The sequence below is a fragment of the Muricauda sp. SCSIO 65647 genome (assembly GCF_021534965.1).
In the GTDB taxonomy this organism is placed as follows: Bacteria; Bacteroidota; Bacteroidia; order Flavobacteriales; family Flavobacteriaceae; genus Flagellimonas_A.
In genome coordinates, this window is record NZ_CP091037.1 from 3,579,513 (window position 1) to 3,694,855 (window position 115,343).

General features: G+C 43.6%; 96 protein-coding genes and 1 tRNA gene (2 of these 97 cut by a window edge). 56 read left to right on the plus strand and 41 right to left on the minus strand.

Features of this window, described 5'->3' with window-relative positions:
* Window positions 1-2,615: the 5' portion of an FAD-binding and (Fe-S)-binding domain-containing protein gene (locus tag L0P89_RS15930; RefSeq protein WP_235266107.1), read on the minus strand. Its footprint begins 298 nt before the window's first position; the window shows 2,615 of its 2,913 coding nt (coding positions 1-2,615); it begins with the start codon at window positions 2,613-2,615; its stop codon lies beyond the left edge, outside the window.
* An 86-nt stretch (window positions 2,616-2,701) separates the two neighbouring features.
* Between L0P89_RS15930 and L0P89_RS15935 the strand changes: the two genes are divergently transcribed.
* Window positions 2,702-3,196 carry a hypothetical protein gene (locus tag L0P89_RS15935; RefSeq protein ID WP_235266108.1) on the plus strand — a complete coding sequence of 165 codons (495 nt, stop codon included), beginning with the start codon at window positions 2,702-2,704 and terminating at the stop codon, window positions 3,194-3,196.
* A 101-nt stretch (window positions 3,197-3,297) separates the two neighbouring features.
* A complete protein-coding gene (locus L0P89_RS15940) occupies window positions 3,298-4,413 on the plus strand; it encodes a TlpA disulfide reductase family protein (RefSeq protein WP_235266109.1) in 1,116 nt (371 codons plus the stop codon).
* A 62-nt stretch (window positions 4,414-4,475) separates the two neighbouring features.
* Here L0P89_RS15940 and L0P89_RS15945 read toward each other — a convergent pair whose 3' ends face one another.
* Both L0P89_RS15945 and L0P89_RS15950 read right to left on the minus strand, forming a co-directional pair.
* Entirely contained in the window at window positions 4,476-6,113 is a 1,638-nt protein-coding gene (locus L0P89_RS15945) for a hypothetical protein (RefSeq protein WP_235266110.1), read from the minus strand.
* A 135-nt stretch (window positions 6,114-6,248) separates the two neighbouring features.
* On the minus strand, window positions 6,249-6,899 hold the full coding sequence (locus tag L0P89_RS15950; protein WP_235266111.1) for a rhomboid family intramembrane serine protease: 651 nt from the start codon (window positions 6,897-6,899) through the stop codon (window positions 6,249-6,251).
* A 53-nt stretch (window positions 6,900-6,952) separates the two neighbouring features.
* Between L0P89_RS15950 and L0P89_RS15955 the strand changes: the two genes are divergently transcribed.
* Both L0P89_RS15955 and L0P89_RS15960 read left to right on the plus strand, forming a co-directional pair.
* Window positions 6,953-7,840 carry a lysophospholipid acyltransferase family protein gene (locus tag L0P89_RS15955; protein WP_235266112.1) on the plus strand — a complete coding sequence of 296 codons (888 nt, stop codon included), beginning with the start codon at window positions 6,953-6,955 and terminating at the stop codon, window positions 7,838-7,840.
* A 260-nt stretch (window positions 7,841-8,100) separates the two neighbouring features.
* Window positions 8,101-10,452: a carboxypeptidase-like regulatory domain-containing protein gene (locus L0P89_RS15960; RefSeq protein ID WP_235266113.1), complete on the plus strand. Its 2,352-nt coding sequence runs from the start codon at window positions 8,101-8,103 to the stop codon at window positions 10,450-10,452.
* A 40-nt stretch (window positions 10,453-10,492) separates the two neighbouring features.
* Here L0P89_RS15960 and glmM read toward each other — a convergent pair whose 3' ends face one another.
* A complete protein-coding gene (gene glmM / locus L0P89_RS15965) occupies window positions 10,493-11,881 on the minus strand; it encodes a phosphoglucosamine mutase (protein ID WP_235266114.1) in 1,389 nt (462 codons plus the stop codon).
* Between the two features lie 83 nt (window positions 11,882-11,964).
* Between glmM and L0P89_RS15970 the strand changes: the two genes are divergently transcribed.
* The 5 genes from L0P89_RS15970 to L0P89_RS15990 are packed head-to-tail and all read left to right on the plus strand — an operon-like array spanning window position 11,965 to window position 16,058.
* On the plus strand, window positions 11,965-12,483 hold the full coding sequence (locus L0P89_RS15970; RefSeq protein WP_235266115.1) for a hypothetical protein: 519 nt from the start codon (window positions 11,965-11,967) through the stop codon (window positions 12,481-12,483).
* The gene (locus tag L0P89_RS15975; protein WP_235266116.1) at window positions 12,484-13,077 is read left to right on the plus strand and encodes an ACP phosphodiesterase; all 594 of its coding nucleotides are present in this window, start codon (window positions 12,484-12,486) and stop codon (window positions 13,075-13,077) included.
* Window positions 13,065-14,750 carry a gamma-glutamyltransferase gene (gene ggt, locus L0P89_RS15980; RefSeq protein WP_235266117.1) on the plus strand — a complete coding sequence of 562 codons (1,686 nt, stop codon included), beginning with the start codon at window positions 13,065-13,067 and terminating at the stop codon, window positions 14,748-14,750. Before L0P89_RS15975 ends, ggt begins: the two co-directional genes overlap by 13 nt.
* Window positions 14,750-15,451 carry a hypothetical protein gene (locus tag L0P89_RS15985; protein ID WP_235266118.1) on the plus strand — a complete coding sequence of 234 codons (702 nt, stop codon included), beginning with the start codon at window positions 14,750-14,752 and terminating at the stop codon, window positions 15,449-15,451. Before ggt ends, L0P89_RS15985 begins: the two co-directional genes overlap by 1 nt.
* A 4-nt stretch (window positions 15,452-15,455) precedes the next feature.
* Complete coding sequence (locus L0P89_RS15990) at window positions 15,456-16,058, plus strand: short chain dehydrogenase (RefSeq protein WP_235266119.1); 603 nt, start codon at window positions 15,456-15,458, stop codon at window positions 16,056-16,058.
* A 12-nt stretch (window positions 16,059-16,070) separates the two neighbouring features.
* Here the strand turns inward: L0P89_RS15990 and L0P89_RS15995 are convergent, their stop codons facing one another.
* Both L0P89_RS15995 and L0P89_RS16000 read right to left on the minus strand, forming a co-directional pair.
* Complete coding sequence (locus tag L0P89_RS15995) at window positions 16,071-18,638, minus strand: alpha/beta fold hydrolase (protein WP_235266120.1); 2,568 nt, start codon at window positions 18,636-18,638, stop codon at window positions 16,071-16,073.
* 103 nt (window positions 18,639-18,741) lie between these two features.
* A complete protein-coding gene (locus L0P89_RS16000) occupies window positions 18,742-19,812 on the minus strand; it encodes a transporter substrate-binding domain-containing protein (RefSeq protein WP_235266121.1) in 1,071 nt (356 codons plus the stop codon).
* A 136-nt stretch (window positions 19,813-19,948) separates the two neighbouring features.
* Here L0P89_RS16000 and L0P89_RS16005 point away from each other — a divergent pair, with 136 nt between their 5' ends.
* Window positions 19,949-20,398 carry a hypothetical protein gene (locus L0P89_RS16005; protein ID WP_235266122.1) on the plus strand — a complete coding sequence of 150 codons (450 nt, stop codon included), beginning with the start codon at window positions 19,949-19,951 and terminating at the stop codon, window positions 20,396-20,398.
* Between the two features lie 48 nt (window positions 20,399-20,446).
* Here L0P89_RS16005 and L0P89_RS16010 read toward each other — a convergent pair whose 3' ends face one another.
* Window positions 20,447-21,208, minus strand: coding sequence for a LexA family transcriptional regulator (locus L0P89_RS16010; protein ID WP_235266123.1), 762 nt, complete (start codon window positions 21,206-21,208; stop codon window positions 20,447-20,449).
* Between the two features lie 195 nt (window positions 21,209-21,403).
* Between L0P89_RS16010 and L0P89_RS16015 the strand changes: the two genes are divergently transcribed.
* The 3 genes from L0P89_RS16015 to L0P89_RS16025 all read left to right on the plus strand — a co-directional run bounded on the left by L0P89_RS16015 (window position 21,404) and on the right by L0P89_RS16025 (window position 24,315).
* A complete protein-coding gene (locus L0P89_RS16015; protein ID WP_235268062.1) occupies window positions 21,404-22,666 on the plus strand; it encodes a putative DNA modification/repair radical SAM protein in 1,263 nt (420 codons plus the stop codon).
* Window positions 22,667-22,764: 98 nt separating this feature from the next.
* Window positions 22,765-23,541 carry a TIGR03915 family putative DNA repair protein gene (locus L0P89_RS16020; RefSeq protein ID WP_235266124.1) on the plus strand — a complete coding sequence of 259 codons (777 nt, stop codon included), beginning with the start codon at window positions 22,765-22,767 and terminating at the stop codon, window positions 23,539-23,541.
* A 3-nt stretch (window positions 23,542-23,544) separates the two neighbouring features.
* Entirely contained in the window at window positions 23,545-24,315 is a 771-nt protein-coding gene (locus L0P89_RS16025) for a DNA alkylation repair protein (protein WP_235266125.1), read from the plus strand.
* 121 nt (window positions 24,316-24,436) lie between these two features.
* Here the strand turns inward: L0P89_RS16025 and L0P89_RS16030 are convergent, their stop codons facing one another.
* The 4 genes from L0P89_RS16030 to L0P89_RS16045 form a co-directional block, all read right to left on the minus strand.
* Entirely contained in the window at window positions 24,437-25,633 is a 1,197-nt protein-coding gene (locus L0P89_RS16030; protein ID WP_235266126.1) for a serine hydrolase domain-containing protein, read from the minus strand.
* A 143-nt stretch (window positions 25,634-25,776) separates the two neighbouring features.
* The gene (deoD, locus tag L0P89_RS16035; RefSeq protein WP_235266127.1) at window positions 25,777-26,475 is read right to left on the minus strand and encodes a purine-nucleoside phosphorylase; all 699 of its coding nucleotides are present in this window, start codon (window positions 26,473-26,475) and stop codon (window positions 25,777-25,779) included.
* A 10-nt stretch (window positions 26,476-26,485) separates the two neighbouring features.
* On the minus strand, window positions 26,486-27,130 hold the full coding sequence (gene deoC / locus L0P89_RS16040) for a deoxyribose-phosphate aldolase (RefSeq protein WP_235266128.1): 645 nt from the start codon (window positions 27,128-27,130) through the stop codon (window positions 26,486-26,488).
* Between the two features lie 49 nt (window positions 27,131-27,179).
* On the minus strand, window positions 27,180-27,704 hold the full coding sequence (locus L0P89_RS16045; protein ID WP_235266129.1) for a hypothetical protein: 525 nt from the start codon (window positions 27,702-27,704) through the stop codon (window positions 27,180-27,182).
* Window positions 27,705-27,877: 173 nt separating this feature from the next.
* Here L0P89_RS16045 and uvrA point away from each other — a divergent pair, with 173 nt between their 5' ends.
* From uvrA to L0P89_RS16070, 5 genes are all read left to right on the plus strand, one after another.
* Window positions 27,878-30,739 (plus strand): excinuclease ABC subunit UvrA, encoded by a 2,862-nt coding sequence (gene uvrA, locus L0P89_RS16050; protein ID WP_235266130.1) that lies wholly within the window; start codon window positions 27,878-27,880, stop codon window positions 30,737-30,739.
* A 15-nt stretch (window positions 30,740-30,754) separates the two neighbouring features.
* Window positions 30,755-31,441, plus strand: a complete 687-nt coding sequence (locus L0P89_RS16055) for a TIGR00730 family Rossman fold protein (RefSeq protein ID WP_235266131.1) — start codon at window positions 30,755-30,757, stop codon at window positions 31,439-31,441.
* A gap of 13 nt (window positions 31,442-31,454) precedes the next feature.
* Window positions 31,455-34,286 (plus strand): metalloprotease, encoded by a 2,832-nt coding sequence (locus L0P89_RS16060; RefSeq protein WP_235266132.1) that lies wholly within the window; start codon window positions 31,455-31,457, stop codon window positions 34,284-34,286.
* Between the two features lie 166 nt (window positions 34,287-34,452).
* Window positions 34,453-36,864, plus strand: a complete 2,412-nt coding sequence (locus L0P89_RS16065; protein WP_235266133.1) for a thiamine pyrophosphate-dependent enzyme — start codon at window positions 34,453-34,455, stop codon at window positions 36,862-36,864.
* 68 nt (window positions 36,865-36,932) lie between these two features.
* The gene (locus L0P89_RS16070) at window positions 36,933-37,310 is read left to right on the plus strand and encodes a DoxX family protein (protein ID WP_235266134.1); all 378 of its coding nucleotides are present in this window, start codon (window positions 36,933-36,935) and stop codon (window positions 37,308-37,310) included.
* Here the strand turns inward: L0P89_RS16070 and holA are convergent, their stop codons facing one another.
* Window positions 37,311-38,312 (minus strand): DNA polymerase III subunit delta, encoded by a 1,002-nt coding sequence (gene holA / locus L0P89_RS16075; protein ID WP_235266135.1) that lies wholly within the window; start codon window positions 38,310-38,312, stop codon window positions 37,311-37,313. It lies immediately after the preceding gene.
* Window positions 38,313-38,499: 187 nt separating this feature from the next.
* Between holA and L0P89_RS16080 the strand changes: the two genes are divergently transcribed.
* The 4 genes from L0P89_RS16080 to L0P89_RS16095 all read left to right on the plus strand — a co-directional run bounded on the left by L0P89_RS16080 (window position 38,500) and on the right by L0P89_RS16095 (window position 43,210).
* Window positions 38,500-40,731, plus strand: a complete 2,232-nt coding sequence (locus L0P89_RS16080) for a DUF4838 domain-containing protein (protein WP_235266136.1) — start codon at window positions 38,500-38,502, stop codon at window positions 40,729-40,731.
* A 52-nt stretch (window positions 40,732-40,783) separates the two neighbouring features.
* Window positions 40,784-41,230, plus strand: a complete 447-nt coding sequence (locus L0P89_RS16085) for a type I restriction enzyme HsdR N-terminal domain-containing protein (protein ID WP_235266137.1) — start codon at window positions 40,784-40,786, stop codon at window positions 41,228-41,230.
* A 12-nt stretch (window positions 41,231-41,242) separates the two neighbouring features.
* Entirely contained in the window at window positions 41,243-42,244 is a 1,002-nt protein-coding gene (locus L0P89_RS16090; protein ID WP_235266138.1) for a glycosyltransferase family 2 protein, read from the plus strand.
* Between the two features lie 93 nt (window positions 42,245-42,337).
* The gene (locus L0P89_RS16095; protein WP_235266139.1) at window positions 42,338-43,210 is read left to right on the plus strand and encodes a flagellar motor protein MotB; all 873 of its coding nucleotides are present in this window, start codon (window positions 42,338-42,340) and stop codon (window positions 43,208-43,210) included.
* Window positions 43,211-43,263: 53 nt separating this feature from the next.
* On the opposite strand, the gene L0P89_RS16100 is transcribed toward L0P89_RS16095, so the two are convergent.
* Complete coding sequence (locus L0P89_RS16100; protein WP_235266140.1) at window positions 43,264-43,884, minus strand: L-threonylcarbamoyladenylate synthase; 621 nt, start codon at window positions 43,882-43,884, stop codon at window positions 43,264-43,266.
* Window positions 43,885-43,905: 21 nt separating this feature from the next.
* Window positions 43,906-46,230, minus strand: coding sequence for an ATP-dependent helicase (locus tag L0P89_RS16105; protein WP_235266141.1), 2,325 nt, complete (start codon window positions 46,228-46,230; stop codon window positions 43,906-43,908).
* A gap of 122 nt (window positions 46,231-46,352) precedes the next feature.
* Between L0P89_RS16105 and L0P89_RS16110 the strand changes: the two genes are divergently transcribed.
* The 4 genes from L0P89_RS16110 to L0P89_RS16125 all read left to right on the plus strand — a co-directional run bounded on the left by L0P89_RS16110 (window position 46,353) and on the right by L0P89_RS16125 (window position 49,655).
* Window positions 46,353-46,892, plus strand: a complete 540-nt coding sequence (locus L0P89_RS16110) for a DsrE family protein (RefSeq protein ID WP_235266142.1) — start codon at window positions 46,353-46,355, stop codon at window positions 46,890-46,892.
* Between the two features lie 10 nt (window positions 46,893-46,902).
* The gene (locus L0P89_RS16115) at window positions 46,903-48,183 is read left to right on the plus strand and encodes an amidohydrolase (protein ID WP_235266143.1); all 1,281 of its coding nucleotides are present in this window, start codon (window positions 46,903-46,905) and stop codon (window positions 48,181-48,183) included.
* Between the two features lie 127 nt (window positions 48,184-48,310).
* Window positions 48,311-49,078, plus strand: coding sequence for a hypothetical protein (locus L0P89_RS16120; RefSeq protein WP_235266144.1), 768 nt, complete (start codon window positions 48,311-48,313; stop codon window positions 49,076-49,078).
* A gap of 58 nt (window positions 49,079-49,136) precedes the next feature.
* Window positions 49,137-49,655 carry a hypothetical protein gene (locus L0P89_RS16125; RefSeq protein ID WP_235266145.1) on the plus strand — a complete coding sequence of 173 codons (519 nt, stop codon included), beginning with the start codon at window positions 49,137-49,139 and terminating at the stop codon, window positions 49,653-49,655.
* 169 nt (window positions 49,656-49,824) lie between these two features.
* On the opposite strand, the gene L0P89_RS16130 is transcribed toward L0P89_RS16125, so the two are convergent.
* A complete protein-coding gene (locus L0P89_RS16130) occupies window positions 49,825-50,739 on the minus strand; it encodes a patatin family protein (RefSeq protein WP_235266146.1) in 915 nt (304 codons plus the stop codon).
* Complete coding sequence (locus tag L0P89_RS16135; RefSeq protein WP_235266147.1) at window positions 50,736-52,802, minus strand: M1 family metallopeptidase; 2,067 nt, start codon at window positions 52,800-52,802, stop codon at window positions 50,736-50,738. The genes L0P89_RS16130 and L0P89_RS16135 overlap by 4 nt, the downstream gene beginning before the upstream one ends.
* A 46-nt stretch (window positions 52,803-52,848) precedes the next feature.
* On the opposite strand from L0P89_RS16135, the gene recG reads away from it, so the two are divergent.
* Entirely contained in the window at window positions 52,849-54,984 is a 2,136-nt protein-coding gene (gene recG, locus L0P89_RS16140) for an ATP-dependent DNA helicase RecG (RefSeq protein ID WP_235266148.1), read from the plus strand.
* Window positions 54,985-55,030: 46 nt separating this feature from the next.
* Here recG and L0P89_RS16145 read toward each other — a convergent pair whose 3' ends face one another.
* The gene (locus L0P89_RS16145; protein ID WP_235266149.1) at window positions 55,031-56,140 is read right to left on the minus strand and encodes a DUF2911 domain-containing protein; all 1,110 of its coding nucleotides are present in this window, start codon (window positions 56,138-56,140) and stop codon (window positions 55,031-55,033) included.
* Between the two features lie 318 nt (window positions 56,141-56,458).
* Here L0P89_RS16145 and leuC point away from each other — a divergent pair, with 318 nt between their 5' ends.
* The 14 genes from leuC (at window position 56,459) to L0P89_RS16215 (ending at window position 69,688) form a co-directional block, all read left to right on the plus strand.
* Window positions 56,459-57,865 (plus strand): 3-isopropylmalate dehydratase large subunit, encoded by a 1,407-nt coding sequence (gene leuC / locus L0P89_RS16150; protein WP_409557556.1) that lies wholly within the window; start codon window positions 56,459-56,461, stop codon window positions 57,863-57,865.
* 10 nt (window positions 57,866-57,875) lie between these two features.
* The gene (leuD, locus tag L0P89_RS16155; protein WP_235266151.1) at window positions 57,876-58,472 is read left to right on the plus strand and encodes a 3-isopropylmalate dehydratase small subunit; all 597 of its coding nucleotides are present in this window, start codon (window positions 57,876-57,878) and stop codon (window positions 58,470-58,472) included.
* A 22-nt stretch (window positions 58,473-58,494) separates the two neighbouring features.
* A complete protein-coding gene (locus tag L0P89_RS16160) occupies window positions 58,495-60,009 on the plus strand; it encodes an alpha-isopropylmalate synthase regulatory domain-containing protein (RefSeq protein WP_235266152.1) in 1,515 nt (504 codons plus the stop codon).
* Between the two features lie 154 nt (window positions 60,010-60,163).
* Window positions 60,164-61,219, plus strand: coding sequence for a 3-isopropylmalate dehydrogenase (leuB, locus tag L0P89_RS16165; RefSeq protein WP_235266153.1), 1,056 nt, complete (start codon window positions 60,164-60,166; stop codon window positions 61,217-61,219).
* A 162-nt stretch (window positions 61,220-61,381) separates the two neighbouring features.
* Complete coding sequence (locus L0P89_RS16170) at window positions 61,382-61,852, plus strand: hypothetical protein (RefSeq protein ID WP_235266154.1); 471 nt, start codon at window positions 61,382-61,384, stop codon at window positions 61,850-61,852.
* Between the two features lie 99 nt (window positions 61,853-61,951).
* Entirely contained in the window at window positions 61,952-62,854 is a 903-nt protein-coding gene (locus L0P89_RS16175; protein WP_235266155.1) for an alpha/beta hydrolase family protein, read from the plus strand.
* A 216-nt stretch (window positions 62,855-63,070) separates the two neighbouring features.
* Entirely contained in the window at window positions 63,071-63,571 is a 501-nt protein-coding gene (locus L0P89_RS16180) for a hypothetical protein (protein WP_235266156.1), read from the plus strand.
* A gap of 167 nt (window positions 63,572-63,738) precedes the next feature.
* Entirely contained in the window at window positions 63,739-64,005 is a 267-nt protein-coding gene (locus L0P89_RS16185) for a DUF2492 family protein (RefSeq protein WP_235266157.1), read from the plus strand.
* A gap of 654 nt (window positions 64,006-64,659) precedes the next feature.
* Window positions 64,660-65,229, plus strand: a complete 570-nt coding sequence (locus L0P89_RS16190) for a hypothetical protein (protein WP_235266158.1) — start codon at window positions 64,660-64,662, stop codon at window positions 65,227-65,229.
* A gap of 119 nt (window positions 65,230-65,348) precedes the next feature.
* Complete coding sequence (locus L0P89_RS16195) at window positions 65,349-66,764, plus strand: M1 family aminopeptidase (protein ID WP_235266159.1); 1,416 nt, start codon at window positions 65,349-65,351, stop codon at window positions 66,762-66,764.
* A 185-nt stretch (window positions 66,765-66,949) separates the two neighbouring features.
* The gene (locus L0P89_RS16200) at window positions 66,950-67,792 is read left to right on the plus strand and encodes a class I SAM-dependent methyltransferase (protein ID WP_235266160.1); all 843 of its coding nucleotides are present in this window, start codon (window positions 66,950-66,952) and stop codon (window positions 67,790-67,792) included.
* Window positions 67,793-67,912: 120 nt separating this feature from the next.
* The gene (locus L0P89_RS16205; protein WP_235266161.1) at window positions 67,913-68,761 is read left to right on the plus strand and encodes a GNAT family N-acetyltransferase; all 849 of its coding nucleotides are present in this window, start codon (window positions 67,913-67,915) and stop codon (window positions 68,759-68,761) included.
* Window positions 68,762-68,793: 32 nt separating this feature from the next.
* Window positions 68,794-69,246: a nuclear transport factor 2 family protein gene (locus L0P89_RS16210; protein WP_235266162.1), complete on the plus strand. Its 453-nt coding sequence runs from the start codon at window positions 68,794-68,796 to the stop codon at window positions 69,244-69,246.
* 31 nt (window positions 69,247-69,277) lie between these two features.
* Window positions 69,278-69,688 carry an EthD family reductase gene (locus L0P89_RS16215; RefSeq protein WP_235266163.1) on the plus strand — a complete coding sequence of 137 codons (411 nt, stop codon included), beginning with the start codon at window positions 69,278-69,280 and terminating at the stop codon, window positions 69,686-69,688.
* Here L0P89_RS16215 and glgP read toward each other — a convergent pair.
* From glgP to ilvD, 7 genes are all read right to left on the minus strand, one after another.
* A complete protein-coding gene (glgP, locus tag L0P89_RS16220; protein WP_235266164.1) occupies window positions 69,682-71,322 on the minus strand; it encodes an alpha-glucan family phosphorylase in 1,641 nt (546 codons plus the stop codon). The two genes, L0P89_RS16215 and glgP, sit on opposite strands and share 7 nt — an antisense overlap.
* A 397-nt stretch (window positions 71,323-71,719) precedes the next feature.
* Window positions 71,720-72,430: a DUF4197 domain-containing protein gene (locus tag L0P89_RS16225; protein WP_235266165.1), complete on the minus strand. Its 711-nt coding sequence runs from the start codon at window positions 72,428-72,430 to the stop codon at window positions 71,720-71,722.
* A 43-nt stretch (window positions 72,431-72,473) separates the two neighbouring features.
* Window positions 72,474-74,066, minus strand: a complete 1,593-nt coding sequence (locus L0P89_RS16230) for an NADP-dependent glyceraldehyde-3-phosphate dehydrogenase (RefSeq protein ID WP_235266166.1) — start codon at window positions 74,064-74,066, stop codon at window positions 72,474-72,476.
* A gap of 59 nt (window positions 74,067-74,125) precedes the next feature.
* Window positions 74,126-75,598, minus strand: coding sequence for a ketol-acid reductoisomerase (ilvC, locus tag L0P89_RS16235; protein WP_235266167.1), 1,473 nt, complete (start codon window positions 75,596-75,598; stop codon window positions 74,126-74,128).
* A 21-nt stretch (window positions 75,599-75,619) separates the two neighbouring features.
* Window positions 75,620-76,150 carry an acetolactate synthase small subunit gene (gene ilvN / locus L0P89_RS16240; RefSeq protein WP_235266168.1) on the minus strand — a complete coding sequence of 177 codons (531 nt, stop codon included), beginning with the start codon at window positions 76,148-76,150 and terminating at the stop codon, window positions 75,620-75,622.
* Window positions 76,151-76,162: 12 nt separating this feature from the next.
* A complete protein-coding gene (ilvB, locus tag L0P89_RS16245) occupies window positions 76,163-77,896 on the minus strand; it encodes a biosynthetic-type acetolactate synthase large subunit (protein WP_235266169.1) in 1,734 nt (577 codons plus the stop codon).
* 10 nt (window positions 77,897-77,906) lie between these two features.
* Complete coding sequence (gene ilvD / locus L0P89_RS16250) at window positions 77,907-79,583, minus strand: dihydroxy-acid dehydratase (protein WP_235266170.1); 1,677 nt, start codon at window positions 79,581-79,583, stop codon at window positions 77,907-77,909.
* A gap of 314 nt (window positions 79,584-79,897) precedes the next feature.
* Between ilvD and L0P89_RS16255 the strand changes: the two genes are divergently transcribed.
* Entirely contained in the window at window positions 79,898-80,626 is a 729-nt protein-coding gene (locus L0P89_RS16255; protein ID WP_235266171.1) for a nitroreductase family protein, read from the plus strand.
* Here the strand turns inward: L0P89_RS16255 and L0P89_RS16260 are convergent, their stop codons facing one another.
* From L0P89_RS16260 to L0P89_RS16275, 4 genes are read right to left on the minus strand one after another with little or no spacing between them, the layout of a single operon-like run.
* Window positions 80,627-81,466, minus strand: a complete 840-nt coding sequence (locus L0P89_RS16260; RefSeq protein ID WP_235266172.1) for a biotin-dependent carboxyltransferase family protein — start codon at window positions 81,464-81,466, stop codon at window positions 80,627-80,629. It lies immediately after the preceding gene.
* The gene (pxpB, locus tag L0P89_RS16265) at window positions 81,459-82,190 is read right to left on the minus strand and encodes a 5-oxoprolinase subunit PxpB (protein ID WP_235266173.1); all 732 of its coding nucleotides are present in this window, start codon (window positions 82,188-82,190) and stop codon (window positions 81,459-81,461) included. Before pxpB ends, L0P89_RS16260 begins: the two co-directional genes overlap by 8 nt.
* Complete coding sequence (pxpA, locus tag L0P89_RS16270; protein ID WP_235266174.1) at window positions 82,187-82,930, minus strand: 5-oxoprolinase subunit PxpA; 744 nt, start codon at window positions 82,928-82,930, stop codon at window positions 82,187-82,189. Before pxpA ends, pxpB begins: the two co-directional genes overlap by 4 nt.
* Complete coding sequence (locus L0P89_RS16275; RefSeq protein WP_235266175.1) at window positions 82,931-84,124, minus strand: Nramp family divalent metal transporter; 1,194 nt, start codon at window positions 84,122-84,124, stop codon at window positions 82,931-82,933.
* Between the two features lie 184 nt (window positions 84,125-84,308).
* On the opposite strand from L0P89_RS16275, the gene L0P89_RS16280 reads away from it, so the two are divergent.
* Window positions 84,309-84,755, plus strand: coding sequence for a hypothetical protein (locus tag L0P89_RS16280; protein WP_235266176.1), 447 nt, complete (start codon window positions 84,309-84,311; stop codon window positions 84,753-84,755).
* 3 nt (window positions 84,756-84,758) lie between these two features.
* On the opposite strand, the gene L0P89_RS16285 is transcribed toward L0P89_RS16280, so the two are convergent.
* The 6 genes from L0P89_RS16285 to L0P89_RS16310 all read right to left on the minus strand — a co-directional run bounded on the left by L0P89_RS16285 (window position 84,759) and on the right by L0P89_RS16310 (window position 94,353).
* Window positions 84,759-86,294: a YifB family Mg chelatase-like AAA ATPase gene (locus L0P89_RS16285; RefSeq protein WP_235266177.1), complete on the minus strand. Its 1,536-nt coding sequence runs from the start codon at window positions 86,292-86,294 to the stop codon at window positions 84,759-84,761.
* Window positions 86,295-86,531: 237 nt separating this feature from the next.
* A complete protein-coding gene (locus L0P89_RS16290) occupies window positions 86,532-88,931 on the minus strand; it encodes a penicillin acylase family protein (protein WP_235266178.1) in 2,400 nt (799 codons plus the stop codon).
* A gap of 69 nt (window positions 88,932-89,000) precedes the next feature.
* Entirely contained in the window at window positions 89,001-90,989 is a 1,989-nt protein-coding gene (locus L0P89_RS16295) for a protein-disulfide reductase DsbD family protein (RefSeq protein WP_235266179.1), read from the minus strand.
* Window positions 90,986-92,290, minus strand: coding sequence for a tRNA lysidine(34) synthetase TilS (gene tilS / locus L0P89_RS16300; protein WP_235266180.1), 1,305 nt, complete (start codon window positions 92,288-92,290; stop codon window positions 90,986-90,988). Before tilS ends, L0P89_RS16295 begins: the two co-directional genes overlap by 4 nt.
* Before the next feature lie 18 nt (window positions 92,291-92,308).
* Window positions 92,309-93,598 carry an anthranilate synthase component I family protein gene (locus L0P89_RS16305; protein WP_235266181.1) on the minus strand — a complete coding sequence of 430 codons (1,290 nt, stop codon included), beginning with the start codon at window positions 93,596-93,598 and terminating at the stop codon, window positions 92,309-92,311.
* A 221-nt stretch (window positions 93,599-93,819) separates the two neighbouring features.
* A complete protein-coding gene (locus L0P89_RS16310) occupies window positions 93,820-94,353 on the minus strand; it encodes an NADPH-dependent FMN reductase (RefSeq protein WP_235266182.1) in 534 nt (177 codons plus the stop codon).
* A gap of 130 nt (window positions 94,354-94,483) precedes the next feature.
* On the opposite strand from L0P89_RS16310, the gene L0P89_RS16315 reads away from it, so the two are divergent.
* Window positions 94,484-95,677, plus strand: a complete 1,194-nt coding sequence (locus L0P89_RS16315) for an acyltransferase family protein (protein WP_235266183.1) — start codon at window positions 94,484-94,486, stop codon at window positions 95,675-95,677.
* Between the two features lie 46 nt (window positions 95,678-95,723).
* Here L0P89_RS16315 and L0P89_RS16320 read toward each other — a convergent pair whose 3' ends face one another.
* The 4 genes from L0P89_RS16320 to L0P89_RS16335 all read right to left on the minus strand — a co-directional run bounded on the left by L0P89_RS16320 (window position 95,724) and on the right by L0P89_RS16335 (window position 98,636).
* Entirely contained in the window at window positions 95,724-96,053 is a 330-nt protein-coding gene (locus tag L0P89_RS16320; RefSeq protein ID WP_235266184.1) for a YegP family protein, read from the minus strand.
* Between the two features lie 87 nt (window positions 96,054-96,140).
* Complete coding sequence (gene lpdA, locus L0P89_RS16325; protein ID WP_235266185.1) at window positions 96,141-97,547, minus strand: dihydrolipoyl dehydrogenase; 1,407 nt, start codon at window positions 97,545-97,547, stop codon at window positions 96,141-96,143.
* An 81-nt stretch (window positions 97,548-97,628) separates the two neighbouring features.
* A complete protein-coding gene (locus L0P89_RS16330) occupies window positions 97,629-98,021 on the minus strand; it encodes a hypothetical protein (protein ID WP_235266186.1) in 393 nt (130 codons plus the stop codon).
* A gap of 156 nt (window positions 98,022-98,177) precedes the next feature.
* On the minus strand, window positions 98,178-98,636 hold the full coding sequence (locus L0P89_RS16335; protein ID WP_235266187.1) for an Lrp/AsnC family transcriptional regulator: 459 nt from the start codon (window positions 98,634-98,636) through the stop codon (window positions 98,178-98,180).
* Window positions 98,637-98,794: 158 nt separating this feature from the next.
* Here L0P89_RS16335 and L0P89_RS16340 point away from each other — a divergent pair, with 158 nt between their 5' ends.
* The 8 genes from L0P89_RS16340 (at window position 98,795) to ribB (ending at window position 108,238) form a co-directional block, all read left to right on the plus strand.
* Window positions 98,795-100,015: an aminotransferase class I/II-fold pyridoxal phosphate-dependent enzyme gene (locus L0P89_RS16340; protein WP_235266188.1), complete on the plus strand. Its 1,221-nt coding sequence runs from the start codon at window positions 98,795-98,797 to the stop codon at window positions 100,013-100,015.
* A 71-nt stretch (window positions 100,016-100,086) separates the two neighbouring features.
* Window positions 100,087-101,577 (plus strand): Na+/H+ antiporter NhaC, encoded by a 1,491-nt coding sequence (nhaC, locus tag L0P89_RS16345; RefSeq protein ID WP_235266189.1) that lies wholly within the window; start codon window positions 100,087-100,089, stop codon window positions 101,575-101,577.
* Between the two features lie 65 nt (window positions 101,578-101,642).
* Window positions 101,643-102,149 carry a thiol peroxidase gene (gene tpx, locus L0P89_RS16350; RefSeq protein ID WP_235266190.1) on the plus strand — a complete coding sequence of 169 codons (507 nt, stop codon included), beginning with the start codon at window positions 101,643-101,645 and terminating at the stop codon, window positions 102,147-102,149.
* A complete protein-coding gene (locus L0P89_RS16355; protein ID WP_235266191.1) occupies window positions 102,142-102,507 on the plus strand; it encodes a diacylglycerol kinase in 366 nt (121 codons plus the stop codon). The genes tpx and L0P89_RS16355 overlap by 8 nt, the downstream gene beginning before the upstream one ends.
* Window positions 102,508-102,571: 64 nt before the next feature.
* Complete coding sequence (locus tag L0P89_RS16360; RefSeq protein ID WP_235266192.1) at window positions 102,572-104,941, plus strand: DNA translocase FtsK; 2,370 nt, start codon at window positions 102,572-102,574, stop codon at window positions 104,939-104,941.
* A gap of 4 nt (window positions 104,942-104,945) precedes the next feature.
* Window positions 104,946-105,593, plus strand: a complete 648-nt coding sequence (locus L0P89_RS16365) for an outer membrane lipoprotein carrier protein LolA (RefSeq protein WP_235266193.1) — start codon at window positions 104,946-104,948, stop codon at window positions 105,591-105,593.
* Between the two features lie 78 nt (window positions 105,594-105,671).
* Window positions 105,672-107,099 carry an LptF/LptG family permease gene (locus tag L0P89_RS16370; protein WP_409557578.1) on the plus strand — a complete coding sequence of 476 codons (1,428 nt, stop codon included), beginning with the start codon at window positions 105,672-105,674 and terminating at the stop codon, window positions 107,097-107,099.
* The gene (ribB, locus tag L0P89_RS16375; RefSeq protein WP_235266195.1) at window positions 107,096-108,238 is read left to right on the plus strand and encodes a 3,4-dihydroxy-2-butanone-4-phosphate synthase; all 1,143 of its coding nucleotides are present in this window, start codon (window positions 107,096-107,098) and stop codon (window positions 108,236-108,238) included. Before L0P89_RS16370 ends, ribB begins: the two co-directional genes overlap by 4 nt.
* A gap of 60 nt (window positions 108,239-108,298) precedes the next feature.
* Here the strand turns inward: ribB and L0P89_RS16380 are convergent, their stop codons facing one another.
* Complete coding sequence (locus L0P89_RS16380; protein ID WP_235266196.1) at window positions 108,299-109,489, minus strand: DegT/DnrJ/EryC1/StrS family aminotransferase; 1,191 nt, start codon at window positions 109,487-109,489, stop codon at window positions 108,299-108,301.
* Between the two features lie 90 nt (window positions 109,490-109,579).
* Entirely contained in the window at window positions 109,580-110,332 is a 753-nt protein-coding gene (locus tag L0P89_RS16385) for a sulfite exporter TauE/SafE family protein (RefSeq protein ID WP_235268063.1), read from the minus strand.
* Window positions 110,333-110,563: 231 nt separating this feature from the next.
* Here L0P89_RS16385 and L0P89_RS16390 point away from each other — a divergent pair.
* Window positions 110,564-110,648, plus strand: a tRNA-Ser gene (locus L0P89_RS16390).
* A 22-nt stretch (window positions 110,649-110,670) separates the two neighbouring features.
* Window positions 110,671-110,880: a hypothetical protein gene (locus L0P89_RS16395; protein ID WP_235266197.1), complete on the plus strand. Its 210-nt coding sequence runs from the start codon at window positions 110,671-110,673 to the stop codon at window positions 110,878-110,880.
* Between the two features lie 325 nt (window positions 110,881-111,205).
* On the opposite strand, the gene L0P89_RS16400 is transcribed toward L0P89_RS16395, so the two are convergent.
* Window positions 111,206-113,563, minus strand: coding sequence for an ABC transporter permease (locus L0P89_RS16400; protein ID WP_235266198.1), 2,358 nt, complete (start codon window positions 113,561-113,563; stop codon window positions 111,206-111,208).
* A 798-nt stretch (window positions 113,564-114,361) separates the two neighbouring features.
* Between L0P89_RS16400 and L0P89_RS16405 the strand changes: the two genes are divergently transcribed.
* Window positions 114,362-115,315, plus strand: a complete 954-nt coding sequence (locus L0P89_RS16405) for a hypothetical protein (protein ID WP_235266199.1) — start codon at window positions 114,362-114,364, stop codon at window positions 115,313-115,315.
* Between the two features lie 2 nt (window positions 115,316-115,317).
* A protein-coding gene (locus L0P89_RS16410) for a hypothetical protein (protein WP_235266200.1) crosses the window boundary here: on the plus strand, window positions 115,318-115,343 show its 5' portion. 907 nt of this gene lie beyond the right edge of the window; only the first 26 of its 933 coding nucleotides appear in the window; the start codon lies at window positions 115,318-115,320; its stop codon lies beyond the right edge, outside the window.

Consider the following 115,343-nt stretch of genomic DNA (forward strand, 5'->3'; position numbering starts at 1 on the left):
TGATGGCAGTGATTGTGGATTTTCACCTTTTTTTGGGCATCGGTGAACCGCTCGGCACCGATGACACCATTGGTCACCTCATTGGCAAGAAATTCTTCGATCAAAAATGACTGCGCACCCAAACGTTCAACCTGCTCTTGGTCATCGACCAGTCTTTTATACTCATCGCGGAAGGTCAAAATGGCCGAAGGTTCCAAGCCGACAATGGGGGTGCCCGATTCAAGTATAGGTTTGATTTGTGAAAGGTTTTCCTTTGCCAATTGTTGGGCTTGTCTCAAGAACCCCTTTGAAAGGTAGGTCCTTCCGCTCTCTGCATATAGCAGCTCGACATCGTACCCCAAACGGGTCAAAAGTTCGATGGCATCCTTACCTACTTCAATATCGAGGTAGCGGGTAAACTCATCAATGTACAAAACAACTTTTGAAGAATGTCTATTATATTGATTTTTAAAATGTTGTAAGTACTTATCGAAATTTTCACTATAGACTTTTGGAAAAGTTCTTTCTACCGCTACCCCGACCGATTTCTTCAGGGTATTCGACAACAACCGAGAGCTGTATACCCAATTGGTAAGTCCACTGATCTTACTGGCCAAACGATTTATTTTGGTGTTGTGAGCGAATAGCTTGCTACGCAATGAATACCCATTGGCCTCTTGGTATTGATACTGGAATTCGGCCTTGAGGGCCGCCACATCCACATTACTGGGGCATTCACTTGAACAAGCCTTGCAGCTGAGGCACAGGTCAAAGACTTCTTTCAACTCTTTGTGGTCAAAACGATTGCTTTTTTCTGTATTGGTCAAAAATTCCCGTAACGCATTTGCCCTGCCACGTGTGGTATCCTTCTCATTCTTGGTGGCATGGTAGCTGGGGCACATAGCACCCGACACATGGTGCGTCTTGCGGCAGTCCCCACTGCCGTTGCACTTTTCAGCGGCGCGCAAAATTCCTTGGCTATCTGAAAAGTCCATAAGGGTTTTTATTTCGGGCTCTTCCCTGTTGATTTTGTAGCGCAATGAAGCATCCATGGGGTAGGCTTCCACTATTTTTCCCGGATTCAAAATGCCTTCGGGGTCGAAGTAGCTTTTGATTCGTCTTAATAGTTCATAGTTCTTTTGCCCGATCATCATGGGAATGAACTCTGCGCGTACAATGCCATCGCCATGTTCGCCACTAAAGCTTCCCCTATATTTTTTGGTCAATTGCGCCACATTTGTAGTAATCTGGCGAAAGAGTGCGACATCATTACTTTTTTTAAGGTTTAGAATAGGCCGTAAATGTAGTTCCCCTGCCCCGGCATGGGCATAGTACACCGCTTCTTGGCCATAACCCTTCATGATTTCAGTAAACTCGAGAATGAAATCTTTCAAATCTTCCAAGGCCACCGCTGTATCTTCTATACAGGCCACTGCTTTGCGGTCGCCCACCATGTTGCCCAGCAGCCCAAGGCCGGCTTTTCTAAGTTCAATTGCCTTATTAATATCATTGCCCCGAAGTGTGGGGGCCGCATAGCTCAAACCTGATCTTTTGATGGTCTGCTGCAGTGCGCTGAGCTGTTCTTGCAACTCCTTCTCGGTATGTGCCCTGAGCTCGAGCATCAGAATCGCGGCCGGATCCCGCTCTACAAAAAAGCGGTTTGCCAATTGTTGACGATTGTTCTTCGTGCAGTCGAGAATCACCTTATCCATCATCTCACAGGTGAACAGGTTGTGGGCCATTACCGGCGCTACATCACCAAGACAATCTTCGAGTGTCTCATAATGGGTGGCCACCATTGCAGAAAGTGGTGGTGGCAAGTCATCTAATTGTAAGGTGATTTCAGTGGTAAAGGCCAAGGTACCCTCGCTACCGCAAAGCAATTTGCAGAAGTTGAATGTTCGATCATTAGTGCCGAAAAGATTGTTCTTGAGCAGTTCATCAACTGCATAGCCCGTATTTCTGCGGTGTATCTCCGGTTTGGGGAATTCTTTGATGATTTCTTTTTGGATGACCGGATCTGACAGTTCGTTCGCAACGGCCGCATACAGATTTCCCTCGAAACTATTCTCCTTGGCTTTTTTATGATATTCTTCTTTCTCGACCGACCCAAAAACGGCAATGCTGCCATCAGAGAGAACAGTATTGAGCGACACTACTTTATCTCGGGTAACGCCATATTGGATCGATGTGGTGCCTGAGGAGTTGTTCCCTACCATCCCCCCTATCATACAGCGGTTCGAGGTTGAGGTATTCGGACCAAAAAACAGTCCGTAAGACTTTAGATATTGATTGAGCTCATCACGAATTACCCCTGGCTCAACCCTGACCTGTTTCTTTTCTTGGTCGAGGTGGAGAATTTTTGTAAAATGCTTCGAAGTATCGACGATTATGCCATCGCCCACACATTGCCCGGCCAACGAAGTACCTGCTGTACGGGGTACCAATCCGATTTTGTTTTTTCTAGCAAAGTGCACCAAAACCTGAATGTCCCTTTCGGATTTGGGGTAGGCCACGGCCGCAGGAAGCTTGCGATATACAGAGGCATCCGTGGCATATAGTGCCTTGGTCAGTTCATCGGTGTGCAAAGTGCCTTCAAGTTGTGTAGAAAGTGGATCCAGCAAAGATTTATTCAATTCGGAACAATTTTTGAGCAACAAAACGAGTTATAGCAAACAGTTGAACAAAGCTATCCTTAATTTTTTAACTAAAAGAGAAACTTATGAAGATTACCACAATTTTTATGGTGCTATTTGCATTTGCAACGGTATCGCTGCAGGCGCAGAGCATTTCTGACCACGCCTTGGGGCTTCGCCTTGGCGATAGTGACGGGTTTGGTGCCGAAATCTCGTACCAAAAGTCAATCGGGCGTTTCAATCGCGCAGAATTCAACTTGGGCTGGCGTGACAGTCGCAACTTTGATGCGTTCAAGTTGGCCGGGGTCTATCAATGGGTACATAACCTAGATGGTGGTTTCAATTGGTACTATGGTGTTGGTGGTGGACTTGGAAGTGTAGATTTTGCCCCTGTGCCCGATGGTGACGATGATGACGGACTCTTTGTCTTTGCCGCAGGAAATATCGGTGTCGAATACGATTTTGACATACCATTGTTGCTGTCGCTTGATTTTCGCCCCGAAATAGGAATTTTGGGCTACGATGGCTTTAGCGACAATTTTGATTTCGATATAGCCCTGGGCATACGCTACCAATTCTGACCACAAAAAGATTATCGATCATGCTTTAGCCCTTAACCTGATGTTAAGGGCTTTTTTTATACCCATGGTATTCAATACCTTTGCGGTTCAAAATTTTATTTATGAAGAAAACAGTATTTGCCCTATCAATAACCTTATTGTTTATTGCCTGCAATATTGAAAAGACCGGTTATGCCCTTAAAGCCACTGTCGATGGTGAGGTTGAAGACAGCACAAAAGTATATTTGAGAACGACCGACAGCCTGAACCAATTGGTCGAAATCGATACAGCTCAGATCACTGAAGGAAGTTTTGAGTTCGAAGGAAACCAAGAAATACCACAACTACATTATATTTTCATAGAGGGACTTATGGGAAATGTGCCCGTGATTTTGGAAAACGGTTCCATAAGCGTGAAATTTCAAAGAGACAGTCTTTCTTTTGCCAAAGTTGGTGGTACCCCACAGAACGAGTTTTTTGCGGATTTCATGGAAGGCTCACGTTCGTTCATTGAGATGGGCCGTTCTTTTAACGATGATATGCGCAAGGCCGCTGCTGCAAGAGATACAGCAATGATAGAGTCTTTAAGGGAAGAGTCCCTTGAGCTTCAAGAAAAGATGAAGAACTTCAACATTGATTTCATTAAAGAAAATCCAAATGCATTGGTCTCTGCCCTCATACTTGAGAATCTGATGAGAACACGGATATTGCAAACAAAAGAAGTCGATTCATTGTTCCAGAATTTTACTCCAGAAATCAAGGCGACAAAACCTGGCAAAAATCTTGAAAAACAGTTAGAAAGAACCAAAGCTACCGATATAGGTGAAGTGGCGCCTGATTTTTCGGGTCCTACACCTGATGGTACTGTTTTGGCCTTGAATGAAGTAACGGTAAAGGGAAAGGTGACCTTGATAGACTTTTGGGCCGCTTGGTGCCGCCCCTGCCGTGTTGAAAACCCAAATATTGTCAACGTTTACAATAAATACAAAGATAAGGGACTGAACATTGTGGGTGTTTCATTGGATGCTCGGGAAGAGCAATGGAAGCAGGCCATTGCGCAAGACGGACTTGAGTGGCACCATGTGTCACACCTTAAGCGCTTTCAAGACCCTGTGGCACAGCTCTACAATGTGAATGCCATACCCGCTGCCTTTCTGTTGGATGAAAATGGGGTCATCGTGGCCAAAAATCTTCGCGGTCCGGCGTTGGAGAAAAAAGTGGCAGAATTACTGAACTAGATACTTTAAAAAGAAAAAGCCCCGATTGTTCATCGGGGCTTTTTTTGTTGATCGTTTGCTTGTTAGAATTTGTTCTGTATGTCTTCAAAGTCACCGGTAACGGTGGCATTCTCATCGATCTCAACATCTCCCAAAATATTAACTCTTGAACCACTGCCCAAGAACTCAAGTGTAGCGCCTTCTTCAAGGATCAAGTCGCCATAGACCGTTAAGTCACCCTCTACCCTAAAAGTGGCGCCTTCGTCTACGGTAAGATTCCTTCTTCTGTTGTTTCGGGCCACAATAAATGTGCCCCTCATTTCAAAAAGACCGTTTTCCTCAATGTCCACTGCCTCTCTTACCGTCCAAGTGCCACAAAGCAAGAGTGACCCTGAAATATTTATTTCCCTAAAACGTCTCGATCCGCTAAAGGCCAATTCTTGATCGGCCCCAACATTTAGCCTTGAGCTGCCATTGTAACTTGGTGAATCGGCGCATCTGGCCTCTAGACTCGCTGAGGGTTTATTCATTTTGATGATCTGCAGCCCTGATTTTCCCGAGGCGGCAAAAATGTAATCCCCTTTCGACTCCACATAGTTTATAGATCCGTTCAATTCGATGATGCCCACGACATTGGCTCCTTTTGAAACGTCTTCGGAAAGACACAGTCCCGCACCGCCATTGGCCATCAACAGCACATCTTCGTTCATGGTAACGGCATTGGTAACAATATCTGATTGTGCCACCCCATCAGGATCGATAATGATTGGAACGTGCTCTAGAAAGTTGCCCGAGGCATAGTCGTAAATTCCGGCCCCGGCCTCTCCTTCGGCGACCACAATTTTATCAGATGAAAAATCAAGGGTACGTTTATCGGCAATCCTGAAATCGGCATCGATGGCAATGCCATTGATCTGTGCAAGGTTTTGATCTAGAATACGTACGCCAAAGTCGGCATCCAATACCCCTATATTATCATTTTTCATCCTTACAGATCGTAAATCTGAGAATGGGGTATCGTCAAAAGCCTCAAGAGTGTTCTTGTTGTACAATGTCACATAGCCCTCTTTTCCACTGGTTACGATGACCGAATTGGCATTGGTCTCAACATCGGTGGCCACGAAGCCTTCTTGAAATCCGTAGAGAATTCCTGCATTGAGGTTAAAACGGCCGTTATCTACCTTTATCTTGGCCACGAAAGAGTTAGCGGTGGCCCGCACAGATTTCTCTGAATCCACCCCACCGGCGGCATATACATAACCATTGTCATATTTTACCGAACTGATATCTGCATTGATATAATAAAGTCTCGAGGTTATTCTCGGATTGTTGGGATCGGCCACATACACGATATCGATTCCGCCAACATAAGGCTCACCAACGGTATTGTAGCCCACATAGGCATAATTGCCCTCAACATGCACATGTGAAGCGGTCAGGTTATCACCACCGCTGAATTTGGGCGGTGCGATCTGTGCCACCAAGGTAAGGGGGTAATTGCCGGCCTGTTCGTCTGCAAATCTCGAGAGTTTACCGGTTAGCTGATCTTCACTGAAGATATCGAGCACCCCGGCCTCATCGAGTGAGACACTATTCTTTAAAACTGTCTCGCTTGTTTCAAGAGATACGGCATCTTGTTGGTCTTCAAAGATGGTCGTTTCGTCAGAGCAAGATAAAACCAATAATAGGGAAGCAGCTAGATAGGGTATCGTTTTTCTCATAGAGTAGGTGGTTTGTTTTGGTGACCTACTAACGGACCTATGCTGCTTTATTGTACGAAATACACTGTTTTTTCGATGAAATGCACAGTTGGGATCATCATCATTTCAAATAAATAAGAATATTCTTACAGCTTATTAAATTTTGCCCATTTTTTCGAGAACAAAAAGAATGATAATGGGTATGGCCAGCAAGAAAACCATTAGCGTTTCAGTGACCAAAAGACTGGGCATGAAGATGAGCGTCATGGCATAACCCCCTATGGCACCCCCAAAATGTGCCGTGTGCCCAATGTTTCCCAGTCGACTTTTCATACCGTAAATAGAGTAAAGGAGGTAGGCGATTCCCAGAACATAGGCCGGCAACGGTATTGGAATGAACATAATGCCCAATTGCATGTCTGGCTGCAGCAAAATGGCCGCATACAGCACACCGGTCACGGCGCCACTTGCCCCCACGGCACTGTAATAGGGTTCATTTTTATGGAAGAACAGGGCCAAAAGACTGCCCGCCAACAAACTCACCGCATAAATGATCAAAAATTTGAGGGCCCCGAACCAAACAATGACCACATTGGCAAAAAAGAAAAGGGTGAACATATTGAAAAAGAGATGGGCAATATCGACATGAAGAAAGCCTGAAGTGATGGCACGTTCTCGCTGACCGCCCTGAATGGCAGCGATGTTGAACTTATACCGCTCAAAAAACGCTTGATCGTTAAACCCTCTTAACGTTACCAAAATGTTGACGATAATGATGCCAACGGTTGCCAAGTGCAAATCGTACATGGGCGATAATTTTTGGGATCAAATATAGCTATATTTGTACACACTATTTTTGTATGCAGTTCATCGTTTTTGTTATTGCCTACCCCCTGCTCTGGTTGGTTTCACGGCTTCCTTTTCGACTTCTCTACGGCCTCTCGAACATTGTATATCAGTTGGTCTACCATGTGTTTGGCTACCGCAAGAAAGTAGTGCGTAAAAACTTGCGATTGGTATTTCCCGATAAATCAGAAAATGAGATCATCACCATAGAGAAAGCCTTTTATCGCCATATGTGTGATATGTTTTTGGAAATGGTCAAGACCTTGGGCATTTCGAACGAGCAGTTACAGAAACGTTTCACCTTCACCAATCTAGAGGTACTGCATGGGTTGGAGAACAAGAATAAGAGCATCATGTTACTATTTCCACACTACGGTAGTTGGGAATGGGTCATTGCCCTTGATGCGCACATCAAATCAAAAGGCTATGCCATCTATCAAAAAATCAACAACAGATATTTTGATAAATTGATTCGAGATATCAGGGAAAAATTTGGTACCACCCTTATTTCTACCAAAGAGACCAAAGAAATTGTCGCCAAGAACCGTCGTGAGGGCAGGTTGAGCATGTACGGCATCTTGAGCGACCAATCGCCCATGGTCAGCAAGGCCCAATATTGGGCCCCCTTCATGGATATTGTGGTGCCAGTACATGTGGGTGCAGAGGGACTTTGCAAAAATCTCGATCTGCCCGCGGTTTACCTAAAGGTCAGAAAATTGAAAAGGGGACATTACGAAGGATCGTTCAAGGTATTGGCTGAAAACCCCAAAGAATTTGTGAACTATCAAATCACCGATGCCTTTTTACGGGAAGTTGAAAAATCGATTCGGGAAGCCCCACAATATTATTTCTGGACCCATAAACGGTGGAAACACCGCGGTAAAGCACCTAAGGAGACCTAGCGGCATATGATATGACAATGCAAACGATGACATGCCATCATGTGAGGTTTGAAATTATGGCAAGGGCATTACCCCTTGATTTCAATTGCAAGGGAATGTCATCTTGATCTTGTTGCCACCAACACACCCGACAGCACTTGTGATAATTGATTATGAGGGTATTGCCGATGTAGGTTTCTAAACTTTTAATCGTAAAAAGACTGTTAAAACAGTTCGACTTAGTTTACTTTTTTTGTAATTTGTTGGGAAAATTGCTACCGATGATGTTACAACGTTTTTCGCTTCATTTTCTTGTTGCCCTTATTTTTTCGACCTCCATTTTTGCACAACTACCTAGAGAAAAGGTATATCTCCATTTCAATAAAAACTCATATCATGTTGGGGAAACCGTGCAGTTTAGCACCTATTTGATAGATGCCGTTACGCAAATGCCAGAAACCCCGAGCAATGTGGTATATGTCGATTTGATCGCCCCAAATGACAGCATTCTGTCATCTACGACACTGTTGGTGGATCGCCCCGGGGCCAGTGGAAGTTTTCTCTTGCCCAAAGATACGACAGTACCGGGCCACTATAGTGTTCGTGCCTATACCCACTACATGCGCAATTTTGATGCTTCGCTATTTTACCAGAAAGATATTCAAGTCAAGCATCCTGATAAGTCGCATATTTCTTCTGTTGATGATTTACAGGTGACCTTTCAACCAGAAAGTGGCGAGCTGTTGGCCAACCATCTCAACCGGGTCGGTGTTCGGGTGCTCGATGCCCATGGCGACCCCATAGCGGTTTCAGGTGAGATCTATGATACATCGGGCAACCAGGTGACCACTTTTACCACGTATTTTCACGGCACCGGCATCATACAGTTCATACCGGAAATAGGAAAACAATATAGGGCGGTCTTGAACCTTCAAGAAGGCAGGCAGACCTATGAATTGCCCTTGGTGAGGGTAGAGGGCTTTTTGATGCAATTGAATGAGTGGCCCGACCACTATCGTATATCGTTAAGATCGAACTCATCACAAAAACTGAACGGATATACCTTGTCGGCGTATCAACGCAGTGGCATGGCCTATCGTGCAAAACTTCTACAAAACAACGATGGGATATTGGTGAAAATACCAAAAGACGCTTTTGAAACAGGGCCTATTCAATGGCTGTTCGCCGATGAAAAAGGGCAAGTTTTGGCAAGTAGGGCGAATTTTCATGGCAACATCAATGACAGTCAGGGCATTTACCTTGATGCTTTTCGAAAAGGCGACGATGCGCAACTCTCCATAAAGGCCGATAGAATACAAAAGGGCCATTATTCGCTTTCAATTAGGGAAAGTACCCATGTTCAAAGGGGTTGGCAAGGAATCTTCCCTTATCTGCAATTGCAGTCTGATTATCGTGAAGCGGAAAATATATTATCGCATTTTCCCCATTATTCAAATCCAAACTGGAAACGCGATTTAAACTATTTGATGTTGTCATTGGATGCCCAGAAGCTGGTATACCATATTTCGTCTATGTCTGACCGAGGCAATATTCAGATTACCTATCAGCCTGAAAAAGGGCTGTCGCTCTATGGTACCGTATTTGGGCCTGATGGCCAAGGCGTAGTGGCCCAGGTATCTTTGGCCTATAAAAATGAAAATGAAGTAGGCCAAATAACCGAACAGACCGATGCTTCGGGCCGTTTCGTGTTTAGAGATTGTGATTTTGTAGGTTTGACAGATGTCGTGCTTACCGCCAAAAGTTTGAATGGCGATATCAAATCGTCAGAATTACGGTTGCAAACAGAGCCTTACGCTTTACCTGAAATTTCTAATTTAACCCCGGTAAAAGCGAAAAAAGTCAACACCCTGGGCAGTGCAAGTGCCACTTATGTCACCAGAAAAACAGCCTACGATTCAAACATCTCGGAATATGACGAAACCAAAGAGCTTCAAGAGGTGACCGTGACCGGCCAAAAACTTATGAGCAGTGAAGAAAGAATCAAAAGAATTGAAATGGCAAAGAGAAAACGGCGAATGCTCTATAAGACCCCTACCCGTCATCTTGATTTTGCCGAGACGACCATCAACCCCAATGAAAATATATTGCAGGCTTTGGTCGCAAGGGTTCCCGGTATTCAGAGCAAACTTGGTGACAGTGGTATCACCTTGGTCATCAGGGGCAATAACTCCTTTAATGGCGATAGCGACCCCTTGGTCTTGTTGAACAACACCCCTGTAAGCATGAGTGCCATTTCACAGATTCTTCCTGAAGAAGTAGATTTCATCGATGTTCTCATCGGCCCCAAAGCAGCCATCTATGGTGCACGGGCTGGTAATGGAATAGTTGCGGTATATACCAAAACCGGCCCTTCAAGATCGAAGAAATCGTATGAAGTCACCAACACCATAAATTTTGTACATCCGGGCTTTATTACTTCCACTGAAGATGTTGTCATTGAGCATACTGCTACCGAAATTCCCTATTGGGATCCAAATCTGAGAATCCCCTCTAAGGCAAAGGTTGATATCCCTCTTGAGAACTTGAATAAGTCCAAGACCTATAGGGCATCTTTAATAGGGATTTCTTCAAATGGGCAAATCGTTGAAAAGGATGTTCTTTTCAAGATCTAATAAACCGCTGGCTGTTTCAATTGCTTAGCGTAAGGAAATATTAGATCCCTGCAATTTCCTTTATTTCCCCGATAATCCTGTCTGCAAGGGTATCGGCTTCTGCTTGGCTCTTGGCTTCTGTATATATGCGTATAATGGGTTCGGTGTTTGACTTTCTCAAATGGACCCAGTTTTCAGGAAAATCGATTTTGACCCCATCAATTGTCGATACCTCTTCATTTTGATATTTTTTGTGCATGGCATCCAACAGGGCATCCACATTCAAATCGGGTGTCAATTGTATTTTCTTTTTGCTCATGAAATAAGCCGGATAACTTGTCCTGAGCCCAGATACGGTTCCTCCCCTTTCTGCCATCAACATCAAGAACAAGGCGGTACCGACCAAGGCATCACGGCCATAATGGCTTTCAGGATAGATGATGCCACCATTGCCCTCACCTCCGATGATGGCATTGTTGGCCTTCATTTTGATCACCACGTTCACCTCGCCCACCGCAGCGGCTTCATAGGTGCCCCCATGCTTTTCGGTTACATCGCGCAAAGCACGGGATGAAGATAGGTTTGAAACGGTATTGCCCTTGGTCTTGCCCAACACATAATCGGCACAGGCCACCAAGGTATATTCTTCACCGAACATCTCACCATCTTCGCTGATAAAGGCGAGACGGTCAACATCGGGATCCACCACAATACCAAAATCGGCTTTCTCCTCCACTACCCTTTTACAGATGTCGCCCAAATGCTCTTTTAAAGGTTCGGGATTATGGGGAAAATGTCCCGTTGGTTCACAATAGAGTTCGACTACTTCAACACCCAATGCTCTCAACAATCTTGGAATGGCTATTCCTCCGGTCGAGTTCACCCCGTCAACCACAACTTTGAACTTTCTTTTCCTAATGATCGCTGCATCTACCAATCGCAAGTCCAAAACTTGTTCAATATGTCTATCGATAAAGGTTTCATTTTTGGTGATGGTACCCAAATCATCTACCTGGGCAAAATCAAAATCTTCTTTCTCGGCAAGATCCAAAATCTTGGCACCTTCCACTGCATCCAAAAATTCGCCTTTTTCGTTCAACAGTTTCAGGGCATTCCACTGCTTCGGATTATGACTGGCGGTCATAATGATGCCACCATCGGCGTTCTTTAAGGGCACGGCAATCTCTACCGTCGGCGTGGTAGAAAGTCCCAAGTCAACCACGTCTATTCCTAGTCCAACCAAAGTAGAAACCACCAAATTCTGGATCATCTCACCTGATAAACGGGCATCACGCCCTATGACAACGGTCAAATTTTCCTTTTTCGAATAGTCTTTAAGCCATGTACCATAGGCAGCGGCAAACTTTACGGCATCTATGGGAGTCAGGTTGTCTCCGGTGCTTCCGCCAATGGTTCCGCGAATACCTGAAATCGATTTGATGAGTGTCATACAAAAATTTTGTGCAAATATATGAGGATGGATGGGATTGCATGTTTCGAATTTGTAAATTCAGACCATCAATACTTGTTAAAATGAAATCATCGTTTACACTCAGGGTACTTTGTGCATTGCTTTTCTCTTTAACATTGAACGGGTTCGGTCAAGAACAAGATCCCGACAATCTTTACATAAAATACAGCCACGCCTATAAGGCCTTGAATGCAGATTCGTTGGCAGATTGCTATGTAGAAGGTGCTGTTCTATTGAGCCTATATGACGGTAGCGATCCGATTTCAATAAAGGGTTACGAAAAAATCAAGGCCTATTTTGATTCCTTTTTTCAACAATTTAGGGATAATGGGCACCAACTTGACCTCTCTTTCAAAATAACCGACCGACAAAAAATTGGGGAAACGGTGTATGATAATGGCTACTATAAATTATCGATTTTGTCTGAGGGCAACCCGGTACATATCGGGTACGGTAAACTATCGGCGTTGATCGTAATGGACGATGTCAATTGGAAGTTCAGCATAGATGCCAATACCAATACCGACGAAGCCGAGTTCGCCAAGGTAGACGCTGTTTCAATTCCACAGTCAAACCGATAGATGAACTTTTTGGCCCACATCTATCTTTCATTCGATGACCCTGAAATTACATTGGGTAATTTTTTTGCCGATCAGGTAAGGGGCAACAAGTACAAAGAATACCCCGAAAAAGTACAAAAGGGCATTTTGCTTCACCGTGCCATTGATACGTTTACCGATGCACACCCTATTCCAAGAAAAAGCAGCAAGCGTTTGCACGCCAACTATAGCCATTATAGCCGGGTCATCGTTGACATCTTCTATGACCATTTCTTGGCCAAAAATTGGTCAGATTACTCTGCCATACCGCTCAAAAGGTATACTGAAGATTTTTATGACCTATTGGAAGACAACTATAAATTGCTACCGTTGGGTACCCAACGGATGCTGCCTTATATGATCGCTGACAACTGGCTCTATAACTATGCTGGGCTAGAAGGGATTGCCAGGGTATTGAACGGAATGAACCGCCGAACACAGAACCGCTCAAAGATGAACTTTGCCATTGTCGAGCTTAAGGCGCATTACCATGATTTTGAAGAAGAGTTTACAGCCTTTTTCACGGAATTGATTACCTTTTCGAAACAAAAATTCATATCCTTATGCGAAGACTGATACTTCTGCTGCCCCTACTTTTTTTATTATCAAATTGTAGACAGCAGCCCGCTCCGCCTACCGGACTGGTCACTGAAAGGGCAATGGTAGTTTCGGCTCGCGAAGAAGCATCAAAGATCGGGGTGGCCATCATGCGGAAAGGCGGCAATGCCTTTGATGCCATGGTGGCTACCGAATTGGCTTTGGCGGTGGCTTACCCATTTGCGGGAAACCTAGGTGGCGGGGGTTTTATGGTCTATCGAAAAAACAACGGTGATGTCGGCGGGCTGGACTATCGAGAAAAAGCACCCCTAAGTGCGCATAAAGATGTATATCTCGATTCATTGGGAAACGTTATACCCGATATGAGCACCGTGGGCGCAACCGCTGTTGGTGTGCCGGGTACTGTGGCCGGAGTTTTTGAAGTACATGAAAAATTTGGCTCCCTCCCTATTGAAGCTATTATGAAACCGGTCATTGCTCTTGCCGAACGCGGTGTAGTGGTGACCGAAAAGCAGGCCAAACGTATCGAAAGCTATCGTGAGCGCTTTATTGATGTCAATGGTGATAGCACCAAGTTTGCCCAAGGTTTTCAGCCCGGTGATACCATAAAATATGCAGAACTGGCCCTAACGCTGCAAAAGATAATGGCCAACGGCAAAGATGGTTTTTATAAAGGGGAAGTGGCCCAAAAATTGTCGGGTTTCATTCAAGAACGAGGTGGATTTATCACCGAAGAAGATTTGGCAAAATATGAGGCCAAATGGCGGCAACCCATTATTTTCAAGTATAAAGACCTGCGCATTATTTCTATGTGTCCGCCAAGTAGTGGCGGGGTGACCATCAACCAAATGTTCAAAATGATGGAACCCTACGACATTGGTGATTATGGTCATAATTCTACCAAGGCCATTCAACTGTTCACCGAAACTGCCCGTAGGGCCTATGCAGACCGCAATTTCTTTTTGGGCGATCCTGATTTTGTGGAAATTCCGCTAGATGTGCTATTGAGCGATGAATACCTGCAGGTTCGTATGCAAGATTTCTCTTTTGAAAAAGCCACCCCTTCCTCTGTGGTGGCCCATGGTCAAGTCGAAATTTTAGAGCATGCCGAAACCACCCACTATTCGATCGTCGACACAGAGGGCAATGCCATTTCGGCCACTACTACCTTGAACGGCGGGTTTGGTTCAAAGCTCTATGTGCCTGAATTGGGTTTCTTTTTGAACAACGAGATGGACGATTTCAGCTCCAAACCCGGTGTACCCAATATGTTTGGCCTTATCGGTGCAGAAGCGAACAGTATTGCCCCTGAGAAACGGATGCTCAGTAGCATGACGCCTACCATTGTTGAGAGGGAGGGGAAGCTCTATATGGTCGTGGGTACCCCTGGTGGCTCAACCATCATCACGGCGGTAGCCCAGACGATTTTGAATGTACACGAATTCAACTTAAGTATGCAAGATGCGGTAAATGCGCCCCGTTTTCACCATCAATGGATGCCCGACCGTATCAAATTTGAAGAAGAGGGATTTTCAGAAGAGCTGAAAACCGAATTGAGATCAAAAGGATACCAGATACAGGAAGGTCGCTCCCCTATCATCGGCAAGGTAGATGCCATTCGGGTGCTATCAGATGGAAGATTGGAAGGTGGTGCCGATAGGCGCGGTGATGACAAAGCGGTGGGATTCTGATGAAAAAAGCCATAAAACTTATTGGAATCATTTTGGGATCACTGCTTTTGGGATCACTCATTTTGCTATGGATAAAACATGAACCGCTGCCCAAAGCCCATACGGGCGCAGATGCAGATGCACTGGCCAAAAAAATGCTCAGTGCCCTGAACTACGAAGCGTACCAAAACACCCGGTTTTTGGAGTGGTCATACCGTGGTGGTCGAAACCAGTATATATGGGACAAACGGGCGGGAACGGTAAATGTGGAGTGGAAAGATTATAAGGTCGAATTAGATTTGGTACATCTAAATCAAAGCAGAGCGCTAAAAAGCGGAGAGCCCCTTACCGGTGAAAAAGAAGAGAAAATAATTCAAAAGGCGGTAACTAGTTTCAACAACGATTCTTTTTGGTTGGTGGCACCTTATAAACTGTTTGACAAGGGTACCATAAGAAGCATTGTCAAATTGGACAATGGTTCAAAAGGTTTGTTGGTGACCTATACTTCTGGAGGTTCAACACCCGGTGATAGCTATCTTTGGTTGCTTGATGAAAATGGTTTCCCAAATGCTTATAAAATGTGGGTAGATATTATTCCTGTCGGTGGACTCAAAGCTTCATGGGATGATTGGATAGTCACCGAAAGTGGAGCCTTTTTGCCCAAATCACATAAGCTTGGCCCAATGGTCTTGAGTATGGGAAATGTCAAAGCATATAATTGAAATTATGGAAATATTGGTAATAGGTGGGCACGGTACCATAGGCAAACGTGTGGTGAAAATCTTAATGGAAAAGGCCAAGGTCATCATCGGTGGGCGTACACAAGGAGACGTCGTTGTCGATATGGCCGATAGTACGTCCATCAAAAACATGTTTGAAGAAATCGGTATGGTTGATGCAGTTGTCTGCATAGCTGGTGAAGCAAAATGGGGTCATTTCGAAGACCTAACGGAAGAAGACTATTACATCGGGCTAAAAAGCAAATTAATGGGGCAAGTGAATGTGGTGCGCGTGGGGCAGCAATATGTAAAAGAGGGCGGTTCGTTTACCCTGACCACGGGTATTTTGGCCGATGACCCAGTGGTCAGAACAGCCAGTGCGGCCATGGTCAATGGGGGTATCCATAGTTTTGTGAAGGCGGCATCCCTCGAACTAAAAAAAGGGCATCGCCTTAATGCGGTGACGGCGGGTATGGTCGAGGATGCCTATGAAAAGTATAAGGACTATTTTCCGGGGCATAACCCAATTCCCATGAAAAAAGTGGTCAATGGCTACATTCGAAGCATCTTTGGAAAAGGCAATGGGGAAATCATTCGCATTTATGATTGAACATGATCATCATCACTGCCATTGAAATTCGCCATTTTTAAAAGACCAGTCATTACCAAAAAAGCCGGCACATTTTACGGCATCGGTACCGTATTGCATCGTGCCACTACTAAAGAGCAGTAAATCGGGAAAGGTAGTACCGTTCAATAAATAATGGTTTGGGTAAATGGCTTTCATGCCTTCTTTTCCGGTTGCCGAGACCACACCGACGCTCGCGTTATCGCTATCAGGTCTGGGAACGATAAAATAAAGCCCCCATTGTTTGCCCTGCACTTCCCTACCACCAAGCATGGCCTTGCCATTGCCCACTTGAACCGGAGCGTTCTTCAAAAGCTTTTTCCAAGCCGCATTATTAGTACTGTTGCCATAGATCACAACGTTTCGATCACTATACTCTTTTGGGTTAAAATCTTTATCGGGCACTAGTTCAACAGACCCATTGGCACGGTAATAGAAGGCTTCTGCGTCAGACAATGCTTTGTTGTAATACCATCTGTTTTCTGTTTGGTCGCCTTGTGTGGCATAAACGAAAACCACATTATTGTTGAATGCATCCTTGAAACCACCATTTCTGTGTGGACCTTTTTCCTTTAAGGAAGGTTTTTCAGAGAATTGCCATGAACCGTTATTCTTCTTGAAAAAGATTTCACCTTTTTTGGGTATGGCAAAAGACACCCCATCCAAGACCAAGGTATCATTTTCTTTGGCGATTTGGTCAACCTTTATGGCCATGGTCTCTACATTTTCGGTGTTGATCGAAAGGCCTTCCTCTGTTGAAAAATCTACGGTACTAATTTCAAGAGGTCTTTGTTGTTGGTAAACTGAGACGAACCGAGATTTGGCAGAAACACCTGGGGAGGCCGTATAAAATTCCATTTTGTCGATCAAAGAATCGTGCTTGATCGTGCGTTGTTTGAACATATCAAATATTGGGGGCCAATCCATGCTATGGTCACCATACCAATGTGTTCCTCCCGGATACTCGTAATAAGTGAAGTCATTGTGAAACTTTCCGAGCTCTTCACGCATTTCACGGGCAATGAAGGTCGGCACCACATTGTCTTTTTCGCCATGTAGTATGTAAACGCCCTGCTGCAGGTAATTACGTCTCAGTTTCATGGTGCGGCTCGGATTGCCAGCTCTTTTGATCATATGGTCCATATCGGTCAATTGGGGCTTCTCTGCCATTTTCTTGAGTGTTTCTTCCGTGATCCCCCACTTTTTCAGTTGCTCCGGACTGGCCTTTAGGGCCCTTTTTACAAAGCTGTCCCTATAACCCAAAAGATCGGGATACCCTGCGCATGGTGCAATGGCCGCAAACTTGTCTGGATAGGTGGCCCCGAGGTACCAGGTTCCGTGCCCTCCCATCGAATGTCCTGTCAGGTAAATTTTGGTGGGATCGGGATCATAGATTCGCTTTCCTTCGGCAAGTACTTCCAACGCATCTAAACGGCCCCAGTCTTCCCAGGCAAATCCGAAAGGTCTTCGATTCGTAGGGGCCACGACATGGCCCCAATCTTTTTGCTTGTAGGCATTGGCCTGGTTAACCGCTTCGACAGATGCCCCGTGTACTGACAGAAACAAGGCCCCGTTTTTCAAATCTTTTACAGAAGAGGGAGCCACACTAAAATACTGTACACTGCCATCTATTTTGCTGATGAAAGTGCGCTTATGTTTGCCATACTTCGATTTTATATCGATATCGATTTCTTGTGAGTCCATTACGACGTCCCTGCTGTTTTGCAGTTCGAGCCCCAATTGCGATTTTCCCAACTTTGAATCTTTCCAGACCACCGGAATGTCAAACGGTACCTTACGGACACTCATGGGGGGCAATGTCAATACTTTTGAAACGAGGTCTTTACCAGCATGGTAAGCCCGAATCTTATAATTTCTTATCCAATTTTCAGAAGCGTTGACGACCCGTACGGCCCCTTTGTAAGCAATGCTTTCCTCTATCAAAAGATCGGGTAGGGTCATGTCTCTTTTTGTGAAGATAATGGGAGCCCTAGGTGTGATCAATCGGGCGCGGATACGGGGAAACCTACCTCCTTTGAGCACAAATATATTGGTGCCCCTTTTCAATTTGATGGGAATCAAACTATAGCCAAAATCATAATGGTCGCCCTCATGTGGAAGACCATTTATAAGGACCTTTGTATGGCCCGACGCTTCAAAAAGCACCACTTTTTCGTCGTCAGATCGATACGTCAGGTACATATAGCCCCCTCTTAGCGCCGGGGTTTCGAATGTACTCTTGTCATTTACCTGAACGCTTGTCCACTTTTGTGGATTACCGGAAGGATCGATGTAGGCCACCTCACCTTCTGAAACCGTTTTATGTGTCATCAAAAAATCTTTAAAGACGACATCGGTCGGAAAAGAAACTGAATTTAAAGATGATGTCCCCGTTGACAGTACAAGTCCTTTTTTGAAGGTAAATGCCACTTTGCCCTCTTGAACATCATTGATTTTTTCCTTGCCGAAATATTCAACAATATTTTGTGCGGGCAGTGCCGTACAAAAGAAGACAATGATCAAGAAACTGGACCACCTACCGAAACTATGTTTTTGCATCATTCAAACTTTTCTGAGAAGATCGAAGATATTGGCTGCGATGGTTTCCTTAAAAAAAAATAGCTTAATGACTTTTTTGCTTAGCTAGAGGTAGAGAAATGCGATATCAAAATTCAGAAAGTCCGAACTCGGCCAATATAACTTCCCATTCTTGGCTCTCGATGATTTCCAAAATTCGTTGTGAAATGGCCTGTTCTAATTCAATGGCGTCTTTTTTGATTCCGAATGCATAGAACTGTGCATCGAACTTCAAGGGCAGCACTTCAAGTTTTTGCATACTTGAATCTTTTCTGATTCGGTATTTCATGATTGGGGCATCATAAATAAAGGCATCGATCTGATGTTTTTGTAGGTCTTGAAGCCCGGGCACTACCCCAATATATTCGCGAACATCTTTGAAAAAATGGGCTTTTAAAAAATCATCGGTCTCTGAGCTTTTTACGGTGCCCACCCTACGTTCCTTAAAATCTTCAAAATCGGTAGTTTCATTGCTTAACCGGTTGACGGTGAGGCTTGAGGCTATACTTGCGGTAAGACCAGAGACAAAAAGGAGTCCGCAGAACATCAAACCGAGGGCGGTAATCTTTCCCATTCTTGTTTTCGGTGATTTGTCGCCATAACCCACCGTGGTCAAGGTGACCACCGACCACCACAGTCCGTCCCACAGCCCTTTGTGGCCAGGGCGAAAATCTTGGGGATTTTTCCTTCTTTCAAAAAGCCAGGCCAAGATTCCGAAGAAAATGAGAATGACCAGCAAAAGCAGAAATCCCCTTAAAAAGTTTACTTGAAAAAATGAGGTGATGAACTGTTTGATCTTCTGAAGAGATGATTTCTTTGCTACCGCAATGGTCGAGTGCGATGCATAGAACGAATCGGTAAACTCCATTTCTTTACTGCGGCCACTGGTGATGGTAAGGGGATTGATACTTACATCGATATGCCCCGCCTTAAGCGAATCGAGCATTTCTGAAAAATTCATGGGAACCAATCGATAGTCTAAACCCAGGTCTTCGGCCACGCGGTTCCACAACCAAATATTGACGCCCTCTAGCCGACCATCATCTTCAATGACAAAAGGTGCCGCAGAGGTATAGCCCACCAGTAATGTGTCTTTATCTCCCTGAGGAAAAGCAAAAACAGTGAATAGGCACAGTAAAAGAAAGAGGGGGTTTTTCATAAAAGGAAAAATCGGTTGATGTTCTAAATATAGCGCAAAACGGTCAAATACTTTGGCCCAAATCTTTCAACAATGACCAATATCATTGTAGTGGCGAAACCTTCGCAATACCTTTGCGATCGCTAAATTGAAAAGAATGGGGTCAACATTAAAAATGCTTGTTCTTGCCAGCATGTTGGCAGCAATTACAGGCTATGCCCAAAAGGGCATCGGGGAACCAAATGGAGTGACTGAAGAAGCGCTTCCGGTCGCGTTAATTGAACTGAATGGTACTGTTGAAGAGGTAAAGGAAGGACCATGCACCTACACAGTTGGAGAATCGACTTCTGGGATACACCTATTGGTCATGACTGAAAATGAAGAAGTGGCAAATGTACACTTGGGACCTACGTGGGCCATTTCAATCTGGGTCGAAGGCATGGAAAAAGGCCAAAATGTCAGCATGGTCGTCTTTCGCACCAGTAACTTACCAAACAACCACTATATCGCCAAGGAATTGGAATGGGATGGACAAAAGGCCCAAATTCGTGACGGATACTTAAAACCATTTTGGGCCGCAGGTCGATATGGTAAAGAGATTTGGTAGCGTAAAGGCAGGTATTTCGGGTAAAACAACAGCGCTCAGCTTCAAAAATCAATTCTTTACTTGACCTACCTGCTTTTTTAATTCTTCCATTGATTCTTGCAATTGTTTCAGCAGACCGCGTTCGGTCGTTGCATTCACATCAAAGGTAAGCTTGCTGCTGACCTCCCATATCTCTTGTATCTGAAAGGGTTTAATGTTGTAAGGAGGATAGGCCTCGTTCAACGACACCAAGGTCACATTGTTTGAATTGGGCCTCTTTTCGATTTTCTTCACCATCACCGAGTCTTGCAAGACGACCACATACATTTTATTGGCACTGACATGATCGATATGTTCAATGGCACGGGCCAGTACCCAATCGCCGGGCTTTAGGTTGGGCAGCATACTGTCTCCCTCGACCTGAAAACCACGATAGGTGGCGTTGCGAAACTCCGGTATCGGCAAATCAAACGCGGGCAATTGTCTATAAAAGCTGGTATCGGAGATATTCTGTGGATAACCTGCAGCAGCTTTGGCATTGACCAATACCATATTGTCATGTTCTGCGCTATCGACGGTCACCACTTTGGGAATAACGCTTACCCTAGAGGTGTCTAAATACTGTTGATCACTTTCACCGAACAACCAAAGCGGATTGACCTTGAACTGTCGCAACAATTCGGTCACCACTTTGCCCGATAGTTTCGTACGGCCACGCTCGATATCGGCAGTCGTATTCGATACGCCCAGTTTCTCGGCAAACTCGGCTTGGGTAAAGCCCAATTCACGGCGAATATCAACAAAGCGTTTTATAGTGGTTTCGTTTTCCATACAATTACTTTAATGCCCAGCGGGGCGCAGTTGAGACCTGTTAAAATAGGTAAGTGTTTAAAAACCTCTTGACAGCGCTCGAGGTGGCATGATCAATCAAATATAGCATGATTTGGATTATTTCCAAAAAATATTTTGGATTATTTCCATTTATTGGAATATTTCCATATTTTTGATTGGAATATTTCCAAGAACATGAACTACGAACGCATTAAGGAAAAGCTCAATATTCTCGCTGACGCTGCCAAATATGATGTTTCTTGTGCCAGCAGCGGTAGCGATAGGGCCAACAAGAACAATGGTCTGGGCAATGCCGCACGTATGGGCATCTGCCACAGCTTTACCGAAGACGGCCGTTGTGTTTCGCTATTGAAAATACTTTTGACCAACCACTGCATTTATGACTGCGCCTATTGTGTGACACGTCGTAGCAATGATGTGAAACGGGCGGCTTTCAAGATTCAGGAAGTGGTCGATCTGACCATCAATTTTTATCGGCGAAACTATATCGAGGGGCTTTTTCTAAGCTCGGGTATTTTCAAGAGTCCCGACCATACCATGGAGCGTTTGGTGGCCGTGGCCAAAAAACTACGTGACGAAGAGAATTTCAATGGTTACATCCATCTAAAATCCATTCCAGGGGCCAGTGATGAACTTATGTATGCCGCCGGATTGTATGCAGACCGTCTGTCGGTAAATATAGAAGTCCCCACCACTTCAGGCCTTAAATTATTGGCCCCCGATAAAAAACAGGAAGATTTCACCAAACCGATGCTAAAGGTGAAAAACGAAATCGTTCGCTATAGAAATGAACGCAAGATTATCAGAAGTACCCCAAAATATGCACCAGCAGGGCAGAGCACCCAAATGATCGTAGGTGCCACGGGCGAAACCGATAAAGACATCATGTATTCGGCCACCTATTATTACAAGATCTACAACATGAAACGGGTATATTATTCGGGTTATGTACCAATGGTCGAAGATAGCCGCCTGCCCTCTATTCGGTCGCAGGTGCCGATGCTTCGCGAAAACCGATTGTACCAAACCGATTGGCTCTTACGGTTTTATGGTTTTGCGGTGAATGAACTCTTGAATGACACGCATCCCAATTTAGATGCGGATGTAGATCCCAAACTATCATGGGCCCTGCGAAATCTACACCATTTCCCTATGGATGTGAACAAGGTCGATAAACGTATGCTGGCCCGTGTACCGGGCTTTGGCATGCAATCGGTAGGTAAGATTTTACAGGCCCGAAAATTTCGAAGACTGAACTGGGACCACCTCAAAAAAATTGGGGTGGCCCTCAACCGTGCCAAATATTTCATCGTCTGTGACTCCTGTAATTGGGAACATCGTGATTTGGAAGCGGAGAAGATAAAAGGACTGATTTTACAGAACTCCACCAGCAAGTTTCGGCGGCAGTACAGCAATCAGTTGTCATTGTTTAATTAGTGTTCATCGTCACACTGAGCTTGTTGAAGTGTGGTTAAAATAGAAGCAAGATGTATCTCAAGCTTTGACAAGCTCAACCTGACAAAAAGAAAAATGTCATGAACCTTTCAAAAACCCTCATCTACGACGGAAGCTTCAACGGCTTTCTCACTGCGGTCTTCATCGCCTTTGACGAAAGAATCAATGTAGCCGATATTCAAAAGAACGATAAAGGCCAAAACGTACTCTTCTCAGAGACCGAGACCATTTTTACAAATGTTGAAAAGGCCAAACGTGTCTGGAACGGTATTCGTAACAAGAACTATAACGCCATCACCAACATTTACTTTGCCTTTTTGAGCGAAGAAGACGGTGTCGAACTACTGCTCTACACTTACATTCAAAAGCTGATGGCCACCCATAAGGGCCGGTCGGTCGACTATTCTGATGGTGTGACCCTGCGCATCAGCCAATTGTCTCGCTCGGTGGGGCGTGAAAAACACCGTATGGAAGCCTTTGTACGCTTTCAACTCACAAAAGACAATATCTATTTTGCCAATATCGAACCCGATTTTGATGTATTGCCCTTGATAAGCAAGCACTTTCGCAACCGCTATGCCGACCAGCAATGGTTAATCTATGATGTAAAGCGCAGGTATGGTATTTACTATGATTTACAGGGGGTTGAAATTGTCTCGCTCGACTTGAACGAGATTCACTTTAACCGCAACCGAAAGAGCAAGGTGTTCGCCGAAGGTGAATACGACTACCAAGAACTTTGGAACAACTATTTCAAGAGCACCCATATTAAATCGCGCATCAATCGAAAGCTGCACCGGCAGCATGTGCCCAAAAGGTATTGGAAGTATCTTAGCGAAAAAAAGGAAGCGGTTTAAAAAATGGCCTATAAACAATTGAAGTTATGGTTTGATAAAGACTTGGCGGTATTATTGGCCGATAAGCTTCTAATGAGCGGTATTCCATTTGACAAAACCGCTTTTGTGCATATTGCCACCCAAGGGCTGGAAGACATGGAACTCAAGGCCCGTGTAGCGTATATGGCCGATGCCCTTTACCAGCATTTGCCATTTGACTATCCAGAAACCGTTTCAAAACTGCTTGCCATCCTTGGACCCGAAAACGAAAAGGAAACAGGCATGTTCAAAGAATATTATTGGATAATGCCCATTGCGAAATGTGTGGAGAAATATGGTCTGGCCGACTTTGATACTTCCATGGAAGCCATTTACGAAATTACCAAACGCAATACAGGCGAATATACCATTCGTCCCTTTTTGAAGAAATACCCTGAAAAGACCTTGGCCATACTATTGCAATGGTCAAAAGACCCCAACAAACATGTACGCCGTTTGGCCAGTGAAGGGGTACGGCCCCGGTTGCCATGGGCACCCAAACTCGACCAGTTCATTGAACACCCCTCCCCCATTTTGCCCATTCTTGAAAATCTAAAAGATGACCCCAGCAAGTACGTACAAAAGTCGGTGGCAAACTGCATCAATGATATTTTAAAGGACAATCCCAAGACGGGAAAAAAATTGATTCAAAGCTGGACACCCCATGCCACCAAACAACGAAAATGGATCATCAAACATGCGCTACGGAATTTGGTGAAATCGGAAGATGAATGGGCAATGACAATTGTTATGTAGCATGTGCACAAATGGTACTTGGAATATTTGTCAGAAAAGAAAGAAGAGGTTTAATGACAAGGTGAACAGTTTATCCACTGGGGATGGTAGTAAGGGATGAGCTCTATAGCGTGCATCAATCTCATTCAACAGCCGGCAAAATGTACTTTTTTATGATTTTGAATTGTCTTACCCTTGAGTTGTAGTTGCCTCCTGTTGACACAAAAACCATGTCGTATTCTGGGATAACAACTATTTTCTGTCCTCCCCATCCCAACGCATGGTGTAGATTAATCGATTTGCCGTTTACAGAGAATGAATCTACCCACCAAGAATATGAGTAACCACTTTTACCTAAGTCCTCCCCTGGAATTTCGATTCCAGTGTTATTACGAAATTGAGCGCTAGACTTTTTAATCCAATCATCAGAAACAACCTGTTTTTTGCCCCAGCTTCCATCGTTCAAAAAAGTCAGTCCGATCTTTGCCATTGCACGAGGGGTAAGTTCTAAACTTCCCGCAGCTTCATAGATATCATTTTTATATTTGATAGACCAATTGGCGTTTTCAATTCCCAAAGGTTTGAATAAATATTGTTTTGCAAACACCTCAATACTCATTGACGTGGCATTTTTTAAGATTTCTCCAAGTAATACATGTGAGCCTCCAAAATAACTAAACTTGGTTCCTGGTGTTGATAGCATTGGGGCTTCCAATATATAGGTAATTGGATTTTTCTCTGAAAACCAAATGCCTATCATTGGGTTATCCTTACTGCTGTAAGGTGCCTCCCACTCGTTCCATGCCAGACCGGAAGTCATTGTAAGTAAATGTTCAATTGTTATTTTTTCTTTCTTTTCAGTTTTAAGATGCTGGTGCTTTGGAAGGAAATCAAAAATTGATTGATGCACACTTTTAATAAAACCCTTTTCTATTGCAATACCAATACAGAGGGCTGTTATGCTTTTGGTCACTGATTTGGTATCGTGTAACATGGTACCATCCCAAACTATTGATTCGCCAAGATAATCTGGAGCGTCCCATTGATACTTATGGCCCTCAAAATATTCTTCGAATACCAACTTATTATTTTTGATAAGTAGCAAAGAATGAATCTCGCCAAAGCTACCTTTTTGTATTTTTCTGGTAACTTCAGAAATTAAGATTGAGTCCAATCCGACTTCCTCTAAGCTACCGACCGTCAAACCATCAGACAACTCCTCTGGAGGTCGATAATGAAATTGACTCGAAGTTTTTGAGATACAACCAATCTGTATCATGGCCAGAAAAAACAGGAATACAATATTCTTGAATTGTAGAAGATGTATAAAATTTAGCATTTTGACCTAGTATAGACCTTATAAAAATAATACCATCACAGATTTGCAAGAATGATACTTGTCAATATTGTGCTAACACAAAAATCCCTTTTAAGAGGTGAGTTAAGTATTTAGCAACTTGGGTCCACAGGTTTTCTTAGTGGCTATACAATGGCTAGTGCCATTTCGGCCATGGCCGTAAAGGAAGATTCCCGGGCCTCATGGCTTAACTGCTCACGGGTGACCAATGAATCTGAAATGGTCAAAATACTCAATGCTTCAATACCGTGTTTGGCCGCAAGGGTATAAATGCCTGCTGACTCCATCTCTACACAGAGTACACCATAGTTCGCCCATTGCTTATAATACTCGCTATCATCATCATAAAAAATATCAGAAGAGAGTATATTGCCCGCTTTTATCTCAATACTTTGTTTTTTTGCATGGTCAACGGCCTTCATGAGCAATTCAAAACTTGCCGTGGGGGCATAATGCGCACTTTGAAAAAGGGAGGCATTGATGGCAGAATCTGTAGAAGCAGATAGGGCCAAGACTATATCTCCGAGTCGCACATCTTTTTGATACGACCCTGCAGAACCTACCCGAATGATCTGTTGCACTCCATATTCGGCCACCAACTCATGGCAATAGATCATGGTAGAGGGTATGCCCATGCCCCCACCCTGTACAGATATTCTTTTGCCTTTGTAATCGCCGGTATAACCCAACATGCCACGCACTTGATTATAGCAGGTCACATCTTTCAAAAAAGTCTCGGCAATCCATTTGGCACGTAGTGGGTCGCCAGGCAGTAAAACCGATGGCGCAATATCGCCTTTTTTTGCATTGATGTGTATGGCCATACTATCGTATCTATGTTTTGACCAAAACTGGTCCTGAAGAGGTGCCGATCCTGGAAACACCCTGCTTGATATATTTTAGCGCGGTCTCGCGGTCTCGAATGCCCCCTGAGGCCTTTATCAAGGCCTTTTCGCCCACAACCTCTTTCATCAATTGAACATCTTCAAGGGTTGCCCCTCCGGTACCAAAGCCCGTCGAGGTTTTCACAAAGTCTGCTGAGGCGGCCACAGCTAAAGAACAGGCCCTTCTCTTCTCGTCTTCCGTAAGATAACACGTTTCTAGAATGACTTTGAGAACCTTGTTGCCGATTGCCTTTTTGATTTGGGCAATCTCATTTTCTACCCGGTCGTCAAACCCCGATTTTAACCATCCTATGTTCAACACCATGTCCACCTCATCGGCTCCTTTTGCAATGGCATCCTTGGCCTCAAAGACTTTGGCTTCCGTTGACATTGCACCCAGCGGAAAACCGATCACCATAGCTATTTTAACAGGATGGCCCTTTAGTTCTTCTGCTACCAACGCTAAATGGCAACCGTTGACGCAGACCGCCTTGAATCGATGTTCTTTGGCTTCACTGCACAACTTTTTGATGTCTGAAACAGTTGCGGTGGGTTTTAAAAGCGTATGGTCGATGTAATCGGTTAGGTCAAGCAAGGATTGAAATCTTAGTATTGGCCAAAGGTAATGAAATAAGTAGTTTTATCTATTTGCTCCGCTCCCCTACAAATTGGTCGCTCTTGTTTTTGAAAAGCACGTTAAAACTGGTAAGCGAACCGTATATACGGGTGATGTACTGTTGAAGATCCACCTTTTCTTGATCATCGAGATTCTTGCTGCTGTTGATTTTTTGCTCCATTACCCTAAGGCGATCGCGTACCATGACAATTTTATGGAAAAAGGTATCGATGGGCATTTCTTTATTGGCCAGGTCATCACCGGGTTCCAATATGAGGTTCCCTCCCTTCCATTTATCGGCCAGGGCCACTTTCTCATGGGTATCGCCCCATTTCTGAAGAATGCTGACCAATGAACGTTCCACATCGAAATAACTGACCGTATCGACCTCGTCTTCCGCCGCTTCAATGACCTCAAATTCGGTATCTAGATCAATGGTCTCAAGGCCCCCCTCGATAAAAGTGACCCAATAATGTCTTGAAGATACGTTGGTGATCACCCCTTTGCCGTGTTCAGGGTGGTCAATACGTGAACCGATGCCGAGTAGTTTCATATGATAACTTTTTTTTCAGGCTGAACTTACCAAGTGTTGACATGCAGTACATGCCCCGACAAGCCCAACATGAGAATTATTGATCTGCCAAAAATAAACCAAGAATTCACAAAAACGAAACATAATCTGGCTTCCTTTTTAATTGGCAAATTGGTAACTTAGCAGCTTGTGCTATGATCAACTACGAAGAAAATATTGAAGTACGCGGCGCACGTGTCCATAATCTAAAAAATATCGATGTTACCATACCCCGAGAAAAACTGGTGGTCATCACCGGGCTGTCGGGTAGCGGTAAGTCGTCATTGGCGTTTGATACCATCTATGCAGAGGGCCAGCGTCGTTATATAGAGACATTTTCAGCCTATGCCCGTCAATTTTTGGGAGGACTCGAACGGCCCGATGTCGATAAAATCGATGGGCTTTCGCCCGTAATTGCCATTGAGCAGAAAACGACCTCAAAATCACCTCGCTCGACCGTAGGCACGATTACAGAGGTCTACGATTTTTTACGGTTGCTCTACGCCCGTGCAGCAGATGCCTATAGCTACAATACGGGTGAAAAAATGGTAAGCTACAGCGATGAACAAATCAAGAACTTGATTATCGAGGCCTATCAAAACAAGAAAATAAACGTTCTGGCTCCAGTAATCAAGTCTAGAAAAGGGCATTATCGAGAGTTGTTTGAACAGATAGCCAAACAAGGTTTTGTCAAGGTCAGGGTCGATGGTGAGATCACCGATATTGTAAAGGGCATGAAGGTTGACCGCTACAAGACCCATGATATCGAAATTGTCATCGACCGCTTAAAGGTCACCGATGGCGAAGAATTGGACAAGCGCTTGGGCGAAACCATCAATACGGCCATGTACAGTGGCAACAATGTGCTCATGGTGTTGGAAGAGGGCGAAACCGTACCACGCTATTTCAGTAGGGACCTGATGTGCCCCTCAACGGGCATCTCCTATCCTACCCCCGAGCCGAATACCTTTTCATTCAATTCACCTAAGGGCATGTGCCCCAGCTGCAACGGACTGGGGCATGTATACGAAGTGAATGTGCAAAAGATTTTTCCAAACAAGAAACTTTCCATAAAAGCAGGAGGTATCGCCCCTTTGGGAGAATACAAAAAGTCATGGGCCTTTAAACAATTGGAGACCATTGCCCAACGCTATGGATTTGAGTTGACCACGCCCATCGAAAAGATTCCGGCAGAGGCCATCGATGTCATTCTGAATGGGGGAAAGGAGAGTTTTTCGGTAGACTCGAAAACGTTGGGCGTCAAACGCAGCTATACAATCGACTATGAGGGTATCTCAAATTTCATAAAGACCCAGTTTGAGGAATCGAATTCAACCTCTATCCGTAGGTGGGCCAAAGAATATATGGACAAAATCAAGTGCCCTTCATGCGACGGTTCACGCTTACGAAAAGAGTCACTTTACTTTAAGGTTGGCGGTAAGAACATTGCCGAGTTGGCCAGTATGGACATTGCCGAGTTGGCGGCATTTTTCAATAATTTGGAAGAAATGCTCGAAGGCAACCAACAAAAGATAGCGGAAGAAATCTTGAAGGAGATAAAAGCCCGCATTGGCTTTTTGTTGGATGTAGGCCTCGATTATCTTTCTTTGAACCGTAGCTCAAAATCGTTATCAGGTGGGGAGGCACAACGTATTCGGCTTGCCACACAAATCGGTTCGCAACTGGTAGGTGTGCTCTATATTTTAGATGAGCCCAGCATCGGCCTGCACCAACGCGACAATGCAAGGCTTATTCATTCATTGGAGTCACTTCGTGATATCGGTAATTCGGTCATTGTGGTCGAACATGACCGAGATATGATCGAGCATGCCGATCATGTTATTGACATTGGGCCAAGGGCTGGCCGACATGGCGGTGAAATCATCTCAGAGGGTCCGCCCTCAGAATTGGATAGGTACCATACGCTCACTGCCGATTATATTACGGGCGATAAGGAAATTCCCATCCCAGAAAAGCGAAGAAAAGGCAACGGAAAGAAAATTGTGCTCTCTGGCTGCACGGGCAATAATCTTAAAAATGTGACCGTAGAATTTCCCTTGGGGAAAATGATCGGGGTTACCGGTGTTTCAGGAAGCGGCAAGTCTACCTTGATCAACGAGACCCTCTACCCTATTATGAACGCCCATTATTTCAATGGTGTCAAAAAACCGATGCCCTACAAAAAAATAATAGGATTACAGCATATAGACAAGGTGATTGATATCAACCAATCCCCGATTGGGCGTACACCAAGATCAAATCCTGCCACGTACACGGGCGTTTTCAGTGAAATACGCTCCCTGTTCTCCAAGACCACCGAGGCGACCATACGTGGTTACAAACCGGGAAGGTTCAGCTTTAACGTGCAGGGTGGCCGTTGCGAGACCTGTCAAGGTGGTGGGCTCAAAGTAATCGAAATGAATTTCCTTCCTGACGTATATGTTGAATGCGAGACCTGTAATGGCAAACGATTTAATCGCGAAACACTTGAAATTCGCTACAAAGGAAAGTCCATTGCCGATGTGCTCGATATGACCATCGACGATGCCGTCGATTTTTTTGAGAACATCCCAAAAATCCACAGAAAACTGAAAACCATTAAAGACGTGGGTCTAGGCTATATTCATTTAGGGCAGCAGTCCACTACCCTTTCAGGTGGTGAGGCACAGCGGGTAAAGTTGGCGACCGAACTCTCAAAAAGAGATACCGGCAATACGTTCTACATACTCGATGAGCCGACCACGGGCCTTCACTTTGAAGATATCAGGGTATTGATGGAGGTGTTGAATCGGCTCGTTGACAAGGGCAATACCGTTTTGGTCATTGAGCACAACATGGATGTCATTAAAATGATGGACCACATCATCGACATCGGTTACGAGGGCGGTCGTGGAGGTGGAATGATTGTTGCACATGGTACCCCTGAGCAGGTTGCCAAAGACAATAAAAGTTATACGGCGAAGTTCTTGAAGAAAGAGCTTGAGACCCCGAACAAGCCTGTCGCAAAAGCAGTCTAAAGTAAGCGTAATACTATGAGAAAAGAACAACATCATAAGGGTTGGAACGAAATCAAGACCAACGATTCTTGGGCCATTTTCAAAATCATGGGAGAATTTGTCAACGGTTTTGAAAAGATGAGTGCCATTGGCCCTTGTGTGTCCATTTTTGGTTCAGCACGCACGAAAGAATCGCATGAGTACTATGATCTTGCGATCGAAATTTCGAAAAAACTCGCCACGGCCGGTTATGGTATCATTACAGGTGGTGGCCCAGGAATCATGGAGGCTGGTAATCGCGGCGCCCACCAGGCAGGTGGTATTTCGGTAGGTCTCAACATTGATCTGCCTTTTGAGCAGCATGATAACCCATATATCGATGAAGACAAAAGTTTGGATTTTGACTATTTCTTTGTCAGAAAGGTGATGTTTGTCAAGTATTCACAAGGGTTTGTCGTGTTGCCGGGCGGTTTTGGCACATTAGATGAACTTTTTGAGGCAATGACACTCATTCAAACCCAGAAAATCGGGAAATTCCCCATTGTTATGGTAGGCACTGATTTTTGGAGCGGACTTGTAGATTGGTTGCGCAGCCAATTACTAAAGGCTAAGAATATCAGCCCTTCGGATCTTGACCTGTTCAAATTGGTGGATACCGCCGACGAGGTAGTCGAAATTATTGATGCTTTCTATAAAGAGCGAACATTGAGTCCGAATTTTTAATAGTATTACTCAATTGAACAAGTCACTACTTCTCTTTTCATCATGCTGCTTTCTGTTGGTCGGCCAGCTAAGTTTGGCACAACATCTCAACAAACTCAAGGTGACCATTGATGCGACGACGAATGAGATACATGTCAAGCAACAACTCACGTATCACAACGATTCAGAACACGGACTTTCTTCTATTTATTTCAACGATTGGAACCATGCTTATTCGAACAAAAAAACAGCGTTGGCAACACGTTTTGCCGATGAGTTTAACCGAAGTCTTTATTTCGCAAAAGATGAAGAAAGAGGTCGTACCACCATCAACAGCGTAGTCGATGAGAATTATACAGGTTTGAAATGGGAGAGGCTAGCTCAAAGGGATATTGTTAAAATTCATTTAGATAAACCCCTGCCGCCCCATGAATCGACACAGCTCTTTATTACCTATACGCTTAAGCTACCAAATAGTAGGTTTACCGATTATGGATACTATCCTGATGGCAGTTTCTATTTGAAAGACTGGTACTTATCACCAGCTGTATTTGATGGTGAATGGAGGCTGTATTCAGATAAGGACCTCGGGGATCTATATACCGATCCTGCCGAGACTACCATTGATTTGATATATCCTAAAGGCCTGAACCTGGTCTCTAATTTTGATAGTAGCAGCAATTCCATATTTCCAGGTGGGCAACAAATAGTCTTAAAGGGCAGCAATCGCAAAAACTGCGAGATAGTTTTGACCCGGGAAAGGACCTTCACCAACCACATAACGCTCTACCTAACACTTATTACCGATATTGAAGCAGAAAAATATACTGAGATAGACCAAGGCATTTCCATCAACAAAATAGCGGAGTTTTTGCACGAAAATCTTGGGGATTATCCACATACCAATTTACTTGTCAGTAATATACAGTATAATGACAACCCACTGTATGGCCTAAATCAGCTTCCTTCGTTCATTCGCCCATACGGAGAAAAATTCCAGTTTGAAATGAAAGTGCTGAAAACAGCGCTTGAGAGTTATTTGAGCGAGACGTTATTTTTTGATAAAAGGAAAGACCGTTGGGTCAATGATGCCATTGCCAATTATCTGATGATCAAGTTTGTCGAAAAATATTACCCAAACCAAAAACTTATTGGCAAGTTGGCGAATATTTGGGGGGTAAGAAGCTTTCATTTGGCCGATATGGGTTTCAATGAGCAATATGCCTTCTTCAGTATGTTGGCGGCCCGAAAAAATATCGATCAGGCATTGAGCACGCCCAACGATTCATTGATCAGATTCAACCAAAAAATCGCAAATCGATATAAGGCAGGCCTAGGTTTGGCCTACTTGGCAGAGTATGTGGGTGAAGAACGTATTGATAGTACCATTCTCGATTTTTTCAATGTTCACAAGCTTTCACCCAATATCAAGGTGGCCGATTTCAAGAATGTTCTTGAACAATGTTCTGATAACGAATTGGATTGGTTCTTTGAAGAATATGTGAAAACCCGAAAAAAGATTGACTATAAAATCAAGAAGATCAGCAAGACTGATGACTCCATTACTTTTGTCCTCAAAAACAAAAGGGGCACAAATGTGCCGATTTCCCTTTTCGGGCTGAAAAAAGATTCGGTCGTATCAAAGTACTGGTTCAAGGATATTGATACCTCAAAAACATTTACCATTCCCCGAAATGGTGAAGACCGCCTCGTGCTCAACTACGACCAAAAGATCCCTGAATTCAACCAACGCGACAATTGGAAGACCTTGAATGGTTTTTTTTCCAGCAATAAACCTTTAAAATTTCAGTTTTTCAAAGACACCGAAGACCCTTACTACAATCAGGTTTTCTATGTGCCTGTGGCCAATTTCAACATCTATGACGGTGTCACTCCCGGTCTGAGAATCTACAACAAAACTTTTCTCGAAAGACCTTTTCAGTTTGATATAGCGCCTACATATTCCTTTTTGGAAAAAACATTGGTCGGAAAAGCCAGTCTTCGGTACCGACAGTACCACGGTAAAAGTGGACTTTACCTATCAAGTTACCAACTATCAGGTTCAACGTCACATTTTCAGGTCAATTCACGGTTCACCACACTAACCCCTTCCGTATTGTTTGGTTGGCGACCTGATGACCTAATCTCGAACAGGAGACAATTCTTGTTAGCAAGACATAGAAGTGTATTCAGAAATATTGACGGGGCCATAGCCGATGAGATTGACACAGACCCCGATTATAGTGTGTTCAACGTACGTTTTCAAGATATCGACAACCATATCATCAATTACAAATCATGGTGGCTCGATGCGCAACATTCGGCCGACTTCACAAAATTGGCCTTTGAATTGGAATACCGATGGCTCTATGAAAACAACCGTCAGTTCAACATTAGGCTTTTCGCAGGGAAATTTCTTCGAAACAAGACAGATTCTGATTTTTTCAGTTTTGCCCTAGACAGGCCCACGGATTATCTTTTCGATTTGGATTATTTGGGGCGTTCTGAAGATTCAGGAATATACAGCCAACAAATTATCATTGCAGAGGGCGGGTTCAAATCACAGTTGCCCGATCCGTTTGCAAACGATTGGATGGCCACTGCAAATGCCAGTGTGAATATTTGGCGGTGGATCGAACTGTACGGTGATATAGGTTACCTTAAAAATAAAGGTGAAAATGCCCGCTTTGTTTACGATTCTGGAGTGCGGTTAAACCTAGTGACCGATTACTTTGAATTATATTTTCCACTTCATTCCAATAACGGATGGGAAATTGCCCAACCCAATTATAATGAACGCATACGGTTTTTGGTGACTATCAGCCCACGTACTTTGATAGGGCTCTTCACACGAAAATGGTTTTAGAAAACATTGCGATATTGTCAAAATAGACTTCCTTTACCATATGTGTTTTGACAAATTCTTTATATTTTGTTGTTTTTTTGACATTTTATGAAAGAATTAGTGTTTTTTTTGATTGATAAATTCATGCTTTTTTGTTAATTTCGCGACGAACTTCTAGAGACCCGAAATGAAGCCCAATCACGAGACCAGTAATGAATTATCCTTTGTTGATTTTAAAGAACAGATTCTAAAGGATTATAAGATTGCTGTTACAAGCCGTGAATGTAGTTTGTTGGGCAGGCGTGAGGTTTTGACCGGAAAGGCAAAATTTGGCATATTCGGAGACGGAAAAGAATTGCCACAATTGGCCATGGCCAGAGCCTTCCAGAATGGAGATTTCAGAAGTGGTTATTATCGTGATCAGACCTTTATGATGGCCTTGGGCCATTTAAATGCCGTCGAGTTTTTTCATGGCCTGTACGCTACTACCGATATTAATTTAGACCCCATGAGCGCTGGTCGTCAGATGGGAGGGCATTTTGGCACGCATAGCCTGAACGAAGATGGTAATTGGAGAGACCTTACCAAGCAAAAGAACAGCAGCTCTGATATTTCATGTACGGCAGGGCAAATGCCCAGACTTTTAGGTTTGGCCCAAGCATCTAAGATCTACCGCCATGTTGACGGTATCGACCAAACCAAGTTTTCAGACAACGGAAACGAGGTAGCTTGGGGAACGATCGGCAATGCCAGCACAAGTGAGGGGCACTTCTTCGAAACATTGAATGCCGCAGGTGTTATGCAGGTACCTATGGTGATCAGCGTTTGGGATGACGATTACGGCATTTCAGTGCCGGTAGAATTTCATACGACCAAAGGAGACATTTCAGAAGCGCTGAAAGGCTTACAGCGTGATGAAGAAAATGATGGTTTCGAAATTCTTAAAGTATCTGGCTGGGATTACACGGCATTGATACACGCCTTTGAAAATGCAAGTGATATCGCGCGTGAAGAACATGTGCCCGTACTTGTACATGTGACCGAGCTTACCCAACCACAGGGGCATTCAACCTCGGGATCGCACGAGCGCTATAAATCCGATGAGCGCCTTCAATGGGAAAAAGACTTTGATTGCAACAAAAAGTTTCGCGATTGGATACTCGGCAACAATATCGCCACTGAAGAAGAATTGCAGGTACTTGAAAAAGATATCAAACTGCATGTACGTAATGCCAAAAAGGAAGCTTGGACCGAGTTTTTAAGGCCCAATATTCAAAACAGGGCAAAACTGGTAAAACTCTTATCGGCCATGGCCGAAAAAAGTCCGAACAAGGCCTTCATTACCAAAGTGAAGAATGATCTGGCATCTGTGAACGAGCCTTTGAAAAAAGACCTGTCATCCCATGCCAGAAAAGCCTTGAAATATGTTTTGGGTGAAGCAACACAAGAAAAAAAGGTTTTACAGCAGTGGATAGATACTTACCTAAGAAACATAGAACCCAAGTTCAGTTCCCATCTCTATAGTGAATTGCCCACAAAGGCCACAAGTGTTAAAGGCGTTGCCCCTTCTTATGCGAATAATGATGATGTGGTAGATGGCAGAATTGTGCTGCGCGATAATTTTGATGCCCTTTTTGCGAAATATCCCAATGCACTCGTTTTTGGTGAGGATACTGGAAAAATAGGTGATGTCAACCAGGGCCTTGAGGGATTACAAAAGAAATATGGTGCACTTCGCATTGCCGATACCGGTATTCGCGAGGCCAGCATCATCGGACAAGGTATTGGACTTGCCATGCGTGGATTGCGCCCAATAGCCGAAATTCAATACCTTGACTACGTTTTATATGGATTGCAGACCTTGAGTGATGACCTTGCCACTTTGCTTTACAGAACTGTCGGCAAACAAAAAGCACCGTTGATCGTACGAACACGGGGGCATCGTCTTGAAGGTATTTGGCATTCGGGCTCACCTATGGGGGGGTTGGTTCATCTACTCAGGGGAATGTACATTCTTGCGCCTAGAAACATGACCCAAGCAGCTGGTTTTTACAATACGTTGATGAAAAGTGACGAACCCGCCCTGGTCATCGAAAGTCTTAACGGATATCGTTTAAAAGAGAAAATGCCTTCTAACCTCGGGGAGTTCTGTACCCCGATTGGCAAAGTAGAAACCTTGCGGCAAGGTAACGACATCACCCTTTTGTCATATGGATCGACTTTGCGTATCGTTGAAGCGGTAGCCAAAGATCTATTGGAAGTCGGTATCGATGCCGAAGTGATCGATGCCCAGACGCTGTTGCCCTTTGATCTTGACCATGAAGTGTTGGAAAGTGTGAAAAAGACGAACAGATTGCTTATTATAGATGAAGATGTGCCGGGTGGTTGTACGGCTTACCTAATGCAAGAAATCATTGAAAAACAAGGGGCCTATAAATATCTAGACAGTGCTCCCCAAACCTTGGCGGCCAAAGCGCACAGGCCTGCCTATGCCTCAGACGGAGATTATTTTTCAAAGCCCAATGCCGAGGACATTTTTGAAAAAGCCTATGCCATAATGCATGAGGCCGATCCGACTTCCTATCCTGAACTTCGTTAAATTATATAGGGCTATGGGGCATAAGACTCAAAGACCTATATTTGCAAAACTGAAAATCCCCCGACCCAATGAAAAATAGTGCAGTTACCCATATTGCCCTGGCACTTTTGCGTATCGTGCCATCGGCCCTTATGCTGACCCATGGAATTCCAAAATTTCAAAAGCTCATTTCAGGAAACATTGAATTCATCAACCCTTTGGGCATAGGTGAGGCGCCCACACTATTTTTAGCTGTTTTAGGCGAGTTTGTGGCACCCATTCTGGTAATCATTGGGCTTAAGACGAAATGGGCGACCATACCGACCATACTGACAATGGCCGCCGCCGCATTTATCGTTCATGCTCCAGATCCAATCGGAAAAAGAGAACTGGCCCTTCTATATTTGACCATTTTCGTGCTCATATTTCTGCTGGGGCCCGGCAAATACAGTATAGACAAGAAGTAATTACATTACGTTCACGAGCAGTTCTTTGAGCAAATCGGCCTGCGAATTGTTGTAGGCCCCTACCCCTTTGCCCTTCATATCCAATTTTCTGAGCTCAGAAATGATATGGCTGACTTGTTTCATCGGATAATTCTTTGCCGCTACTTGATATTCGCCCACGAAATAAGGATTGATGCCCAAGACCGATGAAACATTCTTTGACGAATGATCATTAAGCCCGTGATACTGTAATAACTGGGTGAAAAAGGTATTCAGCAATGTTATGGTGACCACAAATGGATTGTCTTTCGGGTTTTGGGCGAAATACGTAATGATGCGCGTGGCCTTCTTGACATTACGCTCGCCAATGGCCTTTTTCAACTCAAAATTGTTGAAATCTTTGCTAATACCGATATGCTTTTCAATAAGGTCAGGGGTGATTTCTTCATTTTTTTTTATGACCAGCAACAACTTTTCGAGTTCATTGTTGATCTTGCTCAAATCGGTACCCAAGAACTCTACCAATAGCGCACTGGCCTTGTGTGATATTTTGAGGCCTTTGCCGGCCAGTAATCTCCTGATCCAATCCGCCACTTGATTCTCATACAGTTTCTTACTTTCGAATAGCAGACTATCTTTCTGTAGTGTTTTATATAGTTTTTTGCGCTTGTCAAGCTTTTTGTACTTATAGCAAATCACCAAGATGGTCGTAGGTTGCGGGTTTTCTGCATACCCAACAAGGTTTTCAATGGTTCTTGACAAATGCTGTGCCTCTTTGACAATGACCACTTGGTATTCGGCCATCATCGGATAGCGTTTGGCATTCGAGACTATTTCGTCAACCGAGGTATCCTTGCCATAAAGAACCATTTGATTAAAACCCTTTTCCTCTTCGTTTAGCACATTATCAGCAATGTAGCCAGAGATCTTATCGATATAATAGGGCTCATCCCCCATCAAAAAATAGACGGGATGAAAGCTTCTGTTATTAATATTTTCAACGATTTTTTTTATTTCTTCCATTCTAAGGCCATCAACCATATCGATGGCCTAAATTAAGTACTTTATACATCATGGCAATGCCATCAAAATCTTTATTGTCCATGCCCTTTTACTTTGTTTGGCCTTTGGGCGGGGTTGTTGGTCTAAATTTATCGGTGTCTTGGCAAAATATGGCAATCTTCATAACTGATACCAAACAATTATTAACATGTTCAAGAACTTTCTTCTGGGTGTTTTCGTCATGCTGCTGCTACAGTCGTGTGTACAGAAAACGATTCAAATGGCTGAAAACGGAAGCACAGAATATACCATTGTCATCGACAAAAGTTTAAAAAACGACGCAACAATTTCAAAAGTGGCTGTCGAACTTCAGAAATATTTCAATGAAATCACCGGGGCGAACTTACCCATTGCCCATGAAGAAGATTTTTTGGCGGCAACCCCTAAAATCTTTTTGGGATTGGCACAAGGGAAAAACATGCCCGAGCAAAAAATAGCGTTACAGACCATGGGAAACGATTTGATGATCACCGGTGGTTCGCCCATTGCCGTTCAGAACGCGGTATATGAATTCTTGGAAAGTCATTTAGGGTGCCGGTGGTATGCCCCTGGTGCAGAAGAAATTCCAGATATAAAAAAACTTAAAATTCCAGAAATCCACTATCAATACTTGCCCGATATCACCACACGAACGGTACATTCAAGACTTTTTTATGAAAATGCCGACTTTGCCGACAAACATAAAGTGACCCACACCGCCTTTCCAAAATATGTGCCCGAGGCCCGGGTACACACTTTTCATAGGTTTTTACCAGAAGAGACCTTTTATGAAGAGTTTCCCGAATACTATGCGCTACGTGGCGACCAAAGATTGCCCACCCAGTTGTGCCTAACCAATGAAACTGTATTGGAAATTGTAAAAGATTCTGTGGCCGCACTGTTGGCCAGAAATCCAGAAGCATCGGTCGTATCAGTAAGCCAAGACGACAACCAACAGCACTGTCTCTGCGCAGATTGTAAAAAAATTGATGAAGAAGAAGGGAGTCCGGCGGGCACCATGATCCACTTTGTCAACAAAGTGGCCGAGGCCTTCCCTGAAAAAACCATCTCTACACTGGCCTATCAATATACCAGAAAACCACCAAAGACGGCACCTAGAGAGAATGTACTCGTCACCCTATGTTCCATTGAGTGTGACCGTAGCGCGCCAATAGCCGAAAAGTGCATCGACTTCAGCAACGACCTAAAAGGTTGGGGCACCTTGACCAAAAACATTAGAATTTGGGACTATACCACCCAATTCACCAATTTTCTTGCCCCTTTCCCAAATCTGCATACACTTCAACCGAATGTGCAACTGTTTCGTAACAATAATGCCCGATGGATTTTCGAGCAACACAGCAACCACCCCAGTGAGTTGTTCGAGCTTCGATCATACTTGACCGCAAAACTATTGTGGAATCCTGATTTGGATGTGGATGCACTCATTGAAGAATTTACGGATGGATACTATGAACAAGCAGGAAAGTATATAAGGCAATACATCGATTTAATCCATTCTGAGCTTGAAAAGGATGACGCCTTTTTTCTCTTCTTGTATGGCGACCCCTCTGAAGCCTTCACTTCATTTTTAAGCCCTGAGCTTCTGAATGGCTATGTACAACTTTTTGATCAAGCAGAAGCTGCCGTGGCCGATAGACCAGAAATCGTCAACAGGGTCAAAATGGCACGAATGAGTATTGACTATGCCGTATTGGAGGCATCCAGAAAAGGTATTTCCGATGATTACCGCCTACTGGTCGATGAAAACGGGAAAAAAAAGGTGAACCCGATTTTGGCGCCAATTCTTGACAGTTTCATGGCCACCAGTCAAAAAAACAATATCACATTGATGAATGAAATGGGTTATACGGTCGCCGAGTACGGTGCCAACTATCTTTCAGCCTTAGAGGTTTCGAAGAAACCAAATATTGCCACTGGCAAAAAAGTGATTTCATTGACAAAGCCAAAAAAGTATGCCAATGAAAATCCGATGGTGTTGACCGATGGTGCCCTGGGGGGCAGTAGTTTTTATGCAAATTGGCTAGGTTATGAAGGAGACGACATGGAAGTCATCATCGATTTGGGAACGCCACAAACCATCAGTACCGCCTCATTGGCCTTTTTGCAGGTGACCAATCATGTGGTATTCTTTCCGACATCGGTCGCTTATTATGGCTCCAACGACAAACAAGAGTATACTTTGCTGGCAAGGTTACAGAACCCGAATCCGCTTGAGAAGACCAGTAAAGTCAACGACATCCACTATTTTGACGCACAGTTCAAGCCCCAGAATGTACGCTATGTCAAGATAGTCGCCAAAAACACCGAAACACCCTACTGGCATCATGCGGCAGGACTGCCTTCATGGGTATTCGCAGACGAGATTATCTTAAATTGAATGTTGCTCAAATTGCTTGCGGTTCTTTCAAAAAAATCATCAACTTTGCTTGATGCAGGCATTGAATTTTCCGAAGTATCAATTTCGTTTCAAACATTCAGAACAAGGCATCAAGATTTTTGATATCATCAGAAAAAAATTTGTGGTGCTACAGCCCGAAGAATGGGTGCGTCAGCATGTCATACATTTTCTTGTCAGCACAAAGAGCTATCCCAAATCGCTGATGAACGTTGAAAAATTATTGGTGGTAAACAATCTCACGAAGCGATACGATATTGTGGTCTATAATGCCGATGGCAGTATTCATTTGTTGGTCGAATGCAAAGCTCCCAACATCGCCATTACCCAACAGGCATTTGACCAGATTGCCATATACAATCAAAGTTTGGGGGCTACATATCTTATGGTGACCAATGGTCTTGACCATTATTATTGTCAAATGGACTATAATAGGGAAAAATATATGTTTTTAAAGGAAATTCCTGATTTTAGCCGTTAATTTGCCCTCGCTTTGAAGATAGCCATCATCATATTGAATTGGAACGGGGCGACATTGCTCGAGAAGTACCTACCATCGGTTGTGGAATTCTCAACGGGGGCTTCCATTTATGTAATCGATAATGCGAGTACCGATGGCTCAATAGCATTTCTACAAAAAGAATATCCCCAGATCACCATTGTCAAGAACGACTCAAATGGTGGTTTTGCCAAAGGTTACAATGATGGTCTGAAGCATATCGATGCTGATATTTATTGTTTGTTGAATTCAGATGTGGAGGTCACCAAGAATTGGTTGGAGCCAATAGAAACAGCTTTTAACGAGCATTCAGATGTGGCCATCGTACAGCCCAAGATCCTAGATCTAAAAGATAAAAGTTACTTTGAATATGCAGGGGCCGCAGGTGGTTTTATTGACCAATTGGGGTACCCCTTTTGCCGTGGTCGTATTTTTCAGGCACTCGAAAAAGACGAAGGCCAATATGATGACATCCACGATATTTTTTGGGCAACAGGTGCCTGTATGTTCATCAAGAGCAAGGTCTTCAAACAATTGGGAGGGTTTGATGAAGATTACTTCGCCCATCAAGAAGAGATTGATTTGTGCTGGAGGGCCCACAATGTTGGGCACCGTGTTCTATATGTCGGGCATAGTACCGTATATCATTTGGGAGGATCGACTTTAAGTAACATGAACCCAAAAAAAACATATCTAAATTTTAGGAACTCTCTGTTCACCATCACCAAAAACCTGCCTAGACGTAAGGCCGCCCTTATTGTCTTTTCACGTTTATTGTTGGATGGGGTCGCGGCCATTCGATTCGTTTTTCAACTGAAGCCCCTCCATAGTTGGGCCATTTTAAGGGCCCACTTGAGTTTTTACCGACAGTTGCCCAAAATGCTTCGCAAGCGGGAGAAAGCTAATTTTATATTAAATTACTATGCAACGAAATCCGTAGTATGGTCACATTTCGTACATCAAGTGAAGAATTTTAACATTTTAGTAAAAGATTAACGAAGCCCTATTATAGATCGACCACATTTTCTATAATTTTGGGGCGATTTCAAAAGGGTAACTGATTAACCACATAAATACATAGATAACATTATGAAAAAATTGTTTTTAGGGACACTTGGAATTGCACTATTGCTTTCTTCGTGCGTTTCACAAAAAAAATATGCTGAACTTGAAGCCAAGCAAAAAGAGACCCAGGATCTTTTGAACTCGGCCACAGTAAAATTGAATACTTGTCTTGAAGAAAAGGCAACCGCCGATTCACGACTTAAGACCCTCGAAGATCAAAATGCCTTTTTGAAGGCCAACAACCAAGAGTTGATCAATAACATGGGAAATTTGACCACTCTTACCGCCAAGGGTGCTGAAAACCTTGAAAAATCGTTGGAAAGTCTTCGTGAGAAAGATTTGACCATCAGAAAACTGCAAGATGCCGTAACCAGACGCGACTCTGTAAATTTAGCTCTGGTACAAAGCCTAAAAGGGGTGTTGGGCAACCTTGATGATGAAGACATTGAAGTCAGTGTAGAGAAAGGCGTGGTCTTTGTCTCGATTTCAGATAAACTGTTGTTCAGAAGCGGTAGCTATAATGTAACCAATGCCGCGAAGGAAGTCTTGGGCAAAGTGGCCAAAGTGGTCAACAACAAACCCGATTTCGAGTTTATGGTCGAAGGCCATACCGATAACGTACCCTATAGAAGTGGCGTATTGCTCGATAACTGGGATTTGAGTGCCAAGCGCGCCACCTCAATCGTGAGAATTTTGCAAAATGATTTCGGTGTAGATCCAAAACGCATGACAGCAGCAGGCAGAAGCTACTATATACCATTGGCAGAGAATAATACTGCAGCGAGCAGGGCCAAGAACAGAAGAACCCGAATTGTGGTATTGCCAAAACTAGATCAGTTCTACTCTATGATCGAAGAAGGAATGAAAGATCCCGCTATCGGCGGAGGCGGAAGATAATCTATAAGGATTTAAAGTGTACAAAAAGACGGTCCAAGAAATTGGGCCGTTTTTTATAGGATGCCTAAGCTTCCTTTTCCTTCCCTTACAATCACTGGTGCACCATCAGAAAGGTCAATTACCGTTGAGGCCACGTTATCACCATATCCGCCATCAATGACGACATCGACCAGGTTTTCCCATTTTTCCAATATCAACTCAGGGTCTGTGGTATATTCAATGACATCATCTTCATCGTATATCGAAGTTGAAACGATCGGATTGCCCAATTCTTTCACCAATGTTCTGGCAATAAGGTTATCGGGTATTCGAATGCCAACGGTCTTCTTCTTTTTGAAATCTCTCGGAAGGTTATTGTTTCCTGGAAGAATAAAGGTATATGGCCCAGGCAATGCCCTCTTTAGAATCTTAAAGGTCGAGGTGTTGATTTGTCTGACATAATCGGAAAGATTGCTCAAATCGGCACAGACAAACGACCAGTTCGCTTTGGCCAATTTTATGCCTTTGATTCTAGCAATCTTTTCCAAAGCTTTTGAATTGGTAATATCGCATCCAAGTCCATAGACGGTATCGGTCGGATAAATGACCAACCCGCCGTTGCGAAGCACCTCCACTACCCTTTTGATTCGTCTAGGGTTCGGATTCTCCTCATATAATTTGATAAATTCGGCCATCGTTATCGGGTAACCTTTAGACTAAGTCAGCACTTCGAGCTTGGCAAAGCGCAAGAGCAATTTTTTGACATTTCCCGTGTCAAACTGAATCTCGGCTTTTTTATCGTTGCCTACCCCTTCGATTTTCAAGATCTTTCCCTTGCCAAAACGGGTATGGTTGACCAATGAGCCCTCCACCAAATTGGGATCGATGGTGACCGTATTGCCCACAGGCTTTGAAAGTTCGGGTTTTATTTTACGTAATCGTCGCAACTGGTTTTCATTGGGGCCCATTACTTTTGGGGGTGTACCATTTTTGGGTTTTGTCTGCCGTAGTTTGCTTTTGTCAACGTCACCAAAAATATCGGCATCTATCATTGATTTATAGCGATAACCATCATGTATCGGGGTAAGATTTTCGACATATTGCTCTTCAATTTCCTCTAAAAAGCGACTGGGCTCCGCATCGATAAGCTTCCCCCAACGATAGCGGTTTTGGGTATAGGTAAGGTACGCTTGCTTCTCGGCACGGGTAAGGGCAACATAGAACAATCTTCGCTCTTCTTCAAGTTCACTACGGGTGTTCATACTCATGGCCGAGGGAAACAGGTCTTCTTCCATCCCAACAATATACACATATGGAAACTCCAGCCCCTTCGCCAAGTGTATCGTCATCAGGGCAACACGGTCATCATCGCCTATTTCTTTGTCCATATCGGTGGCAAGGGCCACATCTTCCAAAAACTCAGTCAAATCACCTTTGGCATCGACGATTTCTTTTTGCCCCTCGACAAAATCTTTGATACCGTTGAGCAACTCTTCAATGTTTTCCATACGCCCGATACCTTCAGGGGTACCATCTTTTTTGAACTCCATCAACAGGCCTGACTTTTTGGCCACATGCTCAGCAAGAGTAAAGGCATCGGTCTCTTGGTTCATGATCTGAAAACTCTTGATCATCGTTACAAAATTCTGCAGCTTGGTCTTGGTTCCAGTGGTTATGTTGAGGGCCAACTTATCTAGATTTTCGATTACTTCGAAGATAGAGCGGTCATAATGGTTGGCGGCGACGACCAATTTGTCGATCGTGGTCTGGCCGATACCCCTTGTGGGGAAGTTGATGACCCTTTTGAGGGCTTCCTCATCTTTTGGGTTGATGACCAACCTGAGATAGGCCAACACATCTTTGATTTCCTTTCGTTGGTAAAAAGAAAGCCCCCCATAAATGCGATAGGGAATATCCCGTTTCCGTAAGGCATCCTCGATTGCCCGTGACTGTGAATTGGTTCGATACAGCACGGCAAAATCACCATTCTGTAATTGTTGTTGCATTTTTTGCTCAAAGATCGAACTGGCCACATAACGACCTTCTTCGGCATCGGTGATACTTCGGTGTACTTTGATTTTGTTTCCCTCATCATTGGCCGTCCACACTACCTTCTGCAATTGGTTTTTGTTCTTCGCAATGATGGAGTTTGCGGCATTGACGATATTTTTGGTCGAGCGATAGTTCTGCTCTAAACGATATACGCCGACATCGTCATAGTCACGTTGAAAATTCAGAATATTGCTGATGTTTGCGCCCCTGAACGAATAGATGCTCTGGGCATCATCGCCCACTACACAGATATTTTGGTAACGATCGGCCAAAGCCCTGACAATCAGATATTGTGAATGGTTGGTGTCTTGGTACTCATCGACCAAAATATACTTGAACCGCTCTTGATATTTCATCAACACCTCAGGGAAACGAGTCAGCAATTCGTTGGTGCGCAGCAAAAGATCATCAAAGTCCATTGCGCCGGCTTTAAAGCAACGATCTACATAGTTTTGATAGATCTCTCCCAATCGTGGTCGCTTGGCCATTGCATCGGCCTCCATTAATTCGGGGTTTTGAAAATAGGCCTTCACGGTGATGAGACTGTTTTTATACGATGAAATACGGTGCTGTACCTGTTTGTACTTGTAAATATCTTTGTCCAATCCCATTTCCTTGATAATGGAAGCGATCAATCGTTGCGAATCTTGCGTATCATAAATGGTAAAATTACTGGGGAAACCCAGCTTGTCCCCATCATAGCGAAGTAAGCGGGCGAATATGGAATGAAAGGTGCCCATCCAAAGATTCTTGGCCTCAGATTCCCCAACAATACCGGCAATACGCTTCTTCATCTCACGGGCCGCCTTATTGGTAAAGGTCAATGCCAAAATGTTGAACGGGTCTACACCTTCTTGCATCAAATGGGCAATGCGATAGGTAAGCACACGGGTCTTGCCCGATCCAGCACCGGCAATTACCATCAGTGCACCTTCTTTATGGAGCACGGGCGCCTTTTGGGCATCGTTCAGTTCATTTAAATAACTCATCAATTCGCTTAGCTCTGCAAATAAAGGTGAAATTAGCCAATCTTGGGGTTATCGAGAAACCGTTTCCGCAATACTTTTGAACAGCCCGCCTTCTTCAAACCATTTTGAATATATTTAGGGGCATGGAAAGAAATTTCATTTTCGTATTGTCATTTGTATTCCCTATAGCCATAGCATTTGCCCAAGAAAAGAATCCTGGCCCCATTATCGCTGATTATGGTGCTGTTTGGGAGGTTCCCGATACCGATTACGAAACGAGGACCAATGGTGACCTTAAGGTGGTCTTCGATATCATGAACAGCCCCAATGGCCTTGGTGAACCAAACAAAAGTATCGAAACAGCGGCCCGTTTTTTGAACATGCACGCCAAGAGCGGCATCAAACCTGGGCAGATGAAAGTTATTCTAGTGGTTCATAATAAGGCATCAAAAGATATTTTGACCAACGAAGGGTACCAAAAAAGGTTCGGTATGAACAATCCTAATGCTGAAATGATCCGGCAATTACTGGATGTCGGTGTTCAGTTTGTTTTTTGCGGTCAATCATCCCTATCACGAAATATACCCATTGAGGAAACCATATCTGGCGTACAATTGGCCCTTTCGGCCATGACCGCGCTCATACAATCACAAAACGATGGTTACCGACTAATTAAATTTTAGATTATCAAACATGAAATCATTAAACACTTTACTGCTTTTGTTGTTATGCTTTTCGCTGTTTGCCCAAGGCCCAAATCTTGAAAAAGATTATGAGGCCATTGAGGGCAAGGTGATCGAATGGCGGCGTGACATCCATCAAAATCCCGAATTGAGCAATCGTGAATTCAAAACCGCTAAAAAAATTGCCGACCACTTAATAGCGTTGGGCATTGAAGTTCAAACCGGGGTGGCCCATACCGGTGTGGTTGGGGTTTTAAAAGGTGACAAGCCCGGTAAGGTGGTAGCACTTCGTGCCGATATTGATGCCCTACCGGTAACCGAGCGCAATGACCTATCGTTTAAATCAACCGTTACTTCAGAGTTTCTTGGAGAAAAAGTGGGTGTAATGCACGCTTGTGGCCATGACGCGCATACAGCTATTTTGATGGGCGTCGCCGAGATTTTGGCCAGCAACAAAGATAAAATCAACGGCACGGTCAAGTTTATCTTCCAGCCCGCGGAAGAAGGTCCGCCCCCAGGTGAAGAAGGCGGTGCCCTGCTCATGGTCAAAGAGGGCGTGTTGAAAAACCCTGATGTCGATGCCATCTTTGGGTTACATATCAATTCTCAGACACCCGTGGGTATGATTCGCTTTAAAATTGGGGGCACCCTGGCCGCAGCGCAAAGCTTTACGATCAAAGTCAAGGGAAAACAGAGCCATGGCTCACAACCTTGGGCCGGTGTTGACCCGATATTGATCAGCGCCAAGATCATCGATGGCCTACAGACCATCATCAGCCGAGAGGCGAACTTGACCAATGAAGCGGCCGTCATTACCGTAGGCAAGATTAAAAGTGGGGTGCGTTTTAACATCATTCCCGAATCCGCTGAAATGATCGGCACCATTAGAACGCTTGATTATGGTATGAAAGACCATATCAACAAGCGTATGAAAGAAATGGTCGCCACCATTGCAAAGGCCTATGGAGGCGAAGCGACCTGTGAAATCAAAGATGCCACTGACATTACCTTTAACGATCCCAATTTGACCACTGAGATGTTGCCGACACTGAAAAGGGTTGCTGGCGATGAACGGGTAATCGCTCAAAAGGCCGTCACCGGTGCTGAAGATTTCTCTTATTATCAACGGGAGGTACCCGGTTTCTTTTTCTTTTTGGGAGGAATGACCCCTGGCAACAAAACACCTTACCCACACCATACCCCCGATTTTTTGATTGATGACAGTGGTTTGCTATTGGGTGTAAAGGCCATGACTGAACTGGCATTGGACTATCTCGGCCAAGCACCCTAAAAAGAGGGGTGAAACCCAAAGTTGGCATACCAATTACCAATCGATTTAACATTTGCCAAACCGAAATCATGATTACATTTGCACCTATAAAGAATATTTCACTTAATGTTATAAAAGTCAGTGATTTATGAGAAAAACTACTTTACTGATTCTTTTCCTCTGTCTAACAGCATTGGCCCATGGCCAACGAAAGAGCGAACTGCTCGAGCAGATCGATACGTTGAAATCTGAATTGCGAAGCGCAAAAGATTCTCTTGCAAAGCTACAACGTGTGGCTTCGGCAAATAAGGCTAAAGCAACCACCCTTGAGAGCCAGAACGCCGGGTTGCGTGATGCCAATGCCACCTTGCTCAAAAACCTTAACGGCTTTGCTGAAATATCAAATAAGAATACTGAGACCGTAAATAAGGCATTGGCAAGTCTCAAGGAAAAAGAGCAGCAGCAAAAGTTTATCACCGATACCTTTTCCCAAAATGATTCCACTGCTATTGTATTGTTGACAAAGGGTAAACAAACATTGGGCAAAGATGCAAAATTGGGTGTCAGTAATGGGGCCATTGTCATTGCCAATAGTCTATCGTCATTATTCGGAAGCGATGTTGGGGTTTCGGTAGGCACTGATGCCGACGAATGGTTGACACGCGTGGCCCAACTTTTGAATGAGGCACCCGAACGGAATGTAATCATCGAGGGGCTTAACATCACCGGTGAATTTGATCTTACCTTGCAACAGGTCGCTGCCGTTGCCGCTGCATTGATCAAAAATCACGGGGTGGCGCCAGAACGAATACGAACCTTGGTGAAAGATGGCAATTTTAAAGAAGGAATCAATATTCGGTTAGCGCCAAGCCATCGGGGATTTTATGACAAAGTGAAAGAAAACTTCAAAGGGTAGGCCATACTTTTTGAAGAAATAGTGCGTTGTACAGACAACAAAACCAAACTGCCCAGACATGACAGGAGACGATATCCTACAACTTTTTGCCTTTTTATTACCAGCGGTTGTCACCGGCGCCGTTGCCTTTTACTTTTTTAGATTGCATACAAGAAATGAAGAAGGGCGCAGGCGCTTCTTGTTACAAAAAGATACCCAAAAACAGGCCTTGCCCATACGATTGCAGGCCTATGAGCGTATGGCCCTTTTCTTAGAGCGTATTTCCATTCCGAGTTTAGTGGTAAGAGTGGCCCCAAAATCAAAAAACAAGGCCGATTACGAAAATCTACTTATCAAACAGATAGAAACAGAATTTGACCATAATCTCTCACAACAAATATACATGAGTGATGAGTGCTGGAATATCATCAAGGCCGCTAAAAGTGCCACTATTCAGATCATACGTTCTGCCGGTATGAGTGAAAGTGATTCTTCTGATAAGCTTAGGGAAGATATTTTGAACGAAACCATGGAAAAACAATCCCCATCGGCAACTGCCTTGGCTTTTGTTAAGAGAGAGATCTCTGAGTTGTGGTAACTAGCTGTTGATGGTCGTTAGCCTATTGATTACGCCAGTCCTTACCCCTAGACCACCCATTCTTCAGCTTAGGACTTAGCCAACAGGGTAGATTATCAAAACGAACCATGAACTTTTTTGTACACGCCATTCAATACTAACGAATAACTATTGACTGCCAACTACTTCATCACTCTTGCACATCGGGATCGATCGGCATACTCTCGACATTCTTGTTCTTGGCATAGAGATACCCTTTTTTCCACCATAAGGTCATACGCTCTTTATTGAAAATCAATGAATTTGTGGTAAGAACCGTAGGTGTGTAGTAGAAATTGATGATGGCATCGTGTTGGCTGGCCACCAATTTTCCAATTCTTACATTTTGATTTTCAATACGATCTAGCATAAAGGAAAAAATGGTGGTAATCAACTCAAACGGATTCCGGGAAGGCATCCGGTTCAAATAATTTACCTCGGTATGTAGTACGACCACATCAACTTCTGTCGCTCCTCTTTTGATGGCCTCTTCGATGGGCACCAAACTGCCCAGTCCCCCATCGGCATATTCGCAACCATTTTTTCTGACCAAACTCATAAAAGGGGTATAATTCGATGAAATCCAGATCCAATCACAATACTCATCGTAGGTACAATCATTTATCGACTTATATTCTACTTGGTTGAGCGATAGGTTAGAAACCGTAATCACCACATCTTTCGAACTGTTCTTTAGTGCATTGAATTCTTCGATGGTGATACTACTTCGTATCAATTGCCGAAGACTCTCGCTTTCACCAAAGGTCTTATGGCCTTTCATAAAATTTTTGAGCACATTCCAATGGTTGATGGCGATTAACTCTAGACCATGTTTTCGACGAATGATAAAGGGGCAGCTGCTGAAGATACTATCTTGATCTACCGAAGAATATATTTCCTTGATTTTATCAATTTTGTTAAGGGCCAAGTGAGAGATGAGCAAGCTTCCTGTCGAGGTGCCCACAAAAAGCTCGTAACCATGTTTGGCCTCTTCTATCAAAAATTGGGCTACCCCGCCCGCAAAGGCTCCTTTACTCCCTCCACCTGATATGACCAATGCCCTCATTTGTTGTTCAGTTTATCAAGTATTTTTTTGTTCTCTTTGGTTAGGGTTTCGTAAACAGTGTTCAATCGTTTCTCAAATAGCTCATCTGTCATCAATTCACGCAATAAATTTCTTGAGAACTTCTTGAATTGCCAAACATGATGGTCAGCGGCCTCGACCAGATTTGCAAGTGCTTCATTGTTCAATGCATTGATGTGGTTGAGATACTCGAAAGCCAACTGGCGTACCTCAAAATGATGATTGGGCGCAGTATAGCCGTTTAGTTCTTCGTAATAGCCTTTCTTTTTTTCAGGATGGATTTCAGGGGTCACCAAGGCCAAGGTCAACCATAAAAGACGAATGTTCTTATTTGGAAGGCCCATCACATTGTTGGTTTGTGACAAAAAGTTCTCTCTTTCAGAAGGGAAACTGGTCCATAGTTTGAACAACGCCAATTCTTGGGTAACATAGCTTTCATCTTCAAGCAGGGAAGCAAACACTTCTTTCAATTCTTGCGGAACACTTTCAATAACCTGTGCCACGGCCTGTCTTGTTTTTAAGTCCTTTTCTTTTTGTAGGATGCTTTCCAATCCTTTTACCGGGGTCTTCAATCCGTAGGTCAATATGAGCTGTCTTTTGAGTGCAGCGGAAGTGGTACCGGAGTACCAATCCATTTTTTTGATTGTCGCCCCATCGGCTTTCTTTAGTTCAAAATATTCTTTAATACTGTTGGCGTGCCGTACCAAATAGGCTTTGGTCGATTCCCACGGAAATTCCTCACCTTCTAACCACTCTTTCCGAAAACCAGTGAGGTCTTTACCACTTGCGGATTCGACTTCAGAAAGAAAATCGGCAATGGTCACATTTTTAAAGGCAAATTTTTCGAGATAGTTGCGAATTCCTTTTTTAAAGGCCTCTTCACCTGCTATTTCACGTAGCATGACCAAGGCCCATGCACCCTTTTCATAAAAGGTCAGACTGTTTGCATTCGGATTCGTCAGGGCTTCCCCATCGCCATTTTCTGAAAGTATGTTCAAGGTTTTAGCCGTGTCATATAATCGCCAATAATAATGGTCATCGCCAAAAAGCTCTTTTTCGGTAAGATAGGCGTAATAGGTCGCAAAACCTTCATGTAACCAATGGTGCTCACCACTTTTTTCGGTGACCAAGTTACCAAACCATTGGTGGGCCAGCTCATGGGCATTGACATTCACGTAATTCTTATCGATAAAGGCCATGGAATCAATTACGTAAGTATTCGAGAAAATGGTGAGCGTCGTGTTTTCCATTCCCGCATAAAGAAAATCCTGTGCGGGCACCTGTTTATAGTTTTGCCATGGATAGGGTACTTCGATTTCCTCCTCCAAAAAGTCAAAAATCTCTTTCATATAGCGAAAGGTGGGCTCGACCTTTAGGCTGTCTTTGGGCTCATAATACAGTTCGATGGGCACACCAGAAGCAGACTTCAGGGTTTTCTTGTCAAAATCACCAATGGCAAAAGCCGCAAGATAACTGCTCATCGGTTTTTCCATGTTGAATCTCCACGCATTTAGCGAGTCTTTATCAACTACTTCAAGAAGTTCCCCGTTAGCGATTGCATCATATTCTTTCGGTGCCATTATTTGAAAATCAAATTCAATTTTTTCGCTCATATCATCAAAACTGGGCAGCCAATGGCTGGTGTACTTACCTTGGCCTTGAGTCCATATTTGCTCGTTCCCATTAATTTGATCGTCCCAACCAAAAAAATAAACGGTCTGCTTGGGTTTCGAGGTAAACCATAGCGTCAATAGGTGTTCTCCCATGTTCTTGGGGGCCTGAAATGCAATTTGTTTTCCATTGTTGGAATAGGGAACTTCTTTACCGTTCAAGGCTACTTTTTGAAAACCCATATCAATGGCATCAAGAAAAATGGAATCTGTGTTTGCCGACATTTCAAATGCATAGGAAACACTCCCCTTAATCGATTTTTCAATGGTATCAGGAGTAATGGAGACATCACCAGAGACAAAATCCACTGCAGGGAAATCTTGTCCGAAAATCATTATGGGAACCAAAAAGAAAAGCAGGTAGAATTGTCTCATAGCCTCGGAGCAGCAAAAGTCAATCCAAATTACATAAATTCGTGCGATGAAGCCCAATTTTCTACAAACTCCAATCGCTTATCTCAAAGGTGTGGGCCCGAATCGGGCAGAGACCTTGCAAACAGAATTGGGCATTCAGACCTACCACGATCTCTTACACCTCTACCCCAACCGCTATTTAGACAAAACCCAATATTACAAAATCAATCAGTTAAAAGATAGTGGGGCCGACGTACAGATCATGGGCAAAATTGTTCACCTCAAAACGGTAGAACAGAAACGCGGCAAAAGGCTCGTGGCCACTTTTATGGATGATACGGGAGAAATGGAGCTGGTTTGGTTCAGGGCCCAAAAATGGATGCGTGAAAACCTGAGGCTCAATGAACCCTACGTGGTTTTTGGCCGCATAAACCGATACGGAAGTACTTTTTCAATGCCCCACCCAGAAATGGAATTGCTCAAAGAGCACCAAGCAGGACTAAAGATCGCCATGCAGCCCATCTACCCCTCTACCGAAAAATTGAGCGCCAAGGGCATCACCAATAGGGTCATCAGCAAACTGCAACAGCAACTTTTGCTCGAATCAAAAGGCCAGTTTCAAGAAACGGTCTCGGGGGCAATTCTAGAAGAACTGAAACTATTTTCAAGAGCTGATGCTTTGTTGAACGTTCATTTTCCCAAAAATCAAGAGCTGCTGGCCAAAGCTAGGTTCCGTCTCAAATTTGAAGAGCTGTTCTACATACAGTTGCAACTGATTTCAAAGAAGATTATCCGAAAACAAAAAATAAAGGGCTTTCCCTTTGAAAAGGTAGGTCACAATTTCAACACCTTCTTTGAAAAGCATTTGCCTTTTGAGCTTACAGCAGCCCAAAAAAGGGTCATCAAAGAAATTCGGGCCGATTTAGGAAGCAACGCCCAAATGAACCGCTTGTTACAGGGCGATGTGGGTTCTGGCAAGACCATAGTGGCGCTGATGAGCATGCTGTTGGCCATTGATAACGGTTTTCAGGCCTGTTTGATGGCCCCTACAGAAATTTTGGCCAATCAACACTACAACGGATTAAAGGAATTATTGGGTAAAATGGAAATAACCCTCGAACTGCTCACGGGCTCTACAAAAAAATCGGAACGAAGAACCATCCACGAGCGGTTGCAAAACGGGTCGCTCCATATTTTAGTGGGCACCCATGCCGTTTTGGAAGAGAAAGTGCAATTTCACAATCTTGGTCTCGCCATTGTTGATGAGCAGCATCGTTTTGGGGTAGCACAGCGTTCAAAACTTTGGCATAAGGGGGGCTCACCCCCGGGGGAGGTTGGAGGGGTTTCCATTCCGCCCCATGTGCTGGTCATGACCGCTACGCCCATTCCGCGTACCCTGGCCATGAGCCTATATGGAGATCTCGATATTTCGGTCATCGATGAACTGCCCCCTGGGCGCAAACCTGTCAAAACGGTGCACCGTTATGATTCGAATCGCCTAAAGGTCTTTCACTTCATTAAGCAAGAAATCAAAAAAGGAAGACAGGTCTATATCGTGTACCCCCTGATACAAGAATCGGAAGCCGTAGACTATAAAGACCTGATGGATGGCTATGAAAGCATTTCACGGGAGTTTCCCCTGCCCGATTACCAAATATCCATTGTACATGGCCGTATGAAGAGTCAGGACAAAGACTATGAGATGGCGCGTTTTGTAAAGGGCGAGACCCAACTTATGGTGGCCACTACGGTCATCGAAGTGGGGGTCAATGTACCCAATGCCTCGGTGATGATCATCGAAAGTGCAGAGCGATTCGGACTCTCACAATTGCACCAACTACGTGGCCGTGTCGGAAGGGGGGCTGAACAGAGCTATTGCATTCTGATGACGGGCAGTAAACTCTCTGAAGATGCCCGTACCCGCTTACAGACCATGACACGTACCAACGACGGTTTTGAAATTGCCGAAGTGGACTTGAGATTACGTGGTCCTGGCGACTTGATGGGCACTCAACAAAGCGGATTGTTGAACTTAAAGATTGCCGATATTGTCAAGGACAACCAAATTTTGAACACCGCCCGTTACTATGCGGTAAACTTACTAAAAGAAGATCCACGATTGGAAAAACCTGAAAACCTGCCCATTCGAAAGCAATTTGCCAAAATGGTCAAGGATAAGGCAATTTGGGGGTATATAAGCTAAGAACGCCCAGCTTCACTGGGCGTTCACACTTGGTATATAATTGTAGCTAGTTGATACCTTCTCCCTTTTCTGCTTTGTCGATATTGGCCTGTACCCTGTCACGGTTTACCTGTGCGGGTGCATTCTGCAAAGCAATTTTTAGGTGCTTGAGTGTCGATTTATGATCGCCTTTCGCAGAGTAGCCCCGAGCAAGTCCATAGTGTACGGGCCAAGTATCTTTGTGATTTTTGGCGTTCCATTGAAAAATCTCCAAGGCTTTATCGGTCTGCCCTTGGGCGATCAACTGTCGCCCATACCCATGAACTTGAAAAACCGTACCCATGGGCAATGCTTCTTGCATGATGGCCTCAGCCTCGGCAGTCTTGCCCTGTTTGGCCAAGATCTGCGCCTTGATACTTAGGTTATTGAATGTTTTTTGGCTGAAAAACTGTCCATCGATAGCGGCATCGACCCACCCCATGGCCTCATCAAGGTCGCCTCCATTGTTCAATGCAAAATTAGCGGCCTGCTCCCATGATTGACGGCTAAACCCTGGGGTGTCTTGTAATTTTTGTCGAATATCCGCCAAAACGATATCGGTAACGCCCACTTCGATCTTAAAGGGGATCTGTTTCTTTTCCCAGTTCAAGGAAGCAACACCTGATGTGGCATCCACCTCATTGAATTCGAATTTCAACTGTTCAACATGGGAAATCTCTTTGGCGGTCACATCGACCCGCAATACATCTTCTGCAGGGTCATAAAAATAACTGCCCCAGGCCCCATGATTTTTAGAAAAAATTATCGTGGCCGTATCATCTTCGTTGACGACCATGTGAAGACCGTATTTACCAGCGGGCAAATCCTTCCCTTCTATCTTGATGGCATCGCTGGCTTTAAAAATGGTGTTCTCATTTGCTCCGGCCCGCCAGGGTGATTCAGCTGCTGTTCCAAAACCGAGATTGTTCATTCCATAAGGTACCAACTGCCCCCATATTTCACGGTCATTGACACTGGGTCGTGAATAGACAATCGTAATATCGGTAATACCGATACGCTGTGAGACTTTTGCTTTTTGACTCCCCCTCGGCAAGTCAAGTTGTGCGAGGGCTTCTGTCGAAAAACACAAGACCGCGAGCAACAATAGAATTGAAATTTTTGTGTCGCTTTTTTTCATTGGTTTGTTGTTTACTGTTAATGAATAAATTAGGTCATTCCGAAAATACTCATGAACCGTTGTCCTTTTCGTTACCATTGTGTTAATCTGCCATTCGAATATGTTAAACTCCGTACTCTTGAGTGGGGACTTTTTTGTTGACCAGACGGGCAAGTGAAACTAATATGAAAAGGCCTAAACGATTGGGCATCGTAATTTTAAACGGATATTATTTCAACTGCGCTGTTGTCTTTTGTAAGTTTGAAGCTTGATTTTGATCGAGAAAACAGGGTATTTCACGCATCGAAAAATAAGAATACCCGTTAATTTGAAATGAAAATGAAAACACTGTTCGATAAGGTTTGGGACTCACATGTTGTTCGAAAAATCGAAGGTGGACCAGATGTATTCTTCATCGACCGCCATTTCATCCATGAAGTGACCAGTCCCGTGGCGTTTTTGGGCTTGAAAAATCGTGGTAATTCAGTGCTGTATCCGCAGCGCACATTTGCCACTGCCGATCATAACACGCCAACATTGAACCAGCACCTACCGGTCGGTGACCCACTATCGGCCAATCAGTTGAAAGCTTTACAAGAGAATACCGCTGAGTGGAACATCGTGCATTGGGGGCTTGGCCACCGCAAAAACGGAATCGTACATGTGGTAGGTCCGGAAAATGGCATCACCTTGCCAGGGGCGACCATTGTCTGTGGTGATTCACATACATCCACACATGGGGCCTTTGGGGCCATTGCCTTCGGTATAGGCACTTCAGAAGTTGAAATGGTACTCTCTACCCAGTGTATCATGCAGCCCAAACCGAAAAAGATGCGCATCAGTGTCAACGGTACCCTTGGTTTTGGGGTCACACCAAAAGATGTTGCCCTTTTCATCATCGCCAAACTGACCACTTCTGGTGCTACAGGGCATTTTGTTGAATATGCTGGCGATGTTTTCAAAGACATGAGCATGGAAGGCCGTATGACCGTCTGCAATATGAGCATTGAGATGGGTGCCCGCGGCGGAATGGTCGCACCTGATGAAAAAACGTTTGAATACATCAAAGGAAGGGAATATACCCCAAAAGGAGCTGAATGGGACAAGGCCATGGAATATTGGAATACCCTCAAGACCGATGATGGGGCCGAATTTGACAAGGAATTTAGTTTCGATGCCGCAGAAATCGAACCGATGGTCACTTACGGTACCAATCCCGGTATGGGAGTGGGCATCACCAAGAATATTCCCAGTGCGTCTGATATTCAGGCCAGTGAGGTGACCTTTAAAAAATCGTTGGATTATATGGGATTTACCGAGGGTGAGCCCATGATGGGAAAAAAGGTCGATTATGTATTTCTCGGAAGCTGTACCAATGCCCGTATTGAAGATTTTAGGGCCTTTGCCTCTGTCATAAAAGGAAGGAAAAAGGCCGATGGCCTAACCGTTTGGTTGGTGCCCGGAAGCCATGTTGTAGAAGAAAAAATAAAGGAAGAAGGAATTTTGGATATGCTGACCGAAGCAGGATTCTCACTACGCGAACCCGGTTGTTCGGCTTGCTTGGCGATGAATGATGACAAGATTCCCGCCGGCAAATTGGCCGTCAGCACCTCAAATCGAAATTTTGAGGGCCGACAAGGTCCCGGGGCACGAACCATTTTGGCGAGCCCTTTGGTGGCAGCGGCAACAGCTGTGACTGGTAAGGTCACCGATCCACGCGAATTACTAAAACCTGAATTGGTCTAAAATCTCAACCATGGCTTACGATAAATTCAACATACTCAACAGTACAGCGGTACCACTGCCCATCGAAAATGTAGATACCGACCAAATCATTCCTGCCCGTTTCTTAAAGGCTACGGAACGTAAGGGATTTGGTGATAACCTTTTTCGAGATTGGCGTTACCATAGCGATGGTGCCCCAAAAGAAAATTTTGTGCTGAACAATCCGATTTACGGTGGCAAGATCTTGGTGGGTGGAAAAAATTTCGGCTCGGGTTCTTCACGAGAGCATGCGGCCTGGGCGGTGTACGACTATGGTTTTCGCTGCGTCATCTCCAGTTTTTTTGCGGATATCTTCCGCAATAATTGCCTGAACATAGGCGTACTTCCCGTGCAAGTGAGTGCCGATTTTTTAGACAAAATATTCAAAGCCTTGGAAACGGACCCCAAAACGGAATTTGAAGTGAACCTTCCAGAGCAGACCGTAACCATTCTGAGTACCGGGGAGCAAGAATCTTTTGATATCAATAGCTATAAAAAGAGCAATATGATGAACGGCTACGATGATATCGATTATCTGGTGGCCATGAAAAAAGAGATTGAAGAATTTGCAGCAAAACGCCCCTTCTGACCCACTCGCAAACAAGCGCTTTATGAAGAGATGTGTTGAAATAATGGATACTACCCTCAGAGATGGGGAACAGACCTCTGGCGTTTCCTTTACGGCATCTGAAAAATTGACCTTGGCAAAACTATTGCTCGAAGAACTGAAGGTAGACCGTATAGAGGTAGCCTCGGCACGGGTGTCCGATGGAGAGTTCGAAGCGGTTAAGAACATAATGGAATGGGCGGCGGAAGAAGGCCGTATCGATCAAGTCGAGGTATTGACATTTGTCGATGGTGGCGCTTCCATTGAATGGATGAAAAAGGCCGGGGCAAAAGTGCAGAATTTATTGACCAAGGGATCATTGAACCACTTGACCCATCAGCTCAAAAAAACACCGGAACAGCATTTCAGTGGTATTGCAGAGGTAATTGCTTTAGGGCAAGAAGCAGGCATTGCGACCAATGTGTATTTAGAAGATTGGAGCAATGGCATGCGCAATTCACAAGAGTACGTCTTTCAGTTTCTCGATTTTTTGACCGAACAGCCCGTCAAGAGAATTTTATTGCCCGACACACTCGGGGTATTGACCCCATCAGAAACCTTTACATATATCGAGAAGATCATAAAACGATATCCAAGCACCCACTTTGATTTTCACGGGCACAATGACTATGATCTGAGCGTATCGAACGTTATGGAGGCCTTAAAGGCGGGGGCTTATGGATTGCACCTTACCGTGAACGGCATGGGCGAGCGGGCCGGTAATGCCCCTTTGGCAAGTACCATTGCCGTTATCAATGATTTTTTACCTGAGATCGAGACCAAGGTGGTAGAATCTTCTTTATATAAAGTAAGCAAACTGGTTTCTACATTTACCGGTTTCGGCATACCTGCCAACAAACCCATTGTAGGTGATAACGTTTTTACACAAACTGCTGGTATTCATGCAGATGGTGACAATAAACATAATCTTTACTTTAATAGTCTAATGCCTGAGCGTTTTGGCAGAAAGCGCAAATACGCCTTGGGCAAAACGTCAGGTAAGGCCAATATCTTAAAAAACCTTCAAGAATTGGGATTGACCCTCAATGATGAGGAGGTCAAAAAAGTGACCGAGCGTATCATAGAACTCGGCGACAAAAAAGAAAAAGTCACCAAAGAAGATCTTCCCTATATTATTTCCGATGTATTGGACAGTAGTGCTTATAAACAAAAGGTCTTCATTCAATCGTATGTGCTTACACATTCAAAGGGACTGATGCCCTCCACTACCCTGTCGATTGACGTTGAGGGAAAGGTGTATGAAGAACATGCACAGGGCGATGGCCAATTTGATGCCTTCATGAATGCACTGCACAAAGTATATACAAAGCTTGACGTGGCGCTTCCCAAACTCATCGATTATGCCGTTCGTATTCCTCCCGGAAGCAGCTCCGATGCCCTATGTGAAACCATGATCACCTGGAAAACCCCCAAACATGATTTTGTCACCACGGGACTGGACTCTGACCAAACCGTATCGGCCATAAAGGCCACTGAAAAGATGTTGAATTTAATTTAGACGATAGACGCTAGAAGTTAGATGTTAGAGTTTTTAGCATTCATTTTTGTTGGCTACCTCCTTGAGAGAACTTTACGGGTGTTTCACCGAATGCCCAAAAACCTAATTAATAAAGATTTCCTTTTTTGCGGGAACGAAAATAACCAGATAATCCATGAAACTTACAATAGCCCTATTGGCCGGTGATGGTATCGGTCCAGAAGTAATCGACCAAGCCGTGAAGGTATCAGATGCCGTAGCAAAGAAATTCAACCATGAAATCGAGTGGCAATCCGCTTTGACGGGTGCTGCGGCCATCGATGCGGTTGGTGAGCCCTACCCCGATGAGACCCATGAGGTTTGTGCAAATGCAGATGCCGTATTGTTCGGGGCCATCGGGCACCCCAAGTTCGACAATGACCCATCGGCAAAGGTACGCCCTGAGCAGGGACTCCTGAAAATGCGGCAAAAACTGGGACTGTTCGCCAATGTGCGTCCGACCTTTACCTTTCCATCATTGATCGATAAATCGCCTTTGAAACGCGAACGCATCGAGGGTACCGACTTGGTCTTCTTTCGTGAGCTGACAGGGGGTATCTACTTCGGAAAGCGGGGCCGCGAAGATAATGGCGATACCGCCTATGATACCTGTACCTATACCCGTGCCGAAGTACAACGCATCGCCAAAAAAGGGTTTGAGGCTGCCATGAAGCGTTCAAAACGCTTGTGCTGCGTTGATAAGGCCAATGTTCTTGAATCATCACGACTGTGGCGTGAGACCGTTCAACAAATGGAAAAGGACTATCCAGAAGTGGAGGTCTCCTATGAGTTTGTCGATGCCGTGGCCATGCGATTGGTACAATGGCCCAAAGAATATGACGTACTGATCACTGAAAACATGTTTGGCGACATTTTGACCGATGAAGCTTCGGTCATTTCGGGTTCTATGGGCCTTATGCCCTCGGCCTCGGTGGGCAGCAAGGTATCGCTGTACGAACCAATTCACGGATCGTATCCACAGGCGGCGGGTAAAGATATCGCCAACCCCTTGGCGACCGTGCTTTCAGCTGCCATGATGTTCGATGATCTTGGGCTGGCCCAAGAAGCGCAGACCATTCGTGATGTAGTGAACAAATCATTGGCCGAAGGTATGGTGACCGAAGATCTAGCCGATGGTGGCAAAGCCTATAAAACCTCTGAAGTGGGCGATTGGCTTGCCAAGAATATTTAGCTATCATCTACGATTTCCTACAATACTCAAAGCCCAGTAAACTGGGCTTTTTTAATGTTGGCATAAGTGGTAAATTGTTCCTAATATAGAAGCTATATAGATCATTGGTGATCTATATTCTTACGTTGGCAAACATCGAATGTTCAAAACAAAGTAGCTCCTATGCAAAAAATTACAACACGACATGTCTTTTTAACCATACTAGGGTTCCTTGGGCTAGGAGCTATTGGCGGTGGATTGGTACTGATAATTTCTCCCATGGGAGAGATGTTGGGACTACCAATAACCGAGTTTAAAAATATGCCTTTTCAAAATTTTGTGATACCGGGAATTATCTTGTTTATTCTTCTTGGCACGATACCGTTATTACTCATACCAGCATTAATTAAGAAGCCGGATTCTAAATTGGCGGATATGTTTAATGTATTCGGGGACATGCATTGGTCGTGGACTTACAGCATTTATGTTGCTTTTACACTCATTAGTTGGATACAAATACAATTGATCTTTCTTCAAAGTTCAGTACACTGGTTGCATACGTTTTATAGCTTTTATGCGCTGCTAATCATTCTGATTGCTCTTTTACCCCAGATGCGAACAACATATCGAAAGAAAAGTGAAAAGAAACATTAAAACGTTTGCCAACAAAACCTATAATGCCCTATGGGACACTGCGTATAGCCAAACCATTGTGTAGAATTTGAAAAACTGAATCCAAACTCAACTATACTTATGAGAAAACTTAGACCATTAATATTGACTTTTGTCCTAATTCTCATTGGCACTGTTATTTCAGCCCAAGAAATAATAGCTGATTTGAGTTATTTTCCAAAAAAAGAATTCAATGATAGAATTGTTGAAAGTAATACCGCTGATAATGGTAATACATTTGAAAAAATAGTTATAGATGGGTTCGATTCCAAAATTCCTTTTTATAGCATAAAACCTAAAGATAGAAAGGAAGATAAATATGTTATACTTCTTCACGGTTTAACTGGGAGCAAAGACAATTGGGTTAATCCTATAACCAGTCTATCAGAAAAATACGTAGAACTCAAAGATTCATTATTAACATTAGGCTATTCTGTACTAATCCCTGATGCTAAATATCACGGAGAAAGAACCTATCAAGGAAATTTTGCTTCGCCTCTAACATTTTTTTCATCACAAGATGTTCAAAAAATATATAACCTATATACGTCTTCTGTCAAAGATATCCGAATCATAATGGACTATATAGAACGTAAATCAACCTCAAAAACACAAACTTTTGATGTTATAGGCTATAGTATGGGCGGACAGATGACAATTCTTTTAAATTCCATTGATGATAGACTAAATCGTGTAGTCATTTGCGTAGCACCATTAGATTTTAAAACAGGTGTGCGACTTGGAATGAGCGAAGAAAACACTAAAAAGATTGATTATATGTCACCAAAAAATTGTGCGACACTGCAAAAGTCGCCTGTTACCTTACTAATGGGAACAAAAGATGGCTGGTATACCAAAGAAGAAGCCCAAGATTTTTTTGATAAAATAACAATAAAAGATAAATCATTGAAATTCTATGAATCTGGACATTACTTGCCCGATGAATTTATTTCAGATACAATTGAAAATATAAATAAGAAATAAAAACGCTACACAACAAGGGCTATAATCCAGGGCTCCCCTCCTGCCCAAAAGAATATTTGATACCTTGGATAAAAAGGGAATGATTCCGTCCCGCAGCACGGCTCTAAGGAAAATGCCATCAGCCGCAACGAAATCATACATAAGACCGTTGTATGCCATAGGATTAAACCTTTTACATTTCGAAAAGTCTAAAAGCAAATACTTGAACCAAATAAAATGCAAAGATTCTTTTTGATTCTGCTTCTTATTAGTCTTTTTTCCTGCGAAACTCCTGATGAAAATAGTCAAATCACTGACGTAGAACGTGTTGTAAGAAAAATGAATTTAGCACTTGCAAATCATGATCATTTCCAACTACTTGCGTGCTATTCTGATGAAATGGACTGGGAAAACTCATTTGGGTGGACAATAAGAAATAAAGACACTTTAAATACATATTTCAAAGACTGGTTATTTACCAGATACCCAAAATTAGATAGCCATAGACTTAGTCTGAAGTTCAATATTAAATTCATCAGCAAGCAAACTGCTTGGGTCGATGTACTTCAAGAAATCAATTCTGAAGACATGAATTCAGTGGTTAGAACCTATAGGCAAACCCATTTACTTATAAAAAGAAGTGATGGCTGGTTAATCAAGAAAACAAGGCTGTGGGCGCCAACTCCCAATGACAATCCGCCAATCGAGTTTTTGTCTTCCCCAAGTTTTTTTGAATAAAATTGATTTTTGATCATTTATATCTGACTACAAACGGCGCACAACAGCTGCTATACTTCACCAGCCCGACAGAGTTCTGGTAGGTTGCGACTTTATTGCTAACTTTAAACCCATTAACCATTATCCCAATAGCCATCGGGAGGGTGGATTTATCAATTATAAATGACATGAATAATAGTATACATATACATGAAGTTATTTTTTTGATCGAGAAAAATAATGAACAATGGACACCCAGTGAACTAATAGAAGCTATCGGTACTACTTGGGGCGAAGATGTTCACTTTGGTTCATGCTCTGGAAATGCCTTTCCCAAAGAAAATGCACTCGACTTTCTAGTCAATCGCCAAAAAGTAGTCCTATCTAAAGAAGGAAAAGTAGCACTTCATCCTTCCATACAAATATGTGAGGGACACAAGGGATTCAACAAATGAGCAAGTCTTACCGGAATATATAAACATCGTCTAACCATGGGTATGGGCCATGCCTCCTACTTTACCCTAAAATTAATTACCTTCCAAATGAATTAATTTCCGTGTAACCTGGCGTTACGAAAAACCGGCACAGGCCATTCACGAGACCGTTAGGCACCATACAAAATGAAGAAGTTCTTTCGTTACGTTACTCCTTTAAGAATATGTACTGTTTATTTAATAGTTCAAACTATCGTTTGGTATATCGGGATTCATAAATCAATTGAGAATGGCCATAATCCTGAATTGGGTGGATTAGCGCCGTATGTCTTTGGTGGAATTGCAATAATTTCCTTTCTATTGGATTTAGTCCTTTCTCTAATTCTTAAACCAAAAACTAATTGGATCGTACAGTTTCCATTGATATTCGCAGGAATCCTTGTATTCCTATTTAACTCGTAACAAAAAAGGAATAAAAAACTGTATCTAACAACATCTCTAATTAAGTGCTTCTTTGCCATGATCTGGCAACTTTTCCTACATTTATTGAATAATTGACCAGGCGTAACGATTTGCTACTTGTAACCTTCACACGCAAAACCTATCTCGACGACTAAATCGCGTGTTTTGGTTACCAAGTCATACCAAATCATAGCCAGGATTGTTCTACATAATTTGAAAAAAACAGTCAGAATATTGATAATTGGACTTTTGCTAGTTATTTCATGTCGGGAAAAACCGAAAGCGATAATAGAAAAACCTATTTCGGATTTTAATCTTAATACGGACCTTGTAGAATTCAAGGAAAGAATGACCGAATTGGACACTATTCGAGTTTCCTTTGACCATTCGATTTGTGAGTATCAAGGTTATGAACGACTTGAAATAACAAAGTTTGGGGATTCAATTCGAGTAAGGTCTGAATATCAAAATCATGACGAAAAAAATGCTGAATGGAAAACTCTTTATGAAGAGCATATAGTACTCAGGGACACCACATGGGGTTTTGGAAGTTTTATTGCCCGCAATGACAGTCTTATAGACAGTATTCCTAGCAAATATTCAAGAATGGTCATTTCAGATGGAAAGGGATTAATATCTTACTCCACTAAGGGACTATCCCAAGCTTTGGCTTTCCTTCGAGATTATCACCTTACAATGAAAGAATTAAACGACCCCAAAGGATTTATTTATGGTTATTCAGAGGAAGAAATGGAGGAGTTCAGGAAAAATTTCAAGCAATAAAAACTGCATAGACCAGTGGTCATCATTAGCAAGCAAGATAAATTTTGAAGAAAATAATTTACATAGTTCTAACTAGCCTTTGTTGCGTTGGTTGTATCAAAACAAAAAATTCTTCAGCAGTGGATGTTGAATACAATGTTCAATCAAAACTGAAAGAAACCACTCCTGTTTTGGAAGTGGAATTCAATTATTCGAGCGATAAAGATGGTTTGGTAAGATTGCGCTATGAAAATGAATCATGGGGAGATAGCAATATTTTTGATTGTATCAAGAGCTTTCAGGTTGTTCCAAAAGCCAAAAGAATTGAATTTTTTAGGGATAGCAGTCAAATAATTATTGAAACCGACCCAAATATTATCAATGTTATTCGCTATCAAATCAGTCAAGATTATGAGGGTTTGCCCTTAAATGAGAAAAGGTACAGACCGATGATCGACTCGCGTTTCTTTCACATTTTGGGCATGAGATTGTTTATGGTTCCAGAGCGTGTTTTTGCTGCAGATTCTACCCGTGCGAATATCAAAATTAATTATCAGGCAGAAGGAGCCAATAGTCTATACCACAGTAGTTTTGGAAAAGACAACGTTCAAAATATAAGTGTAGACAGAGAAGATTTGTATGCTTCTTTCTTTATAGGAGGAGATTTTAGAAGGTATTCTTTTCCGCTAGAAAAAGACACCGTATATTTTTTGACCAGAGGCAATTGGAAACCATTTACGGATCACGATATATATCAGTTATTAAAGGAAACCATCAAGTCTCAAAATGAATTTTGGAACGATCCAAGAAAGGGCAATTTTTCGGTTTCACTTGTACCTACATATGAAGAATGGTATTCAGTCGGGGGTAGTGGCTTTTCATCATCTTTCATTTCTTTTGCTTCCAACAATGACAAAGTTTCCCTAAAACACATGAGGTGGTTGTATAACCATGAATTGTTGCACAAATGGATCGGAAGAACCATTCTTAATGAAAATGAAGTAGAGCAATATTGGTTTAGTGAAGGCTTTACCGACTACTATTCATATAAGTTACAGCTAAAAGCCAACCAATTGAATGTGGCTGAGTATGTAGAAATTTTGAATAGTGAAGTTATTATTCCCCATTACCAAGACCCTGTTAAAAACACCCCCAATTCCAAGTTAACACTTCAGGAATATTGGGGCAATTATGCAAAATACCAAAAGCTCCCATACAGAAGAGGTCTTTTATATGCTTTTCTTATCGACAATCAGATAAAAAAAGAATCTAACTACACAAAGAGCCTCGATGATTTAATGCATGAATTATTAGCCTTGTCGTTAAAAGATAGAACAACGAGAATAAATCAGTCGCTATTTTTGAGGACACTATCTAAATACCTGAACCACTCAAGTGTTGCGTTGCAATTTGAAAAATACATTGTTAACGGAGAGCTGATCAATTTTCAAGATCAAGTGCCAAATGGGCTCTCGATTGATTATACAGACGATATCCCGGTTTTCAAAATAGACGCTACCAGTAAAAAAGAGCTTGAAAGGAAACTTAGTTTGTAATAACTACAGCCAACAATGTCTATAACCAATACCGGATTAAAGTGATAAGCAAAAGCATAAAACCACGGTCAGTGCAAAACCAAAAAGTGATTGAGTAGAAACCCGCTACCTCTCATATATGAAGCCATTTTAGGGCATTTAAAAACACGAATAAAATGGCATGTTCTGATAATCAAGAAACTTAAATGGATATAAACGAAATAATTAAAAAAGTAACAAAACCAAACCTTTACGAAAAAGGAACTTCGTTTATGTGGACCGACCCATATATCTCAAAGCAGTTACTTCAAGTGCACCTAAATCCAGATATTGACATCGGTAGTCGCAAGAAATCCACAATTGAAAAAACAGCCCAGTGGATTTTAGAGAGCCATGATTCAAGCGGAGAACTGAAGATTTTGGACTTGGGTTGTGGTCCGGGTTTGTATGCTGAGATTTTTGCGAAAAGCGGACATGAAGTAGCGGGTATAGACATTTCTAAAAGTTCAATAGATTATGCGATTAGATCCGCAAAAGAAAAAGGATTAAACATTGCGTATAAAAATGGAAGTTATTTGGATATTGATCTAGGAAAAGAACAATATGATGTAATAGTTCTCATTTATACTGATTTTGGCGTATTGGTACCAACAGAAAGGGAACAGCTCTTAGAAAATATTTTCTTTGCTTTAAAGAAAGGGGGCATTTTCATTTTCGACGTTTTAAAAGACACGGATTTGAACGAAAAACTATCCCCCAGAACTTGGGAAGTATGTGAGGTGGGGTTTTGGCGAGAAACACCATATTTGGCATTGTCGGAATCATTCCTGTACGAAAAGGAAAAAGTAATTATGTTTCAGCATACAATTATTGAAAACAGCGGAAATCTTAATAACTACCGTTTTTGGACGCATTTCTTCTCCCAAAAAGATATATCCACAATGCTGAAACAGCAGAATTTTAGAAACATTGAATTTCGAGCAGATATTTTGCCTGAAAGTGATCTATGGAATGGAGACAATGTACTATTTACAAAATGTGAAAAATGAAAAATATGGGAAAACGTCCCGTAACAATGTGTATACGTAATATGGGCTATGCCCATAAGCCATTGATGGCCATAAATGCTGCACTTTGCTGAACCGTAACATATCCCCATCACTAAAAAGATGATCGTAAAAAATTTATCGAATACATCATTTGACGAGTTGCTAAACTGTTTTTTGTTGGCCTTTAACGACTATTTCGTACCCGTGCCCACCGAAAAGAGCTATTACGAAAACCGGTGGAAAGCGGCCAAGGTCGATTTTAATTGCTCATACGGCATGTTCGACAACGAAAAATTGGTCGGTTTTATCATTCACGCCATAGATAAAAGAAATGGAACATTAGTGGCTTTTAATACAGGAACCGGCGTTATTCCAGAATACAGGGGAAGAAGAATAGTCAAGGCCATCTACGAACATGCCCTTAGGGATTTCGTGAAAAAAGGGGTTGAAAAAAGTACCTTGGAAGTGATCACCAAAAATGATATCGCCATTCGTTTGTACAAGGGTGTCGGTTTCGAAACATGCAAAAAGTACAAATGCTTCAAAGGAAAGCTAAAAATCGACCCGTCTGTTCAAGTTGAAATAAGGGAGATGGATGTAAAGCACATTGATTGGACAAGCTTGCCCAATCAGCAACTATATTCTTGGGACAACCAGAAAGAATCGATAGTGGAAGGAAACTACAGGTTTTTTCATGTACTACATGACAACCAACCGGAATCTTTTTTCATCATTGACCCCGACCAAGGCTATTTGCCGCAGTTCGATTTGTTGAGTACCGAAAAAAATGGATGGAAAAGACTTTTTTCGGGAATCAAACAGGTGGCCGCGACCATAAAAATTAACAATGTTGATGAACGACTGAAAGAAAAACTTGATAATTTAAGGCTTGTCGGACTGAACAATAGTATCGATCAATTCGAAATGGAAATGACGTTAACAACCGGCAACGATAAGCTATCGGATTAACTATAATGTATCAATGACCCATAGAAAATTTTATGAAGCGATTTAGCCTATTGACGATATCTTTGATTTTTCTATTAACATCGAATATCAAGGCCCAAACCAGACAAGACTCTTTAGCTATAAAGCAAGCTGCGTTAGATTATATCGAAGCCCAGCATAATGTGCGACCCGACCAGTTTGAACGTTCAGCGCATCCAAGAATGGTCAAAAGAACGTTTTGGAAAGACAAAGAAACAAACAAGGAATATTTGAGGGAAACCTTTACCGACGCCATGGTTCTGTTATCAGAAACTTATAATGAAAATGGTGATGGGTTTCCCCAAAACCCAAAAAAGGAAGTCGTTATTCTCGACGTATTCGACAAAACGGCTTCAGTGAAACTAATAGCGGATGAATGGATCGATTATATGCACATTGTCAAACTGAACGGCAAATGGCAAATTGTGAATGTGCTTTGGCAGTTTAATGATTCCGCCCAACATTGATGAGAAAAACAACACACTATATCCCTATCAAATGAAAACAAAAATCACTCTCTTGCTCTTCGGCGCCGCTATATTGCTCATGGGCTTTCAACAGACCCGGTCAGCCGATACCCCAAAAATTGAAAACGGAATGGTCAAAGTGACGATTCTATATCCGAACGGTGAAGGCAAAACCTTTGACATGGACTACTACTCCACCAAACACATGCCCATGGCAGCAAGTCTGTTCGGTGATGCCATGAAGGCCATGGCAATCGACAAGGGAATAGCCGGTAGAACACCCGATGAGCCCATTCCGTACCTGGCCATCGGCTATTTTTACTTTGACACGCTTGCAGACTATCAAAATGCTTTCGGGCCAAATGCGGAAAAAATCGTAGGTGACATTCCGAACTACACCAATATTCAACCGGTCGTTCAAATTAGTGAAGTAATTCAATAAAGCTCTTCGTAGTACTGTTTGGCCATACGTTCGCTGGTGAATTCAGGAACCACGTCATCTAAAGCCTTAAAAATCATCTGTTGCCACTTTTCAGGTCTGTCATAATACGTGGGAATTACTTTTTTCTCTAGAATATCGTAAAGATTGGCGCAATCTTCCCTATCCTGTTCTTCAACGGGCAATGTGTGGTCTAAGGCCGGCAACACAAAACTGTTCTTGCCATTCTTCCGAAATTCAGGAATCCAACCATCATCGGTAGAGACGTTCAACGACCCATTAAAAGCGGCAGACATACCACTGGTGCCCGATGCTTCACGGGTTATTCTAGGGGTGTTCAACCAAACGTCTGAGCCTTGCTTCAATTTTCTTGAGAGCTCCATTTCATATCCGGTCAATACCGCCAGATTTTTTGAGTATTTGGTAGTATGTACCAACTTGTTGAAAATATCGATGGCATACCAGTCCATCGGGTAAGGCTTGCCCGCCCAAATGATCTGCACGGGGTACTTGGTATTGTTCACCAATTTTTCGAACCGCCCATAGTCGTAAAGCAGCATATCGGCCCTCTTGTAACCGGCAAACCTACGGGCCCAGACAATGGTCAGTACGTTCGGGTCGAATATTTTTCCCGTTTGGTCCAATACCGTTTCAAACAGTTCTTTTTTGAGCACAAGCTTTCGCTTTGAGAAAGCGTTTTCCTTTTTGTTTTTCCAGGCCTTTTTCAATTCAGGGTCTTGCCAATACCCTAGGTTCTGGGCATTCGTAATGGGAATAATGGCACCATTGTTCGCATAGGGCTTCCACATTTCTTTGGAAACCTTACCGTGCAGTTTTGAGACCGCATTGGTCTTTTTTGCCATTTTTAGGGCACTCACGGTATAGCTGAGCATCCCTCCGGCTACCATTTCCTCATTCAATTCCTCTTCGGCCAATGTTTTACCAAAAAATCCGAATTGGTTCAAATAATTGATATCACGCTCTGCATTGCCGGCCTTTTCTGGGGTATGGGTAGTAAAGACAAGTTGTTCGGTTTTCACTCCATTATCTTTCAGGTAGTAAAAAGCGGGAAGGGCATGGCCCTCGTTCAGGTGGTAAATATCCGCACCACCCAGGGCCTCGACCACTTTTGCGCCACCAACTCCCAAAACAATGCTCTGCGATATACGGGTGGCCTCATTGGCATCGTAGAGATAGTTCGTAATGGTTCTTGAAAGATGGTCGTTGCCCTCTACGTCGGTCGACAACAAATAAAGGGGCACCGTACCAAAAACCTCGGGTTTGAGCACATAGGCCCTGACATTTACATCAGGGTTGTCGTGTATCTTGACTTTCACCTGAATTCCGGTATCCTCAAGAAAATTATGGGTTTTTTCTACAAATTCGGGTTTCAAGGTCTGGTCTTGGTTGCGTGATTGGTCATAATAACCATATTTCCACAACATACCGACCCCGATCATATTCTGTTTCAACTCAAAAGCCGATCGCATATGGGATCCTGCCAAAAATCCAAGTCCGCCCGAGTAAATCTTCAAAGCTTGATCTATGGCAAACTCCATACTGAAATAGGCCACTCGTTTATTGTACTTTTTTGATGGATTATATGGATGTTTCCAAGTGGAGTATTCGTGGGACATAAGGTTGGTTTTAGCGCCAAAAATAGCGCAACATTACAAAAGAAATGGTGCGCTCTAAAAAATATTCACGATTTAGCATTATTTTTTTCAAATCCTCAATTTCAATGTTTTTTTACCAAACATTTTGAAATAAAATATTGGGATACAGATGAGACATCTGCAATTGATGAAAACTAAACCACTACGGACTGAACGTCCATAGGTTTTGATGCGCAATGAAATTGCTTTTTGTCAAATGTTAATGGGTAACAGTGCCACCACTATAAACCATTCACCAATAACGAATAACTTTTTGAATGATAAAAATCTATAGAAACTGAAAGTAACCGCAATCAATCCCGATGCTAACGGGAGCTGGGTTTTAACCTTTGACTGACCAATAAAAGGCTTTGTGGTTTTATTGCAATGCAAAGACTTTCTGCAACAAGGCCGTGGTGCGTGCACTCACTGAATTTCTAATTTCCGTCTCCTTATCCCCCACTTTCACAAAAAGTCCCTTGATGGCCTCTTCGGTCACGTATTCGGTGAGATTCGGGTTTACGGGCTTTATCAGGGGAATGGTGTTGTATCTATTGATGATATCTTTCCAAATTTTGTCGGCACCCACATTGCCCAAAGAAGCCTTGATCTTGGGTGAAAAGGCAGTTTGTAGTTGTGAGGTCGTCTTTTGTTGTAAGTATTGTGTGGCTGCCAAATCGTTCTCTGAGACCAATAGTTGTTTGGCATCTTCAAATGTAAAGCCCTTTATTGTATTGATAAAGATAGGTTTGGCTTCGCTAACGGCGTCTTCTGCCGCCCTGTTCAAAACCTTTAATCCTTCATCGGCCAATGAAGACAGGCCAATTTTTCGCAGTGCCTCATCTACTTTTTTAAGCTCTTCGGGCAATAAGATCTTTACTGCTTGATCTTTAAAATAGCCATCTTCTTTGCTCAAAAGGTCAACCCCCTCGCCTACACCAAACTCCAAGGCCTGTTTGAGTCCGAGGATAATGTCGTTTTGCGAAACCGGTTCGCCGGTCGGCAGATTGTTGACCACTTGCTGTAATTCGGCACAACCGAGAAAGAAAAACAGTGAAACCAGTGTCGTAGCATTGCGCAACTTTTTCATAGACATGGATTGAGGTTAAAGTTAGCGTCAAAGATACTCTATCTCACAAGATATAATCGGTACTCAAAAAGTTGCTGGCCTTGGCCTCTAACAGTTGCTCGACCGTTTCATTGTTCAATTCGTTGTCTTTGAACGCCACAAAGGTTCTGATCGAGAACGAACGCAGGGCATCGTGAACACTCAAGGTCGATTGGGCAGAGTCTTTTCTGCCCGTAAACGGATATACATCTGGCCCCCGTTGGCATGAGCTGTTCAGGTTCACGCGGCAAACCAAGTTGGCCAGGGTGTCTATCAAAGGTGATAGGGTGTACACATCCTTACCGAACAAACTCACTTGCTGGCCATAGTTCGACTCGGCCATATCATGTAGCGGTTCTTCTATATCGCTGAACGAAAGCACGGGAATAATCGGCCCGAACTGCTCTTCTTCATATACCTGCATGTTTTTGGTCACAGGATGCACTACGGCGGGCCATATGAAATTTTCAAAGCGCTCCCCGCCTTTTTTGTTGATGATTTTGGCCCCTTTTTCTATGGCATCGTCGAGCAATTCTTGAATGTATCCGGGTTTGCCAGGTTCGGGCAGGGGCGTCAAATGTACCCCCTCATCCCAAGGGTTACCAAATTTGAGACTATCGACCCGCTCTGCATAACGTTTCAAAAATTCATCTGTAACATCTTCATGTACATAAATGACTTTTAAGGCTGTACAGCGCTGCCCATTATACGAAAGGGTTCCCGAGATGACCTCGTTTACGGTCAAATCTAAATCGGCATCAGGTAATATGATCGCCGGGTTTTTGGCCTCCAATCCCAATACCAATCGTAAACGATTGCTTTTTGGGTGCTGATCTTGCAATGCATTGGCCGATTTGCTGTTGCCGATCAAGGCCAACACATCTATCTTTCCTGTTTTCATAATGGGTCCCGCAATGGCCCTGCCCCTTCCGAAAAGAACATTGATCACCCCCTTGGGAAAGCTGCTTTGAAAGGCTTCCAGCAATGGGGCTATCAATAGTACCCCGTGCTTGGCCGGTTTGAAAATAGTGGTGTTGCCCATGATGATCGCGGGAATCAACAACGTAAAGGTCTCGTTGAGCGGATAGTTGTAAGGCCCCAGACAGAGTATCACTCCCAATGGTCCACGACGAATATGGGCATATACCCCATCGTGTTTATGAAATTTGGCCGAATCGCGATCTAATTGTTTGTACTCTTCAAGGGTATCATAGATGTACTCTACGGTGCGGTCAAATTCTTTATAGGAATCGGGCATTGATTTTCCGATTTCCCACATCAACAGTTTGACCACTTCCTCACGTTTTTGCTCCATCTTTTTCACGAACGCCTCCATGCACGCTATGCGGTCTTTCACCTTCATGGTCGGCCACACGCCCTGACCACGGTCATAGGCTTTCATAGCGGCATCTAGCGCATCAAGTGCCTCGGGTTCGGCCATATTGGGAATACTGCCCAACACGGTCGGCCGGTATTCTTGAGTGGAGGAAATGGTTGAGATCACTTCTGAGGTCGCACCGTTCCACTCTCGCAGTTCACCGTTGACCAAATAGGTTCTTTGGTGTATCTGCTCTTTTATTTGGAAATTATCAGGAATCAATGTTGTGGCTGTTTCCATAATTTTCACAATTTCTGAATGTCGAATTGGTCGATTCTTGGCCAATTCTTGCTAGTATGTTATATGGGTTTCATGGCGGTCATTGAAGCCCTTAGACGTGCTCCGACAACTTCTACATCATGCTCACGAATGGCTTTGTTGACGATAATCAATTTCACATTGTCCACTCCATTGTCACGCCCTTCACCAAAAGTCTTGCCGATGACATCGACATCTATTTTTTTCATGAAATCGCCCAACAGGGGCTTACAGGCATGGTCAAAGAGATAGCAACCATATTCTGCCGTGTCGGAGATGACGCGGTTCATCTCAAACAGTTTTTTTCGGGCTATGGTATTTGCGATCAAGGGGGTTTCGTGCAGTGACTCGTAGTATGCCGATTCACCGATAATGCCCGATTCGGTCATGGTCTCGTACGCCAGTTCTACCCCTGCTTTCACAAAAGCGACCATGAGTACGCCATTGTCATAATATTCTTGCTCTGAAATGGCCTCACCGCCCGCAGGCGTCTTCTCAAAGGCCGTTTCACCTGTTGCGGCCCGCCATGTCAATAGGTTTTTGTCATCATTGGCCCAGTCTTCCATCATGGTCGTCGAAAAATGGCCGCTCATGATATCGTCCATGTGCTTTTCAAAGAGTGGTCGCATGATTTCCTTCAACTCCTCGGCCAAATCAAAGGCCTTTATTTTCGCAGGATTTGAGAGTCGGTCCATCATGTTGGTGATACCCCCGTGCTTCAAACCTTCGGTGATGGTTTCCCATCCGTATTGAATCAATTTGGAGGCATAGCCCGCATCAAGGCCCTTTTCGATCATTTTGTCAAAACAAAGGATGGAACCCGTTTGCAGCAATCCGCAGAGAATGGTCTGCTCACCCATCAAATCTGATTTTACTTCGGCGACAAAAGAAGATTCCAACACCCCGGCTTTGTGGCCGCCTGTGGCAGCAGCATACGCTTTGGCCTGTTCCAGGCCTTTGCCCTCCGGGTCATTTTCAGGGTGCACGGCGATCAGTGTGGGTACGCCGAAACCTCTTTTGTACTCTTCGCGTACCTCAGATCCCGGACTTTTGGGCGCAACCATGATTACCGTAATGTCTTCACGGATCTGCATGCCTTCTTCCACAATGTTGAATCCATGAGAATACGATAAGGTCGCGCCCTTTTTCATCAAGGGCATGACCGCACTGACCACATTGGTGTGCTGTTTATCGGGCGTCAGATTAATGACCAAATCGGCCTTTGGAATCAACTCTTCATAACCGGCCGCAGTGAAATTGTTCTCTGTGGCATTTTTGTAAGACTGCCTTTTCTCTTTGATGGCCGCTTCACGAAGCGCATACGAAATATCAAGACCAGAATCGCGCATGTTGAGCCCTTGGTTCAAACCTTGGGCGCCACAACCGACGATTACGATTTTTTTTCCCTTTAAGGCGGTCACACCATCGGCAAACTCAGAAGATTCCATGAACCGGCATTTACCCAGTTGCAATAGTTGTTCTCGAAGCGATAGTGTGTTGAAGTAATTTGTCATTTTCTATGTTCTATTTGTTTTTTAATCGGTCAAATTAAATTCTTCTAGTATTTCTGTAATGGGCATTTTGGTCTTGGTCACCGTAATTCTGCCCGAACGTACAAACTGCATAATGCCAAAAGGCTCCAAATCGTCGTGCATTTCATCGATTTCATGTCTTCTTCCGGTTTTGGCCAACACGAAAAATTCTCTATTGACCGTGACAATGGTCGATTTGCTCTCTTTGATCACATTTTGGATCTGCGGTTCATCGAACAACAATCCCGAGGCGATCTTGAACAAGGCCGATTCTTGATAAATCGTTTCTTCATCGGTATGGTAAAATGCCTTGATGACCTCGATTTGTTTTTCGATCTGTTGTACAATTTTTCGTGTCCAGTCCTCCGTCGTAAAAACGACGATCGTGAATTTTGACACGTGTTCGATTTCGGATTTTGACACGTTCAAACTTTCGATGTTGATGTGCCGTTTCAAGAAAATGCCCGAAATTCTGTTCAAAAGGCCCACGCTGTTCTCAGAATAGACCGATATGGTAAACCATTGTTTTTCCATGTGGAATGCGAATTATTTTAATCGAATGTCAGATACGGAAGCCCCAGAGGGAATCATCGGAAACACGTTGTCTTCTTTCTCGACCCGAACCTCTAAAAAGTATGGATGCTTCGAGGCCATCATTTCATTGACGGCATCTTTGAGGTCTTCGCGTTTTTCTACCCTTTTGGCCTGAATATGGTATCCTTCGGCAATTTTCACAAAATCAGGATTTGTCATGACCGTTGACGCATAACGGCTTTCAAAGAACAGTTCTTGCCATTGCCGTACCATGCCCAAGTGGTCATTGTTCAAAACCACGATTTTCACAGGAACATCATGCTGAAAAATAACACCCAATTCTTGAATGGTCATTTGGTAACCGCCATCGCCGATTATGGCGACCACTTCCCTATCCATGGCCCCCATCTTGGCCCCAATGGCCGCAGGAAGGGCAAAGCCCATGGTACCCAGACCCCCTGAGGTAATATTGCTCTTGGTCTGTTTGAACTTGGCATAGCGGCACGCGATCATTTGATGCTGGCCCACATCGGTCACGATGACCGCTTCATGGTTTGAGGCCTTGTTGATTTGCTCTATTACCTCACCCATGGTAAGACCGGGTTTTGTAGGATGGATATCTTTTTCGATCACCGTGGCAAATTCTTCTTCATACTTTTTATCAAATTCTGCCCGCCAAGCCCTGTGCTCGTTTTGGTTTACCAAAGGAAGTAACAATTGTAATGTTTTTTTGGCATCGCCCAATACCGCAATGTCAGCTTTAACGTTTTTGTTGATCTCGGCAGGGTCGATCTCAAAGTGGATGACCTTTGCCTGTTTGGCATAGGTGTCTAAATTTCCTGTTACACGGTCATCGAAACGCATGCCAATGGCAATCAGTACATCACACTCATTGGTCAACACATTGGGGCCGTAGTTACCATGCATGCCCACCATACCGACATTTAAGGGATGATCGGTATCCATGGCAGATAGGCCTAAGATTGTCCAAGCTGCAGGAGTACCTGTTTTTTCGACCAGTTCTTTGAGCTGCTCTTCGGCCTCTCCCAAAATTACCCCTTGACCAAAAATGATGTACGGTTTTTTGGCTTTGTTGATCAATTCTGCCGCTTGTTCGATTGCGTTTAAATCTGGCTTGGGTGCGGGCTTGTAACTTCTGACGCCGGTACATTTTTCATAATGGAAATCCAGTTCGTCAAACTGGGCGTTCTTGGTGATATCTATCAATACTGGGCCTGGTCTTCCTGATTTGGCAATGTAAAAGGCCTTGGCTAAGATTTCGGGAATCTCGGAAGCCTTTGTGATCTGGTAGTTCCATTTTGTGACGGGAGTGGAAATACCTACGATATCTGTTTCTTGAAAGGCATCAGAACCCAATAGATGTCGAGGCACCTGACCTGTAATACATACTATGGGAGTCGAATCGATCTGTGCATCTGCAAGACCTGTGACCAGGTTCGTGGCACCAGGACCCGAAGTGGCCATGGCGACCCCTACCCTGCCGCTGACCCGTGCATAACCTTGAGCGGAGTGTGTGGCCCCTTGCTCATGGCGTGTAAGTACATGGGTCAATTTATCCTGAAACTTATAGAGCTCGTCGTAAACGGGCATTATGGCACCCCCAGGATAGCCATAAATCAAATCGACACCTTCGGCCAACAGGCAATGAATAATGGCTTCGGCACCGCTTATTCTATTGGCCTTTTTTTCTTCAGCTTTCTTCTTTTGTGCTTTCAATGTTTCCATATCCCCAAGATTATAATGCATCGGTCACACAGCCCTCTGAGGCTGATGAGACGGTCTTGGCATATTTGTATAAACTTCCTTTTCTAACTTTTAAATCTGGTTGTTTCCAGTTTGCTTTTCTTTTACCGAGTTCTTCACTGGTCAAATCGACCGAAATGGTATTGCTCTCGGCATCAATGGTAATAATATCGCCATCTTTGACCAGACCAATGGCACCGCCTTCCTGTGCTTCGGGAGCAATATGCCCGACCACAAAACCGTGCGTTCCGCCAGAAAATCTGCCATCTGTTATCAAGGCCACTTCTTTGCCCAAGCCCGCACCCATAATGGCTGCGGTCGGTTTCAACATTTCTGGCATTCCTGGACCCCCTTTTGGACCTTCGTAGCGGATCACGACCACGTCGCCTTTTTTCACCTTTCCGTTTTTGATGCCATCATTGGCTTCAAATTCGCCGTCGAATACTTTTGCGGGACCTGAGAAATGGAGTCCTTCCTTGCCCGTAATCTTTGCTACGGAACCTTTTTCGGCAAGGTTTCCATATAAAATTCTTAGGTGGCCCGTTTTTTTGATGGGATTGTCCACTTTTCTGACCACATCTTGATTTTCCGATAGGTCTGGAGCTTCCTCCAAATTTTCGGCCAGCGTCTTACCGGTCACTGTAAGGCAGTCACCATGTAGCATTCCCTCTTCCAACATAAATTTCATCACTGCCGGAATACCACCAATACGGTGCACGTCTTCCATCAAATATTTTCCGCTTGGCTTCAAATCGGCCAAAAACGGTGTGGTATCGCTGATTCGCTGAAAATCATCCAACCCGAAGTCGATTTCAGCGGCTTTTGCAATGGCCAAAAAGTGCAACACAGCATTGGTCGAACCGCCAAGAACGGTTATCAGTCGTACCGCATTTTCCAATGACTTTTTAGAAATGATGTCACTTGGTTTTATGTCTTTTTCCAATAGGTGCCGCAAGGCCCTGCCCGAAGCGATACAGTCATTTTTCTTTTCTTGCCCAATAGCGGGATTGGATGAGTTATAGGGCATTGCCATGCCCAATGCCTCAATGGCCGAGGCCATGGTATTGGCCGTGTACATGCCTCCACAGGCACCAGCCCCCGGGCATGCGTTTTGGATGACCGCCCTATATTCTTCTTCGTTCATGGTACCGGCCACTTTTTCGCCCCAGGCTTCAAACGCAGAGACCACATCCAGTTTTTTATTATTGAGACAACCCGAAGCTATGGTACCCCCATAGACCAATACCGAAGGACGATTTAAGCGAATCATCGCCATCAAGGCGCCCGGCATGTTCTTATCACAGCCCACCACGGTGACAAGTCCATCATAGTTCATGGCCTGTACCACGGTTTCCATCGAATCGGCGATAATATCACGCGAAGGTAGCGAGTAGCGCATTCCATACGTGCCCATCGAGATTCCATCACTGACCCCAATGGTATTGAAAATCAATCCGACCAAATCCCCTTCTTGGATACCCTGCTTCACATAGGTTGAAAGTTCATTCAGGTGCATATTGCAGGGGTTACCTTCATAACCTGTGCTACCAATGCCTATCAATGGTTTTTTGAGGTCGTCTTGAGTAAGCCCAATGGCATGCAACATTGCTTGTGCTGCAGGCTGGGTAGGGTCTTGGGTAACATTTTTACTGTATTTGTTCAATTCCATTAAAAGATGTTCTAGAAATCGCTGTGCAACCTATTTTTTTATATAGTTTTCAAAGATAGATGTTTCACATATCGAATAATTTTAACAAATTACGACAGTACAGGCTCATTTAAAAAAAATGGTATTTATACCCTTGTTTTTCAATATATTAAGAGGCAAATAAATATCATATCCAAAAACCGTTCTATTATTGATATAGCAGTTGGTCATCCCTATAATTTCCACGCAAAGGTTTTTGACGCTGAATGGATTCCTCATATTAATTGGGCCTGATTGCCGGTTCAAGATCAATTTTCACCATACCTTTGTGGGCTATGGAAAAAACCGTTACCGAGGCCATTATTCACAGACGTTCTGTGCGACTTTTCGACCCCAATGCCGAATTGGATACCAATGCGGTTCGCCGGTGTATTGAAAATGCCATCTTGGCACCAAACAGCAGCAACCTACAGTTATGGGAGTTTCACCATGTTATCTCCAAAGACAAGATGAAAGAACTGTCAGCGGCTTGTTTTGACCAGCCTGCGGCCAAGACGGCCAAACAACTTTTGGTGGTCGTTACCAGAAAAGACCTATGGCCAAAAAGGGCCAAGGCCAATATTGCTTTCTTGAAAAGTGCTTTTGGCAATAAACCAGACCATGAATACACCAAAAGGGAAAAATTTGCCTTGGGGTACTACAAAAAGTTAATCCCAACCGTATATTTTGATTTTCTGGGGATTCTAGGCTGGCTCAAGTACCTGTTCTTTCAGGTGGCCGGACTTTTCAAGCCTGTCTACCGTCAGGTGAGAAATTCAGATATGCGCATTGTAGCCCACAAAAGTGCCGCACTTGCCGCACAGAACTTCATGATGGGGATGGCCGCCATAGGCTATGACACCTGTCCTATGGAGGGGAGTGATACGCTAAGAATCAAGAAAATACTAAACCTGTCGAGAGGTGCAGAGATCAATATGGTCATCAGCTGTGGCATCAGGGATGAAAAAGGAGTGTACGGCCAACGTTTTCGGGTTCCATTCAAAGAGACCTATTTTGAGCATTAGTCAGACCGACTCGAAGTGAACGGGGTCACCAAATCTTTTTTGTGCCAACACGGCCATCGATTTCTTGGTCAATTGCAAAATTCTTGGATACCCCCCTGTTGTTTGCCCATCTTTCATTAAAATGATTAGCCTGCCCGATGGTGTCAACTGTACCGTACCCTGAAGCGTTGCCGATGTCAACATGCTGATATTGTGCTGTTCAATGGTTTCTGCCAGTTGATAGGCCATACGGTCGTTCTCTTTTGCAATCGAAAAAGCAGAGGAAAATATTTGGTTCATTTGTTCATCGGTCAACAAATCAAATTCAGGACCTTTGTGCACATACAAAGAATCTTCATCTAAATGACCATCAAATTTTGCTTCTGATATCTTGGGCGAAAAATCCGTTGTTTCTTCGTAGGGTACCGTTTCGTGTTGGGCAAGGCACCGTTGTTTGGTAACGGGATGGTAATACGAACGGCTTCCCAATACCTTTTCGGTTTTGAATCCGCCCTTTACGCCCAGATAGGCCCTGAACCCCTTTTTCAGTTTACCAAAAGAAAGTATGTCGCCTTCTTTCACCTGCACGACCCGGCAATTTGCAACGGCATTATCGTTCAAGGTTGCCGACAGCAACGCCCCTGCCACACAGATATAGGTACTTTTTTCAAATTGTAAGGAAGGGCCTGTCATGGTGATTTCCATTACGGCTGCCATGGCCCCGTTCTCTAACAGCGTATTCACACGTGAGGCCGAAACATCGTCCATCGCACCAGAAATGGGCACCCCTTTGTTTCGAAAGCCAAAACGCCCTTCGTCCTGTACAGTGGTAAAAAAACCGGGTTTCAATACCTTAAGCATGCAACGTTGTTTTTTTTAGATTGAAAATACCTATTTCGCCCTCGATTTTGTGAAGGTTGTACTCGTCACGGGTTATGGATTGAAACCGTATTTTGTCACCCACCTTGATTTTGCACGGTTCATCTGCCCCTGGATCGAACATTGGAATTGGGCAGTTGCCGATAATGTTCCACCCCCCGGGAGACTCTTGGGGGTATATGCCGGTCTGCTTACCCGCCAAACCCACCGAACCCTTGACCACTTTCATTCGAGGCTCTGTTCTTCTGGCGATTTCCAAACTCTTTGGAAGTCCGCCCAAGTACATAAAACCGGGTAAAAACCCAATACCAAATACCGTATATTCTTGACCGGTATGCTTCGCAATCAATTCATCGACGGTCAAGTTCAAGTGGTCGGCCACCATCTTCAGATCTAAACCAAACTCGGCATCATAACAAACAGGCAGTGTCCACAAGTATTGCTCAAGGATAAAGGCCCCATCTTTATTCGAATGGTATAAATCATTCACTTTAGCTCTTAAATCATGTGTAGATATAGCATCACCATTTGAAATGATTGTCAGAGAATTATATGCAGGTACGGTTTCTAAATCGGGCCATTCTGTCCGCAACTGCTTCTCGAATGCTAAGATATCTTTGAGGATGTGCTCATCCACTTCTTTTGGCCATTCGATGAGTAGGGCATATTCTCCAAAGGGCTTGGTCTTTATGGGGTAGCTTTTCACTTTTTCAAATATACTTGGTGCCTTGGCAATTCCTCAGAAAGATACGTCAATATTTTTAATGCCGTGGGGGTGTCACCGTGCACACAAAACGTGTCTGCCCTAATAGGTATTTTTTTTCCGCTGACCGTTTTGACCAATTGTTCCCTTACCATTTGCAAAAGATGTCGAGCCACCCTTTCTGGGTCTTGAATCAAGGCATTCGGCAGCTTTCGGGAAACCAAACTAAGATCTTCATTATAGTTTCTATCGGCAAAGGCTTCGTATTTTATTCTAAAACCCCTTCTATCTGCCTCATCGGCTATTTGGGAAGCCGGAGGCACATACAGTATGGCCTCTGCCCTATATTTCTCGATGGCATCTAAAAAAAATCCTGCCAAGTGCCTGTTTTTCGCAAGGGTATTGTATAATGCACCATGGGGCTTGATATGGTGCATGCGTATGTTTTCTTTCACCAGTACATTGATGAAAGCATCCATTTGTGCCATGATGGCCTCTTTCAATTCCCTGTCGGAAATGTCCATGACCACACGACCAAAATTTTCCCTATCTGGATAGGATGGATGTGCACCCACCTTAATTTGGTGTCTCTCGGCCAATCGGGCAATTTCACGTATGCTATGTGCATCACCGGCATGGCCACCACAGGCAATATTGCAAGAACTGATATGGTTGAACAGTTGAACCTCGTTGCCCACGCCTTCGCCCACATCACAGTTGATATCGATTAAAATGGTTTCCATCTATACTATTCCGAGTACCTTAATGATGCTTTTTGCTCCCAATACTATGGAAAGCGCTATAATAAGAAATCCAAAAACATTTTGGATCAGGTTATTTCGATAGTTGCCCATGACGCCTTTTTTGTTGACCATCCAGACCAAAAGTATGGCAATGGCCGGAAGCAAGATACCATTGGCGATCTGCGCAAACTTGATGACTTCGATAGGTTTGATATCAAATGAGAGAAAAAACACCCCCAAGAACAAAATCGTTATCCAAACAATGCGAAAGCGCTTGTCTTTTAGATCAGCGTTCCACCCGAAACAGCTATTGGCCACATAAGCGGCCGCCAAGGGTGCTGTTATTGATGAAGTGATTCCTGCAGCAAATAGGCCGATACCCATACAATATAGGGCGGCATCGCCGAACAAGGGTTCAAGACCAAGGGCCAGATCCATGGCACCCGTTACCTCTCTTGAGGGAATTGCCGCAGCGGCAATAATGATGGACATAGAGACAAATCCACCCAACCCAATGGACAATATGGTATCCCAGCGAGCCGTTTTCAAGTCGTTCTTGCTTTTCCATTTTTCATTGACCAGAGAGGCATGTAAAAACAGATTATAGGGTACTACCGTAGTACCCACAAGGGCGATTATCATTAGTAAACTTTCGTCTGGAAATGCGGGAACCAAAAGTCCTTTCAAGACTTCCCATATATTGGGCTTGGTCAAAATTGCGGTGATCACAAATGACACGCTCATTAAAAATATGAGCACTATAAAGGCCTTCTCCAAAGCTTTATAGCTGCCCATCCAAAGCAAAATAAAGGCCAATAAGCCAATGATCATGGGGTAATAAGAGCCATAGGTCTTTCCGAACAATGCCTCCATGCCCAAGGTGGCCCCACCTATGTTACCGGCCTCATAAGCGGCATTGCCCACTAAAATGGCTCCTAAAATAATGGTGATGACCAGCGTTCTGACCCATTTTGAGTTCAGTTCTGTCTTGATGACATCGGCCAATCCCCTTTGGGTAACGATACCCAATCGTGCGGCCATTTCTTGCAGCACCATGGTCGCCAAAACAGAAAACAGCATCGCCCAAAGCAGTGCATGACCGAAACCCACCCCGGCCAAGGTACATGCCGTAATCGTGCCCGGCCCGACAAAAGCCGCGGCCACCAATACTCCCGGGCCTATTTTTTTAAGCATATCGGTATGGGGTTGTTTGGCCCACAAATTAGAGGGTTTGTGGTTAAAAATGATGCATTTCGTCTAAAAATTTGCATTTCGTCTAAAAGTGGGTTGTCATACATCGATGTTTTATACGAATCGGCCAATGTCAAAGTTATAATAGTCCCAAATCTTAGAAGACCAACTAAACGAACCTACTTGCATGACCTGTAAAGAATGTAACAAAGATATCGGCTACATGGCCCATAAAGAATCTATGGATTCATTGGGGGTAGAACTCTGCCCACGCCATACCCGATTGATCAAGAAAGTTATTTTAGAACATGGCACCTCAGTTGAGGCGATACAGCTTTTCTATGCCTTGAAAGAGGCCGGGGCCAAACCCATGCTTGAATGGTGGGACGGTAAAAAAACGGTCGATATCGCCATTTCACGGGTCAAACTCAATATCGAAATCGATACCGAGTACAAAATGGTCACCCACGAACAGGCCATAAAAGACCTTGAAGAGGCCATGCACTATTTTAAAAATGGCTTTACGACCATCAAAATACCCCATGTGGTGATCAAATATTACCTTCAAGATACCGTGAACAATATTTTGGGCATTGTCGAAGGGCTGAGGGAGAATATACGTGTCATAAAGTAGTCACTACCCCAACCACCCCTCACGATCCAAACTGCGATATTGGATGGCTTCTGAAATATGGTTGCCGTTGATGTCGGCTTTACCTTCTAAATCTGAAATGCTACGGGCGACCTTTAGAATTCGGTCGTAAGCCCTAGCAGATAGGTTCAATCGTTCCATAGCATTTTTCAGCAGCTCCAACGAGGTTTTGTCCAACTTACAGAACTCCCTGATTTGTTTAGTGTTCATTTGGGCGTTATAGTGCACCTTATCTAACCCATCAAAGCGTTTGGTCTGTATTTCCCTTGCCGCAATGACCCGTTTTCGTATTTCGACACTGCCCTCCCCTTTTCGGTCTTCCGATAGTTTTTCGAAAGGTACTGGAGTCACTTCAATATGAATATCTATCCTGTCTAAAAGGGGGCCTGAAATCTTGCCCAAATACCGTTGCATTTCTGCAGGTGAAGAGGTTACGGGAGAATCAGGGTCGTTGAAATAACCGCCCGGACTTGGATTCATACTGGCGACCAGCATAAAACTACTCGGGTAGGTCACCGTGAACTTGGCCCTTGAAATGGTGACTTCCCTATCTTCCAATGGCTGTCGCATGACCTCTAATACCTTGCGCTCGAACTCGGGCAACTCATCTAAAAACAACACACCATTATGGGCGAGTGATATCTCTCCCGGCTGTGGGTAGCTGCCCCCGCCCACCAAGGCTACGGCACTACTGGTATGGTGTGGACTGCGAAAAGGACGTTGGCTCATCAACCCCATATCCTTTATTTTTCCGACAACACTGTGTATTTTGGTGGTTTCCAATGCTTCATGCAACGTCATGGGCGGTAAAATCGAAGGAAGTCTTTTGGCCAACATGGTCTTGCCCGCCCCGGGTGGTCCGATCAAGATGATATTATGTCCGCCCGCAGCAGCAATTTCCATACAGCGCTTAATGCTCTCTTGCCCTTTGACATCTGAAAAATCAAATTCGGGAAAATCAAGTTGCCTATAAAATTCGGCACGGGTATCGACAATGGTCTGTTCCAAAGGCTTTCCTGTATCAAAAAAGTCAATGACCTCTTTGATATTTTCTACGCCAAAAACCTTTAAGTCACCCACTATTGCCGCCTCTTTGGCATTTTCTTTAGGAAGGATAAACCCCTTGAAACCTTCTTCTTGTGCTTTAATGGCGATGGGCAGGGCACCCTTGATGGGATGTAGGCTTCCATCTAAAGAAAGCTCGCCCATGATCAGGTACTTTTCAATATCAACTGACTGTATTTGTGCCGAAGCGGCCAATATGCCCAGTGCCAATGTCAAATCATAGGCCGAACCTTCTTTGCGCAAATCGGCGGGTGCCATATTGATCGTGATCTTCTTACCGGGAATTTTATATCCGTTGTTCTTCAGTGCAGCAGCTATTCGATAATTACTTTCTTTGATGGCATTATCGGGCAATCCCACCAAATGGTAGCCAACGCCATGGTCAACATTGACCTCAACGGTTATGGTTTGGGCCTCAACGCCAAAAACGGCGCTGCCAAAAACTTTTATGAGCATGGTTAGTGTTTGGCCCTAAAATATGTCTTTTTGGGTTCTACTGCGAATTTAGCAGGAAATTTTGTCTAAAAAAGTACGAACAGTTCAAAAAAATGGCCGTACATCATGTGCTTTACGTTGGTGCTGCGTCAAGTTCTATAGTGGTCTTTAGACACGAATTACGAATGCAGAATTAAGAATTTGAAATTTGTGATTTGTGATTTGTGATTTGTGATTTAAAACTTAATCATTTCAGCTTCACTGCTTTTTTGGCTTGAAAACCAGTAGGTCATCAGAACCGCTCTTTATTTCTTCTTCATTCATCATCATCTTTCTGAACTCGCCATTGACAAACATTTCGGCCTGGTCGTCATAGTGTTTGCTCAACGGATTTCCTGATTGCCCTGTGGGAAGTATGCTGATACTGTTCTCTATATCGGAAAAATCAACGATTCGACGGGTCGATGGGCCTGAATTGACCTTGTAGTACAGTGTACTGTCATAGAGAAAAGACATATTGTTGATGACCTCCCTTGTTCCTGATACTGGAAATGGCCCAACGTTGAAATATTTTCGCAGGGCCTTTACCTGCCCGATAGGATGACCATGTTCAACGGTATGTACGTTTTGCCACTGCCATTGGGTTACATCTGAACCGAAATCTTCTTGTAGTGACTGCCATGCCTGCTGAAAAGACTTGAGTATGATATCGTATCGTGTCTCGGTTTTATCTTGGGTGTTGATGTCATCCCACCAAATGCCCTCCTCCAAACGGGCACCGGGTGCAATATGTCGCTTCATGAAATGTGTCGACAAAAACTGTTTGAACCGCTCTGGGCCAAGCTCATCTTCAAAGGTATTCTTCAATACGAAATATTCAGAACGGTGATAGAAGGTTCCCGCTACGGATTCCAATGAATAGTCACCTTCCCAGTTTTTCAGTTGATCGAGCAATTTGATCTGCTCATCGTTCAATTCACTCACTTCCATGTGCTTGATCAAATCTGCAACGATACCAGGGTTGACACTCGAAGTAACATCCAATACCATTTCGCTGGTCGAGGCCTTGTCCCAGTCATCTTTATCCTCTAAGAGCTGCACAATACGTTTTGCCCTGTTTTCGGGCAGGTAATATCCTGGGTACAACATTCCAGCAATGGAATCAGGTTGATTGTTGGCCGAATATACATAGTGCCAAGGTGGGTTGATAGCTTGGGGATTATCTGAAAAGTCAAGAAACCCTAACCGTTCCTGGGTGCCCGAAGTGCCATCCAAAACCAATTTTGTGGAAAGGCTGTCTGGCATTTGGTACAATCTTGCCGAAGCCCACCACGCCACATTGCCTTTGGCATCTCCATACATCACATTCAGTCCCGGGGCATGTATTTTTGGTAAGGCCAATTTGAATTCCTCAATATCGGTGGCCATCGTAATACCGTAGAGGGCCTCTAATATTTCATTATCGACCTGTGCGTAAATCCACGACATGGCAATGGGCCGTTCACCCGGTATCTGATTGGCGATACCGTTTAAAACAGGGCCATGTCTTGTCTTCTTATAGGTGAAAGATACTTCTTCAGCATCTTTGACCTTGATGTTTTTGGTAACGTACACATAGTCACCATAACCGTCTTCTGTCTTATATTTTGTACTGTCTGACGGATGGTTTTGCTCATAGTAAAAATCAATATCGTCGTTCTCGAACATCGTCATGCCGTATGCCAGGTCTCTATTGTGCCCCAATAACGGAAAAGGGACCCCTGCCAAGTGATAGCCATATTTTTCATAGGTGGGTGTGCTGATATGTGCCTCATACCAGACCGATGGTTGCGCAAAACCAATGTGTGGGTCATTTGCCAAGATCACTTTGCCATTTTTGGTCTTTTCAGGGGCAAGTACCCAACTGTTGCTCCCCTCAAATTGTGGAAGGGGCAGTTTTTTCAAAGCTTCGTTGGCCATCGCCGTGATGTTTAAAGGAATGGTATCGGTTTCTTTCAGATTGTAATTCTTGATCCAAACCGTAGAAGTATCAGAGGCAATGAACAGGTCATTGAGATATTCTTCGCCCAATTGATTCTTGATATCGGTCAATAGTGGATCGGTCTTATGAGCCATGGCAAAGCTAAAGGCCATGTAACCCACGGCATTGTACACGTCATCTAAAGCGAACGATGTTTTATCCAGTCCGGTCAAATAGAATTCAACGGGCGTAGGGCCCTCTTCGATAAATTGGTTGACACCATCTAAATAAGCTTCAGCAAGCCTTACCTCTCTACTATCACGATTCAAACTTGCGATTGTTTCCTTGGTATTTTCATCAATACCAAGGGAAAGAAAAAACTTATCGGTCTTCACCAAATCTTTTCCAAATACTTCAGACAATCCGCCTTTTGCCACACGCCTGAGCAATTCCATCTGCCACAGACGGTCTTGGGCATGTACATAGCCCAATGCTCGAAAGGCGTCTTCATCTTTGGAAGCATAGATATGGGGAATGCCATACGTATCAAAATAAACCTCGACAGGTTGTTCAAGTCGTGACAGTTCTTTTTCACCTTCATAGGTGGGGGTAAGCGTATTCATAAAAATCATACCCCCTAGTAATATGATAACGATAAGAGCCAATAGAACCCAAAGCACTTTTTTGAGTAGCCGCATTTTGGTAGAGTCAAGTTGTTTAGACTAAAAGTACTGCTATTTTAGGGGAAGGAAAAACGTTTTACAAAATTATCGTCGCAAGGCAACGCCATAATTGCCCAAGCCCGATCTTAACCATTCTTCATACGCTTCAACGTCTGTGTACTGCACCGCCGGGGCCAACACCTGCAACTCTGGGGAAAGCAATACATAATAGGGCTGGGAAGCCACATTGAAATTCACGGTCTGAAAGGTACCCCACTTCTGCCCTATCGTTTTGATGGATTTGATACGGCCCGTCTCATATTGAAATTCAAATTGTTCGTTTTTCGAAAGCTCTTTTCGATCGTCGACATATAATGAAATCAAGATATAGTCATCGCGCAGCATAGGATAGATGCTGGGGTCGCTCCATACATTTTCTTCCATCCGGCGACAATTTTCGCACCCCCACCCTGTAAAATCGAGCAAAATAGGCTTGTTCTGGGCCTTGGCCGCTACCAAACCCTGCTCAAAATCTTTATAGCACTCCAAACCGAGAGGGCAATCGTTTTCCTTTTCATAAACACTGTAGAATTCAGGAGGAAGTATACCGCTCAGAAGTCCTAAACGGCTATGCTCGGTATTGGTCAACCCAGGAATAAGATAGACCATAAAGGCCAATGTCAATATGGCGAAGGATAGTCTGCCCAGACCCAGTTTTTTGGGAATGATATCGTTCGGAAACTTGATCTTTCCGAATAGGTAGAGCGCTTGCAACAAAAAAATCAAAATCCAGACAGCGACAAAAATCTCGCGTTTGAGCCATCCCCAATTGCCTACCAGATCTGATTTGCTCAAAAACTTGAACGCCAAGGCCAACTCTAAAAAACCGAGTACCACTTTTACCGTGGTCATCCAGCCACCAGATTTTGGCAACGAATTGAGCCAAGCCGGAAACAGTGCAAAGAGAGCGAATGGCAGCGCCAACGCGAGACCAAAACCTGTCATGGCGGAAGAAAGGTTGGTCGCCACACTGCCCTGTGCCAACGTGGTACTGCCCAAAAGTCCGCCTAGAATGGGACCCGTACACGAAAAAGAGACAATCGCCAAGGTAAGCGCCATGAAAAAGACACCAAAGCCCCCGCCGACCTTATTCGAAATACTGTCCATTTTATTGGCCCAAGAATTGGGCAACGTCAGTTCATAATACCCAAAAAACGAAAAGGCAAAGAACACGAAAATGGCAAAGAAGAACAGGTTGAGCCAGACATTGGTCGAAATGGTATTCAAGATCTGCGAATCTACCGAATCAAAAAGGTGAAAGGGCAGGCTCAACAGAAAGTATATCAATACGATGAAAAAACCATAGAGCAATGCATTTTTAATACCTTTTGAGCGATTGCCCGTATGCTTGGTGAAAAATGATACCGTCAATGGTATCAGCGGAAACACGCAAGGGGTCAGCAAGGCAATGAGACCGCCCAAAAAACCTAGGCCAAAGACCATCCAAATGGCATTGCTGCCCGACGAAGTATTCAAAGCACCCTGCGTCAACAGTTCTTTGTCTTTTAAGTCGAGGTACAAGTTGGCAGCCATGGCCCGGCTGCGATCGTCAAGTTCTTGGCTTGTCTTGGTGATCGCGCTGCCGTCCAAAGAAATCTGGAACAGTTCATCTTTCGGGATACAGACCTCTTTGCAAACCTGATAGAACAGGTTTACCGTAATCTGGTTGACTTCAGGTCTCAACAGTTTGATATGTTGGGTGAAAACAGCTTCTTTCTTGAAAAAAGTTTCATCGACCTCGAAAATATCGCTGTACTCGGTAATGGTCTCACTCTCTTCGGTCTTTCCGACCAATTCATAGTCCTCGCCTGTTTTTTCAAAGGAAAACTCGCTTGGCAATGACCCGCCTTCAGCCGTATATTGTGAATACACGTGCCAACCTTCAGCTATCTTGCCCCTGAAGACCAATTTGTATTCGGTATCGGAAATTTTATCAACTTCGTGGCTCCACAACACGGGTTCTTTGTCAGATTGGGCAAAAGCCACCGACCAGACCAAGGTCAAAAACCAAAATGCCAATAACGATCGCTTCATAGAAGGGTAAACTTTATAATATTCTTTGTTCTACCGGTAACCTTGAACCGTTCATCAGCCCTTTTACCGATAATCCAGACAATTTCTTGTCCAGAACACAACAGCCATTGCTTTTGTTTGGCAAGGATGTCGATTTTTTCATCCTTAAAAAATTTGCCGACCTTTTTTTTGCCTTTCATTCCGAACGGATAAAAATAGTCGCCTTTTTGCCACTTTCTTATCAATAACGGATAGTTTAACGTTTCCTTATCAACATAGAGCATATTCGGTGCTGTTTCCCCTACTTCGGCCACTTTTTCAATTCGCATGGCAAAAGGGGTGCGAATATGATTTTGTGTTTCCGAAATCTGGTAGGCTTCTGCCTTGTCTTCATCAAACTTTTGTAGCAACAGGGTTTTTCTGTCTTTGACCAACCTATGGGTAGCTGAGCGGATCTCTTTTCCGCTCGAGGTGTTCAACAAATCTTCCAAAGCACTCCAATCTGTAAATCCAAAGTCATTGAATAACAAATGTATATGGTCTTTTATTGGATGTAAAGCTTCTAGTTTTTCAATATCGATTTCCACCCTATCTTTCCGTACCTTGAAAAGTGCCGAGTGCAGTTGCTTTTTATAGACCTGCAATAATTGTGATGAGGATTGCAAGTGTTTTTGGGTCATTTGAAAGTTTTCCAAAAATGTGGGATGCAGTTCTTTCAGTTCTGGAACAATGTCATGCCGAATCTTGTTTCGCAGGTATTTGGTCTCGGCATTGCTACTGTCTTCACGCCAACCGATATTATTCTCATCGGCATACTTAAAAATCTCATTACGGAAAAAGGGAAGTAGTGGTCGTACAATGCTTTCATTTTGTGCTGGGATTCCTTTTAGTCCCACAATGCCCGTACCGCGAGAAAGGTTAATGAGAAAGGTTTCCAAATCATCGTCTGCCTGGTGTGCCGTGAACAGATAGTCATAGCCTTCACTTTTGAGCAATTTTCGAAACCACGAGTACCGTAGTTCACGTGCGGCCATTTGAACCGACCCCCCTTCTGTATCCATATATCCTAGGGTGTCAAAGGCCCTTGTGAAAACCTTGCGCCCAAGTCTTTCGCCCAAGTTCTCGACAAATTGCTGGTCGTCATCACTTTCTGTACCACGCAATTTAAAATTGCAATGTGCCAAAGCAAAGTCCATTTTCAATTCATGGCAAAGATGTGCCAAAACAACACTATCGATCCCCCCACTACAACCCAATAAGATACTTGAGCCTTTGAGGTAAGGGAAGTTTTGCTCGATATGTTTCTTGAACCGTTTGAACACCGTGCAAAATTAGCAATATTAATTGCCTTCCAACACGCTGCGCATGGCCTTGGCCTTCAACAAGCACTCTTGGTATTCTTTTTCAGGGTTTGACTTTGCGGTAATGGCGCTGCCCACCGAATATGAAACGTATTTTTTGGCCTGGTTATAAAGAATACTACGAATGACCACGTTGAAGTCAAAATCACCATCAGGAGTGAAATAGCCTACCGCACCGCTGTATAGACCGCGCTTGGTCTCTTCCAACGACTCGATGATCTTCATGGCAGAAATCTTGGGTGCGCCAGTCATACTGCCCATCGGAAAGGTATCCATAATCAAGTCAACAGGTTTTGTGCCCGCCACTACTCGACAAGATATCGTTGAAATCATTTGGTGCACTTGTTCAAATGAATATACGTGGCACAGTTCTTCAACTTCAACCGATCCTTTCAGTGCACTTCTTGAAAGATCGTTCCGCACCAAATCGGTTATCATGATGTTTTCGGCACGTTCTTTCGTATCGTTCTGCAAGTTGGTCTTATAGGCAGCATCTTTTTCACTGTCTTCTGAACGTGGTGCCGTGCCCTTAATGGGCTGCGATATGACTTTATCGCCCATTTTTTTGAGGTACCTTTCAGGTGATGCGCACATGAGATAGCGATGGCCCAGCTTCATAAAACCGGCAAAAGGTGGCCGCGAGATGGCATTCAGCTGCAAATAGGTCTCCATGGGCTGTAGCTCGGTATCCTCAGCATAAAACTCTTGACAGAAGTTTGCTTCATAGATATCGCCACGGTGTATATGGTTCAGGAGCTTTTGGATTTTTTCAAAATAGGCATCCCTATGGATACGGAGCTTTATCTTGATTTCAGTCGAGGCTTCTATCGGTACTTCTTCGGTTGAATGCAATGTGACCGAGGCAAAATCCTTTTCAATTTCTGAGGCCAACTTTGAACGGTACAGAAATTCCACACGGTTTTCCCTTATCAAGATTAGCTTATCAGGACAAAAAAAGTGCAGTTCATCAAACCCCAGCCCATCGTGATTGTTAGAGTCCAAGTTTTCTATTCGATTCTTGAAATCATAGGAAAAGTAGCCAAAGAGCCAGTCATTTTTATCGTTCACATACTCATCTAAGGATGCAATATCAGAAAATGAAACAGCTCTTGAACTACCGACGGCCAATAGGGTTTCAAAAGATGAATAACGGTCTTCGTGCCCATTGCCATCAAGCCATATGACTTTCTCATACTGTTGTGCCCAACGCAATAGCCCTTTTTTAAACCTCTCGATTTTTGAAACTTGGAACAAACGCTCTTTCCTCACGAAAACTAATATTGGGTTCTGCTGCGAATTTAGTGGAAGATTCGGTTCAATAAAGTACAAACGGTTCAAACGATGGCCCCAGGCTATGCGCTTTAGGCGGATTGTGGAACAACAAATGTAGTTTGACGCCGAGCGATGGGCAAATTGCTCTGGTAGCAGAGTTCGTTTTAATACGATTCATTCTATTCTTAAACTCCATTGAAATTGTGTAGAACCTGATATTAGAACGATGAAAGAAAGGTCATAAGGGCCCTCTCGTGTTCGTCTTTAAGATTGGGGTCGACAATGCCTTTACCAGCTTCAAAATTTTCATTGAACGAAGGGAGTGAAAAGGTGGCCAGTATATCTCCGCCAAATCTCGACAGCATGGCCTTTGAAACTTCAAGGGAGCCAAAACCGCCCCGTTTTCCTTGTGAGGTCGACATGAGCAATACCTTGGTATCTACTAGAAATTTTCGCTCAATGCGAGAGAGCCAATCCACCAGATTTTTGAAATATGCCGAAGGGTAGCTGTTATGCTCATTGACCGAAAGGATAACCCCATCGGCTTTTTGGATTTCGTTCTTCAGCTCGATGAGCGAGTTTGAATATCCTTCCTTTTTTTCAAGATCAACACTGAACAAAGGAAATGGATAATTGGCCATGTTCAATTCATTCATTTCATGACCATTGACCAAAGAAGTGGTGTATTTTACCAGTTTATAGTTGATGGATGTGGAAGAATTACTTCCTGCAAACGCCAAAATTCGGGCCATAGAGCGATTTTTTTTAATGATTTCGCTAAAATACCCCAAAAGCCCTACAATTGCCTGAATTTTATCTAATTTTGCACCGCTTGACATCCAAAGGGGTTGTAAAACAAGTATATAGGGTAATCGATTGCCTATGACCAGTTCAACACGATTGTACTTTATTGACACCATGAGGGCTTGGGCCATCTTGATGATGCTTCAAGGACATTTCATCGATGGACTGCTAGACCCGGTTTTACGAAATGCTGAAAGTTCGGCCTACACTATTTGGCTCTACTTTAGGGGTATCACCGCCCCCGTGTTCTTCACGGTCTCTGGCTTCATCTTCACATTTTTATTGGTTCGTGTGCCCCAAGTGGGCTGGGATAATCCGCGGGTCAAAAAGGGTATTCGGCGGGGGCTGCAGCTGTTGCTCATCGGCTACCTGCTTAGATTGAATCTTTTCGGACTTTTTAAAGGGCAGTTGTATGACAGTTTCTTTTTGGTCGATGTACTGCACTGTATAGGCCTTTCCATTTTGGCCATCATCGGTGTCTACCTATTGGGGGCCACAAGAAAAAAACACCTCTTCCCGTTGCTCTTGCTAGGCCTGACACTTGTACTGTTCTTATTTGAACCGCTTTACAAGCAATGGTCGTTTGCCTTTATGCCCGAGGCATTGGCAAATTATTTCACAAAGGCCAATGGTTCGGTTTTCACCATTATTCCATGGTTGGGTTACACGGCCTTCGGTGGTTTTTTGTCCTTGCTCTTTACCCGGTATAAAGAAAACAAGTATTTATATCCTATAGCCATTGTAACCGCATTGATAGTGGGCCAGCTATTGATACGTTATTCATCGAGTGCCTTTATGGCCTTACATAAATCCACAGGGGTTGAGCTGTTCAAGCTTATTTACTCAAACAATTACCTCTTCATTCGATTGGGCGATGTAGTGGTGGTATTTGCCATTTTTATGCTCATTCGCAAATTTCTTACCCAAAAGGCCTTTATAAAGATCGGGCAAAACACCTTGGGCATTTATGTGGTGCACTTTATCATTCTATATGGCAGCTTTACGGGATTGGGCCTATATAAATTCTTTCACCATGAATTGACCCCTACGGTAGCTATTGTTGGGGCGCTGGCCTTTATGGTCGTCTGTACTGCATTGGCCTTATGGTATGACAAGCACGAAGCTTCTATCAAAAGTCGCATTACCAACGTTGTACAGACCACCAAATCACAGGCAATTGCTACCTATCTAATATTTTTGCCTCTTCTGAGAGACTTGGCCTATCGCGCCAAAGGGTTTTTTTTCAGGGTCTTTGGAATAGTGAGAAACTAAAAAAGACGGCCTAAACCGTCTTCTTGATAGTCTTCTAAGCGGAACTCTAAGTGTTATCTTCCACCCCCGCGTCTGGGGCGTTTTTCTTCACAGACTCAATACCGTTTTCCATACCTGAGGTATCGGCGTACATTTGACTGCTTCCGATGACCTGTCCGTTGCTGGCCTTGAGATTAAAATAGTGTTTACCGTTCTTGGCTTCTTTACGTTCAAAACGGGCATCATCTTGTGAGTTCTTTTTAACGGATTCCATTCCATTTTCACAAGCTGACTTGGTAGTGTAGCCTTCGCTACTCAAAATTACCTGACCGTTGGCAGCTTTCAAATTAAATCTAAACTCACCGGATTTGTCTGTATTGACTTCAAATTTTCCCATTGTAATAGTATAGTTTTGTGTTTTGCTAAAGGTATCAATTATCTCAAAAACTGAAATGATATTGATCTAATTTTTTCAACAATATGATCAAATGTGCAAAGCCCTATCATCGGTCGCGGCCAAAGCCGCTTCTTTCACTGCCTCTGCATAGGTAGGATGTGCATGGCTCATTCTTGCCATATCTTCGGCAGACGCCCTGAACTCCATCGCCGTTACCGCTTCAGTTATCAAATCTGCGCATCGAGCCCCGATCATATGTACCCCTAAGACTTCATCGGTGTTCTTATCGGCCAAAATTTTGACAAAACCATCGATATCCATACTGGCTCGGGCACGGCCCAAAGCCCGCATAGGAAACTGCCCCACTTTATACTCTACACCAGCCTCTTTTAACTCTTCTTCGGTTTTGCCTACCGCGGCCACTTCTGGCCAAGTGTACACGACCCCGGGAATCAAGTTATAGTCAATATGTGGCTTTTGGCCCGCCAACAGCTCAGCGACCATGGTTCCTTCTTCTTCGGCTTTGTGGGCCAACATGGCCCCTCTGACCACATCGCCAATAGCGTATATATTCGGTACGTTGGTCTGTAAATGTCCATTGACCTCTACCCTGCCCCTATCGTCTAATTTGACACCTGCCGCATCAGCATTCAGCCCGTTGGTATAGGGGCGTCTTCCTACGGAAACCAAACAATAATCTCCCTTGAAAACCACTTCTTCCCCTTTTTTGTTATCAGCTTTGACAACGATCTCATCACCGTTTCTTTCCACTGATTTCACTTTATGGGAAAGGTTGAACTTCACCTTTTGTTTTTTCATCACTTTCATCAGCTCTTTGGAAAGTGCTCCATCCATCCCAGGAATGATCCTATCCATAAACTCGACAACGGTCACCTCTGAACCCAGGCGTTTATATACCTGACCCAATTCAAGGCCAATGACACCACCGCCAATGACGATCATATGCTTTGGAATCTCTTTGAGTGAAAGGGCCTCGGTAGAGGTAATAATCCGCTCTTTGTCAATTTTGATGAATGGCAATGTGGCCGGTTTTGAACCTGTGGCGATAATCGAGTACTTGGCTTCAATGGTCTCGGGCTTGCCCTTATCTTTTTTGATTTCGATATGGGTGGCATCTTTAAAACTGCCAAGCCCGTGGTACACATCGATTTTATTTTTGTCCATCAAAAAGTCTATGCCCTTGGTGGTCTGCTCGACCACAGCATTTTTTCTGGCGATCATTTTTTCGAGATTGACCTTGACATCACCGGGAATTTCAATACCATGCGCTTCAAAGTGTTTTACGGCATCTTCATAGTGGTGCGAAGAATCCAATAAGGCTTTCGAGGGAATACACCCCACGTTCAGGCAGGTACCGCCCAAGGTATCGTACTTTTCAATGATCGCGGTTTTCATTCCCAACTGTGCGCAACGGATTGCCGCTACGTAACCGCCAGGTCCAGAGCCAATGATGGCTACATCGTATTGTGACATAGTGTTGATTTCAGATTTTTAGCATTGATGAAATGCGTTCAAGAAGCACAAAAATACAAATGTTTTTGCTTTAAATAAGCATCATGAAACGGGTGCCAACGGAAATCTGTCAGCGGCCAAACGGCCAAGCCAAAGTGCTGATAAGAGGGCCACGCCCAAAGAGGTTTCGTACCAAAGCGGACCACTCAGGGTATCACAGACCACGACAAAGCAAAGTTTGCCCAAAACGAAGATCGACATTAAAATGTGCGGTAGGTAATTGCTGCGAACCACTATCAATGAGGCCATGAAACCGGCCACAAGGCCAGCGCCAAAAATACCCATGGTGCCCATGACCAATTCTGTTCGTGTTGAAGAGCAATAGCTCAATCCGTCGATCAATACCTCTTGTACCAAGGTGGTGTAGAGCCATAAAGACAAAATGCCAACACATGATGCCAAAAAGGTGATAAAGACTTTGGTTCGCCGTTCCATACGCTATGCGGCACCATGTTTTCTAGATTCTCTGAACCACCCCAAGAAGAAAAGGAATCCAGAAAACAATGACCGCTCATTTTTTGATTGATCTTCAAATTACCACCTTTACCTTGGCCAAGTGTTCACTTTAACACCGCATTAGGTTAAAGTTTCTTAAATGTGCACTGCGGTCGTGTGTTTGACCTCACTTATAACGAAAGCGCTTTGTGTACTGCCAATATGGGGGATGGCGGTCAATTTATTGACCATAAATTCTCGATATGCCTCCATATTCTCTACATGAATCTTAAGTATATAGTCATGGCTGCCACTCGTATGAAAACATTCGACAACCTCTTCCAATTTTTGGATTTCCCTTTCAAAATGCAGTACATTTTCTTTGATGTGTTGGTCTAGGGCAACATGGCATAAAACCGAAAATTGTCTATTGACTTTCTTCTTATCGACCAAGGCCACATATTTTGAAATCACCCCATTGCGTTCCAATCGCTTGATGCGTTCATAGACAGCCGTGTTTGATAGCTCTAGTGCATCAGCATATTGTTTGGTGGTTTTTTTGGCATCTTCTTGCAGTAGCCGCACCAATCTTAAGTCTATTTCATCCAAAATCATTTCGAATTTTTTTCTAAGTAAGTAATGATTCTAAACACTTTAAAGTTATTTTTTCTCCAATATAATAAATTAATAGTTTTATTTTCTATTTATAACAGTGTATATTGATTTTTATTCCATTATACTCTAATTTTGTTGCAATAAATATCATATTTGTCATGGATTATAAAGCAGCTAGTTCTATTCAAGATTTACAGTATTTTGGGGAGTTCGGTGGTGTGAATCCTTCCATTTCTGACTCTTCTACCTATACTTTTCTATCGGCCAAGACCATGTTCGATACTTTTGAGGGCAATACTGAAGGCTGTTATCTCTACAGCCGGCATTCATCGCCATCAAATCTTTACCTCGGCGAGGCCATGGCCGCTCTAGAAGGAACCGAAACCGCCAATGTGTATGCCAGTGGCATGGGGGCCATCAGTGCGGTAATCTTTCAACTTTGCGACAGCGACGATCATATTGTGAGCAGCCGTACCATTTACGGTGGCACTTATGCCTTCATGAAAAACTTCTTGAAAAAGTTCGATATCGGAACTTCATTTGTCGACATAACCAATTTAGAGACCGTAGAAAAAAGCATCACCAAGAAGACCAAGATGATCTATTGCGAAGCGGTCAGCAATCCGCTTTTAGAAGTCGCCGATATCAAGGCCTTGTCAAAACTGGCCAAAAAACATGGTATTCCGTTGGTGGTCGACAATACCTTTTCGCCCTTGAGCATCAGTGCTGCACGACTGGGCGCCGATATAGTGGTGCATAGCCTCACCAAATTCATCAATGGTAGCAGTGATTGTGTTGCAGGGGCCGTTTGTGCCTCCAAAGATTTCTGCCTGAAATTGAAGGATGTCAATGACGGTGCAGGTATGCTCTTGGGCAGTACACTAGACAGTCTTCGGGCCGCATCCATCCTCAAAAACATGAGAACGCTGCACATTCGAATAAAAAAGCATAGTGAAAATGCCCTGTACCTTGCACAGCAGTTTGAAAAAGACGGACTAAGGGTGGTATATCCCGGTCTGGCATCACACCCCGGCCATGAGGCCGTGAAAAAACAAATGGCACATGAATATGGGTTCGGTGGACTGTTGACCATCGATGTGGGCACTCTTGAAAAGGCCAATATGCTGATGGAATCGATGCAAAAAGAAAACCTAGGTTATCTTGCGGTCAGTCTTGGCTTTTATAAGACCTTGTTCAGTGCCCCGGGCACTTCTACATCTTCAGAAATTCCCGAAGATGAGCAAACTCAAATGGGACTTTCTGAAGGGCTTATCCGTTTTTCCATAGGATTGGACAATAACATTGAGAGAACTTATCTCGCCATGCGCAGCTGTATGGAAAAACTGAACATTCTCGATTCAAAAATGGTTTCGTTTTAGTACATAATTTTTTCTGGTTTGCAGAACAGGGTCCAAAATCGTAATATTACCCTTGGACAAAAAATAACTGAATGCCGAACCAAAAAAAGAAAGCCAAGTACAGGGAGAACGAAGCAATCATTGAAAATAAAGAACTGAACATTTGGGAAGCATTGATCCCAGTGTTTGCCCTTGTGGGCATGTTGGCTTACAACGTATATGTATTTGGAGACGATGCGCTGAGCGGATCTAACCAGTTCATTCTGCTATTGGGTGGTGCGGTTGCCGCCGTTGTCGGGTTTTTCAACAAAGTGTCATACAAACAAATGCTGGGCGAAGTGGCAGAAAATGTCAGATCGACCACAGGAGCCTTGTTGATTCTTTTAATGGTGGGGGCCCTTTCAGGCACATGGCTGGTCAGTGGCATCATACCTGCGATGATCTATTATGGGCTACAGATTCTGAACCCGACCATATTCTTAGGCGCCTGTGTCATTATTTGCGCCATTATCTCGATTGCCACTGGAAGTAGTTGGACCACGGCGGCCACTGTAGGTATTGCGCTGGTAGGCATTGGTGAGGCCTTGGGCATTTCGTTGGGCATGACGGCTGGAGCAGTATTGTCTGGGGCTTATTTTGGCGATAAGATGTCTCCCTTGAGCGACACCACCAACCTGGCCCCTGCAATGGCCGGCGGCGAACTCTTCTCACATATTCGGTATATGGCCATGACCACCATCCCTACCGTCTCGATTACGCTTTTGGTCTTTATTATCATCGGGTTTACCCTTGATACCTCGGGAGTGGCCGATACCGATGCCATTTTGAATACCATTGGTGAAACCTTCAACATCAACGGTTGGCTTTTCATAGTGCCCTTGGTGGTCATCTTGATGATCGTCAAAAAGGCCCCTCCCCTTTTGGCATTGTTGATCGGCACACTGTTGGGTGGGGTTTTTGCCCTTATTTTTCAGCCCGATATCGTGGCCAAGATCGGTGGTGGAAATATATTGGATTTCAGTACGGGCTACAAGGGTATACTCAATTCCATAACGGTGAGCACGGCCATCGAAACACCAGACCCCGCATTGAACGAGCTGTTTTCTTCTGGGGGAATGGCAGGCATGCTTGGCACCATATGGCTTATCGTCTGCGCCATGGTGTTTGGGGGCGTTATGGACGGTATCGGGGCTTTGGAGCGCATTACCAAATCGTTATTGAACCTGGCCAAGACCACATTTGGACTCTTTGCGAGCACGGTAGGAAGCTGCCTTGCACTAAATGTTACCGCATCAGATCAATATCTCGCTTTGGTCGTACCCGGTAAGATGTTTTCAAAAGCCTATGAAGAACGTGGCCTGGCCCCAGAGAACCTTAGCCGCACACTCGAAGATTCAGGAACCGTCACCTCTGTATTGGTACCTTGGAACACGTGTGGTGCCTATCATAGCGGCGTTTTGGGTGTGGCCGTGGGCGATTACTTCTTCTATGCGATATTCAATTGGCTGAGTCCGTTTATGACCCTCTTTTTCGCTGCGGCCAAAATAAAGATCAAACAATTGGCAACGCCCATAAAAGCATAACCATTTCTTTATTGGTTTTGCACTGTAGCTTTAGTAACTTCGCAGCAACTAAAATTATCATCGCCATGGCAACAGTAACCTTAAAAGGAAATCAAATCAATACATTGGGCAATCTACCCAATATAGGTGCCCAAGCCCCTGATTTTGTATTGACCACAAACGACCTCTCTTCAGTTTCGCTAGCTGATTACAAAGGCCACAGATTGGTCTTGAATGTTTTTCCGAGTGTAGATACGGGCACTTGTGCCCAATCGGTCAGGCAGTTCAATGAAGAAGCTGCAGAACTTGACAATACCATAGTGCTCTGCATCTCTAAAGACCTGCCCTTTGCACAAGCCCGCTTTTGTGGGGCCGAGGGTATTGAAAACGTTGAAATGCTTTCAGATTTCAGGGATGGCAATTTCGGAAAAAACTATCAGGTAACGTTCACAGATGGCCCATTGAAGACTTTGCTCTCAAGATCGGTTGTCGTTCTTGATGAAAATGGCAAGGTGCTCTATACTGAACAAGTTGCTGAAACAGTTGATGAACCTAATTACAAAGCAGCTCTTGAAGCATTGATGGATGCCTAGGGAATCGTTCTTCAAAAACCGTTGGCGAAGTATCGGTTTTGCCTTCAAGGGGTTGTTCTTGTTGATAAGAACCGAGGCCAGTATCAAAATCCAGTTTTTTATTGCTCTGGTGATGACCGCCTTAGGATTTTATCTTGATATTTCGCTTACGGAATGGTGCTTACAATTCTTGGCCATTGGCTTGGTAATGGGCGTTGAAGGGTTGAACACCTCAGTTGAAAAATTGGCTGATTACGTGCAGCCAGAGTACGATACGAAAATAGGTTTGATCAAAGACATTTCGGCAGGTGCCGTTATGGTTGTCTCCATAGCCGGTGCAATTGTAGGCTTACTGATCTACCTGCCCAAAATATTTTAAAAGGTAAAGCCAAGGCTCGCCTTTCTCGAAATTTGTAATTTTAGCCCCCAGAACAGAACTATTTATGGCAAAGAAGCGAAGAAAGTCCAAACCTACTTCGTCTAAAAAGCGTTTTTCGCTAAGGCTTTCCAAACAGAACAAGGTCATCTTGGGCAGTTTGTTGATCGTGCTCAGTATTGCCCTGTTCTTCTCTTTCATTTCGTTCTATTTCACTTGGCAAGAAGACCAAAGTGCCTTATCACAATTTGCCGATAGAAATGCAGAAGCCAAAAACCTTTTGAAAAAATTCGGGGCATCGGTCAGCCATTTTTTCATGTACAAAGGGTTTGGGTTGGCAGCATTTATGTTTCCCGTGCTATTGGCGATAACCGGTCTCTATCTCTTTCTGGGTTTGCAGGGAAAACGTTTGATCAGCAAATGGATATGGGGGCTACTCAGTGTTATCTGGGTTTCAACCGCACTTGGGTTCTTCGCTATTGAACTGCCTTTGCTCGGTGGTCTCGTCGGATTTGAAATGAACGATTTTCTTCAAGACTATATTGGAAGAATAGGCATATTTCTGTTGCTATTGTTCATACTTGTCGTTATCATGGTACGCCTTTTCAATTTTTCTCCTGAGGACATCGGCAATTATTTTAGGGAAAAACGAACGCTCTTTAAAAAAGAAAGTACCCCAAGGGCCGAAACCGTGCTGGCATCAGATGGAGAAAACTCGATTGAACTGACCATGCCAGAAAAAGAAGTTGAACAAAAAATAGATACCTATACCCATAAAAAAGACATCCCTCCCCTAAATCAAGAAGCAGGGTTAGATGTCAACCTGCCCCAAGAAGAAGAGGTCGATATCGATTTAGACGTTCAAAAAGTCACTATAGAAAAGGAAGAAAGTGACATCAAAGCCGAGAAATTGGTAAAAGATTTTGGTGAATTTGACCCCAAACTTGAACTGGGCAATTACAAGTTTCCTCCTCTCGATCTATTGGATGACCATGGCGGCAGTGGGGGTATTACCATTAACCAAGAAGAGCTTGAAGAGAACAAGAACCGTATTGTCGGAACGCTCAAAAATTATAAGATCGGCATTGCCCAGATCAAGGCGACCATAGGCCCGACGGTAACGTTATATGAAATTGTGCCAGAGGCCGGTGTGCGTATTTCCAGAATCAAGAACCTAGAAGATGATATCGCCCTTTCCCTGGCTGCCTTGGGCATTCGCATCATCGCGCCTATTCCCGGTAAGGGCACCATCGGTATCGAAGTGCCGAACAAAAAAGCCACTATAGTATCGATGCGTTCTGTAATCGCTTCCAAAAAATTCCAGAATGCAGAAATGCAACTGCCCATCGCATTCGGAAAGACAATAAGCAATGAAACGTTCGTGGTCGATTTGGTCAAAATGCCGCATTTATTGATGGCCGGGGCCACAGGCCAGGGTAAGTCCGTAGGGTTGAACGCAGTGATAACATCACTCCTTTACAAAAAACACCCCGCAGAGGTCAAATTTGTATTGGTCGACCCCAAGAAAGTCGAATTGACACTTTACAATAAAATTGAGCGCCATTTCTTGGCCAAATTGCCCGACTCTGAGGAAGCCATAATCACCGACAACACCAAGGTCATCAACACCCTGAACTCTTTGTGCATCGAGATGGACAACCGTTACGAACTGTTGAAATTGGCCATGGTGCGCAATATCAAAGAGTACAATGTCAAGTTCAAGTCGAGAAAACTGAACCCGAATGACGGACATAAATTCTTGCCCTACATCGTGCTCATCATCGATGAGTTTGCCGATTTGATCATGACAGCGGGCAAAGAAGTTGAGACCCCTATCGCTAGATTGGCACAGTTGGCAAGGGCTACCGGTATTCATTTGATCATTGCGACACAGCGACCGTCCGTGAATGTCATAACAGGGATCATCAAGGCAAACTTCCCTGCCCGTATCGCTTTTAGGGTGACCTCAAAAATCGATTCAAGAACCATATTGGATTCCCATGGCGCCGATCAGTTGATCGGTCGGGGTGACATGTTGTTCACACAGGGCAATGATGTGACCCGGCTGCAATGCGCCTTTGTAGACACTCCCGAGGTGGCTAAGATCACAGAGTACATCGGCTCGCAACGTGCATACCCTGATGCGCATTTGCTTCCCGAATATATGGGCGAAGATTCTGGCACGGGTATTGATTATGATATCGCGGATCGTGATTCAATGTTCAGAGAGGCCGCAGAGGTCATTGTAACGGCCCAGCAGGGATCGGCATCGCTCATTCAACGAAAATTGAAATTGGGCTATAACCGTGCAGGACGCATCATTGACCAGCTAGAGGCAGCAGGCATAGTAGGTCCATTTGAGGGCAGTAAGGCCCGACAGGTATTGGTGCCCGACATTCACTCGTTGGATCAATTATTACAGAATGAAACAAAATAAGATTATGAAGCAGTATAAAACGCTGACCGTGCTTTTTTTTGCAATGGCATGCACAGTTTTTGCCCAAGATTCTCAAAAGGCCAAAAACTTGTTGGATGAAGTGTACAACAATGTAAATGGCTATGACAACATTTACGTTGATTTCAAATACGTCTTGGAAAACGACGAGGCGAACATCAAACAAGAAACCCGTGGCGACGTTACCTTAGAAGGTGAGAAATACGTATTTAACTATTTAGGGTCAAAACAAATCTTCGATGGCAACAAGGTCTATACCATCGTACCTGAAAATGAAGAAGTGACCATTGAAGACCGAACTGAAGACGATAATGCGGTGACCCCTTCAAAAATGTTGACCTTTTATAAGAGTGGGCACAACTACGCGTGGGACATACTACAGAATGTGCAAGGCCGAAAAATACAATATGTCAAATTAGTGCCCATTGACACCAATAGCGAAGCGGATTATAGATTATTGGGTGTCGACGCCGAGACCAAACATATTTACAGGCTCATAGAGGTTGGCAAGAATGGAACCAAGACCACAATTACCGTTAATTCTTTCAAAACCAACCAACCCCTGTCAAAAAGCTTATTTACCTTTGATGAGGCCAAGTACAAAAGCGATGGCTATTATATCATAAGAAATTAAACCCATACCTTGAAGATACTCGACCGTTATATACTATCACGGTTTCTTTATAATTTTTTCAGTTCGTTTGCAATATTGATGTTCATCTTCATATTTCAGACGATTTGGCTTTTTATTGACGATCTGGCCGGAAAAGACCTTGATCTGTGGATCATAGGCAAGTTTCTTTTTTATTATATGCCCACCCTCATAGACAAGGTGTTGCCACTGACGGTATTGCTATCTTCAATATTGACCTTTGGCACATTTGCTGAAAATTATGAGTTTGCCGCCATGAAGGCCTCGGGCATCTCGCTACAACGGGCCATGGTGAGCATCATCATCTTTGTGGTGGTATTAGGCGGGTTTACCTTTTTTTTGGCGAACAACGTTATTCCCGCTTCAGAACAGAAAATCTACAATATGCGTCGAAACATCGCCAAGGTTAAGCCTGCGGCGGTTATTGTAGAGGGGGTGTTCAGTGATATTGAAGGGTCTAATATGAACATCAAGGTCGAAAAAAAATATGGTGAAAAAGATCGTTTTCTAGAGGATGTCATTATTCACCAAAAATCAAAAAATGGCATAAACCGTACAGTAATACGAGCCAAGACCGGAGAGCTGATCAGTGATGAAGAATCCGATATCATACAACTTGTCTTGAATGATGGCCATTACTACGAAGAAGTAGATTCAAAATCACGAGATGACAAAAAGAAACATCCCTTTGCCAAATCTGAATTTGAAACATACATCAAGAACATTGACATTTCATCTTTGAATGATCTTGATGTTGAAAAAGAATCTGACATCACCACCGATAAAATGAAAAACGTTGTCCGCTTACGAAAAGATATTGATTCGCTGCGTGACAACAATGTCAGACAAGTACGTGCATTTTCAAAGAACATCGTGGCCCGAATGGGGGCTTTTCCTGTTCCACAACCGGGTGACAGTCTTATCAAAGAGTCAAAAGAAATCCCTTCGAAAATACAAGGAGAGTTAAGAACGCCCACAGACTCGGTAACGACCATTGCCCAGCTTCTTGAACGTTATCCTGAATGGCAGCGTTTACAATTGCTGACCAATGCCAAAAATCAAGTTTCGAGCCTCTTGACCACGATCCGTGCCAAAAAAGATGAGCTTCGCAACAGATTCAAGTTTTACAATAGCCATGTGCTATCATTGCATAAAAAGTTCGCGCTGGCCTTTTCGTGCATCATTCTGTTTTTCGTGGGCGCCCCGTTAGGCGCCATTATTCGAAAGGGCGGACTGGGACTGCCCATGGTCATCGCCATTATTTTATTTTTGGCTTATTATTTCATTGGGGTCTTTGCGGGCAATTATGCCAAAGAAGGTAATATCCATCCCATGTTGGGTGCATGGCTTTCTGTGTTGATAATGTTACCTTTGAGCATTATTCTGACCCAACGCGCCACCGCTGACCGCGGCTTAATGGGCGATGGAAATTTAGTACAGCGCATCACCGATTTCTTCAAGAAAAAGAAAAAAGACACGGCGGAATGATACATACTATGGAGGATAAGATACAACTCAACACAATCGAAGAAGCTATTGACGACATTCGAAAAGGCAAGGTCATTATAGTGGTCGACGATGAAAATCGCGAGAATGAAGGAGACTTCATCGCTGCAGCGGAAATGGCGAGTCCGGAGATCATCAACTTTATGGCCACCCATGGCCGTGGACTGATTTGTGCCCCTTTGACCGAAGAACGTTGTAACGAGCTGGGGCTTCCGATGATGGTAGAAAACAATACCGTGCTGCACCATACCCAGTTCACCGTATCTGTCGATCTCATTGGCCATGGATGCACTACCGGTATTTCTGCCCATGATAGAGCAAAAACGGTAAAGGCCCTGGTCGACAAAAACATCAAGCCCAATGATTTGGGAAGACCTGGTCATATTTTTCCTTTGCGCGCGAAAGAAGGCGGGGTACTGCGCCGCACGGGCCATACCGAGGCGGCCATCGATTTTGCGCGTTTAGCGGGGCTACAGCCTGCCGGACTATTGGTCGAGATCTTGAACGAAGATGGTAGTATGGCCCGTTTGCCGCAACTCGTAGAAGTTTCCAAAAAATTTGACCTCAAAATCGTTTCGATCGAAGATCTGATCGCCTATCGGATGGAACATGATAGCCTTATCGAGAAAAAGGAAGACTTCATGGTACAGACACGTTTTGGCGAGTTTCGGCTCCGCGCTTATGCGCAAACCACAAATGACCAGATACACATCGCTTTGACCAAAGGTGATTGGCACAAGGGAGAACACGTGTTGACCCGTATCAACTCTACTTTGGTCAACAACGATATTTTGGGTACCCTAACCAACAGTCCGGATCAGAAATTACAAGACATGTTCGCAGCCATCGATAGAGAACAAAAAGGTGCCTTTGTCTTCATCAACCAAGAACCGAAATCGATGAACCTGATCAATCGATTGCAACAATTGAGAGATTTACAGAAAAAGGGTGAACTGAAAGCCCCCCCTATCGAGATGGATGCGAGGGATTTTGGTATTGGCGCCCAAATATTGCACGATCTCGACATCTCTAAAATCAGGTTGCTGACCAATTCAAAACAGGCCAAACGGGTCGGTATGGTCGGCTATGGATTGGAGATTGTTGAGTATGTGGGGTATTAGTTTAAAAGTCCAGGGTTTATGGGTTCAATTCAGCAACACCATACTTATAAACTCCTAAACCTATAAACTTTTTAAAATACGGACCATGGTATCAGCCCGTTCGCTAACTTCATTTTCGGTCCAACCCAATTTTATCAGACAAGAAATGTTCCTTCCTACCCAGTGATCTGAGACTGAAAAATCAACTTTGTTAAAATCTTGAAGTCCGTGCAGCACCTCTTGGGAAAGTTTGCCCAGCGTTTTTTGGTTGGTCAGATGTTCCCATTTACGGTAATAGTGCCAGTTATTGTCGTACCAATAAAAACAGCTGTCGACACCTGCATCTAAAAGTGCCTTATGTGTTCTTCTCGCCATTTCTTCGGTAGGGAGAAAAAAATTGAGAAAGGAGTAGTTCTCCACTCCCCCATCAGGTACCCGCCTAAAGGTAACCCGTTCAACCGATGAGAGTGCTTCTCGAAGCATGTTATAGTTTTTCTCTTGAATGCCCAAAAACTCATCTAACCGCTGTATTTGGGCACAGCCAACAGCGGCGTTCAATTCTGAAATGCGAAAATTGTATCCTAAAAAAGGATGTGATTCCGCTCCCCTATCGTTTCCAATATGATCATGCCCGTGATCGGAATATTTTTGGGCATTCTCATAATATTCCCCATTGTCGGTGATCAGCGCCCCCCCTTCACCACAGGTGACCGTTTTTACATAATCGAAAGAAAAGCATCCCAGATTCCCAATGCTTCCCAATGGTTTGCCCTTATAACTTCCACCAATGGCCTGACAGGCATCTTCAAGTAATAATAATCCATGTTTTTTGCAAATTTGCTGCAGTGCATCCAAATCGGCCATGGAACCGCACATATGTACGGGCATCACGACCTTGGTCTTCGGTGTGATAGCATTCTCGACCGCATTTGGATTCAAGGTCAAGGTATCATCGACATCAACCAAAATGGGCACGGCGCCCAATGCCAAAATCGACTCGAAACTCGCCACAAAGGTAAACGTGGGCATAATGACCTCATCACCGGCCCCTACCCCAGCACTGGCCAAGGCAATCGTCAACGCTGCGGTTCCACTACTGACCACGTGGGCATGGTTGACCTGCATGCGTTGGCTCAGGGCTTCTTCAAGTTCTTTGGCTTTCCAGTGGCCATCGCGCATACCGTCAAAGCCATAGCGCATCAAAACACCGGTGTCCAATACTTTTTCGACCTGTTGTCGCTCTTCTTTACCAAATAATTCAAATCCGGGCATGGGAGTAGTTAATAGTTAGTAGTCAATAGTCAATAGTTAGTAGGTGGTTGATGGTTGATGGTTGATGAAATGTACAAAACTATCAGAGATTTAGAAAAACCAGAGTTTAATGGCCATTGCGATGACCATAATGACCAAAAAGGTCTTGATAAAGCCGTCTCCCTTTTTTACTGATACCCGGCTAGAAAACCAAGCGCCGAGGCCATTGCCCGCCGCAAGTATGAAGCCGACTTTCCAATTGACCTTGTCATTGAGAATAAAGACTGCCAATGCTGCCATGGTATAGATGAACACCACAGAGACTTTGGTCGCATTTACCTTGACCAAGCCCATTCGGTTCACGTAATGCAAAAAGAGGATAATGACAAAACCAATACCCGCATTGATAAATCCGCCATAGATACCGATAAAGAAAAATGCCAACATTGAAAGCCATCGGTATTTGCCTGTCAGGCGCTCGGGCAGATCCTCGATTTTGATCCGGGGCTTAAAAACAATCAGGCAAACCACCACGATCATAATAATGGCAAGGATCCGATTAAAGGTCTCACCTTTGATATCGACCGCAATTTGGGCCCCGATAATAGCGCCCAGCAATGCTGCAAATCCCAAATATAGATTGAACGGAAAATTGGAAACGCCCTTGCTCTTAAAGCCTGCGGTCGCCATGGCGGTCTGTACGGCTATGGCCACTCGATTGGTGCCGTTGGCCACCGCTGGGGGAAGTCCTAAGAATATCAAAGTAGGCAATGAGATAAGGGATGCACCCCCTGCAATGGTATTGATGAAGCCTACTACAAAGCCCACTACGATCAACAAAGGATAGTGCCACCATTCGGTCATGCCGACAAAAGTACAATCTTCGGGGCGAACACCGAGAGGAAACAAAATTTAAGTTTTGAAGATTAAAATTTTCAAAAAGCTATGTATATTTGCACCCGCCTAGGCCGAAGGCTTCGGCGGGCAAGCCCGCTCACCGATAAAAGGTGGGCATATTATGGAGGAATGGCAGAATGGTCGTCCCGATAGTTATCGGGAGCGGCAGTCTCGAAAACCAGACCTCTTCTTTTTACTGGAGGAATGGCAGAGTGGTCGAATGCGGCAGTCTTGAAAACTGTTGAGGGTCACACCTCCGGGGGTTCGAATCCCTCTTCCTCCGCTTAAAGCAAAGCTCGTTTTTGATGAAAAAGCGGGCTTTTGTTTTTAGAGTGGCGCAACTTTGGTTGCTTGAACGAACAAAAACAAAAGGACGGTATTGCGGAGCAATATGGGCTTTATTTTCAGGTGCGTTGGTCAAGGGAACACAAAGTGAATCCCTCTTCCTCCGCTTAAAGCAAAGCTCGTTTTTGATGAAAAAGCGGGCTTTTGTTTTTAGGGTGGCGCAACCTTAGTTTCTTGAACGAACAAAAACAAAAGAACCGTATTGCGAAGCAATAAGCGCTTTATTTTCAGTTGCGTTGGTCATATTTGACCAAAACCCTCCAAATTTCACTGATTCATAAAATCTAAAGAAAATCAGATCGTTAGAAATAAAACATATATCTGTTTAGCATTAATTGAAATCAAATGCTATAAAAAACTGAATATGGACATCGTACTGTCCCATAAAAAGTGAATTAACGAAACTACTAAACTAAAAGAGACCACATTTGGGACTTTGTAGATAAAAGGTTACCGCATCAAATAAAAAGACCTTTAAAACGGCGGTTTAAAGCACTACTCCGTCCGTAAGCTTTTTACGGGGTTGGCCATGGCAGCCTTGACTGCCTGAAAACTAACCGTCAATAGAGCGATGCAAATGGCAGTCAAACCGGCAACAGCAAAAACCACCCAATTGATTTCAATTCTATAGGCAAAACCTTCGAGCCAATTTTGCATCATCCACCAAGCAATGGGGCCAGCAATCAAGAGTGCAAAAAATACCAAGCGCATAAAATCTTTTGACAACAACTTCACAATTCCCCTAATACTAGACCCTAAAACCTTACGCACACCTATTTCCCTTTTACGTTGTTCGGCCGTGTATGTCGCTAGACCGAAGAGGCCCATGCAGGATATCATAATGGCAATCAGCGCAAAAATTTGGGAAAGGTTTCCTATAAGTTTTTCACTTTTGAATCTAGCATCGAAAGCATCATCCACAAATTGATATTCAAAAGGAAAAGCGGGATTGTGCTTTCTCATTACATTTTCCATAGCGGCCAAAGTTTCGGTCATCATCACACCTGATTTGGACTTTACATATAGATATTGGGCATCACCGTGATAATTAAAAAACATCACTGGATCGCTTGCGCCATACATATCGCCATACAAATAGTCTTTGACCACACCGATAACGGTATAGGTGTCCCCATCGCGTCTAACAGTTCTGCCGATGGCACTTCCTTCACCCATTAATTTGGCAAAAGTCTCCGTAATCAAGATATTATTACTGGAATTGTCTAACCCATCATTGAAACCTCTACCTTGGACGATTTCCATTCCAGCCGTTTCAAAAAAACCAGAACTTATATATCTCTTAGAAATCACGATATCCTCGGTATCTGTAGCTCCTTGCCATTCGAACCCCCATCCATTATTGCCCCCCGAAAGGATTGCTGAATTATTTAGGCCCACATTTTCGATTTTTCCAGAGCCGATCATATCTTGTTGAATGGGATTGAAATTTTTAATGACATCCCCGTTTACCGGAAGTCTGATCAGGTTTTCCCTATCGAATCCTAGGTCGCGGCTTTTTACATGGTTTACTTGCTGATATACAATGATGGTGCTAATGATGAATATGATGGAAACCGTAAACTGAATGACTACCAATCCTTTTCGAATCATTGTGGCACTCTCTCTTTTGCTTCTGATTCCCTTGAGAACCGTAACGGGTTTAAATGAGGATAGATAGAATGCCGGATACCACCCTGCAAGAAGACCACAAATCAAGGTGATTCCCAAAAGTGAAAACATATGTGTGATATCGTAAAATCGAAGTTCCAGCTGTTTCTCTATCAACGTGTTGAATTGAGGTATTATAACCACCAACAGTATTATACTTATGGTTGCCGCACCCATTGCAATTATCAGGGCCTCGGCCATGAACTGTGAAATCAAGGAGCCTTTACTTGACCCTAGTACTTTTCGAACACCCACTTCGTTGGCTCTTTTCTCACTCCTGGCAGTAGAAAGGTTTATGAAATTGATACAGGCAATCAAGAGGATGATAATTGCAATGATTGCGAATAAACGTACATAAATAATTTGCCCCCCTACTTTTTTGCCACCTTCGAAGTTCGATCTTAAATACCAATCTTTCATTGAATGCAGAAAGGCAATGACATCTTCATCACCTCTTTTTGCCGGAAGTAGTTCACGAACCTTGGCATCAACTGTTTCAAAATCAGCTTCTGGAGATAGTTCTACAAAAGTATCGGAGAAAAAGCTTCCATATTCTGACATCCATGGCTTATCTGCCGCAAAACCTTCAAATTGTGCGACCCAATCGAATGAATAGCTAATATTGGAAGGTAAATTTTCGAAAACTCCGGTTATCGTATAGTCGATATCATTGTTTACTGTAACCACTTTACCTAGAGCCGATTTACCTTTCCCATAGAGATGGGTCGCGGTCTCTTTGGAAATTACAATAGCATCAGGTTTATCAAGAGCTTTTTCAATGTTTCCTTCGACAAAAGTGAGGCTGAATATGTCTAAAAAATCAGGGTCGGCGTGCCTTCCGTATCTATTAATCGAATTATCGCTAACCTTAAAAAGAACATCTGAACCTATCGAACGTGAACTCTTGACAACCCCTGGAACTTCATCTTTCATTACTTGTGCCAAGGGACCAGGTGTTGACTGAAAAACCGTGCGCCATTCCCCTTCGAACTTTTGGTTGGTCGGCACATAATACACGAAATCCTTTTTGGGGAAAGTACTATCGAAACTTAATTCATCCTCGACCCAAAGCAATATCAAACTGGCACAAGTAATGCCAATTGCCAGACCAAAGATATTAAGAGAACTATACCCTTTATTCTTCCAGAGGTTCCTCCAAGCGATTTTTAGATAGTTTTTGATCATGATTTATTTTTGACAGATGATATGGGATATCTGCCTTGGAACACAGATATCTCAAAGATGTTGAATTTCACCCAATAACTATTCCAATTTATTAATATTCTTTAAGTCAATTAGTTATGACTGGAATTTTAAAAAAGTCTCATTTAAGTGTAAAGAAAATTGACAAAAAATGTCAATTAATTGTACAACGGCCAATAGATGCGGAAACACATTTCCTAAGATGAAATTCAAAAAATGCAATGTCACCTTAAACCAACGTTTTTTAGAACTCTTCAATTCGGCTTAAACTGCGACGTTTTGATTCACTATCAAACAATAAGTAAAACGAGTACAATTGTTAAAGTTTGGTTAAACAAGCGGCCCTTTTTTCTTGAACGAATAAAAACAAAAGAGCGGTACTGCGAAGCAATAAGCGCTTTATTTTCAAGCGCATTGGTCGTATTTGAGCAAAACCCTCCAAATTTCATTGATTCCCATGGTTTAAAGAAAATGTGATTATTAGAAACATAGCACAGCCCTGTTTAACATTAATTGAAATCAATATGCTATAAGAAACTGAATATGAGTATAGAACTGTCCAATAAAAGCAGAATAGGCGAACCAATGAAAAACAGAAAAACAAGTCAATTTCAAAACGTCTTTTGACCATTCGAGAAATGATTTCTCAAAATGGTTTTTTGGCACTTCTTCTTTTAACTAATTCAATATCCTTTAATGTTTATTTTTGTAGTACTTGCAAAGCGAATAAAGTCCAAATGCACTTTATCTCCTTAGTGTCTAGGCATAAATGAACTAAACATGAGAACATCATTATTGTTATTTGCGATGTTTTTTATGGTTTGCATTAATGCGTTTGCACAGGAAAGGAATTTTGATTTCCCGGAATTAAGTGGACCTTACTTAGGTCAAAAACCACCTGGTTTAAGCGCCGAAGTCTTTAGTTCCGAAATTATTTCAACAGTTGAAGGAAGAGAAATGTGTTCTGCGTTCACAGAGAATGCCAAAGAATTTTACTTTAACGCCATCTATGATGGGACATTTTCCATTTTCGTTACCAAAGAAATTGATGGGAAATGGACAAAACCCCTACCCCTGCATTTTTCTTCTGCATTTATTGATCGTGATTTTACCATATCACCGGATGGAAGAAGAATTTTTTTTGGTTCAAACAGACCTCGCAACAAAGGAGAAAGTAGCTTAGAGTCATTGGACATTTTTTTTATTCAAAGAAAAGAGTCGGGAGAATGGTCAAATCCAGTTAATCTCGGTCCTCCTGTGAATAGTGACTTTGGTGAGAATTATCCCTCGGTAGCAGCTAACGGAAACCTATATTTTTTCTCATGCAGGCAAGATGGCTGGGGCGGATGTGATCTTTATTTGGCTCCATATGAACATAAGAACTATCAAGAACCTATTCTTTTGAATGGGAACATCAATAGTAAAATGCATGACTGGGATGGTTACATCGCTCCCGATGAGAGTTATCTTATTTTTAGTTCAAAAGATCGATCGGATACGCTTGGCACGCAAGATTTGTATGTTTCCTTTAAAAAGGAAGATAATAGCTGGACAAAGGCCAAAAATCTTGGGATTGCAGTAAATTCAGCTTATGATGAGATTTGTCCCAGTATAACTTTAGATGGAAAGTATTTGTTTTTTACGAGCAGGCGTAGGGGAAAAGAAGACATATATTGGGTATCCTCAAAGGTTATAGAAGAGTTGAAACCCTCAGAATTACTAAGTAAAGACTAAATATGACAAAACCATTACTCTCCTTTTT

Bases quoted from the DNA above. Each gene is read 5' to 3' on its own strand.
- L0P89_RS15935 (WP_235266108.1), top strand. From the start codon at position 2,702: ATGAAGATTACCACAATTTTTATGGTGCTATTTGCATTTGCAACGGTA.
- L0P89_RS15940 (WP_235266109.1), top strand. From the start codon at position 3,298: ATGAAGAAAACAGTATTTGCCCTATCAATAACCTTATTGTTTATTGCC.
- L0P89_RS15945 (WP_235266110.1), bottom strand. From the start codon at position 6,113: ATGAGAAAAACGATACCCTATCTAGCTGCTTCCCTATTATTGGTTTTA.
- L0P89_RS15950 (WP_235266111.1), bottom strand. From the start codon at position 6,899: ATGTACGATTTGCACTTGGCAACCGTTGGCATCATTATCGTCAACATT.
- L0P89_RS15955 (WP_235266112.1), top strand. From the start codon at position 6,953: ATGCAGTTCATCGTTTTTGTTATTGCCTACCCCCTGCTCTGGTTGGTT.
- L0P89_RS15960 (WP_235266113.1), top strand. From the start codon at position 8,101: ATGATGTTACAACGTTTTTCGCTTCATTTTCTTGTTGCCCTTATTTTT.
- glmM (WP_235266114.1), bottom strand. From the start codon at position 11,881: ATGACACTCATCAAATCGATTTCAGGTATTCGCGGAACCATTGGCGGA.
- L0P89_RS15970 (WP_235266115.1), top strand. From the start codon at position 11,965: ATGAAATCATCGTTTACACTCAGGGTACTTTGTGCATTGCTTTTCTCT.
- L0P89_RS15975 (WP_235266116.1), top strand. From the start codon at position 12,484: ATGAACTTTTTGGCCCACATCTATCTTTCATTCGATGACCCTGAAATT.
- ggt (WP_235266117.1), top strand. From the start codon at position 13,065: ATGCGAAGACTGATACTTCTGCTGCCCCTACTTTTTTTATTATCAAAT.
- L0P89_RS15985 (WP_235266118.1), top strand. From the start codon at position 14,750: ATGAAAAAAGCCATAAAACTTATTGGAATCATTTTGGGATCACTGCTT.
- L0P89_RS15990 (WP_235266119.1), top strand. From the start codon at position 15,456: ATGGAAATATTGGTAATAGGTGGGCACGGTACCATAGGCAAACGTGTG.
- L0P89_RS15995 (WP_235266120.1), bottom strand. From the start codon at position 18,638: ATGATGCAAAAACATAGTTTCGGTAGGTGGTCCAGTTTCTTGATCATT.
- L0P89_RS16000 (WP_235266121.1), bottom strand. From the start codon at position 19,812: ATGAAAAACCCCCTCTTTCTTTTACTGTGCCTATTCACTGTTTTTGCT.
- L0P89_RS16005 (WP_235266122.1), top strand. From the start codon at position 19,949: ATGGGGTCAACATTAAAAATGCTTGTTCTTGCCAGCATGTTGGCAGCA.
- L0P89_RS16010 (WP_235266123.1), bottom strand. From the start codon at position 21,208: ATGGAAAACGAAACCACTATAAAACGCTTTGTTGATATTCGCCGTGAA.
- L0P89_RS16015 (WP_235268062.1), top strand. From the start codon at position 21,404: ATGAACTACGAACGCATTAAGGAAAAGCTCAATATTCTCGCTGACGCT.
- L0P89_RS16020 (WP_235266124.1), top strand. From the start codon at position 22,765: ATGAACCTTTCAAAAACCCTCATCTACGACGGAAGCTTCAACGGCTTT.
- L0P89_RS16025 (WP_235266125.1), top strand. From the start codon at position 23,545: ATGGCCTATAAACAATTGAAGTTATGGTTTGATAAAGACTTGGCGGTA.
- L0P89_RS16030 (WP_235266126.1), bottom strand. From the start codon at position 25,633: ATGCTAAATTTTATACATCTTCTACAATTCAAGAATATTGTATTCCTG.
- deoD (WP_235266127.1), bottom strand. From the start codon at position 26,475: ATGGCCATACACATCAATGCAAAAAAAGGCGATATTGCGCCATCGGTT.
- L0P89_RS16045 (WP_235266129.1), bottom strand. From the start codon at position 27,704: ATGAAACTACTCGGCATCGGTTCACGTATTGACCACCCTGAACACGGC.
- uvrA (WP_235266130.1), top strand. From the start codon at position 27,878: ATGATCAACTACGAAGAAAATATTGAAGTACGCGGCGCACGTGTCCAT.
- L0P89_RS16055 (WP_235266131.1), top strand. From the start codon at position 30,755: ATGAGAAAAGAACAACATCATAAGGGTTGGAACGAAATCAAGACCAAC.
- L0P89_RS16065 (WP_235266133.1), top strand. From the start codon at position 34,453: ATGAAGCCCAATCACGAGACCAGTAATGAATTATCCTTTGTTGATTTT.
- L0P89_RS16070 (WP_235266134.1), top strand. From the start codon at position 36,933: ATGAAAAATAGTGCAGTTACCCATATTGCCCTGGCACTTTTGCGTATC.
- holA (WP_235266135.1), bottom strand. From the start codon at position 38,312: ATGGAAGAAATAAAAAAAATCGTTGAAAATATTAATAACAGAAGCTTT.
- L0P89_RS16080 (WP_235266136.1), top strand. From the start codon at position 38,500: ATGTTCAAGAACTTTCTTCTGGGTGTTTTCGTCATGCTGCTGCTACAG.
- L0P89_RS16085 (WP_235266137.1), top strand. From the start codon at position 40,784: ATGCAGGCATTGAATTTTCCGAAGTATCAATTTCGTTTCAAACATTCA.
- L0P89_RS16095 (WP_235266139.1), top strand. From the start codon at position 42,338: ATGAAAAAATTGTTTTTAGGGACACTTGGAATTGCACTATTGCTTTCT.
- L0P89_RS16100 (WP_235266140.1), bottom strand. From the start codon at position 43,884: ATGGCCGAATTTATCAAATTATATGAGGAGAATCCGAACCCTAGACGA.
- L0P89_RS16105 (WP_235266141.1), bottom strand. From the start codon at position 46,230: ATGAGTTATTTAAATGAACTGAACGATGCCCAAAAGGCGCCCGTGCTC.
- L0P89_RS16110 (WP_235266142.1), top strand. From the start codon at position 46,353: ATGGAAAGAAATTTCATTTTCGTATTGTCATTTGTATTCCCTATAGCC.
- L0P89_RS16115 (WP_235266143.1), top strand. From the start codon at position 46,903: ATGAAATCATTAAACACTTTACTGCTTTTGTTGTTATGCTTTTCGCTG.
- L0P89_RS16120 (WP_235266144.1), top strand. From the start codon at position 48,311: ATGAGAAAAACTACTTTACTGATTCTTTTCCTCTGTCTAACAGCATTG.
- L0P89_RS16125 (WP_235266145.1), top strand. From the start codon at position 49,137: ATGACAGGAGACGATATCCTACAACTTTTTGCCTTTTTATTACCAGCG.
- L0P89_RS16130 (WP_235266146.1), bottom strand. From the start codon at position 50,739: ATGAGGGCATTGGTCATATCAGGTGGAGGGAGTAAAGGAGCCTTTGCG.
- L0P89_RS16135 (WP_235266147.1), bottom strand. From the start codon at position 52,802: ATGAGACAATTCTACCTGCTTTTCTTTTTGGTTCCCATAATGATTTTC.
- recG (WP_235266148.1), top strand. From the start codon at position 52,849: ATGAAGCCCAATTTTCTACAAACTCCAATCGCTTATCTCAAAGGTGTG.
- L0P89_RS16145 (WP_235266149.1), bottom strand. From the start codon at position 56,140: ATGAAAAAAAGCGACACAAAAATTTCAATTCTATTGTTGCTCGCGGTC.
- leuC (WP_409557556.1), top strand. From the start codon at position 56,459: ATGAAAACACTGTTCGATAAGGTTTGGGACTCACATGTTGTTCGAAAA.
- leuD (WP_235266151.1), top strand. From the start codon at position 57,876: ATGGCTTACGATAAATTCAACATACTCAACAGTACAGCGGTACCACTG.
- L0P89_RS16160 (WP_235266152.1), top strand. From the start codon at position 58,495: ATGAAGAGATGTGTTGAAATAATGGATACTACCCTCAGAGATGGGGAA.
- leuB (WP_235266153.1), top strand. From the start codon at position 60,164: ATGAAACTTACAATAGCCCTATTGGCCGGTGATGGTATCGGTCCAGAA.
- L0P89_RS16170 (WP_235266154.1), top strand. From the start codon at position 61,382: ATGCAAAAAATTACAACACGACATGTCTTTTTAACCATACTAGGGTTC.
- L0P89_RS16175 (WP_235266155.1), top strand. From the start codon at position 61,952: ATGAGAAAACTTAGACCATTAATATTGACTTTTGTCCTAATTCTCATT.
- L0P89_RS16180 (WP_235266156.1), top strand. From the start codon at position 63,071: ATGCAAAGATTCTTTTTGATTCTGCTTCTTATTAGTCTTTTTTCCTGC.
- L0P89_RS16185 (WP_235266157.1), top strand. From the start codon at position 63,739: ATGAATAATAGTATACATATACATGAAGTTATTTTTTTGATCGAGAAA.
- L0P89_RS16200 (WP_235266160.1), top strand. From the start codon at position 66,950: ATGGATATAAACGAAATAATTAAAAAAGTAACAAAACCAAACCTTTAC.
- L0P89_RS16205 (WP_235266161.1), top strand. From the start codon at position 67,913: ATGATCGTAAAAAATTTATCGAATACATCATTTGACGAGTTGCTAAAC.
- L0P89_RS16210 (WP_235266162.1), top strand. From the start codon at position 68,794: ATGAAGCGATTTAGCCTATTGACGATATCTTTGATTTTTCTATTAACA.
- L0P89_RS16215 (WP_235266163.1), top strand. From the start codon at position 69,278: ATGAAAACAAAAATCACTCTCTTGCTCTTCGGCGCCGCTATATTGCTC.
- glgP (WP_235266164.1), bottom strand. From the start codon at position 71,322: ATGTCCCACGAATACTCCACTTGGAAACATCCATATAATCCATCAAAA.
- L0P89_RS16225 (WP_235266165.1), bottom strand. From the start codon at position 72,430: ATGAAAAAGTTGCGCAATGCTACGACACTGGTTTCACTGTTTTTCTTT.
- L0P89_RS16230 (WP_235266166.1), bottom strand. From the start codon at position 74,066: ATGGAAACAGCCACAACATTGATTCCTGATAATTTCCAAATAAAAGAG.
- ilvC (WP_235266167.1), bottom strand. From the start codon at position 75,598: ATGACAAATTACTTCAACACACTATCGCTTCGAGAACAACTATTGCAA.
- ilvN (WP_235266168.1), bottom strand. From the start codon at position 76,150: ATGGAAAAACAATGGTTTACCATATCGGTCTATTCTGAGAACAGCGTG.
- ilvB (WP_235266169.1), bottom strand. From the start codon at position 77,896: ATGGAAACATTGAAAGCACAAAAGAAGAAAGCTGAAGAAAAAAAGGCC.
- ilvD (WP_235266170.1), bottom strand. From the start codon at position 79,583: ATGGAATTGAACAAATACAGTAAAAATGTTACCCAAGACCCTACCCAG.
- L0P89_RS16255 (WP_235266171.1), top strand. From the start codon at position 79,898: ATGGAAAAAACCGTTACCGAGGCCATTATTCACAGACGTTCTGTGCGA.
- L0P89_RS16260 (WP_235266172.1), bottom strand. From the start codon at position 81,466: ATGCTTAAGGTATTGAAACCCGGTTTTTTTACCACTGTACAGGACGAA.
- pxpA (WP_235266174.1), bottom strand. From the start codon at position 82,930: ATGGAAACCATTTTAATCGATATCAACTGTGATGTGGGCGAAGGCGTG.
- L0P89_RS16275 (WP_235266175.1), bottom strand. From the start codon at position 84,124: ATGCTTAAAAAAATAGGCCCGGGAGTATTGGTGGCCGCGGCTTTTGTC.
- L0P89_RS16280 (WP_235266176.1), top strand. From the start codon at position 84,309: ATGACCTGTAAAGAATGTAACAAAGATATCGGCTACATGGCCCATAAA.
- L0P89_RS16285 (WP_235266177.1), bottom strand. From the start codon at position 86,294: ATGCTCATAAAAGTTTTTGGCAGCGCCGTTTTTGGCGTTGAGGCCCAA.
- L0P89_RS16290 (WP_235266178.1), bottom strand. From the start codon at position 88,931: ATGCGGCTACTCAAAAAAGTGCTTTGGGTTCTATTGGCTCTTATCGTT.
- L0P89_RS16295 (WP_235266179.1), bottom strand. From the start codon at position 90,989: ATGAAGCGATCGTTATTGGCATTTTGGTTTTTGACCTTGGTCTGGTCG.
- L0P89_RS16310 (WP_235266182.1), bottom strand. From the start codon at position 94,353: ATGGCCCGAATTTTGGCGTTTGCAGGAAGTAATTCTTCCACATCCATC.
- L0P89_RS16315 (WP_235266183.1), top strand. From the start codon at position 94,484: ATGACCAGTTCAACACGATTGTACTTTATTGACACCATGAGGGCTTGG.
- L0P89_RS16320 (WP_235266184.1), bottom strand. From the start codon at position 96,053: ATGGGAAAATTTGAAGTCAATACAGACAAATCCGGTGAGTTTAGATTT.
- lpdA (WP_235266185.1), bottom strand. From the start codon at position 97,547: ATGTCACAATACGATGTAGCCATCATTGGCTCTGGACCTGGCGGTTAC.
- L0P89_RS16330 (WP_235266186.1), bottom strand. From the start codon at position 98,021: ATGGAACGGCGAACCAAAGTCTTTATCACCTTTTTGGCATCATGTGTT.
- L0P89_RS16335 (WP_235266187.1), bottom strand. From the start codon at position 98,636: ATGATTTTGGATGAAATAGACTTAAGATTGGTGCGGCTACTGCAAGAA.
- L0P89_RS16340 (WP_235266188.1), top strand. From the start codon at position 98,795: ATGGATTATAAAGCAGCTAGTTCTATTCAAGATTTACAGTATTTTGGG.
- nhaC (WP_235266189.1), top strand. From the start codon at position 100,087: ATGCCGAACCAAAAAAAGAAAGCCAAGTACAGGGAGAACGAAGCAATC.
- tpx (WP_235266190.1), top strand. From the start codon at position 101,643: ATGGCAACAGTAACCTTAAAAGGAAATCAAATCAATACATTGGGCAAT.
- L0P89_RS16355 (WP_235266191.1), top strand. From the start codon at position 102,142: ATGCCTAGGGAATCGTTCTTCAAAAACCGTTGGCGAAGTATCGGTTTT.
- L0P89_RS16360 (WP_235266192.1), top strand. From the start codon at position 102,572: ATGGCAAAGAAGCGAAGAAAGTCCAAACCTACTTCGTCTAAAAAGCGT.
- L0P89_RS16365 (WP_235266193.1), top strand. From the start codon at position 104,946: ATGAAGCAGTATAAAACGCTGACCGTGCTTTTTTTTGCAATGGCATGC.
- L0P89_RS16370 (WP_409557578.1), top strand. From the start codon at position 105,672: ATGTTCATCTTCATATTTCAGACGATTTGGCTTTTTATTGACGATCTG.
- ribB (WP_235266195.1), top strand. From the start codon at position 107,096: ATGATACATACTATGGAGGATAAGATACAACTCAACACAATCGAAGAA.
- L0P89_RS16380 (WP_235266196.1), bottom strand. From the start codon at position 109,489: ATGCCCGGATTTGAATTATTTGGTAAAGAAGAGCGACAACAGGTCGAA.
- L0P89_RS16385 (WP_235268063.1), bottom strand. From the start codon at position 110,332: ATGACCGAATGGTGGCACTATCCTTTGTTGATCGTAGTGGGCTTTGTA.
- L0P89_RS16395 (WP_235266197.1), top strand. From the start codon at position 110,671: ATGAAAAAGCGGGCTTTTGTTTTTAGAGTGGCGCAACTTTGGTTGCTT.
- L0P89_RS16400 (WP_235266198.1), bottom strand. From the start codon at position 113,563: ATGATCAAAAACTATCTAAAAATCGCTTGGAGGAACCTCTGGAAGAAT.
- L0P89_RS16405 (WP_235266199.1), top strand. From the start codon at position 114,362: ATGAGAACATCATTATTGTTATTTGCGATGTTTTTTATGGTTTGCATT.